Below are 115,343 nucleotides of genomic sequence, written 5' to 3'. Positions count from 1 at the left end.
GCCGCCTCTTTTAGCCTAGTATATAAATCCAATGAACGAGCAAAAATTCGCTGAAAAGTTTCGTGTTCCAATTCGTTCTCCTTTGGAAGATAGTTTTGGAAAGTATTTAAAACAATAGGCTGGGCAATTAAAGACATGAATCCCTCAGCAAAGATTTGTTTTAATTTTTCATCAATGTTGTCTAACTTTTTTAAAATCTGTCTTTCAAATTTTGTCTCTAGCCTATTTTGTTTTAAAAGCAAAATAGCATCTTGTAAAAGGCGCTCCACTTTTTGATGAGTGGCAATTTCATGATTAACACGGACTAAAAAATTTTCCCAATCATTTTTATTTTTCTCTTGTTCTGTAACTGCAACCATTGGCTGAGGATATTTATCCTTATCGACAAATTTTTGACAAAACTCATTAAAGGAAATTTGTTGAAAATGTTTTAATTTCACTCCACCTTCGGTACAATTGTAAATTCGTTCTGGTTTTTCAAAAGTTTGAATGAGTTTTTCGAAACTCTGCTTCATTGTGAAGAAGGGGTAGTCTGTTAAAACTTCATCTCCATGATACCCTTCTGTATAAAATAAGGCTCTTTGTTTTATAAAAGTTTCATCTATTTCTCGATAATTTTTATTGCTCTCCGCATGGGTTTTATTTTCTGTATAGGCTAGATCTTGACCTATTATAGCTACTGGTCCTGTCGTGATTAAATAGGCTATGTTTAAGGCAAAATTGGCAACGGAAGTCCCTCCCATAACCAAATCGATGTTTTTGTCTAATAACTTGCAAACATACTTTTGTATACCAGCATGTACATCAGGAATAAACACAATGGAGCGGCGATTATACTTATCAAGAATCTTTTCATGGTGCAACAATGAATAAATAATCCTTGCATTTTTTAATTGAACAGTTTCGAAATGTCTATAGTTGTTGATTCCCCCATCTATAGAAACAACAAAATCAGGTTCAATTTCATTTTTAAGCAACGTGTTGATGGTTGAACCTGAAGAAATCAGCACTACATTTTCTCTTACCTTTTTTAGTAAAGGTAACTGCTTTGTTAATGAAGGACCGCCAGAAGCAACAACAACCGGTAAATCATAAAAGCGTTTCAAATCCTTAAAAGGGATATCATTAAAAGCATAATACAAATTTGAAGTAATGTTCCTTTGCCAATCTTTAGAATACATTGTAAGAGTATTCATTTCTACTTGTTGCAAATATATTTGATCTTTTACAAATTTTAATATTTGCTCATAATAGGTGGAAGCAAATTTATCATAATTAGGGGAACAAATGACATGAATTCTGTTCATGTAGTTGTTTTCAAATAACTTATAGACTTCCTTAAACTTTTTAAGATCTTCTCCCTTAATTAGAATCACTTGTTTTAAATAATTGAAATTTTTTAATAATCGGTCAGCAATGGCTTCAATTGGTTCAATTACAATTAAAAATTCTTCTTCAGACAATCTATTGCAGAGCGATTTAACAAAATATCCTGCACCGCAGCCAAATAATATATGAAGATGGTTTTTTTTAAAATGTACATCAGCAAATTTTTCTGCTTCCCGGACCGGATTATATTTACTATGCAAATAGAAATCATTCACCTTTACTATTTTGTCTCCACTTTTCGCTATTTCGTCTGTAATTTTATAAACCATGATTAGCACCTCACTATAAATATCGTCGAAAAAGGTGTTAATCTTAATATTTTTTATAAAAAAGAAAACCAGACTTCATAACGAAGTCTGGTTGATAATTTTATTTTATCGAAGAAGCTGAAGTACACCTTGAGGAACTTGATTAGCTTGCGCAAGCATTGCTTGGGCAGCTTGAGAAAGGATATTGTTTTTCGTGAATTCCATCATTTCTTTTGCCATATCTACATCGCGGATTCGGGATTCCGCTGCTGTCAAGTTTTCTGAAGTAGCTCCCAAGTTGTTGATGGTATGTTCTAAACGATTTTGGATTGCCCCAAGTTTAGAGCGTTGAGTTGAAACTTTTTCAATCGCTGTATTAATAGATGTAATAGCAGAATTTGCATCTGTATTATTGGAAACTTTAAGAGCATCTACGCCAAGATCTGCAGCTTTCATACTGTCAATTGAAATTGTAATCCCTTGACCGCTGTTGGCTCCAATGTGGAATGTTTTATTAGTGAATGTTCCATCTAGTAATTTTTGAGTGTTAAACTCTGTGTTTTGAGCAATTCTGTTAATTTCTGATACAAGTGCATTAATTTCTTCTTGAATAGCAGTACGGTCAGCGGATACGTTCGTATCGTTTGCTGCTTGCACTGCCAATTCACGCATACGTTGAAGGATGGCATGAGTTTCTGTTAGAGCTCCTTCAGCAGTTTGAATTAAAGAAATGCCGTCTTGAGCATTTTTTTGTGCCATTTCCAAACCGCGGATTTGGCCGCGCATTTTTTCAGAGATCGCAAGACCTGCTGCATCGTCGCCAGCGCGGTTGATGCGGTAGCCGGAAGAAAGTTTTTCAAGGTTTTTTGCAGTTTGTGTGTTGTTAAATGAAAGTTGGCGGTAAGTGTTTAACGCCGAGATGTTGTGGTTAATTCTCATGATTTTTTCCTCCTTGAATTGTTGTTTTTCCACGTCCATGTGGTATGTAAAGAGCCGCGTCGGCCGCCGCGGCTCTTTACATGTTTTATATCGGATTGTTTTTTTGATGTTTAATAGGCTGAAAAGAAAAAATGGGACTTTTTTAATAGAAAAATAAAATGGTTGAACATCCTTGTTTGATTACGGTTTTTACAGCTTCAGACCTCAGGTTTATTTTTGTTGAGCTTTTCTTGAAAATGTTTTAACAGGTCAAGGTCGGTGCGGGAAGCCGCGCTGTTTTCTGTTTGAATGGCGTCATATATTTCCTTTCGGTGGATGTCGATTTGTTTTGGAGCTTTAATGCCGAGTTTGACTTGATCGCCTTCGATGGCGGTGATGGTAATTTCAATGTTGTCGCCGATAATGATGGATTCGTTCAGCTTTCTTGTTAAAATGAGCACGGCTTCACACCTCCTTCTGTTCCATAAGTGGATGCTTTGTTTTATAAGTAGTGCCTGTTAAAATCACTTGCTTGGCCCGTTTGTTTTTCTGGTTGATGATGATTGGTGCAAGCAGATTGGCGGTTGTGTTTTCGAACGGGTCTTCTAACGTTAAAATTACATAGACAGCGACATCTTGTTCCGACTCGATTTCCAGCTGCTCAATCGTCGCATCGTCTAAGTCGATAGCATAGTCTTTGAAAAATAAAAAAGGAATTGTCATGACAAAAGCAAGTTCCTTTGTGTTGACCGATTGCAAAATAAAAAATGGCGATTCGGCGCCAAATGGCAAAAGTACAAATTGCTTTTCATCTAAAAATCCCGGGATTCCTGATGGAAATTGGATGATGCTGTCGCTTGCGGCTTCTATTTCGCCATGATATTTTGTCTCTAGTTTCATGTTCTCACAACCTTCATATGTTCATTTCAAAGTTTTGTCCTTTAAAGGTGAGGTTGGCAAAGTCGATTTTTAATTTTTGGTATTGGGCGATTTTTATATCGACTCTGCCACGGTCGTAATGAATGATCGGCTTATTGGGAATGGCGCGAAATTCAGCCTTTTTCAAATGCCAATTAATATCAAGCTTGCTTGGTTCGTAATCAAAATTCACACTGAACAGCGATGGAATCCAGCCGACATTCACTTCATACATCGGGGATTCGCTGTTTTCTTTCGCTTGATCAGCCAGCGGGCTGCCGCCGTTTTCAATTTTCATCAGTTCATCTCCTTGCTCGGCGCGGCGGGCAATACCTTCAAGCCAAGCTTGATAGCCTTCCTCAGCTATTTTTTCAATGAAACGGAACGTGTCAGCTAAATTCCGGTCTTCCCACGCTTTCGTTTGATCGATAGTCAATTTTCCAGGCGTGCGGTTGATTTCCACCGCTACTTTCGCCGGCTGCAAGTCGACATCCGCTTTCGGCTGTTTGATCGACTGCTTTCCAGGAGTAGTGTTGATCGCAATTTTCGCCATTTGGCTTTCCATTCTGATTTGCGGCAGGAGCATTCCTCTCACCTCGACTGACAACATAAGTTTTAAACAGAAAAGAAATTCTCATCTTAACTCCGTTGGTGCAAACCAACAAACAATTTTTATTGGGTTTCAACTATTACGATACAATTAAAATTCCTCAATGATAGGAACAAACTATATACTAAGAACAATGCAAAATCTAATTAGCCGGGAATTGAAATTTCTTCGATAAAAACTGTGAACCCTTTAGAAGCAGGAAAACATGGGGCAAAAACAAAGTCATAACGATGAACAAAAAGGACCTTTATGCAGGTCCTTTCTCTCTCACATTATCGCAAAAAATCAACTAAGTTTGGCTGAATGATGCGGGCGCTGACAGCAAGCGCTGCTCTGTGCGCGCTTTCTTGCTCTTTCAAGTCGATGATGACTCGTTCAATGTCGGCATCTTCATTGTCTGACAAAATTTTTGTAGAGATTACTTCCTGTTGACCGATGCGGTTTTCCATCTGCTCGATCCGGTTGTAACGGGCTCCAAGCTCAGCCCGTTCTGCACTGAGAGCATCAATATGGTCATCAAGCTGGCCGAGCAGGTTGTCCAAGTTCGTTGTGTCGTTGTTTTCCAAAGCATTTTGAATGTCTTGAATTGTATCAAACAATGCTTGGTTAAAGACATTGTCAGGCGTTATATTCACTTGGATTTGAATGTTTTTTGAAAGCTCGATTTTAAACGGTTCATTGTTGTTATTAACGACAGGCGGGTCACCGCTGACAGGCGCTGAGTCTGTTTTCGTTCCATTAAAAATATAGCGGCCGGCCACTTGTGTGTTGGCGACAGCAACAAGGTCGTCTTTAATTTGTTTCAATTCGCGGGCAACCGCATCACGTTCGTCTTCTGAATTTGTACCGTTTTTTGCCCGAATCAAAAGCTCGCGTATTCGTTGCAGCCCTTGGTTGGCCTGTTCTAATCCCGCTTCAGAATTTTCGATCCAAAGGTAAGCCTCTGATAAATTTCGTTTATATTGTTCAACTTCCTTTAAGTTAGTCCGATAGTACAATCCTTTCATTGCTACAACGGGATCTTGGGACGGGCGGGTGATTTTTTTTCTTGTCAACATCTGATCTTGATATTTTCCCAGCAGCTCATAGCTTTTACTTAAATGGCGGAGCGAGTTTTGCGCAAGCATCGATTGAGTGACACGCATATGCTGCACCTCTCTTTCATTAAATAAATTTTTTGTATGAATTCATAACGTGCAAATAGTACATTTCTTATATGATTTGCACTTCATCGCCTTATTTCATTTCATACATTCTGAACCCGACAATTTTTGCTTTCATTTTCCGATATGGTTATTCAACAGTCAATTTTACTTTATCTCCCGACCAGTCCCATGCCGTTTATGATTCGGTCTAAAATTTCATCCTGCAAAGTGATCATTCTTGCTGCGGCGTTGTACATATGCTGGAATTGGATCATGTTTGTCATTTCTTCGTCTAATGAAACGGAGCTGACGGATTTGCGGCGTTGTTCAACAGATGAAACTAAAGTTTCTGAATTTTCCTTCATCCGCTCCGCTTCTTGTGTCATAACAGCCATTTCACCGATAACAGCTTCAAAATAACTTTGAAACGAAGTATTTTTTACTTCAGCAAGCTTCAGCGCATTTTGGGCGTCGCCGATTTCTCCTGTAGCAGAAGCTGCAATTCGTTCGCGATTCATATCATCCGATACTTTAATGGCAGCCGCAGCGCCTTTAGGAGAGCTTAAACCTCCGAGATCAAAGAAATCGCGCTGTGTTTGAACGCCGTTGTTTATGTCCTCAAGGCTCCATCCGTTTCTGTGGACAGTGTTAAATGCGTTCGCAAAATCATATGCCATTTGATCTAAATCTGACATCATGCTAGGATAGATGCCGCGTTCAATCGTGCTGCCTATGTTCGTATAGCCGTGCGCCTCGATTAAGCCTTTTAAACTTCCATTGATGTTTAAATTTTCAACAAAATCGTCTGCCCCTATCATTCTTCCACCAACAGAAATAGATTCGATAAGACCGTTCGTCTTGGATTCATTGAGGCTAAATTGTCTTACTTTGTATCTATTTCCGTCGACAAGGGTGATTGGCGGTTCGAAGCCAGCGAGCTCGACAGTTACTTTTCCTTCGGCTACTTTCAAAGCGTTGCCTCCGCTTTCAACCGGCGTCACTTTAATATCAATATACGAAGAAAGCTCATCCAATAATCGATCGCGCTCATCATACAAATCGTTTGGCAAATAACCATTCGGTTCTACTTCGCCGATTTGTTTGTTAATTTGGTTGATTTGCTCAAGCAAAGAGTTGATTTTCGTTGTTGCGACATCGAGTTCGTTGCGTAAATCTTTCTGATTATGCTTTAATGATTCCGCCAAATAATTGAACGTTTCTGTAACAGCTCTTCCGCGCTCAAGGACAACAGAGCGGGCGCCCAGGTTGGAAGGATTGGCCGCCAAATCTTGCAGCGATTGCCAAAAGCTATCCATCGTTTCGTTCAAGCCTGTCTCGTTCAGCTCGTTCATCACATCTTCCATTCTCGATAATGCGTTGAATCTAGAGCTCCAGTAGCCAAGCTTAGAATTTTCGCCGCGATATTGTACATCAAGATAGCGGTCGCGGATCCGCTGCACTGTTTGTGTATCCACCCCTGTTCCAAACTGCCCAGGGATATCAGCTCGAAAACGGCCTGGTGTCGGATACGCTTGCTTTTGCACAAGGTTTACCCTCTGCCGCGAATATCCAGGTGTCTCGGCATTTGCTACATTATGTCCAATTGTATATAAAGCGCTTTGTGCGGCATACAATCCGCTTCTAGCCGCTTCCAGTCCAAAAAATGTTGATACCATTGCGAATTCCCCCGTTAAATTTTTGAATCAAACCATGAACGCCGTTTCGATTGCTTCGATTCTTGATTCGGATTCGTGTAATTCGGCGATGCTTCCTCCGGCATGAAAAGATCAAGCGTTAAATTCACAACCTGCAATGCTTGCAATGCCAGTTGTTGATTGACAAAATTCGCGTTTTTCAAATTAGCCAATACGTTTGTCAATTTTTCTTTTAGATTTATCAACCGTTCTTTATCCTCATTTTCCGCTTTTTCAATACAGGCGGAAATCGTTAAATCGTCTTCTCTTTCTAAAAAGCAAGCCGCTGCTTTGATCCGTTCCTTTTCAGCATTTTCAAGCTGCATTACATATTTCTGCTCTTCCTTTAAAAGCTGCATTAATTGATTAACATCATCTTTTTTCAGCAAATCCGTTTTTTTTACTGCCAAGTTATATAATTGTTCATGAATGATTAACTGCTTTTCTAAAACGTTAATTAAATTGGCAAGAGACACGAAAACGTCCTCCCCGCAAAATTCAATAAAATCATATTTACCGGGCTTCGTTCCGAACATTGACAAGGTGATCCAAAGCCGGAAATGAAAAATGATTTTTTGTTGTAAAGATGAAGATGCTAAAAATACAGAAATGTACAATATAGTTGTCCAGCACATTTTCATTCTGTTCCAAATCAAAAATCGAAACAGGCTGCTTCGTACGCAACCAAAACAAAAACCGAAACGGATTGACACAATTTATTCTTCATTTTTTTTCTTATAAAATTGGATCATGCTTTTCGCGATCAGGTCTGGGGCGATTTTGTAAGTCCCGCTTTCAATTTCTTTTTTTATCGCCTGCACTTTTTCTTGGCGCTGAAGATCAAAACCGCTCGTCTGCTGAAGCTGTTTTGCCTGCTTGGATATTTCCACTCTATCTTTTTGGACTTCCACTTTCATCTGCTTGCTGGCATCCATTTGCTTTTGATAAGGATTAACGTTTGATGACCGATAGCTGTGAATCTTCATGGACACCGCCTCCTTTCCTGCTCTAATGGAACGATTGTTTCAGCTGGAAATCTATCTCTATATTCATTATCGGATCGATAGAGGGATTTGTTAACGTTTTTCATTATTTTTCGGTTGGATAGCGTAGTATGTTTGCATCTTCTCTTTCTCCTCCTGAAACTGCTCTTCTCTTTCCATTTGCTCAATTTGAGACTGTATTTCCTTTTTGCAAGAAACACAAAGTTTTCCCTCGCGAATAAATTTGCCGCACCGTGAACAAGGATAACCAAGGTTCGGGAAGTTCGCCAGTTGAATGCGTCCTTGATGAATAAACTTCAGTATTAAGTCCTCTTCCACTCCTGTTTTTTCCACAACTTCAGTAATGGTCGATCTGCGGTTTTCCTTTTTTCTCAAAAAGTTATATACTGTTTCAAATGCCTTTTCTTCCTCTTGGTAGCAAGCATCACATATTGAACGAAGCCGCGTTTTGACAAACAAGGAACCACATTTTGGGCAGTTTGCTAATTCCCCCATAAAAATCCACCTTTCAAAAATCTTCCTATTATTATTATTTTATATCGGAAAAACGGATTTGTCATTTAGCTGCGGACAAGCGTAAATGATTCGACACTTTTCGCACCAGCGTTCATCAGCTGCTTTGCAGCTTGGCGTACCGTTGCGCCTGTTGTGTAAATGTCATCGATGATAACAATATGTTGACCATGTACTTGTTTTGGATCTGTTACAGTAAACATATTTTTCGTCTTCATTCGGTCGATCCGTGATTTTTTTGATTGTTTTGCTGCATCTGTTTTGCGCAAAGGCTCAATAATCGGAAGCTGAAGGAGCTGGGCCAATAATTTTGCTTGATTAAACCCGCGTTCCAAAAGCCTTTCTTCACCTAATGGGATGGGAACGAGAATCATCGATTTGTCGAAGTGATGGCGAAATGCTTTCACAAAAGGTTCGGAAAACATCTGCACCAATATCGCATCCCCGCGGAATTTAAACCTAGCAAGCACTTCTTTCATGAATTCATTATATTGAAAAACAGAGCGGTTTTTCTTTATCACTCCATGATAGTCAGGATGCTTTTCCCAAGCCGCGCAATCAGTACAATACTCGGCTTTTTCGCTTTGCCTCCCGCACATTGGACAAATGGGGCCTGATATAACGTTTAGCTTGCTGGAGCATTCTTCGCATAAAACAGGGTCTTTTTCGAGGAAAAAAAGCCGCCTCCAAGTCAAGCGGACATCTATACTTTTAAAACAATAAAGACATCTTCCCATATTTCGCATCAAGCCTTCCTATTATCACATCGTGGGTTTTCTGAAACAATTCTTGCGCATTCTGCCAGGCTGACAAGAAGAGATGTCATTTGCTGCCGATCAAAAAATTCCGCTCTTACATATGTAATTTTATCTTCACTCGTTACATAACGGGGCTGAACTCTATTTAACACTAGAGCTAAAACATCATTGCGGCAAGTTGGGCACGTGCATTCCATATGAAATTGGTCAATATATTCATCTAGCAATTCTTCCATAATTTTTTCCAGAGCGTTTACTATCATGTCCTCACCCCAAATATATGATCTCTAATCTGTATTATATTGGATCATACTGGAAAAAGGAATTTCTTTTTTCAGCCAAAATTGAAAATATTTTTCCAACTTTACACATTCTGTATCGTTTCCTTCATTTTCTAAATACTAACGCTTTAACAAATCTTCCTTTGCCGCTTCCCGATTCATAGCAAGAATATGGTGTTTCGCTGCAATCATTTCATTTGTTTTGCCATAATGGAAAAAGATAACGGAGCCTGTTGGATTGTTCATGCTCCGCCCAACACGGCCGGATATTTGAACAAGGGCACTTTCTGTAAAAATGGTTTCTTCTGCTCCTAAAACAGCTGCATCAGTTCCAGGAACTGTTACACCCCTTTCCAAAATGGTAGTTGTGACAATGATCGGAATCCGGCCATTTCGAAATGCCCGAACCTTTTCTTTCCTTTGGGGATCTTCGGCATGTACTCCTTCAACCGCTGAATTCAATTTTTTTAGTAACGGAACGACATCATGAAGCACTTTGATTTCCGGTACAAATAGAAAAGCTTGTCTTTCCTTTTGCATTTGTTCGGCTGCCCATGTGATGATATTTTTCGGCAGCTTTCCTTTCTCCAATCTTTTTTTCCAATTGCCGCACCATTTGAATTCAGGAACAGGTAGGGGATAACCATGGTATCGAGCAGGGATTTTCACAATTTCGGAAGGCTTAAAATGCCGCTTAATTGATGAGGAGGGAGTCGCAGTTAAATAAATAAGGGAGCTGTTTCGTTTGCGTGCTTTTTCAACCGCAAATTGCAAAGCAGAATCTACAGAATATGGAAAAGCATCCACTTCGTCAAGAATCACCACGTCAAAGGCTTCTTTATACCGAAGAAGCTGATGAGTCGTTGAAATGGTAATTGGGCTCAGCTTCAAACGATCTTCGCTTCCTCCGTAAAGCACTGCCACATCGATGCTCGGAAAAACGTTTTTCAAACGCGGTCCAAGCTCCAAAACAACATCCGTACGCGGTGCAGCAATGCAAACAAATAGCCCTTTCTGCAAAGCTGTGTTTATGCCGGCAAACAGCACCTCTGTTTTTCCTGCTCCGCAAACTGCCCAAATGAGACAGTCTGTACGCTGCAAAACGGACTCCGCAATCCGGTCAGATGCTCTTTTTTGCGCCGGAGACAGTTCACCATCCCATTGCAAAAAGTTTGTTTGATCCGATTGGATCGAATGTTTTTCCTCCTTCTCTCGTCTTGGAAAACTAACAAGCTTTGAGCATTCACTTACTCGCCCCATCATGATGCAGTTCCGGCAATAATGACAAAACTTTCCGCACTTTGCACAGTCAAAGCCTGCAAATAAAAAGGGCTGATCATTTCCACATCGATTGCAATAAAAAAAACCGGATTTTTTCACAACACCTTGTTCTATTTCAACGAAGGGGGCATTTTGAACGGCATCCATTGAAAACGGGAGCTCATTTGAAAGGAGATGTCTTCCGAGAAGATGTTTTTGGAGATCATGATCATGATCATGCATATAAAACCTCCGCTTGTACATACCATATTGTTTCTTACTATTATTTTTACCTTATATTTTCTGAAAAATCAATATATTTAATCGATTGATCTTATTGCTTTTCGTCCAAATGAAAGATGCTAGATGAATCATTTATATCCTTCATTTCTGTAAAAAATAAAAGGTGCTTTTTGCACCTTCAGATGGTCAGACACCGTTCCATTTTTTGGTGAATCGCACCTTTTCTCGTTTTGAAGGGGAAGTTCTTTTAAGAGGATGGATACAGCCATTTATCACAATGGGTTTAACGTTTTCTTGCAATTACTTTTTATACCAGCAGAGACCCATAGCTCCCTCTCCTAGATGAGTTCCAATGACAGCGCCAAAATAGCTGATAATAAATTCAGAATTTGGATATTTACTTTCGAGCTCCTCTTTCATTTTTTTGGCATCCTCCGGCCTGTTGGCATGAATGACAGCCGCCCGCACCGGATGTTTGCTTGCAGCTTCGTCAAATAATTGATAGATACGTTGGATTGCTTTTTTGCGCGTACGAATTTTTTCATACGGCACGATCACTTTATCAACAAAATGAAGAAGAGGCTTCAGTTGCAGCAGGTTCCCTATTAAAGCTTGAGCTCCGGTTAATCGTCCGCCGCGCTGAAGATGAGAAAGATCGTCCACCATAAAATAAGCATCCATTGATTTTTTAATTTCATCAAGGCGAGCGATGATCTCTTCCGGTTTTTTCCCTTCCTTTGCCATTTTCGCTGCTTCAATTGCATAGAATCCCTGAGCCATACAGCTTATTTCCGAATCGTAAGGATATACCTTAATGCTGTCTACCATTTGACCTGCTGTGACAGCACCATTGTAAGTGCCGCTGATACCGCTTGAAAGATGAATGCTGATGACTGCATCATATTCTTTCGATAAGCTTTCAAACAACTCGACAAATCCACCAACTGGCGGCTGAGAAGTTGTAGGCAGCTCTTTCTGGCGCTTTATTTCTTCCCAAAAACTCTCTGCTGTCATATCTATCTCTTCACGATAAGACTCGTCTCCAAAAATAACGCTAAGAGGAATCATATGTATGCCATGCCTCTTTCGAACTTCTTCAGGAATGTAAGCAGTACTATCTGTTACAATCGCAATTTGCATCATGTTTTTCCTTTCCTTTTAATAATTTCATTCTCTCCTTTATAAGACTATTTTATAAAAAATGCAAGCTTTTATCATTAACTTTGCCGGATTTCCATGAAACTGCAAGAGGATGAAAAATTTTTTAGCTGCTTCAAAGTCTTTATACTGCCATTTATGCGGATTTCGTTTTGTCGATCGGCTCATTACGATTTTCGTTGAGGTTATTCTTATGAGGTCTACACCTTTTTAAAGGATTTTTGAGCAGCTTAAACGGAGTTTTTATGTGGATTTCAATTGCGGTTACCAATTTTGCTGCATTTTTTCTTGTTTCTGAGCAAACCGGCCTCTTCCCAGCGCCTGTAGTTATTTGAAGAGGCCGTTATGCTTCCTGTTGATACATTTTCACCTAAGTTGATTCTACAAAACCGGAACGTTGAATGTAATGCTTCCTATGATTCATTCTCGTAGCTTCTGATCAAAACATTTCTCTGGTCAGGATCCGAATAGATTGACAAGTTGCCAAATGATATTATGTTTCCAGCCGTAATGAAGAAATGCAATTGAATTCATTTATCATCGCTGGACAATCAGCCAAGTCGGAAAAAACAATATAGATACACCGAGCAAAATTGGTATTTAGAAATCAATCTCACTTTCACGGTTTGACGATTCAAATCGTTCAAAATTAATCGCCATGGAAAATATGTAACTTTACTTAACTTCCACCCAGCCGTTTTTAATGGCAAGAACTACTGCTTGTGTTCGATCGTTGCAATTTAATTTTTGCAAAATGTTGCTGACATGGTTTTTCACCGTTTTTTCGCTAATGAACAGCGTTTCACCGATTCTTCTATTGCTTTTTCCATCAGCAAGCATTTGCAAAACTTCACACTCACGTCGGGTTAAAATATGAAGAGGGCGCCGGACTGTAGCTGGAATTTGTCCATTATTGGCTGATGACAGACGGCGGAACTCATTGACTAGATTGTGAGTTACTTTTGGATGTAAATAGCTTCCTCCCTCTGCCACGATTTTAACTGCTTCTACTAAAGTGTCAGCATCCATTTCCTTCAATAAATATCCTCTCGCTCCGGTCTTCAAAGCATGTATCACATAATTTTCATCATCGTGGATCGATAATATAATAACCTTCGTATCTGGATATGAATTAACCAGCTGCTTAGTAGCTTCAACGCCATTTACACCAGGCATATTAATATCCATAATGACAACATCCGGCATATAGCTTTCAACAACTGTTAAAGCTTCACTGCCGTCATAAGCTTCCGCAACCACTTCAAAATTAGGCTCAAAATCAAGAATACGTTTTATACCTTCCCGAAACAGCGCATGGTCATCTATTATGACAATTTTAACTTGATTATTCATTTACAATCCTCCCCATTATTATTTTTTCAGTGATGTATGCATGAAGTCAATCAGACCATTTCTCTATTTCATAGATTAGTAGGCAATTGAATAATAATGAACGTTCCTTTTCCGGGTGCAGAATGGACTGCCATTTTCCCATTCAACAGCTCCACTCGTTCTTTCATTCCCATTAAACCGAATGACTCCTTTTTTTCTTTAAACACTTTCTTTACATCAAAGCCTTTGCCGTCGTCTTTTATTGCAACATTTACTTGGTTTGGACGGACTTCAAATTTAACGTCAATTTGCTTTGCTTCCGCATGCTTCAAAGCGTTCGTTACAGATTCTTGAACTAACCGGAACAAGGCCACTTCAAATTTCGCCGGAAGCCGTTTTTCTTCCACATCACTGATGTTTTGAAAATTGATTTTTATGTCTTTTTCATATTCTTGAATAGTAGAAAGGTACTTTCTAAGTGTTGGAATGAGACCTAAATCATCCAAAGCCATAGGTCTTAAGTCGTATATAATACGCCGAACCTCAGATAACGCATTTCTCACCATTATTTTCAAATTTTGAACTTCCTGAAACCCTTCTGCAGTCCCTTTTTCCCGAAAAACTCGTTCAATCAGATCAGAGCGCATCAAAACATTTGCAAGCATTTGAGCTGGTCCGTCATGTATTTCACGTGACACCCGTTTCCGTTCTTCTTCCTGCGCTTCTATAATTCTTAAGCCAAAGGCTTGTTTTTTCTTTGCATCTTCCAGCAAATCGCCAACCTGCCGCAAATCTTGGTTTAAATATTGCAGCACAACAGTAATTTGACCTACTATGACCTCTGCTCGTTCAATCATTTCTTTTAATGATAAAAGCCGGCGGTCCAATTCATCCCGCCGTTTTCTTAATTGTTTTTCTTTTTCTTGGAGCATGGCCAGTTCAATTTGAATATTTTGCGCTTTTTCATAGGCATTCAAAATATCTTGTTCTGAAAACTTGTTGAAGTTGCGGCTGACTTCCACGAGGCGCTGCCGTGCGATTTTCGATTGAATCGTCAGCTTATCGGTTTGCTCTATCACCTCACTTACTTGCTCTTTCACTTCTTCCAATTCTTCTACTATTTTCTCATACTCTGTGCGGGATTTTTCACCGATTTCAAAAATTTGATCTTTGCTTGATTGGACGGTTTCGATCATTTTATTTAAAATATCGTCTATTACAGCAGAATCTATTTTTTTGGAGTTCACAGCCTTTTCCTCCATTTTAAAAAAGTTGTTACAAAAACTTTATCAGTTCATAATTGAAGTAAAAATTTTGTCGTTTTATAATATTCTAATGTGAGTGTTTTTTTATAAAAAAAGTCGATTTTTGTCAAAAAAAGTTATGCCGTTTTGTTTCTTCTGCGGAGGTGATACACAATGCTTTCCTCCTATTATACCGTAGCTGGCTTTGGAGAGCATGAAATCGTGATTCAAAAATCACGATTTATCTGCTATATTAATCGTGCCAAAACTGAGAAAGAAGCTCAAGAGTTTATTGATACAATCAAAAAAAAACATTGGGATGCCACACATAACTGCTCCGCATATTTAATTGGAGAGCATGACCAAATTCAAAAAGCGAACGACGACGGAGAGCCAAGCGGAACAGCAGGAGTGCCGATGCTTGAAGTGTTGAAAAAGAAACAATTAAAAGACACTGTCGTTGTTGTCACCCGTTACTTCGGCGGGATTAAACTCGGCGCCGGCGGGCTGATCCGTGCATACGGAAAAGCTGTTTCAGAAGCCATTGACCACGTTGGCATCATCGAACGCAAGCTAATGAAAATTATTCGCACTACGTTCGATTACAGCTTTCTCGGCAAAATCGAAAACGAATTGCGCTCGTCTGTCTATAAGCTGAAAGACATCTACTATACCGATCATGTGGAAGTTGAAACATATGTAGAGGAAGGCCGGGTTCAAAGCTTCAAAGACTGGATGACCGATCTCACCAATGGGAAATGTGTGATCAAAGAAGGCGACTTAGTATATTTGGAGGAGAAGGTTAAAAACTAAATTTAAAAAACAAGGAGTTAGACATGAATAGAAGAACGAGAAAAAAGAAAAAGAAAAAAAAATTAAGAGTCTTTGGCTGTTTATTTTTAATCCTGTTTTTAATTGCTGGCGGTTACGCCGTTTATCTATCGATCAAATTAGCTAATGCTTCTTTTCTAGCACAAGAAGATCTGGAGAGAGGAAGGAAATCTGAATTAAGGGAACAACCAGTTGATCCGAAAAAAGATAATTTTTCGGTGTTGTTCATTGGAGTCGATGCGCGGCCAGGTGAAAAGAAAAGCCGATCTGACGCCTTAATCCTGGCATCATTTAATAAAGATGAAAAATCGATTAAAATGGTCAGCATCCCTAGAGATTCAAGAGTGGAAATCCCAGGACATAATCTGGATAAAATTACACACGCCCATGCCTTTGGTGGAAAAGATTTAACGGTTCAGACAGTTGAAAACTTGTTGAATATACCCGTCGATTATTATGTAGAATTAAATTTTAAAGCCTTTATTAATATTGTTGATGCCCTTGGCGGCGTTGAAGTGAACAGCGACAGAGAATTTACTGAGCAAGATAGCAAAGGGCGAAAGAACGCCATTCATATTAAGAAAGGTGTACAAACGTTAAATGGCGAAGAAGCTTTAGCATATGTCCGAATGCGCAAAAAAGATCCATTAGGCGATATCGGAAGAGGCAAGCGGCAGCAAGAGGTTATAAAGGCAATAATTAAAAAGAGCTCATCCTTATCGGCTATCACGAAATACGATGATATTATCGACTCTTTAGGGAAAAACTTAACAACAAATTTCAGCATTGGTAATGTCTTAGCGCTGCAAAAATATTCCGGTTCCATCAGCAGCATTGAATCTTTAACGATTGACGGGCACGACAATCCGATAAATGGAACTTACTATTACCAACTGGAAGAGGATTCTTTGGAAAAAGTTTCAACGGAGTTGAGAGAGCATTTGGAGTACAACGCCATGCTGTCATCAAACCTAGATCAATGATTTCTGTATGAATCAGGCGGGAAGCCTGATTTTTTATTCCTGTAAATGATCATGTGCAAACAAAAAAAGAGATTCGTAATGGAACAAAAATTCATTACAATCTCTTCTGCTTATTTATCGGTTTTTCATATTTTCAACTTTTATTTCTCTAAACAGCTTTAATATCGGTTTGTAATTTGAACCAATTAATCCTGTTATCTCAACCACCAATTCAATGGCAATCAATAAAATCGAAATGACAATTAATGAAACCCACATTGTCGCTTGCGAAAAAATGATGGCTACTCCTCCAAAAATTGCACTCATTGTATAAATGATTAAAACAGTCTCCCTATGTCCAAAACCTAAATTTAACAAACAATGATGAAGATGTGATTTATCAGGAGAAGACAATGGTTTTTTCCTCACGATACGGCGAATAATAGCAAAAAACGTGTCAGAGATTGGCACGCCTAGAATAATAATTGGTACAATAAATGATATAAAGGTGACATTTTTGAATCCCAACAATGAAAGTACAGCAATCATATATCCTAAAAATAATGCTCCAGTATCCCCCATGAAAATTTTGGCGGGATAAAAATTATAGACAAGAAACCCTAACGTACTCCCTAACAAAATTAAACACATGCCGGCAACGAAAAAATCCCCCATAATAATTGCCATCACAAAAATGGTAATGATCGCAATGGATGACACTCCTGCTGCCAATCCATCTAAGCCATCAATAAGGTTGATCGCATTTGTAATCCCGACAATCCATAATAAAGTAATCGGTATCGTAAAAATTCCAAATTCGATCTGGCCTCCAAAAGGCAAATTAATAAATTCAACATCTAAACCATGATAAATGACAATGGATGCAGCTAATACTTGTCCTAATAATTTAAATTTTGGAGATATTTCATAAATATCATCAATTATGCCGGTAATCACAATAATGAAGCTTCCAATTAAAATCGGGATGCTGTATTGGTTTTCCGGCCTTAAAAGTAAAAATCCGACCAAAAACGACATAAATATTCCTAATCCGCCAATTCTTGGCATTAACTTGCTATGTACTTTTCGATTATTAGGTTTATCAACAGCTCCGATTTTAAAAGCAAATTTTTTTATAATTGGTGTTATGAGAACAGAAACGACAAAACAAATGATCAAGGATATATATATCATTAAAATTTTCCTCCTCAACCCTTAATGTAACCACATCTCAAATCTCCATACGCTATAGGAACCGCTAGCAAAAAAATTCCACAACACCATTTTAGATTATACCACAAGTAGCAGACGATCAGCGCAAACCTTTGCACCTTTTCACATAATATCTAATATTTTTTTATAGGTACTGTAAATGCTTTCGGAAAATTTTTGAATCGAATAATTTTTAGAAGCTTTTAAATAAAGCCTTTCACCAAATTCTTTCAATTTTCCCCGTTTTTTTAATGCAGAAGCTTCCATTATAGATCTTTTTAATTTTTCATGATCGCCGATCGGGACAATCCAGCCTAAGCTTTTATCGGAAATTAAATGGTGAACACCGCCGACATTCGTTGTTATGACAGGTATTTTGGCTCTAGCCGCTTCTAAAATGACAAGTGGAAAACTTTCACTAAACGATGAAAGCAATAGTACATCTGCAATTGGCAAAATTCTCTCTACATCTTCTCTATAACCAAGAAAATGGACCCGGTTTTGCAACCCCTCTTTCACAACTTTTCGTTTCAACTCATTTTCTAACGAACCGCTTCCTATCAATAACAGATGGCTTGACGGACAGCTTTGAAGCACCTGTTTAAATGCTTTAAATGCTATAAGGTGCCCCTTTATTTTTTCCAGCCGGGCAACCATTACAATCACAAAAGCATCTTTGCTTAAATTAAACTCCTCCCGCTTATAGGGTGGTTCCAGCGTTTTCGAAAAATCTATTCCATTGAAGATCGTTGTTATTTTTCTTTCTTCGATTTGTAAATCAATTAATATTTTTTTAAAACGTTCGGAAATCGCAAAAATATGATCAGCTCTGCGAAAGGAGAATATATTTAAATTTGAAAGCATTTTTCCGATAAACCCCTTGGCAATAAAATCTTGTCTTGGGTCACTATGAACAGTCACAATCCATTTACAGGGAGTGAATAAGCGTACTAGTGCCCCTATTACATTTGCTCTCGGACCGTGGGTATGATACATATCGATGTGATGCTCACGGATAAATTGTACGATATTTTTTACGATAGTAATATCACATTTCGTTTTTTGTGGAAATAAAACTGTCTTTATCCCCAATTCATTTGCTTTCTCAAGAAGCTTCCCTTCTTCAAAAACGCCTAGAATGAATTCGTCCCTATTGAATTCTTTCAATAATGACAAAATATGAACCATGCCTCCGCCTGTTTCATTTCCAGCATTTAAATGCAGGACTTTCATAAATTTAACCTCATCCTCACATTTTTTTTGAATTTTAACCATATAATTTTGATAAGAAACTGCGGCAATGCTATCATGCGCTTCCAACGGGAAGGTTGTTGAATGAGCCGATAAAGCCATTCAATATTTAATTTTTGCCATAAAACAGGTGCTCTTTTTACTTTTTCAGCCAAAACATCGAAACTGCCGCCAACACCAATAAAAACGCCTTTAGTAAACATTTGATAATATTTAGAAATCCACATTTCTTGTCTTGGAAAACCTAATGCAACCAAAATTAAGTCTGCATCCGAATGAAGAACTTTTTGTGCTATTTCTAGATCGTCCAATTGAAAATATCCATGATGATAACCGACTATTTGAATTTGCGGAAACCTTTCAGAAATTTTTTGAGCCGCCTTTTTTACAACTGCAACTTCTGCCCCAAGTAAAAAAATTTTTTTCTTCCGTTTGTTAATTTCACTTAACAAATCCATCATCAAATCAAAGCCAGCCACCCTCTCCGGCAAATAATCCCGTATTATCCGTGAAGCAATAATTATTCCAATTCCATCCGGTACGATATAATCTGCTGAAAGAACAGTTTTTTGATATTCAGCATCTTTTTGGGCATGCATAACAATTTCCGGATTGGCCGTCACAACAAAGCATTTTTCTTGATAATCCATTTTATCAATAAGCAATTTTGTTAATTCTTCTCTTTTAGTTTTTATAAAAGGTATTCCTAAAATGTTTACTTTTTCTTTCATAGTCATCCCCAAATTCTCATAACCCCTTCTTAGGAAAGTATAGGAATCATTTTATTCTTTTTTAACAAATCTTTTTCAATTGTACTTGATTATATATTTCAGAAACTTTCTTGGCTGCTTCAATATGCGAATATTCTCGTTCAATTTTTTCCCTTGCATGTTTAGCAAGATTTTGGCTTAATTGCGGATCTTTGAGCAATTTTATAATTGCTGCCGAAAGCTCCTCTGGATTTTTTTCTTCTACTAATAGACCATCCTTCTGATCATTAATTATTTCCTTCAATCCACCGACAGCTGAAGCTATGACGGGAGAACCAGATCCCATCGCTTCCAAGGCCGAAATCGATGTCGCCTCTTCTACTCCATAGGAGTGAACGCTGGGTATTAGCACAACATCAGCCGCGGAATAAAGCTGCATCATTTGGTCATGAGGAACAGAGCCTAGTAGCTGAACATGATGTTCTAATTGTAATTGTTGCACTTTTGTTGAAATATTTTCCATTTGCTCTCCTGTGCCAGCATAAACTAAAAACGTTTCTGGAAATATTTCTAATACATTAGGGAGTGCGAGTGTTGGATAAATGACCCCGTTTTTCTCCGTCAATCTTCGTGGTACAAATAAGATCTTCCTGTTTTCTGGAAGGCCCAAACGTTTTCGAACTTCTTGTTTATGATATAATTGCGGCTTAAATTCATTTGTATTGATAAAATTTTTTATAACGGTCGCTTTTTTATTTGTTTTATCAAAAATATATTGTTGAATTCTTGTGTCAACTGCTATTAAATGGTCCGCTTTTTCATATGCCTCCTTTTCAATCAGCTGAATATATTGATCTTCTTTACTATCCTTCAAAATTGCTCCCCTGCTGATCGCTTCATATGAAAAATATCCATGTACAGTCGCAACCGTTGGCATGTTTGTTTCAACAGCTGCAAGAGCAGCGTACACATCATGGCAATGGATGACGTCATAACGCTTTTTTGTTTTTTTCAATATCGATTTCAACATTTTTTTCCGTTGGCCATCATTGATCACCTGTCCTTTTCCTTTTTGAATCTTATTAAGTAAATATCCTGGCGCTTGTGCATAAATTTTTTTCAAAATGGGATTCATACTAGAAAATGACAATATATCGACGTTATGCCCAAGCTCTTCTAATCCATTTTTTAAAGTTAGAACATGTGTTGATAAACCACCCTCATGTGGAATGTCAAAAATTGTTGTCATTAAGATATTCATAACTCATCCCCTACATTTTTTGATTGAATGGAAGCGAAAATTTCCTGTGTTTGTTTAATAAGAAGCCCAAGACAATATAAAAATAAAGTGTAAATGTTTTATCTTCTAAAATATTGTAAAATACTGCGGCTGTTGCACCAACAATTAGAAATGCTAATACTATCCATTTTTCCATTTTTTCGCGATTACTGCGAATAATCGTTATGATTACCATTACAAAAAAAAGAAAGAAAAACAAAGCGCCAACTACACCTGATTGAACTAAAATTTGTATATATTGATTATCGGAGTAGATTGGATTTTGAATTCCATAAGCCTTTAAAATCGGAGAACCAAACGCCCATGAGGCTGAATCGCCGTAAGTTCCAAAGCCGGTTCCAATCAGCGGATGTTCTTTAAAAATTTCTATTCCCTTTTTAATAATAAAAATTCTGCCACCTTCTGTGCTTTTTGAAATGGTATCATCTGAAAACATGTCAAAATAACGATTCTCTTTATGTATCTTTTTCTGAGATTGCTCTGCCAGCTGCTTGTCATTAAAATGATTTTCTATATATTCAGCAGTATAAGCAGTCGGCAAAAATATGATAAATAATGCAGCCGCAATCACAATGGTTTGTGATTTCACTAATTTCCACTGACGTGTTGCAGCTATAAAAACAAGATAAGCAATTGCGAATGAAAGAATCGTACCTCTTGAATAGGTCAATAATACAACGCCAAAAATTAGCGTTGCGATCACATATAAAAGTGGTTTAAAACGATCAAACTTTTTGATTAAATAAAAAATCGAAAAAAATGATATCATTAAATAAGTCGCTAAAATATTCGGATTTCCAGCAAGTCCATAAATGCGAATTCGGTTTGTTTCTGCCAAATCCATTTGAACCCACGCTTCTGGAAGAAGCAATGTGCGTAATGATAGCTTTTCAATTAAGCCATGAACAGATAAAACAGTTGCTAAACAGACAGTAACAAGAAAAAATTGTGCAATGTCTTTTTCAGTAATTTTCAATTCACTAACAATGATCATACATAAAAAAGTAAGTACGAATGCCCTGATTTGAAAAATAATGGAAGTTATCTCCACTCCTGTTATGAATGCTGAAACAACACCAATTAAACAAAAGAGAAGAAAAAAGACTGAAAATAAAAAAGTGCGTCCAAATCGTTCTTTATGTATGATAACTTTTTGTATGACAATAAGGAAAAATAACACACAAATGATTCCGTCCCCTAAATATTTCAATCCCGGGTTCATTTCAATTAAAAATGGGCGAATAGGGAAATAGATGATCAAAACAAAAATGGCAGATTTCCAATTTACCGAAATTAATGCAATAATGAGCAAGGAAATGAAATAGCCAATATATTGATTAGAGGTAAATAAAGCTGCTACCAATAATATTAGCGAAATCATGAACGACGAGTTCCTTAACCGTTCCATCATTATCACCCAATCATCATCTTTTCTAATTTATTATGTTTTAATACCAGTAATCATAACAAACCATTTTTAAGAAATTATTGATTTTTGCAAACAGAGTATTAAAATATCGTAAAGATTTCACCATTATTATTTCATTAGCAGCTTTTTAAAACGGTTATATCCGTCTCGATAGAAAAAATATATGCCAATTGCATAGACAATAGCTGCAACTATAGAAATGACCAGCAGCTGAAATAATGAATAAACATTTTGTAAAAATGCCGCTCTTCTTATCAAAATAATAACGGCAGCCATCATTACACATGGAACTACAATCCTTACTAAAAGCTGCAAAAGTTTTTTTTGCTCGCTAACGTGAAATTGGCGATAAACGTAAATGACTGTCAAAACAAGATAGTATAATGAAACAATGGAGCTCGATAAAGCTAAACCAATATATCCAAGTTTTATTGCAAAAAAATAATTTAAAATAACATTGAGCACTATTGTACTTACACTAACTATAAACAGAAATACTGTCTTTTCTTTTACATAGATCGCTTTAGAAACTACCGATTGTGTACCCTGTAACAAAATTAATGGTGCATAATAAATTAAGGCGGCAAACGTTTTTTTCGTATCCGCACTGGTAAATTCTCCTCTTTCATATACAAATGAAATGGCTAAATCCCCCAACAACATTACACCGATTGTTACAGGCAATAATAATAGCACGGATGATTCAACGCCAAGAAATACGGTTCTCTCAAAGCTTCGATCGTCCTCTACCTTTTCAGACAAAATCGTAAATATAATGGCCGCAATCGTTGTGCTGAAAATAGTGAAGGGAATGCTTACAATTAATGAAGCATTGTTTAAATATGTGACAGCTCCGCTAATTGTACTTGTAGCAAACATTTTGTCAACGAACATATTAATTTGACCGACTACCGAATTGGCGACTGAAGGGAGAAATAATACAATGATGCTTTTTCGAAATTGCCTCTCTATATTAAAAGTAAATGCCCAATGATAGCCATTTTTTTTTAAATAAAAAAATTGAATGAACACACCCAAAAGGGTACCGATAATAAACCCGTAAATTAAGCTGTAAATTTCTAATACTTCCGATAATGTCAATGCAAATATTGCAGCAAACAACGTTGGCAGCAATTTTGATACATGAGCAGGAATAAAACTTCTTTTGCTTTGCAAATACGTATCCAAAATTCCGCTTAATACAATTAAACTTATAAAAGGCAGGAAAATCGCGGTTATTTTTACAGCTACATGTTCTGTTACTGCATTCATAGCTGGAAATAAAGTTTTCAAAATGATTGGATAGAAAGGAAATACAACAATCGATAAGCATAAAAAAAGGAAAACTGTATAATTTAATACAGCATTTGCATTTTGATCTGCTAATTGGCTATTTTTGTTCTTCTCTTTTATATATATTGGTAAAAAGGCATGATTAAATCCGCTAGAAATCATTGCTACGACTAATGTTATGAAAGAAAAAGCTATTAAATAGCCATCCGTATATTCATTTGCTCCAAACTCCTTGGCCATGATACTTTCTCTTAAAAAACCGGAAAGCTTCAAAACAATAGCCAAGATCGTTGACCAAATCGCCGCTTTTTTGAGTGTTGACATCATGACACCTTCTTTACCATAAACATTTACAAAAAGTTTTCTTTCATGAGATAAATATTCCTTTTTGCTTCCTGCTGCAAATCTTGAATACTTTTTGTTAATTTCATTTTAACGTTTTGTTTCTCCATCAATATTGCCCGGAAGTTTTCCAGTAAGCGCTGCTTTTCAAGATTTTCCATTGAAAAAGAATAACACCACAATCCGGTTCTTTCCAGAAAGTTTTTTACCTTCGGATCATAACTTATTCCAATATGCGGTGTCCCCATTTTGGCGGCAAAGATAAGGAAATGAAGCCGCATACCAATCGCAATTTTGGCATGCCTAAAAAAATATAAATATTGATGCGGTTTAAAGTCAGTGCTCAAAATATAGCACTTATCACGGTTCTTCATTAAACCCATCACTTTTTCAGACTGTATCCTGTCATGTTCTCCCTCCATTGGAACAAAGACGGGCGTGAATTGATCCTTTTCAATTAATTCATCAAGCGCGTCCGCTAAAACTTGAAATGCCTGATGATGACGAAACCATGGACGAACTGAGACAGCAATAATTTTTTCTTTACCTGTTAACGGTAAACTTTTATAACAGGCATCATCCTGCTTTATTTTAAAAGCAAACACAATATCCGCCGTTACGACTGTTTTCGGCTTATTTATCCCCAATTTTATAAGCAAATCCTTTGAAAACTCATCCCTTACTGTTATAAAGTCTGCCATATTTGCAAATATTTTCATTAAAATTTTTGCCCATCGGGTTTCAATCGGCCCGATACCTTGGGAAAAAAACATTACCTTCGTTCCACACAGCTTCGCTAAAAACACAATTAATAAATAATATGGCAAAGGTCCAAATAAAAATTTTGTCGAATATGTATCCTGCAAAAGCCCTCCGCCTCCACTTAACAATAGATCAGCCTCGCGAAGTGCCTGAATCTTTTTTAGAAAATCACGACGCCAGCCTCTATATATACTTTTTACTTGATGCTTCCGTGAGGTCTCTTCAGGGGACAGTGAAAAAACAGTTATATTAATCGGATCAATTTCCTCCCTTAAATTATCGATCATTGATTCCAATATAGCTTCATCTCCCGTATTCCCCGCACCGAAAAACCCTGATATCACGACTTTCACTTCATAAACCTCCCCCAAGAATGAATAGAGATGCCGATATGATATTATTATTTTACAATGAAGAACGCTCAAAATATGGGGTTTTAACATTTTTTACATGAACTTAATGTAAACGCAAATTAATTATGATTCATTATTGCCTTTCAAAAGAAATGGTAATCCTTTTTATAAATAAATGCTCAATTGTTGTATTTTAAGAGTTATTTGTGATTTTCTTAAATGACTTGATTAAATCCAATAGTTTTTTTCGCAGGTTTTTTAAGAACCTTTTCATTTCCTCAAATGATGAGACTACCTTCTAAATCCAGTTAAAAAAAGATGATTTTTCACTTCATTTGCGGTGCACCACTCTGTCACGCTGCTTTTTATGTTTCTTCCAACTTTATCTTCCATTCATTTTAATGTAGGTTAAAAGATGTGTAGATTTGGTGTATACTATCATCGATCCCAAAAAATAGAAATTATATAATAAAAAATTCCCTTATTAGGAGAATTACTACCTAATAAGGGAATGATTTAATAAAGAATTAAATTGTTCTATAGATTGTTTTGTATATTTTTCAAAATTGAACGAATTGAAATTATAAGGGTTCAATAAAAACTTACGCATTCCTTGATAAAGCCCTTCCGTACTATTTTCTACAATAATAGCCTCATTATTTTGTAAATATTTTACTGTTCCTTCTAAATCTACTGTAATGACAGCCGTTCCAACGGCGAGAGATTCAAATACTACCAGACCTAATGCTTCATAATAAGAAGATAATACAAAGGCATCACATAATTTTAGTAAGGCGTACGGATTGCTCATTCTTCCAAGAATATAAATAGACGATTTTGCTGAACTGTTTCTTACTTGCCGAACGGTTTTATTCTTTAATGGACCATGAGGAGCAATAATAATTAATCTTGTATTTGGATTTTCTTTATTAACTTTTTCAAAAGCTTCAATTAGCCGTTCATGCCCTTTTTCATACGCAAAACGCCCAATGTTAATGAAGAATTTAATATTTTCGTCAAATAATTCATTTAGCAATCGAGATTTACTTTTGCCAATAGTTTTTTCTATTATGATTTCATTTGCTAAATTTATTTTTTCCTCGATTCTTTTTGCAATATTAACATGGTTTTCTTTCATTAGTTGATCCAAATCATCCCGTATGTTTAGATTATTATATTCTTGAAATCTTTCATGGCTCTGTAAAAAAAGATTAATATTTTTATTCAAATGTTGGAAATTTATTTTTTCTGTCGGAACATAAGCATACGTAACAGAAGTTGGAAGGATCGTTGCAAAAATATTTTCTTTTGCAAGTTCACGCACGCGTTTTTCACCAAAAAAGTTATTTACTGTGAAAATCTTTCCTTTTGTAAAGGGCAAATTATTTTCCAAATCATCCTTTAACGATCCATTTACAATAGCGATCTTATCCGCTTTCTTGTACGCTCCGAAAATAATTTTTTTACTATAACTTTTCTTTGCTTCATACTCCTTAAACATATCGGTGTGGACAAAAATAATTTTGTTGATATTTTCATCTAAGTGCGAAAGTAATTCCGCAAATTTCCGATCAAAGCCAGTATAATGAATGTAATCATCTATTTTTAAATCCCCAAAAAAACGCCTCTGCTCAGGCAAAAACATGTTTTTGACAAAATGTTGTACAACTGGCCCTTTAAACCACTCATATTTAAAATAAAATTTATAAAATATACGCTCAATAAAAGTACCATTTAGTCCGCCTGGGATTGGATAGTACAAAACTCCCTCTGGTAGATCCCGCACTTTATAAAAATGTTCTTTTTTTAGTCGTTTACGTTCAAAAAATAAGATGTAGTTTCTTTGAGAAGTATCAATATTATTTAACGTGTTTAACAAGGCAGACGTTATTCCATTATCCCATAAACCACCACAAAAAATAGCTGTTGTTTTTTTGCCGTTATAGATATCCGTTTCTGTAATACAATCGTAAGTTGTATCATTAAACAAATAATCACATAAAATTTTAGTGCCTTCAATATTGTCAAATGGGCAAAATTTTTCTTGCATTTCTTTGTATGAAAAAGTTTTATTATCTCTTAAAGCAATTAATAATTCGTCAACTGTTTTTGCTTGAACAAATGGATAATCGTCAATATCTTCATATACACCACGTGTACTAAAATAATCTTCTTTATCATATGTGTAAAGCACAATTTTTCGCCCTGTAACAAGAAAATCATACATTACTGATGAATAATCAGTAATCAAAACATCAACCGCAGTTAAAAATTGGTAAACTTCATATTTTTCAGGCATTGAATATATGTTTTCAAATTCAGAAAGATCAATATTCGCTTGAAAAGGATGTAATTTCACAAAAAATATTTCATTTTTTTGGAGTTTTCCGGAAATTTCTTCTAAATCAGAGAGGATTTTGCTGTGGTCATGATTAACACGCCCGACACTTCCTCTCCAAGTGGGCATATAGAAATATATTTTTTCGTTCGTTACTCCTAGTTCAGAACGAATTTTTTGGCGTATTTTTTCATCAAACATTACAGAGTTTCTAGGAGAGGGACCAACAACCATTTTCCCCTGATACACACCAGAAATATTGAAAGCATGTTCAATAATATTTCTTGTATATTCATTATTCACTATAATTTTATCTGTCATATAAAAGTTTTTTTGCACATTGCCAACTTCAGTAACATTTTCTAAATCCTTCCCAAGTTTTTTTAATGGGGTGCCATGCCATATATTAATATAAATTTGTCCTTCTTTCTTATTGAAAAAAGGATAAAAAGTAGTATCATTGAACAGATATTTGGCACTTGCAAGCAACCTGCAATATTCCTTAGAAAGGTGCTTAACAACCTTTGCACGTTTTATATTTTGATCGTTTAAAAATTTTTGTATTGACTCAATATTTTTTGCCGCAACAAATAAATTTAAATGATTATAATTTTTTTCCAGTTCTTGCAAAATGTAAAACATATGACCAGAAATATTTGCCCCATGAGTAGACTCAATTAGAACGCAGTTTTGTTGAATTTTTAGCTTTTTATAATATTTTTGGTAATAATATAAATATTTGTTTCTATTAAAGTTTTTAATTTTCTTTTTTAATTTTTCAGTAATCATATTTTACTACCTTTCTGCCTAGATGTTAGCAAAGAAAGTTTCAGATAGACTTACCTAAATTATTATAATTGTTAACTATTTAAAAGTAAATGGTTCATGTCTATTCATTAAAAGATATATTTATAACGGGTTAATTGAGAATAAAAAAGGGAAAACCTACAGAATCAAACATAAATTCTGTAGGTTGAGCCATTTACCTTTTTATGAAAGATTCATGTACCCAAACTATTTTTCCATCTAACCTTCCGCGATACCATGTGTTTTTCCCAACAGTTTCAGTCAAATGTACTTCGAAAGCCTTCCCTTTATATGGGGAAAGATTTTCATAAACTACATCTTTTTTTCCACCCCAAGCCTTGCTATAGGCGCTACCGATTCCTTTGATCGTAAACAATTTTGCTTGTTTGTCTACTGCTTTGTGGGTATTTACAGACATATTTTTTGCTTGTACCCATCCGACTACACCATTTATACTGCTTGGCTCTAAACTAATTAAATAATACAAATCTCCATTAAAGGTCGCTTGTTTTTTAATATAGTATACTCGGTTGGTATACTCTACGCCTGATGTAATGGCTGTCGATGGATCACCTAATGTTTTGTAAATTTTCACTTGTCGTGTCCGAATATGCCCCAACTTGCTTGTAGTTCTTGTATCAGCTAGGTTGACTGAGTGAATCCATACTTTTTTATTATCTAAAAGACCTCTGTACCAAGTGTTGTTACCAACTTTTTCTGTAAGGTCAACTTTGAATTCTTTTCCCTTATAATCTGATAAGTCTGTATAAACAATATTTTTCTTTCCACCCCAAGCTTTATTATAAGCACTATCATTCCCTATGATTGTAAACAATTTTGCTTGTTTGTCTACCGTTTTGTGGGTATTTATGGAAACATTTTCTGCTTTTGCCCATCCGACTACACCATTGGTGCTGCTCGGTTTTAGACTAAGCAAATAGTACACTTGGCCATTCACAGACGCCTGTTTTTTAATATAGTACACTTGATTAGTATATTCTGCACCTGATGTAATGGCTGTCGATGGATCACCTAATGTTTTATAAATTTTCACTTGTCGTGTCCGAATATGCCCTAGCTTGCTGGTGGCTGTTTCTTGAGCTTTTGTCACATAACTTGAATGAATAAATACCGTTTTGCCGTTTAATGTTCCGCGGTACCAAACATTTTTCCCTACATTTTCCGTCAAATGGACATGGAAAACCTGATCTGTAAATTGGGAAAGATTTTCATAGACTAAATCTTTCTTTCCTCCCCAAGCTTTCCGATAAGCGCTGCCAGTTCCTTTGAGATAATAAGTTTTTCCCTGTTTATCCACTGTTTTATGACTGTTAACCGCCATGTTTTCTGCCCTTACCCAGCCAACTACTCCTGATGTACTGCTTGGGTTTAAACTTATCAAATAGTATTTATGACCACTGACAATTGCTTGCTTTTTAATATAATACACTTGGTTTGTATATTGTGATCCAGCTTTAAAACTTGATGTACTATCCCCTATTTTTTTGTGAATTTGCACATTACTATTGCGGATATGTCCGAGCAGGCTTGTTGCATATTGTTTAGATAAATAATTTGATTGGATCCATATTTGTTTACCATTTAAACTTCCTCTGAACCAAATCGTGTTTCCAACTTTTTCTGTTAAATTGACGACAAATTGTTTCCCTTCAAATGCAGATAACGTATTATATATGATATTTTTTTGGCCTCCCCAAGCCTTATTATAAGCTTTGCCTGCACCTGTAACTACAAACTCCTGTTTATTATTTTTAATGCCCACATGTTCTTGAACAGTTAGATCTTGTGCCTTGACCCAACCCACTAATCCTTCTCGATTACTTGGTTTTAAACTCAATAAGTAATATTTTATTCCATTTAAGCTGCTTTCTTGTTTAATATAGTAAACTTGATTTGTATATTTTTCTCCAGCAACCATATAATTTGCTGGATTAAGTGGATTAGGGTAGATACGCACGTTTCGTGATCGAATATGCCCTAGTTTGCTAGTATATTGCTTTCTCTTTGCAGTTAGCTCATTATACTTTTGTTTAACAAGTGTTACAAATTGATTCCAATTATATCCCCACTTTTGAAAATATCCATGGGGATCAACATGATCCGTACCGCCTAAATGGATGCTGACTGCTCTGTGTGACCATAATGTCCCCTGACCAGCGGTTTCAGCACTTGTAACACCTAAATTATATCTATATAAGATATTTGCAATGTAGCTAGCATAGTTATTAATAGATCTAGCAAACTGATCAAAGGTCTTAACTCTTACTAATTCTACGTGAACAAAGCGAGGATTGGCATATTTTCCTGCACCCCAAGCCTTTAAGTCAGTTGGATGAATTTCAATAATTCTTGAATGGTCAACAAAAGCATGGACAAATGCATTATTATAGTGTCTTACCATATAATTAATTTCATTTGTTATTGACGAATTATCATTTGCCGTTTCATGAGCCACTACGCCTTCTACTCGACCATAGCCATAACGATAATTCATTTTAGGAAATATCATGATATGATTATATTCTGTTCTAGCTACAGGTAATTTTTTTGAATTAATGTAACGATTGACGTCTGGATAGCTTTTAGCTTCTGCATAAGATGGAGTTATAAAACTAAAAATAATTACAATAAAAATTGAAAAGAATGCTATAACAAAATTCTTCATATTACCTCCTACTTCCCAGCTTTTACTCTATATTATTTTATCGGCCAATTTTCCCATAAATAAAGAACTAAAAAAAGCTATTCAAAAGGAAATGCTTTTGAATAGCTTTTTTTATCACTTATTTTTTATACTCCGGTATTTCAAGAACCAAAGTATACGAATCTAGTAATTTGTACATATTATACATACTAGCTGTTTGTTTATATGCCCAACCGATATCTGTAGCATATTGCTTTCCGTATCTTTTGTTTACATCAGCAAAATCAGGATCCCATCGCATTTTATATAAAGTGTCCCGCCCATCGTAAACATACTTTTCAGCAATAAACTTCGCACCGCCAACAATAGCTTTTTCAGGTGTAAACCATCCTTCATCATATGCTCTTTTAACACCACATTCTACTGCGCAATTATCATAAGCACCTATTCCATACATATTATATACAGTTTTTCCGTTGTATTTTATACCATTCGCAAGAGCAGATGTCCCATTTCCTGTCTCCAGCAGTGCGTGGGAGATTAAATAAATTTCATTTATTCCGTATTTTTGGCCAGCTTCTATAAAAGAACTTGCTTTGCCTTTTAAAATCCCTTTATTATATAAAATTTTATTATTAATCTCTGCCGCATTCAGATTAGCACTAGCAGACAGTTTCAAAAACTGCAACAATCCCCGAAGATCGTTTGTGAAATTGTTAGGATCCAAATAATATTTTACATCAGCTTTGCTGGCAAGTCCCCATCTAGTGTTTTTTACATGGTACCAAATCTTGCCGTCATTATCCTCACTTTTAGCGCTACCGTAAATAGGAAGCTCTACATTTCTTACTTGCTCGTATTCAGGATAACTCGTACTTGGACCTCTTCTAATTTTCCAATTTGCATCTTTAACAAGTCCATATTTTTGACCGTTTTTCGTATAAATTTTTTCAAAGGCATCTTCTCTAATCCACAGTTTATAAGTTATACCGTACTTATCTGTTACTGGATTGGCCTTCATTTGAATATTAACCATCTCATCGAGGGTAATATTGTAATTTTTATACAACGTTGTATATAAAAAAGAACTATGGATCCAAACGGTTTTTCCATCTAACGTTCCTCTATACCAAGTGTTATTGCCTACCTTCTCAGTCAAATGAACTCTAAAAAGATTTGTTTCATACTGTGATAAATCTTCATAGACTAAATTTTTCTTTCCGCCCCAAGCTTTATTATAGGCGCTTCCAGTTCCTTTCACAAAAAATACTTTTGATTTTTTATCAACTGTACTGTGAGTACGCACTGACATATCCTCTTCTTTAACCCATCCAACTAACCCTGATGTACTGCTTGGTTGAAGGCTGAGCAAATAATAGAGTTGGCCATTCACCGTCGCTTGTTTTTTAATATAATACACTTGATTGGTATACTCCGCACCGGATGTAAAAGATGTCGATGGGTCTCCTAATGTTTTGTAAATTTTTACTTCTCGTGTCCGTATATGTCCTAGCTTGCTGGTGGCAGTTTCTTGAGCATTTGTCACATAGCTTGAATGGATAAATACCTTTTTCCCATTTAGCCATCCTCTATACCATACATTGTTGCCAACTGTTTCAGTTAGGTCTACTTGAAACTTCTGATTTTTATATTGGGAAAGATTTTCATAAACTAAATCTTTCTTTCCACCCCAAGCCTTGCTATAAGCACTGCCTGTTCCTTTGATGAAAAATACTTTTGATTTTTTATCAACTGACGTATGAGGATGAACTGACATATCCTTTTCATTCACCCAGCCCACTAAACCTGATGTACTACTTGGTTGGAGGCTAAGTAAATAATACAGTTCACCATTCATCGTTGCTTGTTTTTTAATATAGTATACTCGGTTGGTATATTCCGCACCGGATGTAAAAGCTGTCGATGGGTCTCCTAATATTTTGTAAATTTTTACTTCTCGTGTCCGTATATGTCCTAGCTTGCTGGTGGCAGTTTCTTGAGCATTTGTCACATAGCTTGAATGTATAAATACCTTTTTCCCATTTAGCCATCCTCTATACCATACATTGTTGCCAACTGTTTCAGTTAGGTCTACTTGAAACTTCTGATTTTTAAATTGTGAAAGATCCTCATAAACTAAATCTTTCTTTCCACCCCAGGCCTTGCTATAAGCACTGCCTGTTCCTTTGATGAAAAATACTTTTGATTTTTTATCAACTGACGTATGAGGATGAACTGACATATCCTTTTCATTCACCCAGCCCACTAAACCTGATGTACTACTTGGTTGGAGGCTAAGTAAATAATACAGTTCACCATTCATCGTTGCTTGTTTTTTAATATAGTATACTCGGTTGGTATATTCCGCACCGGATGTAAAAGCTGTCGATGGGTCTCCTAATGTTTTGTAAATTTTTACTTCTCGTGTCCGTATATGCCCTAGCTTGCTTGTTGCACTCTCTTTTACCGATTCCAAACTCACATAGCTTGAATGTATAAATACCTTTTCCCCATTTAGCCATCCTCTATACCATACATTGTTGCCAACTGTTTCAGTTAGGTCTACTTGAAACTTCTGATTTTTAAATTGTGAAAGATCCTCATAAACTAAATCTTTCTTTCCACCCCAAGCCTTGCTATAAGCACTGCCTGTTCCTTTGATATAAAGCAATTTGCTTCTGCTGTCTATTGTCTTATGATCATGGGATGATATATCACTTGCTTTTGCCCAACCAACAACACCAATGGTACTACTAGCTCTTAAACTTAGCAAATAAAATTGTTCTCCATTAACAGAGGCTTGTTTTTTTATGTAGTAAACCCGATTTGTATACTCTTCCCCAGCTTCAAATGATTGAGTAAAATCATTTAAATTCTTATAAATTTTTACTGATCTTGTTTTTATGTGTCCTAGTTTGCTAGTTGCAGTTTCATTTACAACATTTGAATCTGCAGTTTGACTAATAGAAAAGGAACCCATTTTAATAGATGATTTGTTTTCTACTGTCTCTTTCACTGTCTCATCTTTTTCTTGCTGCTCTTCATTTTCCTCATTTTTCACAGCATGACTATCAATGTTATTAGATTTTTCAACAATATTTTCGTCAATATTATTTGTTTGTTCTGATCTTATGTTTTGTTGACTTTCATCTAGAATACTTTCATTATTTGAAGCTGATTCGTTTTCAGAATTTATATCCTGATCTGGAAGTTTTAAATCCTGTTCCCCTTCATTAATCGCTTCCTGTTCCATGGAATTTACATCTTGCTCACTTTCATTATTAATGGAAGCATTATTTTGATTTGCTAAGCTTTGATCCGCAAAAACTGCCGAAGAAAAGCTAGACAAAATCAATAAAACAATACATGAAATTGATAACTTTCTCATTGTTTCCTCCCTTCCATCAAAATAACAACATTGCGCTAAAAGCCTTTATTATTATAACATAATATCTTATGATTTAAATTGAATTTTTACTAAATATAATAATTAAAGTAAAACATAACCATACATGTTATTTCTTTTACAGAAAAATATGTGTGTCGTTGAGAATTATGCCTTCCTCTAAAATAAAACAAAACATATTGACAAGGCATATATATGCCGTTGCAACTCTCTATAAATTTACTAAAATCGGAATGTATTCAATTGTTCACTTTATTCTCTTAAATATACAATTGCAATTTTTCAGAAACGAAATTAGTGTGAATGCTAGAGAATAAAGGAGTTAAACTGTAATGTAATATTTTGAACTGATAAAAAAACGGGAAGTGTTTATAAATCATCACTCCCCGTTTTTAAATTAATTTGCACATTTTTGATGTTTTTTATATGCTTCATTTTTGTAATGTTCTCTTTCTTCGTTAGACATTTTCTTCCATTTATTTATGAAATCTTCGTATTTAGGGATAACCTCGTTCACCTCGCCAAAGTCTTTTACCATTCCGAATTCAAGCCACAAAATCTTATCACAGAACTGTTTCATTTGTCCGATCGAATGGCTGACAAAAATCATCGTTTTCCCTTGTTTTTTAAATTCTTTCATTTTTTCAAAACTTTTTTCAGCAAACGCCTTGTCTCCGACAGATAACGCTTCATCTATAATTAATATGTCCGGATTTATATTGACAGAGATAGCAAAACCCAAACGTGACTTCATTCCACTTGAATAAGATTTTACCGGTTGATCAATAAATTTCCCTAGCTCAGAAAATTCGATTATATCCGGTTCCATTCGCTTGATCTCTTCTTTGCTAAATCCAAGCATTAAACACTTTAGTTCAATATTATCTCTTCCTGTTAACTCACCTTTTAAACCAGCTGACACAGCAATCAAAGCAGCATCGCCATTGACTTGAACAATACCGGATGTTTCAGGAACAATGCCTGCAATGATATTTGATAAAGTCGATTTTCCCGAACCATTTATTCCCAGAAACCCAACAACATCCCCTTTTTCAACTTCAAAACTTACATTTCTCAAAGCATAAAAGTCCTCACCATAGGATTTAGGCGTAATTAGGTCTAAAATTCTTTCTTTCATTCCGTTATATAATTTATATTTTTTTGTTACGTTTTTAACTATTATTGCCTTCTCCATCATACCACAAGCCTTTATAAGTAATCGATAAAATGTCTTCTAAATTTCATGTGTAGCATTGAACCAAATAAGAACAATACAATGACCAGTCCCCAAAAATAAAGTGTATATTGCCAATTCGTTATGAAATACCACTCAGTTCCAAAGAAAGCAGAACGATATCCTTCAATTAAATAGTATAAAGGATTTAATTTCAAAATTGTTATGATTGTAGCATTATCTAAAACAGCTGAAATTGGCCATAAAACTGGCGACAAATAGAGAAACATTCGTAATGTCGCATTTAAGAACATATGAACGTCCCGAATGATAGTTGACAATGTAGACATAATTAAAGATACAGCAAATAATAAACAAATAGTAGCAAACATAAAATAAATGAGCTGTAAATAATAAACATTTATAAAGTATCCCATGAATTGGAGCAATATTAAAACTATTATTAACATGAATAAATGGACATAGAATTGAGAAAATATAACAAAACTAGGGATTGCGCTCATCGGAAAGTTCATTTTAGATAACATGGCTAATCGAGTGTAAATCGATTTTGAACCTTGTATTGTCGATTGATAAAAGAAGGTCCAAAGAATAAATCCACCCATTAACCATGCAATAAAAGGAACATCCATCCCAGGTATTACTTGAATATCAGCTCTTTTTTGGATGCTACCAAATACAAACCAATAAATTAATATTTGAATTAATGGATTAATGACTTCCCATGCCATTCCTAAGTAATTATTTTTGTTTTTGCTTTTTAATTCATATAACGAAAGTCTTCTAATTAAATAAAAATGATTTATTTGCTCTTTTATAACGGTTATAGCAGATTTCATGAAGAAATTCCTTTCAATAGCTATAAGTATTCAACTTTTTGACTACTGTTAGAATTATACTCAATATAAAGCTGAAAAACAATCAAGGCTAATAACCCTCACCTTGATACTATTTTAATTTTACTACTTTCTATTCATTATCAAAAAATGATCGGCCTTTTTATTTTATAGTAGTTAATCCTTTCACAAGGTTTTAAATCATTAAAAAAACACACTTTCCACAACCCTTTTGGAAGCTTCACCGTCTTCCAAATAACAAAATTTATTATAGAACATTTCAAATGAATGCGAAACTTCAAAATTATTGCGTTCAAAATAAGAAATTTGTTGCAGTACCTCATCTGTAGTATATGCTAATGGACCGGGAGCTTCTTTTTCAATGTCAAAATAGAAACCGCGAAGTTTATTTCGATAACTGTCGATGTCATATACAAAAAAGATGATCGGTCGTTTTAAATTAGCATAATCGAAAAATACGGATGAATAATCTGTGATGAGAAGATCTGAAATTAAATACAAATCGCGAATATCTTCATATTCAGATACATCATAAGCAAACCCTTCAAAATTACTTAAATCAAGGTTTTCTGCAATTAAATAATGCATTCTTAACAGAATGACATAATCATCTTTTAATCGTTCTTTTAATTTTCCTAAATCAAGGGCTAAATCAAATTTATATTTTCCTACTTGATAAAACTGATCATCGCGCCATGTAGGAGCATAGAGAATCACTTTTTTCTTTACTGGAATATCCAGTTTTTTCTTTAATTGATCAATTATTTGCTTTGTGTTATGTGTATACAAAAAATCATTCCTTGGATATCCTGTTTCTAAAATTGTTTTTTCAAATTTAAAAGCCCGTGCAAATATTTCGGTTGAATATTGATTGGGTGAAATTAAGTAATCCCATCTTTTTGCTGCATTGGTGAAATTTCGCTTATATTTTTCAGTATTCGTTCCTGGCATATGGACTTCCTCCATATCATTTGCCAGCTTTTTCAACGGTGTGCCATGCCAAGTTTGTAAGTATATCGTATGCTTGGGCTTCGGAATCCAAAGCGGAAGCCGGGTGTTGAAAACCCAATATTCCGCCCTAGCCATTGCAATCAACCATTTTAGAGAAAAACGTTTAAGATAAGGCACTTTTTTTTCTACAAAAACATCTGTATACCCTTTCTGTACACTCCAAACCATTTTGAATTCCGGATGATGCTTCTGCAAATACTCATAGATCGCCCTGGGATTGCAGCTATATTGTTTTCCTAAGTAGCTTTCAAAAACAATGAGATTTTTTTTTACGGGAAGTTGGGAAAGGATCATAAAGATCAATTTGTACAGCTTTACCACCAATGACTTAACCTTGAATTTCTTTACCAATCCCATGAATTTTTGATTCATAACTTACACCCTTATACATAAAATAATCCGATTGAAACAGTTCCCTAACTAACCTTTCACTAGATTTTCCGTCCGAATATTGATTCCATTTTTTCGAAAATTCAACAATGCTTTCAATATTATAGTCACCTTTCTTAATATGATGAATAATTTCATCCGTGTTATAGACTATCGGCCCCGGAACTTCTTTTTGATAATTTTCTATAATCCCCCTTGTATGGCTATATTGATCAAAATCATAAACAAAGAACAGCATAGGCCGTTGAAGTAATGAAAACTCAAAAGGCACCGAAGAATAATCAGTAATTAATATATCTGTAATAATTAGCAATTCATTGATATTGTCATATTCAGACAAATCATATACAAAACCGTTATAGGTTGATTCTAAATTTTTTGCCTGCTCGCGAACTGCAGGATGCAATTTTATGATGATAATATATTCATCGCATAAAGCATCGTACATTTTTTTGAAATCTAACTGAATCCGAAAATTTTCTATTAAGTTATCTCGATATGTCGGAGCATATAAGATTACTTTTTTATTTTTCATTATCGGAAAACGAGAAAACCAATGGTCTCGAATCTTTTTTTTGCTTTTTAAGTCAAAAAAAAGGTCGGTACGCGGAACCCCTGTTTTTAAAATCCGATCAGAGGTGAGATTAAACGACTCCATAAATATTTTGGCCATCTCATTCGAACCGACAACAACTTTATGAAATTTTTCATACACTTTTAAAAATCTTTTTTGAGCCCTTTTTGATCGCTTTTTAATAGATAAATCTTTTAAACCGAACTGTTTTAAGGCTCCTACAGCATGCCATAGTTGGATGCATTGAACTTCTTTTTTAAACGAAACAGCCGATAGGAAACCGTAGTAGTTGTCAATAAATATATATTTTGAAGTAGCGAGATGGTAAATCGATTGAATCATGTCTATGACATTCGCCGTTTCAAAAGATAAAACAGGTTCATCGACTTCTTTTAAAAAATCAGTTTTTTGTTTTGCTAAAAAGATTACTTCTATATTCACATTTTGTTTCCGTAAAGCCCTATAAACATATAAAGAATTATCGCCAAACGAAACAACAAATGCCGCTTTATCTTTCAGCGGGAAAAGGCTAAAAATTTGAAAAAATGTTTTAAAAATAATCAAGTAAAGCCATATAGCTAATTCCCTAACCATTTTTTATCATTAAGTCCTTTTTAATTTTTGTTGTCGAAATGCCAATTGTTCTTGGTAAATATATTACTTGGCAGTAATCTTTCAAAAAATCAAAATGTCCTTCCCAGTCATCGCCCATTACAAAAATATCCACATCATGTTCTTGGATGTCACGAACTTTTTGATCCCAAGATTCTTCAGGAATAACTTCATCGACATATCGAATTGACTCAAGGATTAATTTTCTATTTTCATATGAATGATAAGATTTTTTCATTTTTTGCTCATTAAACTCATCTGTTGAAAGACCGACAATTAAATAATCCCCAAGTTCTTTCGCTCTTTTTAATAGATTGATATGACCCCAATGCAGCAAATCAAATGTTCCATAAGTAATAACTTTCTTCACCCTTATCCCTCCTAATTTTAAGGAAAGTATCCAAAGAACCATTCATATTTATATAATTCTGTTATATTATCATAATAAACAAAAAAATCCACAAAGGATTTACATTTAATTTACATTATTATAACTTTTTAATACAACATTTATCAAATTTAATTTTTACATTACAAATGAACTGTCAAATCAAAATAAAAGGCCTTTCATTTTTTTGCACATCATCCATTATAAGCCTTAACAAATTTAATTTCAAACTAATATTTTAACATAGACGAGATGCTATCCATTGAAAAAAGTCTTCCTGCAGGAATTTACCCTTTTTGAAAAATTTGTTGTTAAATAATCTCAAATGAATTCGGCTTTATATCTTCAAAACCAAAATAATACAGAATCCCCTTTACAATTCGTTCTGATGCCTTGCCGTCTCCGTAAGGATTGGATGCTTGCGACATTTTCTGGTATACCTTTTCGTCTGTAAGCAGTTGTTTAGCTAATTGATATATTTGTTCTTCATCAGTACCGGCAAGCTTCAAGGTTCCTGCTTCAATTCCTTCAGGTCGTTCAGTTGTATCGCGGAGAACTAAAACAGGTACGCCTAAAGACGGAGCCTCTTCCTGCACGCCGCCGGAGTCTGTCAGGATAATATGGGAACGGGCGGCAAAATTGTGAAAGTCCAAAACTCCCAGTGGTTCAATTAAATGAATCCTGCTGTCATTTCCGAGAATTTCAACTGCTACCTCGCGAACAGCCGGATTAAGGTGAACAGGGTAAACAACCTGGATATCAGCAAATTCTTTTACTAATCTTTTAATGGCCCGGAACATACTTCTCATCGGATGCCCTAAGTTTTCGCGTCGGTGTGCAGTAAGCAGTATCATTCGGTCATTTCCAATTTCATCAAAAATTTCGTGGTGATAATCATCTGTTACTGTTGTTTTTAAAGCATCTATTGCCGTATTGCCTGTTATAAAAATCGAATCTTCCGGCTTATTCTCTTTTATTAAATTTTCAAATGCTTTCTTAGTGGGAGCAAAATGCAAATCCGCCAAAATTCCTGTTAATTGGCGGTTCATTTCCTCTGGAAATGGAGAAAATTTATTATTAGTGCGAAGCCCCGCCTCCACATGACCAACGGCAATCTGGTTATAAAACGCAGCTAAACTAGCAATAAATGTTGTCGTGGTATCTCCATGAACAAGAACAATGTCAGGCTTTACTTTTTTCATTATGCCATCTAAGCCTTCTAATCCTCTTGTCGTAATATCAACTAACGTTTGCCGATTCCTCATAATATTCAAATCATAATCCGGAACGATACCGAAAACATCCAATACTTGATCAAGCATTTGGCGATGTTGTGCCGTAACGGTTACAAATGACTCGATTTTGTCTGTATGTTTTTTGAGTTCCAGCACTAACGGAGACATTTTTATTGCTTCAGGTCTAGTTCCAAAAATCGTCATTACTTTAATTTTTTTCAAGAACATCACCTTCACAAATTTTTTTCGAACATAATATATCTTAACATTTTTAATAAAACTGATTTGTAAATTTCTTGAGATTCCCCTTATTTTTTACCTAATATTTCCGTTTTCTAATCGAATATTCCAAAAAGTCCTCCTTTAGTTCATCTCGGCTTAGAATAAAGGATACAATTGCCTCAGGGTAACCAAGTTAGTCGGTGATGCTCTAGCAGAATAGCGAACATCTCGCTGCCGATAAATGTTTTGATTCATAAATTTGATTCATAAAGTTGACCCTTTCGACTCATTGGCGAAGCTTAGGATCTGTCGCACAATTTGGAGCAAATCCTATACTTTTCTATACAAATTTAAAAACGTTCTCCAACCTCTCGTTTTTCTCTGCATATGCCGATAAGAATTCAAAGGCAGCCAGCTTCCTATGGAATGCTTGTCAACAATCGCAATTCGCAGTATTTCTTTTGACTATGTCTTAGTTGCCGCAAAAAAAATGTGCCTAAATCGACAGTAGACAGGGATGAAGCTTTTTTTATTTAGCACAATCCTCACTATTGTTTCATATATTATGAACCGACAGCTAGCAACACTATGGAAACAACAACTAAAAAATGACAGCGTTTTGCCTTGACGTTGATCTTTGTCTAAGCTACCATTCTCAACAAAAAAATCGACAAAATCACTATTTCCCGGAAAATGTTATATTATATACTTCCTTCCGAAAAAATTTATCATTAATCCGCAGCGACAAAATATTTAATTAAATACTCTCCCCATACCTGATTTCCTTTTTCGCTCGGTTTGGATCGGTCTTCTGTAACGTATTGCTTCAATTGCTCGTCTTCCTTATCCGGCCAATTTTCCCAATGGTTTAAATATGTAAAATGGTTTTCTTCGGCATATTGTTTGAGCGCATCTACTTCCTTAGGATAAAATTTTGCACCAAAGAGCGGGTGTGCAGGCTGCAGCATAATCGATACGTCAGGATTTGCTTCTTGAATTTTCCGCAAGATGTCCGTAATGTTGCTTAGAGTATTGTCAATGCCGACAACGCCGTTATCATTCAAAATAAACGGCTCGAAAAGGAGGATGTCAGGCTTTTTGTCTGCAATTTTTTTATATAATTTTTTATTCAATACACTATGCGTTGTCTCCTCGGCATCGGAAACAATCGAGATGTTAAAGAGCTCATCTCCATATGCAGAAAGAAGCTCCTTTTTCAGCTTTTCCGGCCACCCATTTTGATCGGAAGGAACGGATTCAGATCCCCAAATTACAAAGTTCAATTGTTTCTCTTCTTTTAAAGCTGTTTTGATTTTTTCCTGAACATCCTCCGGTAAATTTTTGGCGTAGTCCTCTCGTGTATCATTTTGTTTACTATTGTCTTCCTTTATATTTTCTGCAGATGATTCCACAGAAGCAGTTGTCGGTTTTGAAATTTTCTGTTTCCAATAAAAATGGCCGACAATAATTGACGCTATACATAAAACGACAACATTACTAACAATAATCCTTTTTTTCACAGATAATCCTCCAAACGACAAATTTCTCACTTTATTATAGCGGAAAATGCCCTGCCGTTCCATGCTGTCAATTCATTTTTTCAAGCGGTGCTGACAAGTGTATACGAAAATATTTTCCTCACAAATATATTGTCTTAATAGAATTGGAAACTTATAATCAGATTAGATAAATTTAGTAATGAGGGATGGAATTATGAGATCAGATAGACAGAGAAAAAAGAGAAAGAAATGGCTCTGGATTTTGTTATTAGTCATTGGAGTTTTCATTATTGCCACGGGATCCTATGCCTTTTACATTTGGAACAAAGCACAATCGACCATTGCCAACATTCAAGAAAACATCGGGCGGGATAAATCAGACAAACGCGATCAGCAAGTCAACTTTAAAAATCGCGATCCTATTTCCATATTGCTGATGGGTGTTGATGAAAGAAAAGGAGACCGAGGACGGTCTGATTCGCTCATTTTGATGACAGTCAATCCAAAAGAACAGTCAATGGAAATGGTCAGCATTCCCCGCGATACAAGAACAGAAATTGTCGGAAAAGGCATTCAAGACAAAATTAACCACGCCTACGCTTTCGGCGGAACAGAAATGGCTATTAAAACGGTTGAAAATTTCTTAGATGTGCCGGTTGATTATTTTGTCAAAGTGAATATGGAAAGCTTTCGCGATATTGTCGATGCAGTCGGCGGTGTGACGGTTGAAAATGATTTAGATTTCACTTACGAGGGCTACCATTTTGAAAAAGGAACCATTCACTTGGATGGCAAAAAAGCTCTTGCGTATTCAAGAATGCGATATGATGATCCAAGGGGCGATTTCGGCCGCCAGGAAAGGCAGCGGCAAATTATTGAGGCGGTTATTGAAAAAGGAGCAAGCATTACATCCATTACAAAATTTGGAGAAATGTTTAAAGTCATTGAAAACAATGTAAAAACAAATCTTACATTTGATGAAATGTGGGCAATTCAAGAAAATTACAAAGATGCCCGAAAAAATGTCATTCAGCATCAAATAAAAGGGAGCGGAAAAAAAATTAACGGCATTTACTACTATATTGTGCCTGAAGATGAACGTCTTTCCCTTTCCAACGAGCTGAAAAAACATTTGGAATTAAAGAAAGAAACCGCTGAAAAATAAAAAATAGTGCGGCAGTTCACCATTCGACCGCATTTTTATAAGAACTGCCGCCATTCCCTATAATAAAAAATCCCCGCAAGCCTAGAATAATTCAGCAGCATTATGATTTTCGTTTACAATCATAACAAGATGGCTTCTCATATAAAATAAAGGAATGGTATTCCTTCCCCTCATTGATCCTTCTCTTATATGTATCATTGATATGAGACGCACTTTTCATTTTGTTGTAAATGATACTCATATGCTTCTCCACTACTACTTTCTCATGATTGATTAAAACGATTGTTGAATGCTTTCCTTTTGAAACGACATGTCGAATAGCCGAATGCGCAATCCATTGGCAGTCTAAATGCTCCATTGATTTAGTAGGGAAAAAACAAAGATCGAGGACAGGAATGCATACAGGAAGCATACGTTGGTGCGGCAGAATTTTCTTAGCTGCGTCTATGATGCCTTTAAGAGACACACCGTAATAGCTGCAGCTCTCTGCCAAAAGGTCTTTCGGCCTCTCTTTCACAAGATACTTTTCATACTTCTCAATAACAATTGTCCAACATTCTCCATACTTATTAAAATAAGGAAGCAATGCTAGCGTGTCACAAGTTAAAATATAATTTTTGACCTGCTCCACTCTTTCACCCCTTTTTCTTCACTATTTGACAATCCTTGCATGACATTAGACTTTTTTACTAGTTCTTTCGATGTATATTATACACGAATTTCAAGAAAATTTGGTAAATTTCTAAACTTTTTTGTAAAAAAAGAAAAAAATTCCATGATAAAACCAAAAAATTAGTATAATATTATCATTACGAGGTGAACTTATCGTGAGAAAAAAATCGACGATGGGGCGAATGGCATCTATTTTTTTATTTACGTTTTTTCTTTTAAGCGTTTTTTTTATTACGTGGCGCTCGAAGCATGTCGATTCAAACGACTCTTTTGCAAGCATTGAACCTCAAATTCCGACCATCTTTGTCCATGGCTATAAAGGAACAATGCGCTCGTTCCAACATATGCTGCATCGTTTTGAATATGATTACCGCTGGGGAACAAAATCAATGGTCATTCGAGTTGACCGCATGGGCATTGTCCATATTTCCGGAACAATCCCACAAAACTTAAAAAATCCTTTTATACAAATTGTTTTTGAGGAAAACCGCACAAGTATTGAGGAAACGGCAAATTCTCTGAAAAAGGCAATGCGCTTATTAAAAGAAAACTATTCGGTAGACGAGCTATACATTGTGGCTCATTCGATGGGAGGACTCGTTTCGACAAAATATATCGAGGACACGAACAACTTGAAGGATTACCCGACTGTCCGCAAAATGGTGGTCATAGGCAGCCCGTTTCAAGGAATAGAACAGGAATCTTACCATAAGCTGAATACAGGTAAAGCAATCATTGATTTAAAACCAGATTCTCATGCTTTACTAGAAATATTGAACAACCGGGATCAATTTTCTAAAAAAACGAAAGTTCTCAATATCGCAGGGATCAATCCCGAGTATAAAGACAGTGATGGAGTTGTCTCCATCCAGAGCGCTCTCAGCGCTAGAAATATTGTTCCGTTAGAAAATTATCATGAAATCATTGTTAAAGATAAACTTGCCACACACAGCGGTCTTCATGAGCATCCGAAAGTGGACAAGTATATCGGCGAATTTCTATGGGGGTACAATTGAGTTGGGGAAAGTATTTCTTCAACCGAATGACCTTTTTTCAATAAAAACCCCGATTCTTCTCCCTCCTTTAAAAGGAGAAAGAAGAGTCGGGATAAATGTTTTATACATGAGATACAATGAGAACACATTTTCCTTTTATTGCGAAATCGCCTGTTTGGTTCGGCAAAATAAAATGAGCCCCTTTTTTTAGTGTGTATGAACGGCCATCATGAGTAAGCTCCCCGTCTCCCTCAATCACGCTTGCAAGAAGGAACGGATGATTTTGAACAAACTTCCCTTCGCCGTCAATCTCCCATTTGTAAACTGAAAAAAATTCGTTTTTGATAAATGTGGTAATCGTTGCTCCTTCCTTTACTTCCACAGAACGTTCAATCGTGTAATCTTTATGAGGAACAGTCGCCACCTCTATCGCTTGTTTCAAATGCAATTCTCTTTTATTTCCGTTTGCATCTACACGGTCGTAATCATACACTCTGTAAGTCGTATCAGAACTTTGCTGCGTTTCAAGGATGAGCGTTCCTTTGCAGATGGCGTGGATGGTGCCGCTCGGAACATAAAAGAAGTCGCCCGGTTTTATTTTTACTCTTCTCAGCAATTGATCCCATTTTCCGCTTTGAATCATGGATACGAGCTCTTCTTTCGTTTTGGCATGATGACCGTAAATGATTTCCGCATTTTCTGAGCAGTCAATGATATACCAGCACTCCGTTTTTCCTAATTCACCATTTTCGTGCTTTTTTGCATATTCATCATCTGGATGCACTTGCACGGACAAATCGTTGTTTGCATCAAGAATTTTCGTTAAGAGAGGAAATCGATCCCCTTTTATTCCGCCGAACAATTCTCGATGGTTGTCCCATAATTCACCCAATGTTTTTCCTTTAAACTTTCCTTCTGCTACAATGCTTTGACCATGCGGATGGGCAGAAATCGCCCAGCATTCTCCTGTTGTCTCCGTTGGAATTTTGTAATGAAAATGAGTGCGAAGGTTTGTTCCACCCCAAATTCGATCTTTAAAAACAGGCTTTAAAAAAATTGGAGACTGCACCACCTTGTTCCACTCCCTTTCTGCAATAATTTCCCCATTATTTATATTAAGCAGTTCTTGAAATTTTTTCACCTTTTTTCATTTTTTATACAGAGCTCGCTGAAGAGAAACCTTCAATATCAAAACAGAAAAGGATGCCGAATTCTATCAACATCCTTTTCTTTTTGATTTGTTATCAAATTTTCGAATCACTGTTCGTTAGCATATACAGTGCCAGTCGCCTGACTGGAAATCTGCTCTTCTTGAGAAGCTTTTTCCGGATGAAACTCTCCTTCCATTTTTGACACAACAACTGTTGCGACACCGTTTCCAATTAAATTCGTAATCGCACGGGCTTCTGACATAAATCGGTCAACACCGATGAGAAGTGCAATTCCTTCAACCGGAACCATTGGAAATGCAGCCAAAGTAGCGGCTAATGTAATAAATCCGGATCCAGTCACACCAGCAGCGCCCTTTGAAGTCAGCATTAAAATTCCAAGTAGAGTCAGTTCTTGCCAAATGGTTAAATCGATCCCATATGCCTGTGCAATAAAGATAGCCGCCATTGACAAATAAATCGACGTTCCATCAAGATTAAAAGAATACCCAGTCGGAACAACAAGACCAACAACAGACTTAGAACATCCGTACTTCTCAAGCTTTTCCATCAATTTTGGCAATGCGGATTCAGAGGAGGAAGTTCCTAACACAAGCAATATTTCTTCCTTTATATATGCGATAAATTTTAAAATGCTGAACCCGTAAAATTTTGTGATCAGTCCCAACACGATCACGATAAATAAGAACATCGTCATGTAGACAGAGGCCATTAATTTTCCTAAAGACACAAGCGATCCCAGACCGAAATTTCCGATTGTATAGGCCATTGCACCAAAAGCTGCAATCGGTGAAATTTTCATAACCATATTTACGATGCCAAAAAAGATATTTGTCAATTGTTCAAACAAATTCATAACAGGTTTTGCTTTTTCCCCTAGTCTTGCCGCTGCTAATCCGAAAAGGACTGCGAAGAATAAAATCGGCAAGAGTTCTCCGTTTGCGAGCGCTCCCACTGCATTTTCTGGCACAATGCTCATGATAAAGTCTAAAGCACCGTGACTTGTTTCCTCTGCTTGTTTCGTATATTGAGAAATATCGCTTCCTTGCACACTATCGGTGTTAAAACCCTCACCTGGCTTCATAATGTTTACAACAAAGATCCCGATAGCAAGAGCAATCGTCGTAACAATTTCAAAATAGATCAGAGCTTTCCCGCCGATCCTGCCTACTTTTTTCAGATCACCCATCGATCCGATGCCGATGACAACGGTGAAAAATACAATTGGTGCAATCACCATTTTCACTAGTTTAATAAAAATATCTGCCAAAATCTTTAATTTCGCCCCGAACTCAGGGAATAAAAATCCAACTGTAATCCCTAAAATGATACCGATAATAACTTGTACAGTCAGGTTTTTAAAGTTTATTCGCATCTATCTCTCTCCTTTCCCCTTTGATAACGTTTTCAAACGTCCGTACATTTATGTTAATAGAATGTTCAAAAAGTTTTAATATTATGGTTTTATTAATCTTTTTGTTCTTTTTGGTCTCAAAATTAATTTGAATGGCCAAAAATGAGAAAGGATCAGCACCTCCCTAGTCATTCTGGGAAACAGAAACAGAAACTCTTAATAGATTCATTTTTGCTTTTCAACTACTCCCGCTTAAAGTCTAACGAGCTTGTCACTCCAAAGAAACGTAAACGGCTTGTTCTCCTTCCTTAACAGAGCTGGTTAACTACTGCCCAACGACTCTCATGCTTCAATCGTAACTCCAACGATGACCATTTTCATAACCGATTATCCATTTGTAACCCCAAAAAAATCAAAACACAACGGGCGATAAACCATGAGATCGAGTTTCTTAGAATCATTCATTCGTTTCAAATAGTTACTGCCGATAAGCTGAAAGGTTTTATTTCAGCCATTCCTGTAAAGAAAGTTCAGCCGCTGTGATGTCCATGTACTTTATCTTACATCTTTCCACCGAATGCTCGTTGGACTATTTCTTGTGGTGTATCATGCGTAAAAATGGATGAGAGCGGCGAATATAACACCTCTTTTTTTTCTCTCAAATTCCATAAAAAAAGACTGCCGCCTCGCGGACAGTCCATTTTTTGCTGAAACAATGGCTAGTTCAGCTTGCTGCATTTCTTATTTCTTTTAATAGCTTTCCATATTTCGCTTCATATTCTTGGTAAAGCGGCACAAATCGTTCCTGCCATTTCTTTCGCTCTTTTTCCGTTAACGTATGAATATGTATATTTGGATTTTGCCTCATTTCTTCAAGCTGTCTTATATTTTGCTGTTTCGATTGCTTCATATTCCAAGCTGTCGTTTCTTCTATTGCTTTCATAATTTGTTTTTGAACGTCTTTAGGTAGCTGATTCCAAAATGTTTCATTGACCATTACGACATATCCTAAATAACCGTGATTGCTAATTGTTACATACGGATGAAATTGATAAAATCTTTTTGAATAAATATTCGAAATTGTGTTTTCTTGTCCGTCAAATGCTTCCTCTTCTAATGATTCATAAACTTGATCAAATGAGAGGGCAATCGGTTCCGCTCCTAACATGTTAAATTGTTTTTTTATGACTTTATTAGGCATGATCCGAAATCTTTGGTCTTTGAAATCATCCGGATTTTTCATAAACATTTGACTATTTACCATTTGTTTGAATCCATTTCCCCAAAAAGCCAGTCCTTTAAATCCTTTCGGTTCTAACATACTGAGCAGCTCTTCGCCAATTTTTCCTGTTAAAACCCTTTCAACATTATCATCGTTTTGAAAAATAAACGGTAAATCTAACACTTCCCATTCCGGAACCAATTCTGCCACGTTTGAATAGGAAGGAGCAATCATTTGCACTTTGCCTTTTCTTAAAGCTTCTATTTCATCTTTATCTGAATATAATGAACCGTTTGGAAACACAATCACTTTTACTCGGCCCTTCGTCTTTTCCTCGACCAAATCTGCAAACCTTTGTGCAGCCAAGCCTTTTGGCGTATCCTCCGCCACTACATGGCTGAAATAGATTTTAATTTGCTCTTTTAGCCCCTCTTGCTCATCATCGTAAACCGGTGGATCATTTTGAGATTGTATAATGATATTATAGGAAAATAACGCAAAGGCTAACCCGGCACATACTATAGCCAAATACCTCACGATTTTTTTCTTCATGATTCATCACACCATTTGTTTTTGATCATTTTAACATAAATTATACCAAGCATGCTCTTTCTCTAAAGTAAAGGAAAGCAAATCTGTGATAAAATAAAGCAAGTATGAACGTTTAGCTAAAAGAGGTTGCCTTATGAAGCGATTACCAATTATATGGAAAATAACAGGTTTAATTTTTATTATTGTCTTTTTATCGCTTTTTTTCGGAGGATTATTTATTGTAAACGAATATTTAAACCAAAAAGAAGAAGAGCTTAAACAGCAATCTATATTAGCTGCGAGGACGGTTGCGGCGCTGCCTGAAGTCAGAAACGGGCTCAATGGAAGCTTGAAAGATCGCCAGCTGATTCCTTCGATGATTGAACGTCTTCAAATCATTAACGGAACAGAATATATTGTTGTGCTCGATATGGATCGTACCCGCCTTTCCCATCCGGTCAAATCTTTAATCGGAACAAAATCGGAAGGAGAAGATGAAGGTCCTGCCTTTGCCGAACACACATATACGTCAAAAGCAAATGGAGAAATCGGCACTGTTATCCGCGCCTTTGTACCTGTCATGAATAAAGAACATAAACAAGTTGGAGTCGTCATCGCAGCCTATAAGCTTCCAAGCTTATATGAGCTGCTTGCAAATTTAAAATCGCAAATTTTTTCGATTTCTTTTCTTGTCTTACTATTAGGCGGTTTGGGGGCCTGGCTCCTGGCAAGACATATAAAAAAGCAGATGTTTCACTTGGAGCCTTTTGAAATAGCTAAAATGCTAGTTGAACGGACTGAAACATTTAATGCTATGCACGAAGGAGTCATTGCCATTGATAAAAATGAACGTATAACTATTTTTAATGACCGTGCCAAACAAATGATGGGCATTGAAGGAGATGTGATCGGAAAGCCGATTCGCGACGTTATTTCCGACACCCGACTCCCGGAAATATTAGTAATTGACCGTCCTATTTATAACAAAGAATTGCAGGTAAGGAATCTAAGCATTTTAAGCAATCGCATCCCGATCAGAGTGAATAACGAAACGGTCGGAGCTGTCGCCATTTTCCAGGATCGAACTGAAATCAAAAAGCTTGCGGAAGAATTAACCGGAGTGAAAGCTTTTGTCCACGCGCTTCGTGTTCAAAATCATGAACATATGAACAAATTGCACACGATAGCAGGTCTCATTCAGCTTGGACATAAAGAAAAAGCGTTAGAATATGTATTCAAAATAACGGAAGAGCAAGAAGAGCTGACAAACTTTTTAACTGAACATATTAAAGATGAAAGCATATCGGGCCTTTTACTCAGCAAAATCAGCCGGGGCAAAGAGCTCGGAATTAAAGTAGTCATTGACAGAAACAGCCATTTGGAGCGATTTCCAAAAAATATCGATCATAACGACCTGGTGATCATCATTGGGAATTTAATTGAAAATGCTTTTGATGCCTTTCAAGAGTCGACTGATCCTGACAAAGAAATATTCGTCAGCATCGATCAAAATAAAGAAATTTGCACGATATTAGTTGAAGATAACGGTCCTGGCATAGACGATTCTGTATTACCGAACATTTTTGAAAAGGGTTTTTCCACAAAAAACAAGCAAAATCATGGAATAGGCTTATATCTGGTCAAACAAATTGTTGACCGAGCAAACGGTCACATTCAGGTTGAGTCGCAAAAAGGTATGGGAACTACATTTATCATCACATTTGATATGTAAAAAACAAAGGGGGCAAAAAATTTGAACAAAAAAATTAGTGTATTGTTGATTGAAGATGATCCCATGGTTCAAGAGGTGAATAAACAATTTATCCAAAAAGTCGACGGCTTTACTGTGATTGGAATCGCAGGGAACGGAAAAGAAGGCATAGAGCTTGTTCGAGAATTGAAACCTGAACTAGTTATTATAGATATTTACATGCCTAATCAGGATGGATTAGAAACGCTTAAGCAAATCCGGTCAGAGGGTCATTCCGTAGATGTCATTGCGATTACCGCTGCGAGAGATATGGAAACTGTTCGCCGTGTCCTGCAAAACGGCGCTTTTGACTACATTATGAAACCGTTTAAATTTGAACGGCTCCAACAATCATTAAAAAACTATTTGCTTTATCATAGCCAGCTGAAGGAAAAAGAAAAATTAACGCAAAAAGATGTAGACACTATGTTGTTAAACAATAAATTCAAGAAAAAGCCAGAGAATCCAGAACTGCCTAAAGGGTTGAACCAAGTAACACTTGATAAGATTATCCGTTTCCTTCAAAATCAAAAAGAACCGATTTCCGCTGAAGAAGTTGCGGAAGGAATCGGTATTGCACGCGTTACTGCACGAAGATATTTAGACTACCTGGCGAAAATCAAAAAAGTCTCAATCCATGTTCAGTACGGCAGCATCGGAAGACCTGTCAATCGATATATGTTTCATTCTGATTAAGCTTGGCTAGAGGTGAAAAACAAACGAAAAAATCATTGAGCTGGACCACTTTTCTCATTTTTAAATTGCTAGGACAAATAAATGCTATGTTGGCTTTATCAGGGGAACAGTCATCGCACGTTGAATACTAATGGTGTCAATTTTCTCTTATCGGACATTTTGCTTTTTCAATCGGGACACAGAAAGGCTTTCGAACCCACATTATGAGTTCTCAATAACAACGATTATTCTAGAAACAAGTTCAGAATTTTTCGCCGACTTTGCCTTTCAATGCGTTGAATTTTCAACTTTTGCTCCTCCTCCCTTGCTTTCCTTCAACCTATTGTCCGCTCTTTATCTGTTCCTTCGCCATTACCATTTTCAACTTTGCTTTTAAATTTTTTACCCCACTTTTTTAGTGGAATAACTGCCTTGTAATGATCCGTTACAAAATGCCCCATGCTAAACAAAGACACGTGATTTTTTTAAGTAAGCGTCGACGTTTTAAATCGGCAAAATATTTCAGCAAAATCAAAAAAACTCCAACTTCAAAACTTAATGATTTGAGAGTTGGAGCATAGTATTTTTATTTAATTTTTCTATAAATCGGCCCATGGGATTGAATTAACAGGGTATTACCAGTTTTCAACAATTGCTGCAGCAGTCTGTTCATCGATAATTAAAACATTTATAAATCCACCGTTTAATGCAGCTTTTATACTTTCAAGTTTGTGTATCCCTTCAACAACAGCAATTACTTGATTAATTTTTTTCAGTTCTGTTAAAGTAACGCCAATTACTTTGTTCGTAAAAGAGTCGATAATAACATTTCCAAAATCATCAAAAAAACGAAATCCGATATCTCCGACTACACCGAGCTTGCGTAAATAATTTAAATCTTCATCACTCAAATAACCTAACTTCCGCAATGTAGATGACCTATGCGGGTTACCAATTCCGATGACTGCTATATCGACATTTCGTCCTTCTTCAAGCACTGCTTCTATATCCTGCATTGCTAATAATCTTTCTTTTAATTCTTCTGTCTCTACAATCGCAGGAGCGTATAAATAAGAGCATGTACAATTTAACTTTTTTGCCAGTTCATATGCCAGTTGATTTGCATGAATTTCAACGTATTTTCTTCCCATACCACCTTCGAGCGGAACTATATGTATATCTTCATTACGTACATATGGAAATTCCTTTACAAGTTCGGCAAGTGTAGTTCCCCAGGAAATTCCGAGACGTTTTACGTTTTTTAAATTTTTAGAAAGATAATAAGCACCTGCTCGTCCTACTGCACTCTTTACCAAATCAGGAGTTAAACCTACAGAAGGAACAACAACTGCATCCTTTAAATTAAAATATTTTTCCAGCTTCTGTTCCAATTCAACTGTATGGATACTCTCATCTTTTATATATATTTCAATAATTCCTGCTTCTTTTGCCTTTTGTATCATTTTCGAAACAATCGGTCTAGACACGCCAATCTTTTTGGCAATTTGCTCTTGTGTCCATCCTTCTGTGTAATATAAAGTCGCTATCTTGACAAGTTGTCTCCTTTCTTCCCACGTTAACATTTCTTCACCTCTTTATTTAACCATCAGCATTGTTAAAAATAACTTATATTAACTAACCTTTGACTTAAATTAATCTTATTCCTCAAGTTGTTATATTCAAAAAATTTTGTAATATTTTTAAATATATGGAAAATACATGGTCTTTAATCAGTATAAAAAATCCTTATAATTAGAATTTCTAATTATAAGGATAATTCCCATGGATAAGGATAACACAAAAAACACAACAAATGAACTAATAAGTAAAATGAATAAGCAAGAATTTTCTGAGTTGTTCAATTTGATTCATCAAACACGTTAAGAAACTAACGGCCTTAAGTTTCTACACTTGAGTAAGATAGCCTAAATGAAAAGCATACGAAAGATCTAAAATGGGGAATGGTGAAAGTTGTTGCCAGAGCTGAGAAGGACTATTTCTGCAAGAAAAAAAGCAGAGTGTGGAGTCAACATTAAAAATTTGCAATAATATAACTCAACGATTCAGTTATAAAAGGCTTGACATGGAGCCTCCAGAGGCATGATTTCACTCGAAACGCGACACATCAAAGTGTTTCGATAGGCAACAAGCCTATCATGCCTCTCACTCCATATCAAGATGGTGTTTTTAGATGGAAATGGAGTGGTTCACGTTTTCATGAGCGAAGTGGCTCAATTTTATGTGAGCAAAAACAATTATGAACGAAAAACACATATAGCTATTGTTTTTTGAACATAAAGTTGCCCCAATACAATATTGACCATTATTTTTAAGATGAAAAAATGGTTCTTGTAAAGCTCAAGAAATAGATGATCAAGTTCAAAACTAATCAAGTGAACTTAACCGCTTTTTGGTCTAAATGTTCTCCCGCCATCTGCAATAATGATTTGTCCATGAATATATGCTGATTCTTCATTAGACAAAAAATTAGTGAGATTTGAAATATCAGAAGGTTTACCTAGTCTGCCTATCGGAATTTCTTTTTTTAGAGTATTTTTGGATCCCTCTGAAGGATACAAGCGGTCAAGCATGTCCGATTCAATTACACGAGGAGCAATCACATTTATGTTAATTCCTTCTTTACCTAGCTCTCCTACTAAAGATCTCATAAATCCAAAAGCACCACCTTTTGAAGCAGCATAATGGATACCTCCGCCTGAACCGGTTATGGCAGAACCAGATCCAATGATTATAATACTACCCCCATTTTTATTTTTCATTAATGGCAACACTGCTTTTGTACTGAAAAAAAGTCCATGTAAATTTACAGCTATTGTTTTTTTCCACGATGCCCAATCAATATTCAAAAAAGAAACTTGTTTCGTAATCCCTGCAGAATAAACAAAAATATCAATCGAATTTAAAGTTTCTTTAACTTTTGTCATCATATTTTGAACGCTTTCCCAGTTCGATACATCTACTTCAAAACTAAAAATGTCATTTGGTCTTCCGCTTTCATTGATTAGTTGATCAAGTGCTTTTTTATTAATATCAGCTACTGCTACTTTTTTTCCCCTTCCGGCAAAGTCTAAAACAATCTGTTTTCCAATGCCCGCCGCTCCTCCAATTACCAATACATTCTCTCTATTCAATGAATATTTTCCTCCTCTCCAAGGAAAATTATTTCGCCTTTTAAATGTGTCGCATATGGAGAGCATAAAAACAAAACTGTGTTTGCAACTGCTTTACTGAGAGAAGACAATGATGTTGATGTTTGAACGATATCAGGAGAAATGCTATTTACACGTATTCCAAATTCACGGAATTCCCTAGACAATCCTTTAGTCATTGAATTTAATGCGCTTTTCGACGCTGCATAATGGGGGCCGATTTCACCGGTGACTGCCGCAGTTGCTGAAATGTTAATAATGTTTCCCTCCCCAATTCTTAGCATGTGTGGAATCACTTCCTTGCTGCATAAGAACGGAATATCAAGGTTGAACTCCAATGTTTCAATCCAATCCTGTGGTTCTAAATCCACAATGGTTTTCTTGGATAAAACGTGCATATTATTGACCAAAATATCAATCTTGCCGCTACTCTTTGCAATTTCTAAAATAACATTTTGAACCTCTTTCGGGTTTCTTAAATCATCGGTTATGACCTTTGCTGTTCCGCCGAGTGAGGAGATTTCTTTAGAAATTTGCTCAATTTTGTCCTCCTCGTTAAAATGATGAATCCATACCTCAGCGCCAGATAAAGCAAGTGCTAAACATATCTCTTTCCCAAAAATAAAATTACTTCCAACCACGATCGCAACTTTATTTTTTAACTTTATTTCCAAAGGATTTTTCACCACCATTTATTACGATTTAATCAATACTTTTAGGACATTCTCTTTAGTACTGTGTGCACATTGAATGGCTTCATTCAGCTGTGATAAATGGAAACGATGTGTGATCATCTTATCCGCTTCTACAACACCCATCTTAAGTAGTTGTAATGCTTTATCGTAATTATATGGATTGGATGAATAGGAGCCAACAAGTTTAATTTCGTCTTGAAAAAACCTATCCGCCCGTAATGGGACAAGGTCCCTCTTAAACGGAGCAAATACTAATATTGTCCCACCTTTGCCTACACATTCCATTGCTTCCGTCAACAGATGATTAACACCAGCTGAAATAATAACTACATCTGCCCCTTGGCCATCTGTTATTTCCATTATTCTGTCCCTCACATGTTCATTCTTGCTATTTATGATATAGTCCGCACCAAATTCTAATGATTTGTTTAACCGAAATGGGTTAATATCACTTACGATTACTCTGTCAGCTAAGAAATATTTTGCCAATTGAATTTGAATGCACCCTATTTGACCTGCCCCCATTATAAAAACTGTATCTCCAGGATTTAATGCAATGGACTCAAATCCATGCAAACAACAAGCAACTGGTTCTACAAAAGCTCCTGTTTCAAAGCTCATAGCAGATGGCAATTTTCCCATTGTATGTTTTACATGAACAGCAGAGACTCGAATATATTCTGAAAAACCACCAGGATCTAGATTTGTTGCTTTAAACTGAGTACATAAACTGTAATTTCCTCTATTACAATAATGACAGGTGAAGCATGGTACATGATGGGCAACAAAAACACGATCTCCTTCTTCAAATTGTGTAACATTTTTACCAACTTGTACAATTTCCCCTGATACTTCATGCCCTAATACTGTATTAGGCGGTACAATTCTATCGACTACTTTATGAATATCAGTTCCACATACACCACATATCTTCATTTTTAATAGAATTTCATTTTCACCTATTTGAGGAATTGGTCTTTCTTCATACCTTATATCCTCCCTATCATAAAAGACAGCAGCTTTCATATTGATCTCCTCCACTAAAGTACGCGAGCACCTCTATTTATTAATTCACTTAATAATTCAGAGTAACCGTCCATTTTATATGAAATCCAATATCTTCCGCCAAATATTCGCGGGTTACCTATGCGAATGTATATTTGGCCAGCAAAATCATATTTTTTTATTTTCATTTCATTTTTAACTTCACTCCAATCATATTTATGCTGTCTGCCAAATCCTTCAAATAAAATTCCTTCTTTCGTTACCGTGATAGAAGAAGGAAATTGTAAACCAATAACGGAGGATAATATTAAAAAAGGCATAACAACGATTAATAGTTTATATAATTCATTATGTTCATCAATAAGATAGCCATATATCCCATAACCAAACAAACCAACCATTAAAATCAAAGGAACAAAATTTTTACTGCAAACCATCCATTTACTATACCTATACTTTTTCATAACAACCTCCGAATTGAAAGAAGAGTTAGATTTCTTTTTTAAGGAATTTGAAATCTAACTCTTTTTCCTGATACATGTTACTTGTTTAAATATTCAATAATTTTGTTAATATCATCATCAATCCCAACACCCGTTAAAAAAGAGACAGTCTGAATAACTGGCACATCCCCAACATTACTTACTGGTGTTGTCGTAACGATTACATCAGCATTTTCAGCTTTTACAGGCACTTCTGCAGCCTTGCATTGTTCAACAGCTACATTGAATCCTTTATTTTTTAAAACTTCTTCAATCTTTTTGGCAACTACAGTAGAAGTGGCAACAGCTGTTCCGCAACATACTAAAATTTTTTTCTGTGCCAAATTTATTCCTCCCTCATATTTTTTTTGCTATTCTATATTTTTATTATTCTCTTCCAAGATTCCCATTTCCTTTGCGAATTGCTTTTTGATATCATTTCTCACCCAATACCAAATCAACCCATATAGTACTGCGCATATAATTGCAGCAATAAAATAAGGATTTGTTGGGTCCAGTAAACGAACGATGATCCAAGGAATAACATGAGATCCTAAATCAATACCAGAAATCAACGAAGCTCCCTCAGGAAAATCAAAACCTACTGCTCTTCCCATTGTTGTTGCCAATTCCGCTAAATTCGTTGCTATAAAAAGAACAATCATGATCGTAATGATAGCATTAATTAATCCCCTAACAATATTTCCTCTAGCTGCTGCTACAGCCCAAATGACGGTAAAAGGCAGAACCGCTAAATCTGTAAATGGTAACATTTGATTGTATGGAAGAATCACGGCCAAAAGAATCGTTATAGGAACCATAATTAAAGCTACTGCCATATTTGCTGGATTACCAATTACAATAGCAGCATCTAATCCAATATATACGTTTTTTCCAGGAAATTTTTTATTAATGTAATCTCTTGCGCCTTCAGAGATAGGGATCAGCCCTTCCATAAGGAGGGATACCATCCGAGGCAAAAGAACTAACACAGCTGCCATTTGTACGCCAAGTGTTAAAATTCCCTTTAAATCGTAGCCTCCAAGGATACTAATTAGCATTCCTAAAATTAGCCCCATCATCAACGGTTCCCCAAATATTCCAAATCTTTTACTTAAAGTTTCAGGATCTGCATGAATTTTGTTAATTCCCGGTATTTTGTCCAATATTCTATTTGTTGCGTAAGTGATTGGGGCAAAATTGACCGTTTCCGAGTGTGCTAAAGACACGCCTTTTAAGCCAAAATGGTGTTCAACAGCTGGTGCTGTCCAGTCGGCTAGTTTTAATGTAATCGCAGAAACCACTAAACCTACAAACAATGCAAGTATCATATTGTCATAAGCATAATAAGTAACAGAAGCTGCAAAAATTAAATGCCAAAAGTTCCAAATATCAACATTTAAAGTTTTAGTAAAATTAATCGACAATAAAATAACATTTAAAATTAGTACTAAAGGAATCATAAGTGGAGCGACTGGAGTACCAAATGAAATAGCTGCACCTATCGGCCAGCCAACATCTAAAATTCCCAACTCCAAACCAAGTTTTTTGACCATTGCCTCTGTAGCTGGACCTAATGAATTAGTTAAAAGAGTAATGACAAGGTTTACTCCAACAAAACCAATTCCAATTGTCAAAGCAGCCCGAAATGATTTTTTAAATCCTTGTTTTAAAATCAATCCGAAAATTGTCATTATGATAGGCAACATGATGGATGGTCCTAAATCAAGAATAAAATCAACAGCTTGTTTAATCATTTCACCCACCCCCTGTAATAAATAAGGTATTTAAAACGCTTACATTTTAAAATATTAAAAATTAAATTTATTATCTAATATTTTGTATATTTCAGCTTTTTCCCTGGCATTTTTTAATTTAAACATTTCATCATTATTTTGAAACATTTCCATCAATTTTTCTAACATTGTTAGCTGCTTATTAGGATCTTTAATTGCTAGTATAAAAACTATTTCTACTTCTACAGATTGAGATGGATTTCCCATCATTTGAAAAGTCACAGGTTCACGAAGAACTGCAACACCAACAGTTGGAATGTTAACATGTTCGGGATCCGTATGTGGAATCGCTACCCCCATATTTTCAAGAGGTAAACCAGTAGAATATACTTTTTCCCTACTTAAAACAGCTTTAAGAAACGATTCCTTCACATAATTCTTTTTTTTCATTTTTTCAAACATATAAGTAATTACATCTTCATTCGTTTTTTTATCGACATCCAAGCAAATGATATCTTCATCTAGATGTACAAACTTCTCCATAAAACCATCTCCCTATTGCTTTATAAGGAAAGACAATCATTTGGAATTCTCATCTCCTTTTCCAAAAGTTCTTTAATATTACATTTGTTAATAATATTTTAAATTGTTAGAATTATCGAGTCAATACTTTTTAATTAAATTAGAAAAAATAAGAGCTTATTTACAAATTTGTTTTACTAAATGTTAATTAGTATAACAATTGTAAATAAGCCCTTTTTACATCACGCTATTATTTTTTACTTTTGTCTATAATGTTTCTTGCGACGTCAAAAAACGATTCAGATATGGTTGGGTGAGGATGGATCATATTGGCCAGTTCTTCTACAGTGCCTTCCAAGGATATGAAAGAGGAAGCTTCTGAAATCATTTCGGTCACGTGTGGGCCAACCATTGTGACTCCAATTATTTCTCCATATTTTTCATCATACACTATTTTTATAAATCCTGATGTGTCGCCAGAAACAAGCGCTTTTCCATTTCCGGCAAGATCAAATCTTTCAGCCTTTACTTGCAGCCCTTTGCGCTCGGCCTCCTCTTCTGTCAAGCCAACACTAGCTACTTCTGGAAGCGTAAAAATGCACCTGGGAACAACTTTTTCATCCATTTTCCGTTCACAGCCTGCTGCGTTCGATGCGGCAACAATTCCTTCCATATATGCCGCATGCGCCAGCTGATATCCTCCTATGACATCGCCGACAGCATAAATATTCGGATAGCTCGTTTCCATTTTTTCGTTCACTTTAATAAAAGACCCGTTTTGTTCTAGCTTTAATGCCTGAACGGCAGATAAATTAGGTTTTCTTCCAACGCTTACTAAAAGCGCCTCCCCTTCTACCGATACCGATTCGCCTTTTTCATTTAGACATTCGACAATGGTTTTGTCTCCGTTTTGTTTCACGCTTGTTACTTTCGCATCTGTTAAAATTTGGACTCCTTTTTTCTGCAGCGATTTAGCAAGCGCTTTGGAGGCGTCAGCATCTTCAGTTGGAATAATCCGTCCGCCCATTTCAATGATCGTTACATTTGTTTTTAGACTGGAAAAAATAGTAGCTAACTCCACCCCAATGACTCCGCCGCCAATTATGGTTAGGGAGCTTGGTATTTTTTCAATATCAAAAATGGTATCGCTTGTATAAAAAGACGCAGAGTCCAGTCCATCTATTGGGGGAACGGAAGGAGATGAACCGGTTGCCACAATAATTTTGTCTGTTTGAACACGTTCCTCTTTTTTATCCGAAACTACTTTTACAATATTTCCTTCTTCTACAAAGCCTTCTGCCTCATATACATCAATTTTTCCTTGCTTTAACAAAAACATAACACCGTTTCTGAGACGGGAGATGACTTCGTCTTTGCGCTTTTTCATTTTGTCTAATGAAATCGTGATGTTGTCCGTTTGAATTCCCCATTCTCTTGATAATTCAATTGCCTCAATAATTTCAGCGTTTTTCAACCATGTTTTGGAAGGGATGCAGCCTCTATTTAAACATGTGCCGCCCAAAAAATCTTTTTCGACTAGCATTACTTTTTTTCCAAACCGAGCTGCATGAAGTGCTGCCATGTAGCCTCCTGGTCCACCGCCAATTACTGCAATATCATACGATTTTGTCAAATTGAGCCCCCTCCTTATAAGATCATTTCATACGGGTTTTCAAGAATGCGTTTTACTTCAGCCAAAAATTCTGCAGCAGGTGCTCCATCTATTACACGGTGATCAAAAGACAGGCTGACTGTCATCATCGGCCGAATGACGATTTCCCCGTTGACTACTACAGGTTTTTCTTGGGTTCTACCAACACCTAAAATGGCTATTTCCGGCTGATTAATAATCGGTGTAAATACATCTATCGGATACATGCCGAGATTGCTGATCGTAAAGGTAGAGCCTTTAAGCTCGTCAGGCCGGAGTTTTTGTTCCCTTGCACGTTTGCTTAAATCTTTTGCTTCTGCACAAATAGCGGCCAATCCTTTCTGCTCAACTTGTTTAATTACCGGCACCATTAAACCGTCTTTTACCGCAACTGCCACTCCAACATTAACTTCATTTTTATAAATGATTTCATCATGCTCCAAATGAACGTTCACTTCAGGGAATCGTGATAAAGCTGTACCGACTGCTTTGATAATAATGTCTGTATAAGTTAAACGGAATCCAGTTTGTTTTTCGACAACCGGAAGAAGCGCTGTTCTCATTTCGATTGCTTTTGTCATATCAATATCGCTGGCCAATGTAACATGTGGAGCAGTAAATGCGCTTTGCACCATTCTGTCGGCAACCACTTTCCGCAATCCGGATAGTTTCTTCCGGACTTCAGGCTGCTGAGCTTTCTGACTTGATGCTTGAATGGCGTTGATAACATCCTGTTTCATCACCTTGCCTCCTGCACCTGAGCCTTGAAGCGCCTTCAAGTCTATATTCTCATGCTCTGCAATTTTTCTTGCCAGCGGCGATGCTTTCGGTTGTGCCTTTTCTGTTTCTAAATATTGTTTCACATCTTTAAGGTGTATGCGTCCTTTTGGCCCGCTTCCTACAATGTTTCGAAGATCCACTTGCGCTTCTTTTGCTAAACGTCTTGCGGCAGGTGTGGCTCGTACTTTACCATTCTCATTGCTTTTTACTTCGACAGCGTCTTCGTTTGTTTCAGACTGTTCAGTCTTTTCAACGGATTGTTCGTTTGATTCCTCTGATAAAGCCGGCGGCTCGTCAGGAACCTTTTCCCCCGGTTCGCCGATATATCCGATCACTTGATTGACCGGAATTTGGTCATCCGGTTGGAAATATTTTTTCAACAATATTCCTCTGTCATATGCCTCAACTTCAATATTGATTTTATCGGTCATTATCTCAAATAACGGTTCGCCGATATCAACGGACTCTCCTTCTTCTTTAAACCATTGAAGGAGTGTGCCGACTTCCATCGTACTGCTCAGCTTCGGCATAAAAATTTCTTTTGCCATCGGTTCTCCCCCCTTTTTATTTAAATTGAACCGTTTCTTTTACTGCTTTTATAATATCCGGTACTTGCGGGACAGCTGCTTTTTCTAGATTCGGATTATAAGGAATAGGGACAGGCAGCCCGCCAAGACGTTTGATTGGGGCATCGAGATAATCGAAGGCCTCGCTCTCTGCAATGACACTAGCGATTTCACCGCCATATCCTCCGCGTTTTACAGCTTCATGGACGACTACAACTCTACCTGTCTTTTTCACAGATTCGACGATCGTTTCTTCATCCAGCGGGACAAGCGTTCTTGGATCGACAATTTCGACGTCAATTCCTTCTTTTTCAAGCTCTTTTGCCGCTTCTAATGCTTTATGCACCATAATCGCTGTTGCAACAATCGTCACATCTTTACCTTCCCGTTTAATATCCGCTTTTCCTAATGGAATCGAGTATTGTTCTTCTGGAACGTGGCTTTTTGTTTTGTAAAGGAGTTTGTGTTCGTAGAAAATAACTGGATTATCATCGTCAATCGCTGCTTTTAATAATCCTTTTGCATCGTAAGCTGTTGACGGCTGTACGACTTTCAGCCCCGGAATGTGCGCCATCCAAGCTTCTAAACTTTGAGAATGCTGGGCAGCTGCGCCTGTACCTGATCCGGCAGGAGTTCTTACAACCATTGGAACTTTCCCCTTACCTCCGAACATGTATCGGAGCTTTGCAGCTTGGTTCACAAGCTGATCCATAGCGATTGTGATGAAATCTGAAAATTGAAGCTCCAAAATCGGCCGCATGCCTGTCAGCGCTGATCCGACAGCCGCACCTGCAATGGCCGCTTCAGAAATTGGCGTATTTCTCACGCGTTCCGGACCAAATTCCTCGATCATCCCCCGCGTGACACCAAATGCACCGCCGTAAACCCCGATATCCTCGCCTAATATATAAACATCTTCATTTTTTCTCATTTCTTGACTCATTGCTTCTCGAACTGCTTCTAAATAAGTGATCTCTCTCATCGCTTTTCCCCTCCCTAAATTTACGCATAAACGTCTTCAAGCAATGTATCAACAGACGGTTCTGGACTGTTTTCCGCAAATTTAACAGCGTCTTCAATTTCCTGGAATGCTTCTTCTCTCAGCTGTTCAGCCTTTTCTTCTGTTAATACTCCTTTGTCAATCAAGTACTCTTTAAACCGTTTGATCGGATCTTTTTTTCTCCACTCTTGCTCTTCTTCACGAGTGCGGTATTTTTTTGCATCGCTTTTTGAGTGGCCTTTCCATCGATATGTTTTTGCTTCAATCAGCACAGGGCCCTTCCCTGATCTGGCATGTTCAACAGCTTCATAAACTGTATTCATCACTTCAAGCATGTCGTTTCCATCGATTACTTTGCCTGGAATACCGTAAGCCTGTGCACGATCTGCTATATTTTCAATATTGAACATCTCTTTTACAGACCCGCTCATTCCGTATTGATTGTTCTCGCAAATGAACACAACTGGAAGATCCCAAATGGAAGCAAGGTTTAATGATTCATGGAAGCTTCCTTCATTTGCTGCACCATCTCCGAAGAAGCACAATACAACATACCCCTCATTTTTCATCTTTGAAGTTAATGCCGCACCGACTGCCAAAGGAATGCCTCCGCCAACAATTCCGTTTGCCCCTAGGTTTCCTTTCTCTACATCTGCAATGTGCATGGAACCGCCTTTCCCTTTACAGTATCCGGTCACTTTGCCAAACAGTTCGGCCATCATTCTATCGACTGTTGCACCTTTAGCAATGCAATGGCCGTGACCCCTGTGTGTGCTGGTAATTTTATCTTTCTCTTGCAAAACGGCAATTGATCCTGCTGCTGTTGCTTCTTGTCCTACACAAAGGTGAGTCGTTCCATGAATCATCCCTTTTGCAAAAAATTGGTCGACTTTTTCATCAAAATATCGAATCAGCCACATTTGTTTATACAATTCAACTAATCTTTCATCCGTTATAAATGCTGGAAGTGCATGATTACTCATTTCTTCCACCTCTCCTTTACATTTGTTCTTTATAGTTACTTTTGTAATAAATATAGAGTTTTTTCCGAAAATAGTCAAGGAATATCTATATAAGCTTATTTATTGGAGTCTTTCAAAATAGTGGAAGTACTCAAGCTTCTTTCTTTTGTTTGGTAAACTAAAGATAATCGAGGGACTGCAACCATGTTTTATGCAAAAAAAATGGCTGCCAATTTGTAGTTATGGCAGCTCAGCTCTTTTAGACAAAATAGAAAACATACGAAATCAAGCAGAGAAAAACGGTTTATTGTTTTTTACTTGATTTATTTTGGGACTTATCAAACACCATCTTACACATATGATTAATTTTTTTAGGTCAAAGCATTTCCGCTGTTTTTTCATCTGTAATTAACACATTTATTAACTTCCCTTTTAAAACGGCTTTGATCGCATCGACTTTTTCCAGTCCTGCTGCCACTCCAATCACAAACGGAATTTCTTTTAATTTTTCAATATTAAAAGAAATGATTTTATCATTCCAAATATTTGAAGGGGCGCTTCCGTTTTCATCGATAAACTTATAGCAAATATCGCCAACAGCATCGAGTTCATTAAAATATTGTCTATATTTTTTTCCCAGCTCTGATCTCGTAATGGTTGAGTGTTTAGGTGAACCGCCGATTCCTACAAGGATGATATCCGCTTTTTCGGCAAGGTTAAAAATGCTTTGTATAGATGTTTGGGTCATAAACAATTCCTTATCTTTTTTGCTGTCAGCCATCACAGGGGCATGGAGAAGCTTATAATTTGCCTTCAATTTTTCAGCAAACATCGAAACAAGAACATTGGCATGTATATCTACCCGTTCATCCCCCATTCCTCCTACAATCGGAACAAAGGTCGTGGAGGAATAATTAAGGTTAGCTGGCATCTGCTTCGCAACAGAAAGCAATGTCGTGCCAGAAGAAACCCCGACAATTTGTCCGTCTTTCAATATCCTTAATAAATATTTGCTCGCATATTCCCCGATATTTTCCAAATCCGGTCCGTTTCCTAGATTCGGAACGCAAATGACTTCCCGAAGTCCATATTTTTTTTCAATTCTTGCTTCTATATTCACGAGAGGATGATTTGAGCCGTCATGAATTTTAATTTCAACAATTCCCAATTCTCTTGCTTTTGATAAATATTTTGAGATCAGCGACCGGCTTACACCGAACACTTTTGCGATTTCTGATTGTGTAGCTCCTTCCGTATAATACATATGAGAAATTTTCACAAGCAGCCTTCTATCTTCCAATAATTCCCCACTTCTTTCTATAAAATCTAGGTTCGTATTAAATTATAATGGTAACAGAAAGAAAATTGTTATTTTTCAAAGCGAATTTCTTTTCCAACTTCGATATGTGGGAAAGTAAAAGGCTCGACAAAAACAGCTCCTGGAAGCACATGTTCATTTGGTTTGGAAAAATAGATCGAAATATGGCCTAATTCCTTTAAATTTTTGTTTGCTGCCGAGCCGACTGCTGTGATGAAATATTCTTGATCGCCCCATATAATTTTTCCGCCCTCAACAAGCGGCTCATCCGACACATCGCCTTCAAATTCATGAATAACAGATACTTCTCTAAGCTCTTGAGGAGCATTAGGTCCAAAGAGAATTAAAACTTTTTCTTCTTCAAATGATGGGACTAGAGTACCGATTTCACGAATAATCGTTTTCGACATCTTATGATCCTCCTTGAAATCCTATTCATTATTGATACATGCCGATGCTTGCGGCATATGCGATTAAAACTGCAAGAACTCCTGTGATTAAACGGCTGTACAATACAGCTGGCACACCGTATTGAATCGTTTCTGGCTTCGCTTCTCCAAGAGACAAACCGACAGGGACAAAATCCGCACCCACTTGGCCATTAATGGCAAATAGAGCCGGCAAAGCAAATTGAGGCGGAATGTTGCCCGCTGCAATTTGGCTTCCAATTAATACCCCAATGACTTGCGCAATAACAGCTCCAGGACCTAACACCGGTGACAGAATCGGGATTGTACATACGATAACGATGACGATCAATCCCCATAAAGAACTGGCAAGAGGAGAAAGAGTATTAGCGATCAAATCACCGATTCCCGTATAATTAATTATACCTATTAACATACTAACAAAAGCCATAAATGGAATAATATTTTTAATCAGCATATCAACAGAATCGCGTCCCGCCTGATAAAAAGTACCAGTTACTTTTCCTATTCCTCTTGAAAACTTCATTAATATATTTTCATTGTTTTCACGGTGTTCCTTTTTTACTTGTTCGTATTGAGCTTTAAATGCTTCCTTATCATTCACATTGAATTTTGGACTGTCTTCTTGCTGCTCCGTTTCCGAAGCATCCGTCTGAATGTTTTGTTCTTCTGCTTCGTCCGCAAGATAAATATCCTTCACAGTAACACCCGATACAAAAATATCTTCTGTAATGTGTTTCGCCAATGGACCAGAAGGTGAAGAAGGAAGAATATCAACGGTCGGGATTCTTTTCATTGGATACAAACCAATTCTGGCTGTTCCGCCGCAGTCAATCACGACACACATCATTTCATCTTCCGGAACTGAATTTTTAAAACCATCTACAGCTTCAGTGCCTGTTAATTCTGCTATTCTCGCTGCTACAGGATGGATGCCGCCGCCTGTAATGGATACAACTTTTTGTTTCTTTCCTTTCGGTTCAATGCGCAAGCCTTTTCCCCAGCCGCCAGAACCTTTTGCAACAAAAACAGCTCGTTTTGACATATGTTCTCCTCCTCTTTAAAATTTGAACTCGCTTTCATCTTTGTCCAAAATTTAAGATTTCGCTTCCATTCTGCGCGCCAAAAATTTTGTTATATATTCCGTAATAATTCCCCGCAATAAAATAACTACGATCCCTACGAGAAAATAACGAACAGCAAGCTCTGACATAGAATAGCCCGCTTCTTTTATTCCGTTGGCAATTCCTAAATAGACAAATAATTCTCCTGCGTTTGCATACGGGAACAACGCCGTCACCGGATGAACAAACGATACAGCTGAATCATAAAACGCCGGCTTTTGTTTTTCTGGCAAAAAGCGTCCGAACGTATAACACATCGGGTTTGTTAACAGCAATACTGATAATATCGGCATGACAGTATATCGTAACAGCATATACTTCGAAGCAAATTGTATCGCTCTATTGACCCGCTCTTCACCAATAAATTTAATAACTGCATAAGTAAATGTAAGCAAAACAACCAAAGTCGGGATAATGCCTGTAAACATACCCATAAACGTTTCTCCGCCAGCCTGGAACATTCCGATAAAATGTTCACCAATCCATTTCAACCATTCCATCTTTCACTTCTCCTTTCAGCACATTTTATATTGAAAGCTTTTTCTTTGAAATGGAAACGATAGCATTTTCGGCCGCCATCGATAAAGCCGCCAAAAATGAAGGGATTTGCCTCTTTTTTCCTGCAGCATTTTCTGTGAATTCATGGTGATCATCCAAAATTTTGGCTACATGATGGCCAATGTATTTTTCATATTTTTTAAACTTTGAGAAAACTGAAATACCTTTTAGAATATAGCAATCTTCTATAACATAATCCTTGTTCACTACAATCATTGCCATAGCGCCGGAACTAAATTTTCGCCGATTCATGCCTGTGTACAAAAAATACCCTTCTTTACCCTTGTAACGGCTTACAATTTTGTCGACATATTTTTTATAATGTCTGACTTGTATAATTGTCGCCACATATTGAACTAGCAAAATCATGGTTAAAATGATAGCAAGCTTCAAAAAGAATCACCCCCTTTGCTCTGCACAAATGCATTTTTTAGTTAGAAAATAGATGATCTTGAAGAGATCTTAATTTCCAAACGGTTGTGGATGGATCTAGCTCAACATCATCTAATGTTAAAAATTGACCTTGTTTAATGGAACGTTTTGCAACAATGTTTCCACTGATTAAACCGATTGGGATGTGTGAATTTTTCTTCATCTCTTGATGAGTTTCAAGCACGCCTCTTACTGAGTAGCCGCCGATGCCATCAATGGCTTCTCCTGCTTGAATATCGCGCTTGGCAACAGCGACTGTTTCTGAAACTGGCGCCCCTAATGGATGAATCGATGTATCGTGTTGCAATACTGCTTTTGCAATCGTAATAGGAGTTTCTAAACTTGCTAGATGATAAGGCCGGTAAAGAACGTAATGAGGACCTTTGCCAACTTTCAAATATCTTAATTCTGCATCTACAGGTTCTAATTCGCTTTTCACAATGACAAACACGCCCGGTGCTAATCCGTTTACATATTCAACTACTCCGAATTGACTTAAAACACCGCCGTTTTCTTGTAAATTCAACTTGTCGGCAACCGTTTCCAAATTTGCTTCCACGCCGTGCATACCAACTTTATCTGGAATGAGGCCTGTAGCGTTGCTTAATAAATTCATTTCAGCCATTGTTTTTGTGCCGTCTTGGAACGCTGCAAGCATATGGGCGCTCATATGTTTTTGAGCAGCTTCTTCCTTGCATGTATCCGGATTGGCGTTTGGTATGAACGGGTTGTTTTTCCCTTTCCCAGCAACAAGCACTTCAAGACCCATTGTCTTCGCAAACTCATACAGTTCAAGCGTTGCTGCCGGTTCATCTCCCGCAGATCCTGTATAAACTAATCCGGCTGATGTAAACAAATTGTGCATAATTGATCCGATTGTTATATCTACTTCAACGTTAAGCAGCACTAAATGTTTTCTAGATCTTAATGCTTCCAGTGAAATGTTTGCACCAACTTCAGGAACCCCTGTAGCATCTACAATGACTTCTACTTCATCAGATTGAATCACTTTTCGGTAATCACTGCTGACAAGAACAGGATGTTTTTTCGTTAATTTCGATTGATAATAGCTGCTGGCTCTTTCTGCCGCTTCAATATTGACATCACAAATCCCTCTGACTTCCATGCCAGGTATGCGTGAGATTTGGGAAATCAGGCCGAATCCCATTTGCCCTGCACCAACAACACCTACTTTAATTGGCTGGCCGTCACGTTCCCGTGAAAGCAACTCTTGATAAATAGACATGTTTCCAGCTCCTTCTAGGCAATTTTTTGTCGTATGTGCATGTACCCTGTAACATTTGTTACGACTTATAGCATTTGTTAATCGTTTGTAATCCTTATTATATTCCAGATGTTTAAAAAGTCAATAAATTCTTGAAAGTATTTTTCAAACTTTTTATACTTTGAAATACATATTAAAATTTGGTTATAATGATTTAAATCGTTGAGATGTTTTATCAATTGTTGGCGTTAGAAACATTTTTATAGAAGGAAATGAATGCAGCTTTGAATAATATACTTAGTGTAGAGAAGGATTTTGGAGAATTCATCCTTCATAAAAAGAGGTGAAGAACGTGGAAATTAAAGAAATGGAAGCAACGTTATTTTGTATTCATTGCAATGAGGAACAAGATCACATCATTACTTACATTAACGATAAAATTTCAAGGATAGAATGTGCAAACTGCCATCACACAGTTGAAATAAAAATTGATTTATTAAACGAATTTTACCATGAGGTGTATGAAAAAATTGTTCATAAACCGGCTGAGATTACAGAGGAATACCGGAATGACCTCAGTAAATTTTTGCTTTCCCTTCCGATCCGGATCATAAAAAAGCCTTACAGCATTTATAAATATATGAAGCAGACACGAGATGTTTTCAAAACATTTAAAGAGAAGCAAAAACGGAAGAAATAGCTGAAGCTTCTGGAGATTTTGTTAATAATATCAAAATGAAAGCTGCGATTCTGACGGGTGAACATAAAATGAAAGTGATGAAACAAGTGTCATATAGCATTCGCAGCTTCCATCATCTCAGAAATAAAGTGTTATTGCTCACTGATCCAATTTTTATACATATAAAAATAAAAAACAGGGGCACTTCGCATCAAGTGCACCCCAATTAAAAATAGGCCGAAATAAGAAAGTAATTTTTTTAATGTTTGTTGTGCCTTCATCATTCGTGTGATTGATTATGTTACCTTACTTTATAAGGAATGATTATTAATGAAGCATATTTTTTATGTGAGACTAGTTTTTTTGTAACAGGAAGTTTTATGTTATTTATGCATCGATTAATGGCTGAAGCAGTGAGATTTAGTCTAGGTATTGAGCATACCGCCCAGGAAACCGCTGCCAATTAAATTTGCAGCTACGCCTGCCGCAAACCCCGACCCCAATGCCGGCTTATCCGCAATCGAGTAGGCCATATATGCCGCAAGAATTGGAACCATTAAAGTCCCTAATAATGTTCCGCCCAACTGTCTTAACAGCCAAAGCCATGACCCTTCTGTATCATAAACTTCCTGAAGACCAAAAGCCTGGGAGATCAATACAGCAGCTGCCAGAGTCATACCTCCAGCGACAATAACCGGAATGATGTAAGAAATTCCTGTTAAGATGGAATCCTTTATTTCAGTTTTAAAGCTTTTTTTCTCGTTTTCTTCTGTCCCATGTGAAGAGTTAACCGAACCAGCATATTCCTTTTTCTCGACATTTTCAGATTTCTCTAATGCTTGCGTGATAATCGCTTTTGCATTTTTCAGCGGTGCGGCCACAGAGGTTTTCACTTTGGGAAGATGACTGTATCTTTCTTCATTTTTTACCGCCACATCAGCCGCAAAAATAACAGCATCGGCTTTTCTTAATAACTGTGTAGTATGGCGGTCTTCAATGCCGTTCGCTCCTTGCTTTTCAACGAAAATATCAACTCCAAGCTCTTTACCTGCATTTACTAACGCCTCTGCCGCCATATAAGTATGGGCAATGCCAGCCGGACAAGCGGTAACTGCTAAAATTGTTTTATTCATTTTATTGGCTGCTTCAGCATTTTCTTCTTGAAATTGATGATCTAAATGATAAAATAACTCATAATTGGTTTTCGATTTCAATAAACGGTTTTTGTACTCTTCATTTGATAACCTTTTCACAAGTTCTGATAATAACGACAGGTGTGTTGAACCGCTTTCATTTTCAGGAATAGCAAGCAATACAACCAAAGTCACTTCATTATTTGGATCAATGCTTTCCCAGTTAATGATCGGTTTTTTTAGAGTTGCTACGGCAAATGCTGCTTCTTTTACTGCTGCCGACTTACCATGCGGAATCGCCAGTCCGCCTTCAAAGCCTGTCGGGGATAAACTCTCTCTTTCCATGACAGCCTGGTAAAAATCTTTTTCCGAATACAGCTTCCCTGCTTCATATAATTTTTTAATTAAAAAATTGATAACTTCATCTTTCGAAGCAAAGGATTGATTCGTACTAATTAAATCAGGTGATGTCGCAGATACTAATTGCATAAAATCAATCTCCTTTACTTATCAATTGCTGTAACTTTAGCCTTATCGTAGCATAAAAAAAAAGAAGAAGAGATTTCTTCTTATTTTTACACAGTTATTCTTTAATAGAGCGCTTTCATGTGTATTTATACACATCCGCACGTTTCTTTCCAGAAGTATTCTGACAAAGTACGCAAAACAATCATTGGAGATGTTTTATCAGTGACATTGTAGCCGTTCAGCAATTTCTTAGGAGCATGACAATATAGATTGACATCTGCTAATTTCTGAAGAGAATTACGATAAAAATGAGTAAGCGATATGACACAAATTGATTTCATCTTGCCTAGCTCTGCCATTTCCAACACTTGAGGAGTTTCTCCTGATAAACTAATAAGGAAAAGAATATCTCCACTTTTAAGCCGGTTGATCCCATGCCTGATTTCATGAGGATGAATAGAATAATCGGATTGTTTTCCGGCAACCTTCAAGTTTTTGACCATCATTTCACAAAAAATCACTGAATCTCCTACACCAAAAAATAAAATATTTTTTGCTTCACGTAACAACCTTGTTACAAGTTTAATCTTATCCATATCCATTAAATCAAACGTTTTTTGTACAGTTGTATATAAGCTGTTTTCTACCATATCCTGTCCTTTTAGCTCTGTATGCAATTCTTCCTTAAGACTGTTTTTAAGATGGGAATACCCATCATATCCTAGTTTTTTGCAGAGTCTTGTAATGGTATTTGGAACTGTATATAAAGACGCAGCAAGTGATTGAATAGACATCGTAACAACAAGCTTTTTATTATTCACAATATATTCGATGATTTGATCATCTGTATCATTCAACTTATATTCAAATTTTTGAGCACGCTCTTCTAAGAACATTCTGAAAATCACCTCTATAAATCTTTGCTGACACAGATCCGATTGCTCTAATTATATCAAATTTGAAGTCGATAAAAGCGTATACAATTGCTGCAAGCTATATGTTTTTTCCTAAATGAACACAAACTTTCTCATCTCTACAAAAAAATAGCAGCACAAACCATGGCCGTGGTCTGCACTACTATTGTTAGTAGGTTTTTTCAACCCTTTTGTTTATGGACTGCCGTTATCCGTTGATTGCTTTTCAGATTGTGATTTTCCGTTCGGATTGGTTGTGCCAGCTCCTTTTCCTGGACCATTATTACTGCTTGATCCACTGTCATTCCCGTTGCTATTCGAGCCGCCGTTTCCGTTATTATTTGATCCGTCAGTTCCGTTATTTCCTCCTGGTGGTTTTTGGCCATTTCCTTGGTCGCTGCCGTTGTTAGCTGGCGGTTGTGGCTGCGGCTGTTCATTGGCAGGAGGCTGATTTGGCTGCTCTATTTCTTTATTATCTTCAGGCTGCTCTTTGTTGTCCTCAGAATTTTCTTGCTGCTCTTTATCCATGTCATTTTGATTGTTCTCTTCTTTTGGCTCCTGATTTTCCTTTTCTTGTTTTTGCTCCTGTTCATTATCTTTTACTTGATCCTGTTTTTGATCCTCTTTTTTATCCTTTTCTTTTTGTTTTGGAATTGCTGGGATTGGAGTTCCCCTTACAAATAATTCAGTTCGGCCGCCAACCACTCTTTCGACGACGCTGTCCGGTTTTTCAAAATCAGGTGTTTCTATTTTTTCAGAAACGTGAGACATGATTTCTTTAAAAATAAGTCTTGAAATCTTCGCCTTCTCGTTTGTCACATACGTTTCCTGAGTCGTCTGGTCGTATCCCGTCCAAACCGCAGCCGCATAACGAGTCGTGTAGCCGACAAACCAGGCATCAGATGTTCCATCTCCTCGTATATTTTCCGGCAAGTTGGTTGTTCCTGTTTTTCCTGCTAGCGGAAGTCCTGGGATGTTCGCCAGTCGCCCTGTTCCTTCTTTCACGACGGTTTTCAACATATCGGTCATCATGTAGGCGGTATAGTCGCTCATCGCCTTCACCGGTTTGGAAGAAAGATCGATTTCTTTACCGTTTGGATACACTACTTTCCTTACCGTAAAAGGCTTATGATAAACGCCCTCATTTCCAAAAGCGGCATACGCCCCAGCCAATTGAAGCGGGGACACACCTTTATTAAAGCCTCCGATCGCATATGAAGGATAGATCTGATCGAGCGGGATTCCGAGTTTTTCCGCAAATTCTTTTGCCCGGTCTTCCCCTACCTCCAAAAATGCTTTTACAGCCGGTATATTGTAAGACCATTGTAGCGCCTTTCGCATCGATATACTGCCGCGATATTGACCGTCCCAGTTTTTGATTTCTTTGCCATGGATGGTGAGCGGCTCGTCAATGAACTGTTTATATGTAGACCATTTGAAATGTTCGATTCCCGGGCCGTAATCCAAGATCGGCTTAATCGTCGAACCTGGCTGTCTTTTCGTTTGTGTTGCGTAGTTAAAACCTCTTTGTATTTCTTGATCTGAGTTGCGGTTTCCGCCAATTGCCCTGACGGCACCAGTCTGTGTATCAAGTAGCACGACTCCTGCCCGGAACTGATCGTCTGGATAATAAATGTATTGATCAGTTGTCAGCACTTTTTCTGTAAATTTTTGAGCTTCCGGATCAAGGGTTGTATAAATTTTTAAACCGCCCGTATAGATATCCTTTTCCGATATTCCGGCATCAACAATATCTTTGATGACTTGATCGATAAACGCTTGATATTTCGGCCCTTCTTTTTTCTTCTTTAATAATTTCTCAACCGGGATCGCTTTCGCATCTTGCTCTTCTTTTTCGGTAATAAAACCATGCTTCCTCATTAACGACAATACTATATTTCTTCTTTTTTCAGCTAAATCCGGATTTTTAAATGGATCATATTCGCTCGGTCTTTGCGGCAGCCCCGCCAACAGCGCCGCTTCACTAATCGTCAGCTTTTTCACGGATTTGTTAAAATATGTTTCTGCCGCTGTCGCAACCCCATATGCTCCTTGACCGAAATACACTTTATTTAAATACATTTCAAGAATGTCTTCTTTTGAGTAGCGTCGTTCCAACTGAACAGCCAAGTAAGCTTCTTGTATTTTTCGCTTGAGCGTTTTTTCAGGCGTTAAGAATGAATTTTTGACTACCTGCTGGGTAATCGTACTTCCGCCTTCAGCGCCGAATCCTTCTTTTACATTCGCAACGGTTGCACCTGCGATTCGTTTAAAATCGATTCCATTATGCTCAAAAAACCGCACATCTTCTGTTGCGATAAACGCATTTTGTACATTTTTCGGTATATTTTCGATTTTGATGATTTTCCGATGTTCGCTTCCTGAAATATCTCGCACTTTTTCATTATACATATCATAAACGGTTGAGGATAACGGATCTTTCAGTAATTTCGGGTCTAGTGCAGGGGCGCTTATAATGTAAGACAATACCACGATACCGCCCGCAGTCATCATTACGATAATCGCAAGAATAAAGGCTGTCATGATTTTTATGAGCGGAGATTTTTTAGAAGCTGATTTCTTTTTTTGACGTTTCTCCATACGCGTCTGATATTGATCTCCCATTTCCGTCTCCTCCTAACCTGTATAGAAGGTAATCTATAAATAATACATGATTAAGATTATACGGATGTCGAGAAGATTTTTGTGGTGGAATTTGTCGGCAACAGACAATTTTTTTTACAAAAAAATTATAACACTTATTTGAACTACTCTTAAAATAAAACACTTTTTAGAATAGTACCCCTGTTTTGAAAAAGATTTGCGGACCTTCATAACATTCCTCTTCATTTAGTAAGTGTTTTATCGAACAGATCGTAATAAGTTCCTACTAAATAGAGGAAGAATCGACCTTATCTTCTCCGTAAATATCTTCGAAGTTCAAGAGTATTGCTATTAACCATAAATTGTAACAGTTTTATAGCAATGAGTTTTTTCATTATTCTTTGATGAATCGAAAGAATATTATATACTAGAAACATATTTATTTTTTTACTTAAACGCAGAAAAGCGTAAAACCTGAAAAGCGATTAAGTAAAAAAGTATGCTGCCAGTTATTCTAGTATATTTTTCATAATGGACAGAAAGGCATGAACACCATGGAAAAAGATCAAACATTAAAAAAAGGGTTATTACCTCGACATGTTCAGTTTATTGCGCTAGCAGGCATGATTGGAACAGGAATTTTTAAAGGGAGCTCAGATACATTAAATATTGCCGGCCCAAGTGTTGTAATAGCTTACTTATTAGGAGGCCTTTTATTATTTATTGTCATGACGGCACTGGCTGAGATGGCGATTGTTTATCCGAACTTAAACGTTCAGCATCTTGTTTATAAAGCTTTTGGCTTCCATATATCCTTTATTGTAGGATGGCTTTATTGGATCAATTGGATTGTTGTCACCGTTGTTGAAATTTTAGCAGCAGGAAGCTTTCTGAAATATTGGTTTCCAACCGTACCGTTATGGCTTTTAAGCCTCCTTTGTATGGTTTTAATCATTGGAATGAATTTGTTTCAAGTAAAGTACTATGGTGAAATTGAGTTTTGGTTTGCAGGAATTAAAATTTTCGCATTAATCGCTTTCATTTTATTAGGCTTTGGCATTTTGTTTGGAATTATTCCGAGCAATATTGATGATCCTTTTTCTAACTACACGGCACACGGCGGGTTCTTTCCTTATGGAATTGGAGGAATGTTAAGCGCCTTTTTAGTTGTCATGTTTTCATACGGCGGGGCTGAGTTAATCGGTGTTGCGGTCACAGAAACAAAAGATGCAGAAAAGGTTTTGCCAAAAGTCATTAAAGGAACGATGTGGAGAGTTATTCTCTTTTATATGCTTCCTATTCTTATTATTTGTGGTTTAATGCCGTGGAATCAAGTGACAGGGGAAGACAGTCCATTTGTCCAAGTATTGAGCATCACAGGTCTTCCTGGAGCCGCTCATATTATGAATTTTGTCCTTATTACTGCTGTTTTATCAGCGGCGAACTCAGGGATTTACGCAACTTCCAGAACATTATATTCCATGGCTCAAAGCGGTGAAGCGCCAAAAAGATTTTTAAAGATTTCCAAACAAGGAATACCGATCAACTGTATTACCGTTACGGCTATCTGTATTTTATTTGGGGTATTTTTAGCTTATATGACTCCAGACCGAGTCATCAGCTATTTAATGACGATACCTGGTTTTACGATTATTTTATTATGGACAAGCATTTGTCTGGCTCAGCTAAAGCTTCGTTCTCAGTATAAGGAGAAACCATATTTCCAAGTAAAATGGTTCCCATACACAACGATAGTAGCCACCGTTTCATTATTGGTCATCTTTTTCTCTTTTATCTTTAATAAGAAAAATATGATCGGTTCTACTGTTTGCCTTGTCATCTTAGCACTGCTCACCATATTTTCTTTTATGAATAAAAACAGAAAAGAAAAAAGCGATAAAAATAACAAGGATATGGTAGAAAGTCCGTAAAATAAGGACATTAAAAGACTCATTCGTAACTCTGTCAAAAAAATGCAGTGTCTTGAAAAATGCACATGATAACAAATTTTAGGGGGGAAACCTTCCCCTGTCAGACAGTCGATTATAAACGGCTTTAGCCCTTTAGAACACAGGGCTAAAGCCGTTTTTATGATAGTTTTCCCACCGGAAGACGGGAATTGGAAACATTATGATAGGTCAAGATAACAGATTATTTTTTCAACTTCTCGGAAACAAGATATGCTACGAGCACGTATCGTTCCGGCGCGGAGCCGATAAAATGAAACGGATAACATGTACTGACAGTTAACGTGGGCCTCGGTTTCGGAACGATCACGGTCCGGTCGTCTTTATCAACGATCCGAACCTTATAGATTTTATAAGTAAATTCTCCAGCTGAAGTTGTGACGATTAACTCGTCTCCTTTTCCTACTTCCCCTAGCCTACGAAACACGGTGTCGCGATGACCGGAAAGAACCGAATTGTCTGCCTCTCCTGGCAATACGCTTCCTGCAAAATGACCGACCCCTTTTTCAAGCTCTTCTTCGTTCGTTCCATGGTATATCGGAAGTACTGCATTTAGTTTTGGAATAAACAGCTCTCCTATTTGCTCCCCAATTTTAGGTCGTGTCGGATATAAAACCTTTTCTGCCTTCATATTTTTTTCTGGGGCCGGCTGTGCAGCTTCCGCCTTCTGTTTCGTTTCAGAATGGGTCATAGGCAGTAGCATTCCTTTGAAAAGTTTATAGCTATTTGCGGCTGAAAACCATAGGCCGGCTAATATAATCATTGATGCAAAGAAAAGAAGAAACAACCGCTTGTTTCGGCTGCTTCTTTTTGTAGTTTCCAGCATATTAAACCTTCCTTGCTTGCCTAAAAATTAAAAATCCCGCTAAAACAATGAACAATCCTACAATAGCATTCATGCCATAGCCGGAATCTGTTTTCGGCAATTTTGCACCTTTTACTGTTTTATGCTCATTGTCCTTTACAGCTTTTAGCTTTTTTTCTATTTTTTGCGAAACGTTTTTCTCTTGTTTCACACTTTTGGCTTCTTGAGCGCCGTGACGAATCGTTTGCCCAGTTCGATGTAACGTATCTGAATCAACGATTTCTCCGGTAATGAGGAGATCAGCCAAAAATTCTCCACTTTCACTGTATATGTTGATTTTCAATTTTGCATTGATCAATTCTTTCAAGTTAAATAGATCAAACAGCGAAAGCTCCTTTTCAGACCCATCTTTTACAAGGGAAAATGTAACTTTAATTTTAAAAATACGTTGAAAATCTTTAAAAATCGAAATTAACTCCTCGATTTGGCTCTTCGTAAGCTCTGTCGCTTCATCAAACCCTTCAAAAGCCATCATCCGATCCGCCAAGTCCAACAAAGCTATAATTGTCTCTTCTTTCATAAGATGCTCTTCAATTGATCGCAAATGGTTCTTTAACCGCTCGATTTCTTCTTTTGTCAATCCGTATTCCTGCTCAAAAACCGTTAATAAATCGTAAAGGAGCTCGTCTTCTACACCAGCATCCCATTCTTCACTTAAAAATGTTATAACATCCTCTTCCAAATCATCTAGAAAAACGTAATCCTCCAATTTTTTTCCGTGTTCTTGAAGCAGCTGGCGCAACTCCTTTTCATTTAAATCATATTCATCATAAATATAGGATAAATTGCTTAAATCCTTTTTAATAACTTCTCCTAAAAATCTTTCTAAACTTTTAACGGTTTTAAAGTCTTCCAGTTTTCTCTCATATAAACTCAAAGATCTATTAATATGGTCAATCGTCACAGGAAATCCTCTAATACTACTAATTTTCGCCAAATAGTCTTGCAAATTTTTATCAAAATTTGGATCACGCTCTATGTAAAGCATGACGGCATCATACAAATTTTCTACAAACACATACTCATCTAGATCTTCACCGTGTTCTTGAAGCAGCTGGCGTAAACTGGCTTCATTTAAATTAAATTCGTCATATATTTCGGTTAAATTGCTTAAATCTTTTTGAATGACCTCTCCTAAAAAATCACGAAGTTCTTCAACAGAATCAAAATTTTCGATCTTTTCTTCATATTGAGCTAACGAAAATTCGATATGTTCTCTTGTAACTTTGAAACCTCTTTGTTTACTTACTTCCTCTAAATATTGATTCAGTTCTTTCTCAAAAGATGCTTGTTGTGCAGCTGATGACGGCTTTGGCATCACTCCTATCCACAAAATAAAAGCTAGTAATATGAATCCCCATTTTTTCATCATAATCCTCTTTTCCTCTTTTTTTATATCTCTTGAGAAAATTATAAATAGGAATAACGAATCAATCAACAAAATTTTTACAATTTTTACAAAAATTTTTACATGCACAAAAAAAGCGACTTCTAAATTAGAAGTCGTTTTCTTCATTTTCTTCATTCAAATTTTGCAATTGCTGCAATTCTATGATTCGACTTTTATCTTTTTCAAAAAATTGAATCAGATCCCCTATTCGGTCAATAGCATCCCAGCTCAAATGGTGCTCAATTCCTTCCACGTCGCGATAGATGTTTTCTTCTTTGACGCCAATAATCCGCAAAAATTGCTCTAACAGATCATGCCGGTAGACGAGGCGTTTTCCGATTTTTTTTCCTTTCGGCGTTAAGACGAACCCTCTATATTTTTCGTAAACTAAGTAGTCATCCTTGTCGAGCTTCTGCACCATTTTTGTAACGGAAGAAGGGTGTACAGATAACGCTTCTGCTATATCCGACACTCTCGCATAGCCTTTATTTTCAATTAGCAAATATATTTGTTCAATATAGTCTTCCATACTCGGGGTTGGCATTGGTTATCCTCCATTAATATCTTCATCATACAAAGTTTACTATATAAAAGCACCATAAGACAAGCGTATGGAGGAGATCAACCGTTATGAAAGACAATTTAATAGCCGATTTTCATCCTGTCTTTTTTACAGTTTTATGCAATCGCAAATATCTCGCAATCCATCCATGTTTCGGAGAAAACAAAAAGCTTATGAAAAACACTAATCCTGTGGCAAATGCCATTGAGCCAGAAATAGAAGTGTCGACCCAAGCTGCTATATAATAGCCCGCTACAGCAGATATTACGCCAAATAATCCGCTTAATACTAGCATAATAGAAAGTCTATCTGTCCAAAGATAAGCCGAGGCAGCTGGAGTAATTAACATCGCAACGACCATAATTGCGCCGACCGCATCAAAAGAAGCAACTGTCGTGATCGATACTAAGCATAAGAATACATAATGCATGAGTAAAACAGGAATCCCTAAGCTGGCAGCAAGCGCAGGATCAAATGAAGTGATTTTCCATTCTTTATAAAAAGCGACAAGAACAAATAAAACAACAAACAAAACGAGAGCCAGCAATGCTGTAGCCTTCGGAACCTCGCCAATTAGAGGAAGTGAAATTTTATTCCAAGGTATAAAGGTGATTTCCCCCATTAAAGCATGTTGAACATCTAAATGTGCATTTCCTACAGAAGTCGCTATTAAAATAACGCCAATAGCAAACATCGTCGTAAACACAATTCCTATTGCTGCATCTTGCTGAACGTCTAAAGAATGAAGCCACTGCACTAAAAAAGCTGTCAATAGTCCTGCAAATATAGCACCAATGAGCATATGAGTTCCGCTTAATTCACGTGTAATAATAAAAGCGATGACAATTCCTAACAGAACCGTATGACTAATTGCATCAGCCATCATCGCCATTTTCCTGAGTATCAGAAATACACCTATTAAGCCGCAGGACAGCCCTACTAAAGAAGCAGTTACGATAATCCACATAGCATGATAAGTCATGGTTATTCTACCCCTTTTGTTCTTAAGGCCTTACTGGTATGAATATTCACTAATCTTTTTTGCATTTTCAATTGTAAATACTTGACCAGAATCCCTTTCTCTTTGCCAAAGAAAAGCGATAAGAAAAACAGCGCGGACGCCACAATGACGATAAAAGGTCCTGTAGGCCATCCTCTTCCCAATGCACTGATGAATGTTCCTAATGCTCCAGCCGCTCCCCCAAACAGAGCTGATATGATAATCATCCGTTGAAAAGACTGTGTCCAATAGCGGGCACTTACTGACGGGATAATCAGCAGGGCGGCAATTAAAATAACTCCTACAGCTTGAATCCCGATGACAATCGTTGTGACAAGAATCGTTGTATATAATCCGTTCATCCATTTAAGTGACAGTCCTAATCCTTTTGCAAATTCCGGATCGAAAAGATATATTTTCCATTCTTTAAATGCAATGAATACAATCAAAATAACCGCCAAAGCTAGGATTAACATTGTAGTGACATCTGATCTGACCATCGAGGCGGCCTGACCGAAAATAAAACTGTCCAAACCGCTCTGATTTCCGCCTGACGTCCGATTCACAACTGTCAGGAGCATGATTCCTAAGCCAAAAAAAATAGACAGCACCATTCCCATCGCCGTATCTGCCGAAATTCTAGTTGATGAACGTATCCATTGGATAAATGATGCTCCAATCAAAGCGCTGATGGATGCTCCAATGATCATGACAAATAAGTTTTTTTCTCCAAGTAGAAGAAAGGCGATCACAACACCGGGCAATGCTGCATGAGCTAAGGCATCGCTCATTAAGCTTTGCCGCTTCCAATAGGCTAAACAGCCCATTGTTCCTGCAGCAATCCCAAAAATCATCGTGCTAAATAACACCCATTGTGTGTTGCTATTTAATAGGATTGTGAACATGAAGACTCTCCTCTCTCAACCAGCGCAAGTCTCCTCCATAAGTTCGCGAAATATTTTCTCTAGTAAAAATTTGCTTCGTTTTTCCGTACTGAATGACGGTGCGATTTAATAAAAGAACATGGTCAAAATAATCTTCTACTGTTTGCAAATCATGGTGCACGACCATGACCGTTTTTCCTAAAGCTTTTAATTCTTTCAGCAATGTCATAATAGCGCGTTCTGTTGCTGCATCAACACCAGCCAGCGGTTCGTCCATAAAATACAAGTCGGCATTTTGCACTAATGCGCGTGCTAAAAACACACGCTGCTGTTGACCGCCAGAAAGCTGGCTTATCTGACGGTCAGCGTAATCAGCCATCCCTAATTTTTCCAAGGCCTCGAATGCTTTTTGTTTATGCAATCGGGATGGCCGCTTCAGCCATCCGATTTGCCCATATAGTCCCATAGTGACAACATCCAATGCGTTTGTTGGAAAGTCCCAATCAACCGAACCTCGCTGTGGTACATAACCGATCCTTTTTTGGACCTTGTTGAATGGCAATCCGAAAAATTTCACTGATCCCGTTAAGGAAGGGTGAAGATTTAATATTGTTTTTAAAAGCGTCGACTTTCCAGCACCGTTCGGACCGACGATTCCCACTAGCGAACCAGCCTGCACTACAAAATTCACATCGAAGAGCACTGTATTTTTTCGATAGGAAGCGGACAGATTCTCTACTTGAAGCACTGCTTCAGCCATGCTATTTTCCTCCTTCGCTTAATGCTTCATAAATCGTATTGATATTATGGCGATACATTCCTATATAAGTTCCTTCTTCTGTTCCTTCCTCACCCATTGCATCAGAGTAAAGCTCCCCGCCTAATGTAACGTTAATTCCTTCACTTTTCGCTCCTTCTATGACAGCCTTGATCGATTTTTCATTAATACTTGATTCGATAAATACGGCAGGAACTTTATACTTTTTAATAATGTCAATCGTATCATGAATATCTGTAATACCGATTTCGGAATCAGTGCTAAGTCCTTGAAGACCAACTACTTTAATGCCGTGCATTCGTCCGAAATATCCGAAAGCATCATGCGCTGTGACAAGAACTCTTTGACTTTCTGGAATGTCCGCAAGCTTTTCGGCTTCTTTTTTCAAATCAGCTAATCTAGCAAAATATTTCTTTTTATTTTCTTCAAAATAATCTGCGTCTTCCGGAGAGAATTCTTTTAATTGTTCAACCGCAGCATCCAATGCCTGCTGCCAAAGGTCCAGATCAAACCAAATATGAGGATCAACTACCCCTTTTTCATCCTTTAAAAGAGATTCTTCAGGAATGGTTTCACCGACTGCAAGAACAGGTTTTGATTCAGAGATCTTTTCAAATATTTCAACCATGTTCGCTTCCAAATGCAATCCGTTGTAAAAAATGATATCTGCTTCTTCAAGAGTTTCCATATCACTTTGAGTAGCCTTATACAAATGAGGGTCTACTGACGGCCCCATTAAACTTTTGACATTTAAACGATCGCCGCCGATTACAGACAACGGCTCGCCAATTTGTGCAATCGTTGTGACGACATTAATTTTTCCATCTTTTGATCGTTTGGATGCTTCTTGTCCAGAACTACACGCGCTTAACACCAGCAAGGCACTAATTAAGAATAAGCACCCCATTTTTTTCATAACATTTTTCATTTTTTCGCACTCTCCTTTTATTTTTATGAATTGATTTGATTTTTAAGTCAGCCCATCTCTCTAGTTTATTGGTGAACGATTTCTATTAAATATCGACAACCATTCTGGCAAATTGTGAATTCAGGAATCAAACATTGTCCGTTTTTTATAGAAAACTCCTATATGTAACCTCAATTTGTTTTTATTCCTGAGAAGAAACAAAACTGAAAAAACGCAATCAATGAATAAATACCAAAACACTTACAGACATGAATTTCATTTCGCTAGTTGATTTGTTTCAGCTTCGCCATTCAGCTTACCGTTTGGCTTAATACTTTACAGAAAGTTGCCGGCTTCATGTTGCACAAATAGGAAATTTTTCCATTCCTTCACCTACTTTTTTACCATAGTTATAAATATTGCCTAAGGGCAAACTTTATGTTAAAAAAAATTCCTTCACACATATTTATTTTATTGAGTTTAAATTTTGTTGTTATTGCATATATTTTTCCTTAATGCAAATTTAATACCATTTTTGAGAAACTGTCAAGTATAAACTATCTGAATGAACGGGAGAAATTAAAACGAAATGAAAGAACCGCATTCGTACTCAGCGGTGCAAAGAGATGAGGAACACTCGCACAAGTATCCTAATGAATGATGATCAAGGAAGGATTTGCTTGTTATTTCTAATACCGGATAACTAAGATACAATTTTCTCAACAATCATAAAGAGCCTTATTAAGATACGAATTATATATAGATCCCATCAGAGCTGTTTGTTTATCGATTTCAATATGGGACTCCTGCAATAAATTTTCTAAAGTCTCGGTCAATCTTGTTGAACCGGGAAATTCTTGATTGAAAAAGACCACGCACTTCTTCAAGTACAACGACCGTTACACAAATTTAAAAAGGGACAACAATGAAACTATTGTTATCCCTATTTTTGTTTAATATATTTTGGCGCAATCCTTTTTAGTTTGAGCAGATCCTCTGTGGTGTCAATGTCAAATCCCCATTCTGAATTTTCAAACGGTACAGCCATTAAGCTGGAATAATGTTTTTGGACAACTGATTTTCCTCCCTCATCACCTTGAATTTGCTCAAATTCATCAAATAATTCAGCATCAAACAATACAGGGTGTCCAAGCACATTATTATACTTAGGGCGGAAAATGCGGACACCTTCTTTTCGATATTGATCATAAGATTCTAGTAATTTAGTTATAACTATTGGAGGTACAAAGGGCTGGTCTGCCAAAAATACGAAGACTGCATCCGTTCGTCCCTTTAAAGCCTGAATCCCTGCTTTAAGAGAGGAAGCCATGCCGGATTCATAATCCCGATTCTCAATGATTTCTATTTCTGTTAAATCAGATGTGTGTTTGCGCAGCTCTTCGATATGTTTGCCGCCGACCAATACAATTGGTTTTAAGCCAGCTGCGGTAGCGGTGTTCACAGAGTAGCGAAATAATGGCTTCCCACCTAGAGATAATAACAGCTTAGGTTTTCCCATCCGTTTTGACATTCCGGCTGCTAAAATAATTGCTCCAACCTTTTTCAAACCATCTCTCCCCCAGACTCATTGTCACTGTCTCAATTCCTCAACCGCACCCAGCAAATACACTTCCGCTTTCTCACCTGCATTAAATCCTTTTCCCCCAGGCACTTTAACGAGACAATTGCTTTCCAGAAAGCTGGACAGAACATTAGAAGCTTGTTTCTTTGATATTTTCACTCTTAGTTCACCGGTTGGGGAAACGTACGTTAATCCTCGTAAAAACCGGGTGTGAAGCATTTGCTTCCCTTCAATTGCCTCGTCACATACAACCGTTACCCGTTTCGGCAGCGGATCCTTAGAACCGCTCATATAGCGTATAGCAGGCAGCACATAAAGATGTGCATTGACGTAAGACGAAGCTGGATTTCCTGCCAAAGCAAAAATCGGCTTATCCTGCCATACTCCGCACAAAACTGGCATTCCAGGGCGAGCTAATGTTTTCCAGAATATCACTTTCGCATTAATTTTTTCAAATACCTTTCCAAGGAAGTCATATTCGCCCATGGACACGCCTCCGCTTGTTACTAAAATGTCCACCTGCTGTAGAATCTCTAGCATCTTTTTTTCTAGCTCTTCTACTTTGTCCGGGGCAATCCCGAAATAAACCGGTTCACCTCCTGCTTGACTCACTTGACCGGCCAGCATTACGCCGTTACTGTCACGAAGCTTTCCAGGGACGATCGGCTCGTCTACGTTTAATAATTCACTTCCCGTTGAAAGAATACCAACCTTAGGCTTCGCATAAACCGCAACAGATGCAATCCCGAATGTAGCGAGCAGACCCAGTTCAATTGGTCCTAAAAGCGTCCCTTGTGTGAGGACGTCCTTCCCTTCTTCAACATCTTGTCCCTTTTTGGCAATAGCGTCGCCAATTTTAACCGATTGATAAACCAAAACGCTTTCGCTATCTTCCATTGCATTCTCAGTTTTCTCTACCATAACGACTGCGTTTGCACCTTCGGGGATAGGTGCTCCCGTCATAATGCGGCTGGCCGTACCTTGGGTAATTTTTTGTTGAGGTAAATATCCAGCGGGAATCTCTTCCAAAACCTTCAGCTTTACCGGGTCAGAAGCGCTGGCATTGATCACATCCTCCGCACGCAGAGCGTAACCGTCTACAGTGGAACGGTCAAACATAGGGACATCGTGATCAGCCCTTACCGTTTCCGCTAGATAGTACCCAAGAGCTTTAGACAGAGGTATGGTAATAACCGGAAGGGGACGTATCACAGAGAGAATAAGACGTTGTGCTTCTTCAAATGGGATAGGGGAAGAATTCGGGATATATAACATGCAATCACCACCTGTATATTTTGAAATGATCCTGCGCCTTTCATTAGTTGAAAAATACGTTCTTTTGTCCCTTCAGTCGACCGACAATTTCGTTGTTATCATAGCGATTAGCAGAAATATATGTTCTTTTCTCCCCCCGATCTGTTTTATCCTCCAATATAGTACATCTCTATCTTCTTTTTGTTCGGCATCGTTGTATTGTTAAATCTTTCTTCAGAGTAACGATCAGCTCGACGGCTCCAAACATCCTGAATGAGATTCCTAATTTCTTCATCCTTTGCCCCGCTGCGGAGCTGCGCCCGCAAATCTGTCCCTTGCGAGGCAAATAGACAGGTGTAAAGATTGCCGTCCGCTGAGAGTCGAGCTCTTGTGCACGTGGAACAAAAAGAGTCCGTTACGGAAGAAATAATGCCTATTTTCTCATTTGTGCCGCGATAGCGATAACGAGAGGCTACTTCTCCAAAATAATTGGACGGGATTGGTTCTAACGGCATTTCAGCGTTCACACGTTCGAAAATTTCTTGCTTAGATACCACTTGTGTAAGATTCCAGCCGTTGCTATTTCCTACATCCATAAATTCAATAAAGCGTAAAACATGTCCGGTCCCGCGGAAGTGACGCGCCATGGGCACAATGTCCTGATCATTGATCCCCTTTTGTACAACCATATTCACTTTCACCTTCATACCTGCCTTTGCGGCCGCTTCAATCCCTTCAAGAACTGTTTTGACGTCACAGCGGCCGCCGTTCATTTGGCGAAAAACTTTATCATCTAAGCTGTCCAAACTAACGTTGACACGGTGAAGACCAGCGTCCTTTAACGCTTTCGCATGTTTGGCAAGAAGAGAACCGTTCGTAGTCAAAGCAATGTCAGAAATACCCTCTATAGAACCGAGCATTTCAATTAACTTCGGCAGCTCTTTGCGCAGCAACGGCTCTCCCCCTGATAGGCGAATTTTCTCGACGCCAAGTGAGGCAAAAATGCGAGCCAGTCGAGTTATTTCCTCAAAACTGAGCAACTGATCATTTTTGAGAAATTGAAAATAAGGACCAAAAATCTCCGCTGGCATACAATAGCGGCAGCGAAAATTACACCGATCAGTAACTGAAATGCGCAAATCACGGAGAGGACGCTGAAGGGTATCGGTTATTTTGTTCATATTGCCCATTTTTACACTCTCCTATCATGCTAACATTATTTTGGAGAAAAAGCTTCTCATGAAAATTTCAAGTTGTTCCGAATTTTTGAAACTTTTTGATGCAGGCGTTGATGAATCAGTTCTCACTCGTTTTTTAGTTACCGCCTAAAAATATAAATGGCGGAGGATGGAGAAGACTCCATCTAAAACTCCGTCATTTGTTTCAATTTTTCAAGCAAGCTTATTTTCAAAAACGAGTGATACTCTGGTACTGTCTCCGGTACTGCTTATAAAACCTGCTGACCTTGGTTTATAAAAAGGAGATGGCCGGAAATCCTATTATATGTTTCTATCAAGTTGAAAATTATGTCTAGTCATTCTAAATCTTCAGACAATATTTTCGGTGTGCACCAGCTCCTGCTCCTCAGATCAGAGTCAAAGATAGCTTGATTAAAAGCTTTGCTTAATGTCCTTCTCAGAAAAATTGTTTTAATGTTCGAATGCTCATCATGGCAACTTCCTAATGATTTCATTATTTTACTGTTGAAAAGATATTCCATTGATCTGATTGCAGTTGATCACATAATTGAGCGAGAAATCTTCCACCGTAGGCGCCATCAATTGTACGATGATCAAATGAAGCATTTAATGTGATCATCGGCTTTATCAAAGTTTCATGACGATTCGTTAAAACAGGCTGTTCTATTATATTTCCAACTGCTAAGATGCCGGTTTCAGGAGGATTTACGATTGCCACAAACTCGTCAACTCCAACTGAGCCAAGATTGGAGATTGTGAAAGTTCCTCCACGCATTTCTTCAGGCTTCAATAAGCCTTTTCTCGCTTTTTCAACCAATTCTGTTCTTTTTTCTGCAATCTCGATTAAGGACAATTGATCTGCCTGATGGATGACGGGAACAACTAAACCGTCATCAATAGCAACCGCTAGACCAATATTAATATCTTCATGCTCCAAAATATAAGGATCTCCTTCAGAATCTATGAATGAGGCATTTACCCTCGGGAATTTCTTCAATGTTAAAGCCACCGCCTGTATGAGAAAATCATTAAATGATAAACGAACGCCTGCCGAATGTTCAATGCTTGAAACTACTGCCTGCCGCAATTGCACAATGGATGATACATCGACTCTTTTCTTGATTTGGAATTGAGGAACATTCATAAAGCTTGCGGTCATTCGCTGCGCAATCGTTTTTCTCATACTTGTAAGGTTAACCCTTTTCCCTTTAGCATGTATCGATGCTATGACTTTATTTTCTGTTTTAACACTTTGATTCACTACATTTGCAGCTGCTTCCGCCACATCTTTCAGAATCACTCTTCCCCTTGGTCCCGAGCCTTTAATTTTGGTTAGATCTACTCCGCGCTGCTTTGCAAGTCTTCTAGCTGCTGGAGAAACTCGGATTCTTTCAGTCTTTCCTGGTGAGATGTTCTCTTCTTTTACAGGATTATGATCGGAGCTGCCTTTTTGTTCGGTGGAATGTTTACCACTCGATACATATGCAAGAACAGTTCCTACTGGTACAGTTTCACCTTCATCCACAACAATTTCTTCTAACGTTCCCTCTACTTCTGATTCAACCTCAAGACTGGATTTTTCAGTTTCTACAATTAAAATTGGGTCATCTATTTTAATGGTATCACCAATTTTGACCTCCCATGAAACTATACGAGCCTCTTCCATTGATGAATCCAATTTAGGAAGTACAATTTCCTGCCGCACCTTTTTTCCTCCTTCGTCATAACACATAGATAGCATCTTTTTGTATATATAAATTGCAATTATTTATCAAAATGCTTTCAAATAATTGTTGTACTGTGCCATTACACTGTTTCCATTTGTAAATACAAAGATTTTTTTACTCCTTGAATGATATCTTTCGTTTGTGGGAGCATTTCTTTTTCTAAATTTAAGTTATATGGAACAGGAACATCTTCCGCCCCCACTCGTTGTACCGGTGCATCCAGATCATCAAAAGCCTCCTCTTGAATTCTGGCAGCAATTTCAGCTCCCCAGCCGTAAGAACGAGTCGCTTCATGCACAACAACTACTCGGTTCGTCTTTTTTACTGACTCCTTAACTGTTTCTATATCTAGAGGAACAAGAGTACGCAAATCAATTACTTCAGCATCGATTCCTTCTTTTTCTAATTCTTTTGCAGCTTCAAGCGAAAACTGTACCATTCTTGACAGCGTAACAATCGTAACATCCTTTCCAGACCTTTTAATATCCGCCTTTCCTAAAGGAATCGTGTATTCCTCTTCCGGAACTTCTCCTTTTTCGCCTCCTCTGTTTTTTTATTTCTTAATTACTCAACTTTCGCACACAGAAATATTTAAGCATTGCTTGATATAATTAGGTATAGTGGACAACCATTTATTCATTTGATTTTTAAAGATGTCCATGTTCAAAGAAACCTCGGCTTCCGCCAAAGTTTGGAAAAGGTCAATAAGTGATTGAAGGGCAGTAATAAAATCTATGTCTTTTACATCTTCGCAAAGGATGTAAAAAAGGGTGCCAATCGTCTTAGGATCCTCCTCTTTTCCCATTTGCCAAGCAATGAGAATATATCGTGTAAAAACAATGGTTGTATGGCTAATTAACATGTCGTAGGAACGTCCCTGGAATTCTTTCTCTAAATTTAAAAGGGATTCATTGCATTTGAAGAAGACTTCAATGTCCCAACGCATGCCGTAAATACGAATGATCTCTTCATTTTCTAATGTTGTATCTGTGCTGAGAATGGCAAGCCATTCGCTCCGTTTATTACGGTTTCGTACAAATAGAATTTTTACTGGAATTCCATTGTCTAAAGTAGCATAAACGGATCCGCGAATGTCTTTTTTACCCATGTGAGGTTTTGCCAATTTGTAAAGTTGATTCAGTGTGAAACGTTCACCATTGTAAACGTATCGCTGCTTTAATTGCTTCACCATGCCAATGACAAATAACCCTTTGTTCGTAATCTTCTCAATTAAAGGCGCTTGTGTAAACCAGGAATCCATGAGAACATAGTCAGCTACAATCCCTTTTTCAAGCGCATGATCAAGTAAAGCTGAAGCCACGTCCGGTTTTGATTTCAGAGCTTCCTGGCGACGCTTATAGCCAGATGTTCGTTTATCAATATTGGGATTGATTTCTTGCAGGCGATTTTCCTTTTTCGGTGAACTTAGAAGAGCAAAATCAACGGGAATAAAAGTAAAACTATCGGTCCAGCCAAGGGTAAGCATTTGAAACCCTTTCAAGTACTGATGGGTAGAGTGATCAAAAACCTTAGCCAACAGTTCAATCGACTTACTACGGTTTCTTGAAAAGACAGAATCATCAATCACAAAAGCTGTGACACGATCTTTTGAAGTTAATGGTTGAAGCAGACGGATCATTTCACTGCTTAATGAAAGCAGAAACTTTCTCCAATGATAGGTTGGTGTATTTAAAAAGCGATAGACTGTATCCTTTCCGGGCAGATCCTGAGATCGTTTACTCATAAAAGCACGAAACCAGTTCTTATATTGGAAGACTAAAAGAAAAATCAGTTTGAAAACAGTAAGACAAGAATACCCGGAAAGTTTCGTAATATTCGCTTTTCTTAAATGATATCCAATATTTAATTCGGAAAATCCTTGTTTAATTTCTTTTGGTAATTGCGCAAAGTAGTCTTTATTCGTTATCATAGAGGTGACACCTTTCTTTTGGATTTGGTTTCGTCACCAATATTTTACCAAAAGAATAGGTGTCTTTCTTTATGTTTTAAAAAATGTCAAATGATAATTTTGTACTTCCCAAAACCATTTACATCAAGCATTTAAACAAGATTTTGGACTGCGAAAGCTGAGTTTAATAAAAAAGACCTTTTTTATGTCAATATAATTTTTATTATTTTCTATAAATTCTAAATGAAGTTACTATTATTAAATTTCTTGCTTAATTCAGGCAACCAACCATTAGGAGAGATGAGTACGTCAAATTGTGCAGGATCAAATAGAATATGGTGATAAGACAAAAATCTTAAAGATGGAAAATATCATGCAATTTGTTTTAGAAATTTTTCCCATCCACTTTTCAAAGACATAAAAATAAGAGTATGATAACGTTCCGTTAAAAAAATAAAGTTGTTTTCCCATTTTCCTTACCAATATAACTTTTACATTTTATTCGGCTTTCTTCTGTGAATCTTTAAATTTATTAAATTTGTTGCTAATAACTGGGCTTTTGCTTTATTATTTGAAATAGATGTTGCTTATACCAATTTAATACAGTGATCTCAACAATTGGGCTTTCAAATTTTTGGGTATTTTTGGAAGAATGGTATTTTATCCTTTTGTGTAAGAAGAATATGGACGGAACAGGCAAGGTGGCAGCCGATTTGAACTTTGCAACTATCTAAAAAAGAATTGGCGTGCTTTCATATTTCAGCTTTAACTTTACGTGATAAAGCATTGGGCATCTGCTCAATGCTCTATTGTTTGTTCATTTTACGCAGAGTGGTGAAAAGGTTATGGAATTTGTACTGATTGTATTGCCGGCTTTTATCATTTTTGCAGTCGGATATGTAGGGCAAAAAACAATTGGCTTTGACATTAAATCTATTTCGGTCATGACGACATACTTAATGTATCCGTTTCTTGTCTTCCGGACATTTTATACAAACAAAATTACACTTGATTATTTTTATATTCTTATATTTTGCTTGCTTTTATGTTTCATATTAATGGTTATCGTAAAAATTGTAAGTAAATTAAAAAAATTGCCGCAATCGATAGAGTCTGCCATGATGTTATCAGCTGTTTTCATGAATAGCGGCAACTATGGGGCCCCAATTATATTGTTTGTTTTTGGTCAAACTGCTTTTGATTATGCAGTCATCATGATGGTTATCCAGTCCTTTTTAATGAATACGATCGGTCTTTACTACGCTGCCATTGGCAGCAAAGAAGACAGCAGCATAAAAAGCGCCCTTATGAAAATAGTGAAAATGCCCGTTTTATATGGTTCAGCTGCCGGCATTTTGCTTCAAATCCTGCATGTTCCGGTGCCTGATTTCATCATGCAGCCTGTCGGTTTGATTGCCGATGCAACGATTCCGACCATTATGGTCATTCTCGGAATGCAGCTCGCCAACATCCAGCTAAAAAGTGTGAAAGCTGGCGACGTCGCTTCCATCTTTATCATTCGCATGATCATATCGCCTATTATTTCAATTGGTATTATTCTTTGTCTTCCGCTTGAAGACTTGCTTGCAAAAATTTTAATCATTCTAGCATCTATGCCTACTGCAGCCAACACGACAATGTTTGCTGTTCAATTTCAAACAGAACCAGATTTAGTTTCATTCAGCACATTAACCACGACGCTGGCCAGCATTGCTACAGTGCCGCTCTTGCTTGCGCTGCTCTCTTAAAAAAGAAACGAGCGAGCAGCATTACATGAACGGCAGCTCAAATGCGTCAAATGTGTCACATCTCTTTCATCATATTTTGCAAAATGTCCACCAGCTTTTCGATACCGACTTGCAAATCATGCTCGCTCAAATAAGAATAGCTGATGCGAATATAATGTTGTTTCGGTTCATGAAGAAAACAGGCGCTTCCGGGCAAATAAGAAATCTTATTTTTCCGAGCTGCTTCTTGCAATTTTATTGGCTGAATCATGGATGGAAGTTTAATCCAGGCATTCAATCCGCCTTTTGGTTTATAAATCATTACTTCCTCTAAATTTTTGAATGCGTCAAGAACCGTATTTCTTCTTAATTCAAGCGCAATTTTTAGTTTTTCCATATGATTTTTCATCCGCTCCGTCCGCAAAATGGGAAGCAGCGCTTTTTGCGGTAAGAGCGGGCTTCCGATATCCATCGTCGCTTTCGTGCCGTACAGCCAGTCGAATAAAACCCCATCCACAATGACAGCCGCAATGCGAATGCCTGGCGCAGTTGTTTTGCTAAATCCTTTAAGGTAAATGACGTGACCGTTTTTATCAAAGAATTTTATTGGCTTTGGCACCGTAATATTGTCAAATGAAACTTCGCTGAATGAATCGTCTTCTAAAATTAAAAAATGGTACATTTCTGCTAGTTCTACCAATTGCTTGCGGCTCTTTTCCGGCATGCATGTTCCAGTAGGATTTTGAAAGGTTGGGTTTACATATAATAGTTTTGGTTGATGCACCTGCAATTTATCCTCCAATTCATCTACTTTCAATCCCTCTTCATCTACTCCAATCGATACGACTTGAAATCCTTTATTGACAAACACATCAATGGCCGCACCATAACAAGGGCTTTCAACCATCACAACATCCCCTGGACTTAACAAAGTTTGCGCCACTAAGTCAATTCCTTGCTGTGCACCGCTTGTAATGATCATTTTGTCGTGTTTAACAGATAAGTGATGGAAGTTAAATAAGTAATTGGCAATTTCATACCTTAATTCTTCATCTCCTTCAATAGGACCATATGTCGACAACACAAGGGGATGCTGCTCCAATATTTTTTTCATTTCTTGAACAAGGAAGTGAGATGGAAGCAGCCTTGGATAAACGACTGCTTGGGAAAAGTCATAAATCTCTTTTTCACGATAGGCGAGATATTGTGATCTTGTTCCATTCATCTTCATCTGATGCTGCCAGCCGAAAGATTCAGAGTGCTTTTCATATGATTTTTTCTTTCCCGCTGCAACAAAAACACCTTTACCTTGCTGAATCTGTATATATCCTTTCAATTCCAGCAGTTTGTAGGCTTTTTGCACCGTCAGAAAGCTTACATTAAGTTCATTTGCTAACGATCTTAAAGAAGGAAGCCTTTCACCGTGAAGAAGCATGCCCGATTGAATCCGTTCTTCGATTTGCCTGCTGATTTGTTCATAATATGGGGTGCCTAATTTTTTATTAATCGATAATTGCATTGTCTCCCCTCCCATTACATAAAAGACAAAAGATAAAAGCGCATAACTGTTATACAGTGCATTGTACTGTTATATACCGTTGTCGTTATAATATCAAAAAACTTAACAAAAAGGAGTTATTCGTCGTGGTTATTTTGAATTACTGTTTTATATGCTTAATTTTTGGAACAACTTTTTTAGCTATCAAAATCGGAATTGAAGCAGGGGCACCGCCGTTTTTTTCAGCGGGAATGCGTTTTTTTGCCGCTGGGGTGATTATGATGGCCGTCTTTAAAATGCGGAACTATCGATTGAAAACCGTTTTATTTTCCTCTTCGCTCGTGTTTAACGGTTTTTGCTTAACTTTTATCACTTTTGCTTCATTATATTGGGCTGAGCAATTCATCCCGTCCGGACTAGCTGCTGTATTATCTGCAACAGGCCCGATGATGGTGCTGCTCCATCAGGCAAGAGAGAATAAACAACCGATCAAAAAAGAACAATTAGCAGGGATGGCGGTTGCTTTAATAGGCGTCTTTTTGATCTCTTCACCGGGGTTCTCTTTGTCTGTCTCCGGCATGTGGGTTTTGGCTTGCTTTATGATCATATTAAGCGAATGGTTTTATGGACTTGGGACAGTTCGGGCAAAAATGTTTACAAGCAAACATCCGGATATCTCGCCGTTTCTTTCAAATGCCGTACAAATGTTTTACGGCGGCATTTTCTTATTGGCTGTATCCTTTTTAACGGGCGAACAAGGCAAATGGCTGCTGCTGGCAAGCTATGAAACGGTGTTATCACTGCTCTATTTAATCATCATCGGCTCCATCGTCGGCCACGGGCTGTATTATTGGCTTGTTTCAAAAACAAATCCGGTTTTTCCGTCAACTTGGCTTTACATTTCGCCTCTTGTCGCGCTAATCGCCGGCTACATAATATTAAATGAAATCATGAAACCCATTACGCTGATCGGCGCCTTCTTGATCTTATTTGGTGTATTTTTAACTAATCGATCAACTTTTTATGAGTATTGGAAAAAGGGAGCGCTATTTCACAGGACCGCTTCAAAAAATTTTGATTGAAAACTCTGGAATATTTTAAAAAAAGCCGTTAAATCCCTGCGACAAAAACTTTCAGTGTGCCATTTCATCCATAGCGATTTAAAAAAATGAGGCCAGCTTGCCTCTCTCATTCAGAGGACAAGCTGGCCGGATTCTTTTGCACAGCTCTCTTAATATGTTTTAAAATTACCCATTACTTGATTTTTTTCAGATCGGCCACGTTGCGGCAAATGAAAGAACGACGACTTATCTATGTGCAAAGTGGACTATTTTCAACAATAAAAAAGCTTGCAGAGAAAAAATACTTCTTTCTCCGCAAGCTGATAGGAAAGGAGAGTTCTATTTAACCCTCTTCAATCCATTAATTTTTTCTAAAAAAGTCAGTAAACGCGTTGAAAATTTCCAATCCTTGATAAGACAATAAAGAGAGAGCTGTAATTGAAAAAAATGCTGTTAATAACATACGTAACCATATCATGGTACTCATCCTCCTTTGAATGATTTGTTTATGATTCATTCAAGCAGGTGAGACCACATAATTCGATTCGTAAAAGACGGGATTTAGCAAAAACCGTCTTTTGACAGATTGCACAAAGCAATAGCAGAAATAAGTGGTGCTTAACGCTATAAAAATGTAACTGGCAATATCAAACCAAGAGTCTTTTCCTATATCTGGTCCATCAATCGGAGCAAAATTTTCTGCCAAATGATCGATGGTGCTAATTTCGTGTACAGCATTTATAGTATGACTGGAACGATCACTGGAAATGTATAAACAGGTAATACTTATAAAAATAAAAATTGTCAGGGCAACGATTTTTTTCATGTATTCACGCCCCTTTAACATCTTTTCTTCATTATATACTTGGTTTTAATATTTTAAAACAAAAATGTTTTTCTGTCTTCCCCTCTGTTTGATTATTTAACGAACAATTTCTTTTCCTCGATTCTGCCATCTGCTTTAGTTCTGTAAGATTTCACTGTTGAATCCGGGAGGCAATCCGCAGTGCCTTCAAAAAACTTCACCTGTTTCTGTACGAATTTCCGAAATGCTGTCTGTCGGCAGGTTTTATTTTTTGAGACTTATTAAACGAATCAGTGAGGAGACCAAAAAAGCAGCAGCAACAGCTAGAAGAATTTTTCCGACAAGCAATGCTGTTATTTTCAGCACGAATACTGCCAAAATCATGACTAAACTGATTGCGATCATAATGAGAGAATAAGTTTTCATATGAGGTTCATCTCCTTTAGCTGTCTGTTTTCAAGCAGAAAAAATCGGCTGCCTAATTCGGCATAAATATATCGCTGGTGACTTGTAAATAAAATGCATTGTTCCTTGAACGCTTCTTTCAGCATCATGATTGACTGCTTTTGTGAGGCCTCGTCTAATGAAGTAAAAGGTTCATCCAAAATAATCAACTCAGGTGATCTTGCTAACATACTAATAAGGAATAGTTTATATTTCATGCCTAGAGAGTAATGTTTGACCGGCTTTTGCAAAGCATGTGTCAGATCAAACTGTTCACAAAGCTCTTGGAATTTTTCTTCATATGCAGCTCTTTTTTCTTTTTTGATCCTCCAAAGTGAAAGAATAAGCTCCTTATTTTCAAATCCAGTTAATGCATCATAAACAAGTGGTTTATCAGGAATATAGGCCATTGCTTCTTTAAAACGATCTGTTCCAGGCTTATACTTTTCATTTAGTAAAATATTTCCTGAATCCGGTTGGATTAATCCCGCTATTAGCCTTAGCAAAGTTGATTTGCCGCTGCCATTTTTTCCGATGATACATGCTCGGTCTCCTGCATGTAATTGAAAAGAAACATTTTCCAGCAATGCTCCTTTTTCTGCAGTTTGTTCATACTGAAAAGCCAGTTGTGAAACTTGAAGCTTAACCATTAGAAATCCTCCAATAATCAACAAACAGTTTATAATCCAATAAAGCGAGACAATACGCCACAGCCCCTATTCTGCTTCCTTTTAGCGTAAGAAACTATTCCGTAATAAAGCAGAAATATCAAGATAAAGGGATAAGTACTTATGATTGAAAAAATTAATAGCTCCGGTATTTCAAGCACTGTGTGAGAAAAAGGTAAGTCCTACATGACAGCGGTCATATAAGTTGTGATTTCCCTATGAGAATTGTTGTAAAACAAAGTGACTGCGGTCATCTTCCATCAAGTCAACGAACCAATTCCAAACATTGATAGCTCTCTAACATAAAAATAACTGAGAAAGAAAAATTGTTTCCTAGTTGTAAATTTGGAATGCACTCATTGCGAGTATATAGCAGCGAGTTCAAAAACAAGAAATAAATCAGTCCCAGCGAGGCAATCACTTATTCAGTAATAGAAAGGATTTTAACTTTTTCAACATGGTCAATTCCTTTCTTCATTGTGTTTTTACAAACAATTAGGCAAATGGCTGAAACTATCATAAAATATAGAACAGATATGTAGTTGACAGCACCTGCCGCTTCCCTCAATACACTAATAAATAGTGATGCGAACAAGTAATAAATAAAAGGCATGACGAGAAAGTTCCTCATAAAAGCTTGGCCGTTATTTACTATGCTTTCCTCTTCTTCAGTTGTTCCAATCTCGTATTCATGAATAAAATGGAACTTGGTGATAAATGGAAACAAGTATAATTGAATAAATGGAAAAATGAAAAAAGAGATAGTTATTCCAATAAAAGGAATGATCATCCTGAGATCAGCTATTTGGAAATACGTAAGAATCATTATATTCCCTATCGTCAAAAAGAAAGATGGAATTAAATATAGGCAATAAAACAATTTCAATTTTGCCCAAAAGAATTCAGTTAACGAAAAAAATGATAGTTGGTACATCCATATGTTTCTTTTTTCGGTGCTAAAAGAAAAGAAAGAAGGAGTCAACATTCTCATTTCCATTGCTTGGTTAGCTAAAACCATCAAGTTCAATGTAAATAATAGCTGTATTTGGAGAGCCGTGTTTCCTGTCGCTGACATACATGCAGTAAAGAACCCTATATAAAAAAATGCTTCGTAAGATAAGACCATATAATTAAAAAATTCTTTTGAGAGCAGCCATCTTTTTTCACGTATGATTTGTAGATCTTTATAAATCAGTGCATTCTTCGGCAAAAAAATAGAACGTACCCAATGCAGCAGCTGTAGATAGAAGTGAAAAAAGTCACGAAATCTCTTAATCTCTCCATGATCTTCAGTTGGAATCATTTTAACAGGCAAGGAAAGTACGCCAACTAGAAGGAAAATCAGAGGCCCTAACATCCAGGGAGTCCCAATAAAATGTTCAATCTGCAAATATAAAGAGCCATCTGAAAATAAACTCTTTTGAAAGGAGTTTATTTTATTCCCATATAGATTGATCAGCTGCTGAGATAGATTGACCCAAGCTGTATCTTCAGCTGCAGCCAAAAAGGATGGAAAATTATCCTTAAATGTTTTGAAAATAGGGACTAGAAGACCTGACACAAGAACGCGCCCCAGCATAAAAAAAGCAGTTGAGACAGCGGCGAAAAATACAAAACGGACCCACCCTATTTTTTTTACTACAATGTTATGAATATAGGCACCTGCAAGTTTATTGCTCGTCATAAACAACAGAGCGCCCAGCAGCAAAATATTCAACTGCTTCATCCAGAATAAAGCATCTAATGATTCCGCAATTCGTGATTGAAATAAAATATAAACAAAAAATAGGCTGGAATTTGTAAAAATGCTCCATACCAGCTCTAAAGCAATAAATGTGATATGTATTGATTTGAACGAGACTGGAGCAGCCTGAATAAGATCCATAAACGGTGGAATATGAGTTCTTCGATAAGCTCCGGCTCCCTTAAAAATTGAATAAAGAAGAAAAAAGACAATGAAACCACTCTCCCATTGCTGGCGATATTGTTGGGAGTATAGCCATTTGTACAAAACGGATACGATGACGAAGGCAAGCAAAATATCAAGAATAAAAGAAAACATCATATACTGTTTTGAACTAAGTTTTCTTAAAAAGGGCGCTTTTTTAATAATGAATTCGATGACAGCAGAATATTGCTGTTCCATTCGAATCGATAGCATAAGTGATAATAGCTTTATTAACATTCTCTCACCTGTATTTCAAAGTATGAAAATTCTTCATCGAAAAATAGTTTGACTTTCAAGCGATAATCACTTTTCTTGATTTCCTTCTTTAGATATTAACGAATTGCTGCTTAACCTGCTGCAGCGCTCTATGAACGTCCGCTGAACCAACTGCTGTTGGAATAGAAACGATTGCAGTAATAGCTCCGCCAGCTTCAACAACGTTTAAGACAACCGCCGCTACACTTTCACGATCTGCAGTTGGAAACGCTGAAGAGAGTGAGCACAGTGCAAACGTTAAAAAGCCGACTGCTAAAGCACACTAAAAGAAAAGACAGCTTGTTTTATTTCTTTTAGCCATTAACAGTAAATTACTTACTAAAATACTTTTTATTACCACCTAAGTTTAAGATATATTCAGACCACTATCAATACATCTTTGTAAATTTTATTCACAAAACTTTCACTCAAGTTTTTAAATTTTTTTCAACACTCTAACCCACAGATCAGGCAAGTATGAACTTCTATCCTGCTTGGCTTGTTAGGGATCTGGCTTCATTAGTTGACTCTTGATCTTTTTGCCTGACATTTTCTTCACTGTTTAAAAAATAAAAAGCAGATAAACTGACAGGCAGAAATAAACCGCACAACGATAACACTGCTACTTTTTTTGACTTCATTATTCTATTTTTTGATCTATTCTAAATATATAAAATTTTAAATCTATAAAAAATGACAAAAAAGCACCCATCTCATTTGAGAGGGTACTTTCAAGCAGATTAGACCAAACTTAATCTCCATCAAGACAATCAAGTTTACACAGAACTTTGAATCTTTTATGTTATACAAGAACTGCTTCTTTTTTTATTACAGTATTTTGAAGAACGAGATTGACCGGATCTCCAACTTGAAAGCGGGAAGTATGTTGAATCAATTCATGTACCGTCCATTCTTCTTCACCTACTTGTACGATGTAATACATTTCTTTTCCTTGATATTGAACAAATTTTACCACCCCATGCGAAGAACCTTCTTTTGCTTTAGACAGCGCCCATTGATCCGGACGGACAGGATATAGACCCTTTTTTTTTAAATTAATAGATACTCCTATATCCGGCCATTTTTCATTAGGAAATGGCTTCGGAATAAACATTTTTTCCTCCCATTTACCTTGAATTAAATTGCATTTGCCTACAAAAGTTGCAACAAATTCTGTCTCCGGCCTTGTAAAAATCATTTCCGGCCGGTCAATTTGTTCAATTTTCCCATGATTCATTACGACAATTCGATCTGCCATCGCAAATGCTTCGCTTTGATCATGGGTAACATATACAATGGAAGCATTTGTGTGACGATGAATGTGTTGAATCTCCTTTCTCATTTCCATTCGAAGTTCAGCATCTAAAGCACTGAGAGGCTCATCCATTAATAAAAGACCTGGTTCTGGCGCAATTGCACGTGCTAAAGACACCCGCTGTTTTTGTCCGCCGGAAAGTTCATGAGGATATCGTTGGGCTAGCGACTCTAACCCAACCATTCGTAAAACATTTTTCACTCTCTCCTCCCTCTGCTCCTTATCAGCCTTTGGAGCAAACGAATGATGCATTAAAGGAAATTGAACATGCTCATATACTGTCATATGCGGCCATAAGGCAAACGATTGAAAAACCATCCCTATGTTCCTTTTTTCCGGCGGGAGGACGGCTTCCGCTGAAGCAACAACAGTATCATTTATCGTAATGGTTCCGCTTGTCGGTTTCATAAAACCGGCCAGTAATTTTAATAATGTAGTCTTTCCACAACCAGAAGGTCCCAAAATGGCGATAAATTCTCCATCCTTGATTGTTAAATCAATGGAATGCAAAGCTGTGACATCCCCATATGATTTTGAAATCCCATCAAGCCGAATCATTTTGTTTCAACACCTTTCGTCTCCAAACTTTTTCAAGGCTGATAAACAAAAAACTGCCGAACAAAATTCCTAAAACAATTAAACTTGAAAATGCTGTGGAATAAGTGGTATATCCAGCCTGTTCGTAGTTAAAAATAACAACTCCCACCGTTTCGGCTCCTGTAGACCATAGAAGGCTGGAAACTGTCAGTTCGGTCAAAGAGGTTAAAAAGACCAACAAGGCTCCGCCAATGATACCCGGCAAAAGAAGCGGCATGAGAATTCGCCACCATTTGACCAAAGGTTTAGCCCCTGACGTACGAGCAGCTTCTTCAATGGAAGGCTCTACCTGTGTCAGCGCCGTGTAGCTTCCCCTAACCTGTAAAATGATAAATCTTGTAATGTAGGCAATAATTAAAATCCAAATGGAGCCGTAGATACCCGGGTTCCATCCTGGCAACGGCTGCATCCATGAAAAGATCATACTGAGAGCAAAGACAGTCCCCGGCAGTGCGTAAGGTATTGTTACAAACAGCTCCACTAACTTTGTCCATCTATTTGGTGATTTATAGCGAAGATACGCAATGGCCGTTCCGACAATCAATGAGACAATTGTCGTTAAGATCGCAAGCTTCATGCTGTTGCTGATCGCTGACATCGTTTTTGGATCAGAGAATAGAATGTATCGATAGTTTTCCAGTGATAAATTTTCTAATTGAAAAGGGAGCCCGTAAGCTTTTATTAATGATGTCGTACCCATTGAAACGAACGGAACGAAACTCGTGAACAACAAAAATGCCCAAACGGCTATTTCGATCAAACGCTTCCACGTCAACGATAAATGAATGCGAGGTTCTTTATCCCGTTTGACCGTTTCAATTACACGGCTTCGCCTTAAAAGAAGCCATTGAATAGACAGTCCGATTAAAGCAATTGCTCCCAACAAAATCGATAGAACGGCCGCTCTTGCAAAGGCAGCCGGTCCAAATCCGACGACTTCTTCGTAAATATACGTACTTAGCACCCGAATGTTTGCCGGGATACCTAAAAAAGCAGGGATCCCAAAGTTATCAAGGTTTGATAAAAAAGCGAGCATTCCGCCGCTGCAAATCCCGGGCAATGCTAGCGGAAGGATGACCTTACGAATAATAGTTCCTCTTTTAGCACCGCATGTTTGTGCCGCTTGCTCAAGCTCCAGAGGAATTTTTCTAAACACTTCCACCGTTAGTAAATATACAAGCGGATAATGAGACAAACCTAAAATAAAAATGATTCCACCTATGCTATACAAGTTTGGCAGCTTCCAATCTCCTGGAAGCATATGAAGAACAGTTGCAATTGGTCCATTGCCGCTAAAAAACTGAACCCATGCAAGTGTTGTAATGTATGAAGGAATAATAAACGGAAGAAAGATAAACAGCTGCATCCATTTTTTCCCGCTAATGTTTAAATAGGCGATAACCCATGCCATCGCAATCCCTAAAATAAGTGAAACCAAAGTAGAACCGATGACGATATAAAGCGTATTTTTCACAGTGATCCATGTTTGTTCTTCTTTCAGCACTTCTGAGTAATTCGAAAATGAGACGGCACCCTCTTCTGTTAAACTTAATAAGATAAGGCGAAAAACGGGAACTATAAAAAATAAAATAATCAGTAAAAACCCGAAACCCATCCACAAGTTTTTCAATGGGGAGAAACGAGAAAACGAGGACGTGCTCCTCGTCATCCCTTTTGTTTGCTCTTTACCAGGAAACATCGTCCTCTCTCCTTTAATTATTGTTGACCAAATATTTCACCAAATTTTGCTTTATCTTCTTCACGAGATTGATAAAGCTCAGATATGTCTGCATTCAGTACGTTCAACTCATCAATCGTTTTTAATCCCTCTGGAGCATTAACGTCTTGGCGAATCGGTGTATATCCAAGTTCAGCTGCTAATTTTTGTCCTTCTTCTGATAAAACGAAATCTACGAAAGCTTTAGCTGCTTCTTCATTTTTTGTATCCTTCATAATACCGATCGGTTCAGTAATGACAGGAACGCCTTCTTTCGGATAGATGAATTCTACAGGTGAACCTTCTTTTTTGGCGCGCGCAGCGAGATAATCAACAACGATTCCGTATGGCTTTTCCCCTGAAGCAACCGATTTTAACACACCGCCATTCCCTTTCGTAACAGCCATTCCGTTTTCTTTTAAACGCTTGAAGAAATCCCATCCTAAATCGTTTTGTCTTGTAAACACTCCAAGATTGTATGCAGCTGCTCCTGAATAAAACGGGCTTGGCATAATCGCTTTTCCTTTTGCGTTGCTTTCCGTCAATACATTCCAGCTATCAGGTATGTTTTGCACACTATTTGTGTTCACTGCAAGAACAGTTGCCATCACTTTTGTGCCTGTGTACATGCCGTCACTGTCAATAAACTGACCCGGAATTTGTTCTGCTTCTTTTGATTTGTAAGAAAGTAAAAGATCGTCATTTTTTAAACTTTCAAACGTTACAGCGTCTGCAACAAGCAAAACATCTGCTTGAATGTTTCCAGCTTCTTTTTCAGCTTGTAATTTTGCAATCACTTCTTCCGTTCCTGACCGGAAAGTATTGACTTTTACATCAGGATATTTTTCATTAAAAGCTGTCACTAATCTTTGAGCATCTTCATCAGGCTGTGAAGTATAGAAATTAAGTTCCCCTGAGACTTCCTTCTTTTGTTCTGACTGCGTTTCTACATCATTGCTTGATGAGGCATTATTGCTGCTGCCACAGGCAGCTAATACAAAAAGTAATGTGAATATAGTGAAAGCGGACAACCATTTACGCATTGGAATGTTCCTCCTTACCCTCTTTTAAGAAATTTAAAGAGCATTTTCGAAACCAGCGTTCAATCTGTTCCATTTTCCGTTTGTGATGAACGGGAAACTCCACAGGTGAAACGGTAATATAACCTTCCTTTAGCTTTAAATAATCACTGTTTTCGTTAAGGTTTACTAATTGGTTTAATTCATCTTTTAACCAAAAATATACTTGACCGTGCGGATCGTTTAGCCCTACGTATCGATAACGGGAAACTGTCAAATCTAAAGGAACTACCTCAACACCTTTACAAAGATAAATCGGAATATTCGGTAAATTGATGTTTAAGAAAACTCCTTTAGGAATTCGGTTTTGTAAAATAATTTCAACCGCTTTATACAAAAGCTGTTTTGTTTTTAAATAATTTACCTTCGCTTCATCAAATTCGTTCAACGATACTGATACGGCTGGAACGTTGTAAAGAGAAGCCTCAACCGCACCTGCCAATGTACCAGAATAATATAAATCCCTTCCTAAATTCGGACCAAGATTAATACCTGAAAACAAAATATCAGGCGGAGTCTTTAACAGTACTTCCATCCCAAGCTTGACGCAATCGGCCGGAGTACCGTTTACGGCCCATGCCCCTTTCGTTCCAGAGAATATTTCCACAGGTTTCACTTTTAATGGTGTTCTGAGAGTAATGGAATGGCCGACTGCGCTTCGTTCTTGGTCAGGACAAACGACATAAACTTCACCAAAATGCTGAAGAACTTCTACAAGTGCTTCGACTCCTGGCGCAAAAATTCCGTCATCGTTTGTAACTAAAATTCTCAACGGACGACCTCCTTCAATCGATTTCCGTTCCGTTTTGCATACAGTACATTTTTCTTTAACACCATCAAATCTTTTGAAGCATCAAACCCTTCAATAATTACTGGAATATTCTCGATAGTTAAAAATTTGTTTAATATTTCTTCTCCGATATCACCGTCACCTAACGGTAAATGAAGAATTTCATTTGTTGCATCACTAATATGAATTTTGTTTACCTCAGGCATTTCATTCCAGATAGAAAAAATGTCTGCGTGTAATGGAATGTGGGCGACATCAAATGTCGTTTGAATTTGCGGGAAAAAAGGTGCAATCACTTTTTTTACGGCGGCTGGTTTAATAATAAACTCTTTCGCCTTCCATTCCATCATTTCTAACGATAACGTGAGTCCTTCTTGTCTAGCTTTTCGATCAAGTTCTTCCATTGATTCGAACAAAAGCTCTTCATGGACAGAAACGTCTGAATCCGCAAGAGTCAGCTTTCCTGGATGAAATGTAATATTATCAGCCCCAATTTGTGAAGCCAGCTCAATAGATCGAATAATTTCATGAACGGACTGCTTGCGAATGCCATTATTTAGAGAGCTTAAGTTTAAATCCCAGCTTGCTGCGTGCATCGTCAGCTGCATGTTTGTTTCTTCTTTGACCTGTCGGATTCGTTTAGGCATGCTTTCATATTTCCACACATGCTCTGCCCAAACCTCAACACCGACAAATTTTAACTCTTTTGCCAGCCTAATCACTTCCTCAACCGGAAATGCCCATGCAAGTGTAGAAGCAAAGCGTATATTCATCGAACTGATTTCCTCCTTTCTTATTTTTTAATGAAATGGAGAGATTCATTTTTACATTGCCGATTAGAGAAAGATTTCGTGAGTTAAGTCCATGAAAATCACTTCCTCCTGAATCAACAATTGATTCTGACAAGCAATTGGAATATGTATGTCCACTTCCTTTTCATCTATCTTAAGTTTAGAAAAGATTTGTTAAGGAACACTTAAAGGCGGTTTGAACTTTTGTAAACATTCTGTAAATGAAAAAATAAAAATAAGAAATGAAAAAGCGGCTTCAAATCGCAATTATGCATCATTCCCAACTTAGAATGTAAATTGTTTGTAAATTTTTTACGATTTATTCATATTCTTTGCTAAATACACTCTTTTTTGTTTAGATATCACATGTGTTGTCATATTATAAAAATCATTGCGGACGTGATATTTTCCGAGTTTACTAGCAGTTTCCCACACAGATGAAAAAATTCAGTTTGTTTTTCCAAATGAGATTGATCCCGGAAATAATCGCAAAATATTTTATATGCCCCCTTTTGAGGACGCTAAAGGACATTTCGTTCAATGCGAAAATCCTTGCCGACAGTGGAATCTAAAAATTCTCTGCCTCTTCGGTTGTAGTACTTGAACTTAGCCTTCAATACTGAATTCGCTGCTGATACAACTTCAAAAAAGACAATGAAAAAGCGCTCAACACAATAAAATTTGACAGGCTCTGTTTGAGCGTGATATAGTTTGTTTTGAAAATACAGAAAATTATTTAAATAATTAAAATTGTAAGCGATTAAAGGGGGTAAAGATATGACAAGACAAGCAGTAAAGGATGCTCTCAAGGAAACTCTTGACAAGGTGTTGGATACCGCTGTAGGCAGGGCTGGAGGAGCCCCTGGTGTAGTTGCAATGGTAACTGACCGGGACGGAAACATCTATGAGGGGGCAGCCGGTGTACGCGATCTCGGAAAGAAAACACCGATGACCACCGATACAGTGTTCGCTCTTTTTTCGACCACGAAGGCCATCACCGGTACGGCATTGATGAAATTGGTCGAGGAAGGAAAAGTCAGTCTCGACGATCCTGTCAAGAAGTATGTACCTGAGATTGCCGAGATTCCAGTTCTCGAAGGGTTTGACAAAGACGGGCAGCCAAAACTAAGGGAAGCAAAAACCGACGTTACGATCAACATGTTGATGCTTCACACTGCCGGCTTCGGCTACGAGTTCTTCAGTCATGAAGATCGAAAATACCGTGAAGCAAAGGGAGTACCTTCCATTCTCACTAGTACATTTGACTCTGTAAAGAGCGTGCTTCTATTCGAGCCAGGTGAACGCTGGAACTATGGCGTCAACATCGACTGGGTTGGTAAAGTTGTTGAAGCCGTATCCGGTAAACGACTGGGCGAAGTGATGGCAGAGCGTATTTTTGCCCCACTCGGCATGTCCGACATCGGTTTCACGTTATCACCTTCGATGATGGAACGCCGCGCAACCATCCACAGCCGCAGTCAGGATGGTCAACTCACACCAAAACCTGAGCTTATTCTCCCGCAATCTCCAGAAATGGATATGGGAGGACATGGTTTGTATGCGAGCATTGGCGAATACACGAAGTTTATCCGAATGATTCTGAATGACGGTGCGGGTGTACTCAAACCAGAAACAGTCGCGCAAATGTCTCAAAACGGACTTGGGGAATTGAAGAGCGGCGGATGGATTTCGTCCGATCCAACGCTGGCTAATGACGGCGAGTTCTACCCCGGCGTACAAAAGTCGTGGTCTTATACATTCCAGGTAAACGATGAACCTACCCCTACAGGTCGTCCAGCAGGCCAATTGATGTGGTCGGGATTGGCTAACCTGTTTTACTGGATTGATCGCAAAAACGGGATTGGCGGATATTGGGCTACGCAAATATTTCCGTTCCAAGATGTGGGTTCATACTTAGGCTTCCTCGAATTCGAGTCAGCAGTCTATAGTACGTTGAAACGGTTCGGTCAGATTACGACTTGATCTAGGGAATGGAGACTATACAGATGACTCCCCCGCTTACTCCGTATAATGTCACAAAGTGCGGATGGATGATCATATAAAGTATTTTCTTTCTAACATACACTTCAGCGGCGGAAGCCATAGCTTAAGAGCTTGTTAGAAATATATTCGATAGCGTTTTCTTTAAGAATCCTTTATTGTACTGCATTTATCAATATCAATCATTGAATATCGGAGATTTTCCGGGCCAATCTTTTTGCCTATCCAGCAAACTGAAACAAATTTTTAAGGGGCTTTCTAATAAGTCGATTTTCCGGCTTATAGACGCCCCTTTAATGTTTTAGAAACGTTGATATATCAACGCTTATGATGTTTCGTTTTCAGTGGATTTTGACTTGCTGGACAGCCCCTGTTTGTGCTTCGAGCAGCTTTTATTGTCTTTTACATTATGGCTTCGGCGAAATCTGTCAGAAATGTATATTTCTATCAAAATCGCGAATTAGACTTCAATATATTAGATGAAATGAAAATTCGTAAGCGTCAAAAGATACAATCTTTACAACTTTCGTTAGAAATTCAACCTTGGAACCACCATATCGTAACAATAGTTAGAAATAAAAGATATATGAATGATATAATTCGGAAGAGCCTTTTTTATTTTTAAACGGCGGCTTCCACATTATGACGATAATGGCAGGAGCAAACAGAGTGATTAAAATGAGTTTTATCTCAATAAATGCTATACATAAAGCTAATAATATGGAAACGTAAAAAACGGGTATAAACCATGTGCTTTTTTCATTTTCTTCATCATCTGACCCATTATTCGAATCATTCGGTAATTTTTCTAAGTTTAGTTTTTCCCATAGCATATGCTTTACACCTCCTCATGAAAATTGGGCATTAAATATGGAGTGATCTTAGCCTCTACACCTGCAGCGATAAATGTCAAAATGATCATTAGAAAAAAGAATGTAAAGATGTCCTTTAAAAAATGGAAACCCAAGATGAATTTTGAGGTTTGAGCGTTCTTTTTAGCTTATGTATACTAACAGGACTGGACCCCGCATTTCGGACGGCTTTCTTCCTCCACTCTTTTAGCGAATAGTTCAAACAAATTTCTTTCAAGAAGTATGTTCCGCTTTGATAGACATGGAAAGCAGTTTTGACATAAAAAAGCTCCCTTAGGATCAACAGATTTTTTGCACCTATCGATCGTAAAGGGAGAGTACAATTTTTTACAAAGCTCTTTTAACATGTTTTGAAACTTTCCATTTGCTTATTATTGATTTATTTCAGCTTGCCAGCTTTTAGTTCATCAATCCAATCCGTTTTTCCCGTTCCGTAATTTTCTTTCTGGCCGATGTCATATAAAGAACCGTTTTCGTAGCTGATGGATAAAATTAAGTCCGGAATTGAGTCGAAGCCGTTTTTAGCCAAGTCATAAAGCTGCGGGCCGTAATGGGTCGTCAACACTCGATAATCTTCCTCGGTTACATATGGATTTTGCCGAAGCGATCGTTTGTAAAGTTCAAAAATATCGGTCCCATCCTCCGTAACAAACTTTCCGTCGACAACGGCCAAGTCCTTCAAATTATATCCTGTTGCATTTTTTATAACGCGAACCAAGTTGTATTTGTCATACTTTTCAGGAGTAAATTGCGTATTATCATGGGAACGGCTTTTTATGATATGGATAAACAGTTCTTTCGCATTATTGGCTGAATTCAGTGCCTCTTCTATTAATCTGATAAGCTCTGTATCATCAGTTCCGCTTACGGTCAACTTGTAAGTGTTGGGATCGATCGTAAATGTCAATTTCACTCCATCCGGAACATTGATTTGATATTTTTCAAACAGTTGTTTTATCTGTTCATTCACTTTTTGGCGATTATACGCTTTTCGCTCTGCCACTTCCACATCACCCTGGATAAGGGGCTGATCGCGCAAAACAGCATCTCTCAAATCATAACTTCCGGCAAGACCGTTATATAGCCAAGATATCTCGTTACGATGAGCAATTTTTCTCTCCAATTCAGTCATGTCGTGTCTAAAATATGGGGAATTCCGATTTATATATTTATCATTAATATGTTGTACAGGATCTTTAAAACGTTTATTTTGTTCTGTAACTTTTCTGTAATGCTCATCTAATAATTGAATTTTTCTATCCAGATCACTCACCCAATCATTTTTGCTTTGAATAATCGTTTCATCTTTTTCTTCCGCCTTTTTTCCTGTTTTGTTCGTTTGATAGCTGGAATACGCCGTAATGGATGTACGGATAGAATGGATATTCATTTCAATCCCCCCTATATTTCCATTTATTATATATATCGGCATTAATAGAAGGAAATATAAGAAAATCTTTTTAGATAAAATAATAGTTAATTAATACTATAGGAGGGATTATATGTTAATGAAACCGTTGCTACGAATCATTTTATTAGTCCTTGTGATTTTCTCAATTAGTTCACCATCATTTGCAGCAAGCACCATCACTGGTAATAACAGCTTTGAAACTGCTTATTACGCGGGATATTGGAAATACAGCAATATGGGAACTACTATTTTGCCTGAAGGCGAAGAAGAAGCCTATTACAAGTTCACGGCAAATGCCGGCGAAAGAATTTATGTCAGAAGCTCTTATCGAAATGAGTACGAAGGCATGAAAATTGAACTATTTAACAGCAGTAAAGACCCTATTGATAGAGGAACGAATGTCGTGAACCCTGATTCATTGACTCCTTTTATTTTCGCAAAAGCTGATGCAGCCGCAAATTCCCAAACTTTTTATATAAGAGTCAGCCGCGGGAACTATACGGGGGATATGTATTTTACCGTATCAATTTTGGATCGAATAAAATCGGGAAGCGGAACATTTCCATTTTCAGGAACGGCTGTTAATAATGGAAACATTTATTTAAATCCCCAAGGTGTCGACTCCTCTGTCATTACAATGGATTTAACAAATAATTTGACAATCCCAAAACGAGCATTTGTTAAATCAATCACCACATCCAGCACCCAATCGCCAACTCAAGGAAATGTACTTCACAAAATTATGCCGGAACAGACAGGGATTTGGTATACTTCTACTGTTTCCAGCGCAACAAGCGGACATTATCCGATTTCATTGCAGGATCAATTACTGGTTGCTCAAAAATGGAGTTTCAAATATAACGCCAAAGCAACGGGCAAGTCGACAATGACAAATGTCCGTGCGACGATAAATTATGAATATGATGTAACAGATCAATTCAGCTACTAGCCATATGAATAATCGTCTGCATTTAATGATGAGCAGAAAAAAGGCCAGTCTGGCTTTCTCAATCTAGCCAAACTGGCTTGATCATTTTGGGTATTCGGATTATGCGTTGAAAATCTCAACCCGTTAAACGAATGTTCACAACGTCATAAATCGGATAATGGTATGAAAATGTACTTTTTACAACTATATTTGCAATAACTGAGTATCGGCTGATGAACCAAAAACGCTTATTCTTTTTTCTCATACTTCCCATCTCGAATAAAGTTTAAATTGCGTCCAAAAATTTATAACTATTTTTCAATCTATTTCAACTAGTATTTTCTTATTTTTCTAGCATGGGAGAGAGGAGCATATTGTGAAGTGCTTTTCCATATAAATGAAGGGGCACGCGGTCTTCGCTAATATAATAAAATGTAGCTAAACCATTTTCTAACGAAAGAATTGTCCATGCCATTTCATTCGCAGATAGAGAAGACTCATGATTCTCTTTCGATTTCAATTTTTTAATCGCCTCGGAAATTTGTTTTACCGATTCCGTTATCATGTTAGACCATTTATGGCGCACCGATTCTTCACGCATCGCATAAAGAAAAAATTCCATGTGAAGCATGCTCCACGTTCGATTTTTCTGACTAACTGTAAGGAAATATTCATCCATTGTTTCGATAAAATGTGAAAGTGATTGCTGTTGTTCTATTATTTGAAGGATGTTGTCCACATGCAATTGCATTTGTTGTTCCAATATCGCTAGAAAGAGCTCTTCTTTGGAATGAAAATGGGCATAAACCGCCCCTTTGGTAAATCCGGCATGTTCCGCAATTTTATCAACAGAAGCGCCGTGAAAGCCTAATTGAGCAAAGATCTCAACAGCTGATTCTAAAAGTAATTGCCGCGTTTCTTTTTTCGCTCCTCTTGGGTTAATCTTCGTCTGACCATTTTTTCCCTTCTTCTCTCTTGACAAGAGAACCATATAGAATTAACATACCACATAGTATATAAATTCTAATGAGTATGCAAATTAAATTTTTAATTATAAGTAACCATCCACTATGTCATTTCTAAATTACGCAATCTAGTAAAAGGGGAAAAGGTATTAATGCGGAGGGAAGAAAACTTTGCAATACAGAAACAGACTTTGGGAAAAATTTTGGCGCAAACTATTAAAATAGGGATTATTCAATCAAACCTGATTCCGATGTTTGCTGGGTTGACATTGGCAATGTATACATATCAAATCCGTCTTCATGAGAAAATTCCGGAAATACTATTTGCTTTGATTGGATCGATTTTCGTAATGGGGGCGGCGGGAGCTTTTAATAACTTATATGATCGAGATATAGATTCGATCATGGAGAGAACGAAAAACAGACCAACTGTAACAGGAGAAATAAAGCCCAAAACCGTATTATGGCTTGGCATCTCCATGTCTATCTTCGGAATAGCAGCGCTTGCATTAACAACTCCTCTAGCAGCATTCCTAGGGTTTCTAGGTTTGTTTTTTTATGTTGTCCCATATACGATGTGGAGTAAGAGAAAAACAATTTATAATACGGAGGTTGGAAGTATTTCTGGAGCCATGCCGCCTCTTATAGGATGGTCTGCTATTTATCCAGACATCACACATCCAGCCATTCTTGGTCTGTTTGTGATTTTAATTATATGGCAAATGCCTCACTTCTATGCAATAGCTATTCGCAAGCACGATGAGTATAAGGCGGCGAAGGTTCCTATGCTTCCAGTAGTCAAAGGTGTTAAAAGAACATATATACAAACGAATATTTATTTAATTATTTTAATGGTTGTAAGCTTTCTTTTTGGATCTTTAAGCCTCGGTCTTGTGTTAGTAGCCCTTCTTTTAAGTGTTCTGTGGCTTATGTTAAGCATTTTCGGCTATAAAAAGATGGATTCAGAGAAATGGGCAAAATCAATGTTTATTTATTCCCTGCTTCATATGACAATCTTATTTTCAACTGTCATTATCTATTCTCTGACAGGGATTTTTTTTAATTTATGATAATATAAAACAATGATAATTTATTAATGGAATATTTTTAAACAATTATGTTTCCAATGGGAGCCTCTGTGGCAGCATTAGAAATGATCTTAGATGGTGATCAAAAGGTTTGAGAAGGACAATGGTATTAGGGGCAGCTAGTGGTTTAAAACCAATCTCTTAAAAGAGATACGATGAAGAAAAGGTATAATTTTTCATGATCTCTCAAATTTTAAGAATGAGGACGATTATCGGTTCAGACTGTAACTCCATCTCTTGGTTTGAGGAAGAAGTCTACATTGCAGATTTTTCCACACTGGTGAAAGCAAAAGTGGAGGTCTTTTTTAACCCTCCTTCCACTAATTTCCTGATTACCTATAATTTCCAAGGACTGAACTTTCGCTTCTGGCTATGAATCTTTTCTAAAAAAGTCCATAAACGCGTTGAAAATTTCAAATCCTTGATAAGAAAATAAAGTAAGAGCCGTAATGGAAAAAAATGCTGTTAAAATAAAACGAATCCACATCATGGCCATCCTCCTTTGAATGATAGTATATGATCAATTCAAAAAGGTGAGACCACATAATTCGATTCGTAAAACACAGGATTCAGCATAATCCGTCTTTTGACAGATTGCACATAGCGATAACAGAAATAAGTGAGGCTTAACGCAATGAAAATATAGCTGGCCACATCAAACCAAGAATCTTTTGCTATATCCGAACCATCAATCGGAACAAAATTATCCGCAAAATGGTCAATGGTGCTAATCTCGTGAACGGCACTTATGTTATGAATGGAACGATCGCTGGAAAGAGATAAACAGGTAATACTCACAAAAATAAAAATGGTCAGGGCAACGATTTTTTTCATCAGTACACGCCCCTTTTAAATCTTTTCTTCATTATATAACTGGTTTTTCTATTTTAAAACAAAAATGTTTTCCTGTCTTCCCCTCTGTTTGATTATTTAACGAACAATTTCTTATCCTTGATGCTGCCATCTGCTTTAATTCTGTAATATTTCACTGTTGAATCCGGGAGGCAATCCGCAGTGCCTTCAAAAAACTTCACCTGTTACTGTACGAATTTCCGAAATGCTGTCTGCCAAGTCCTAATTATTGTGTAAAATCATACTACCAGGCCAGTAAACCTAAATTCCCGGCCAATCCAACCGCTTCCTTTTTACACAAAATTCAGGACTTAATCAATGCTGTCTGTCGGACAGGTTTTATTTTTTGAGACTTATTAAACGAATCAGTGAGGAGACGAAAAAAGCAGCAGCAACGGCTAGAAGAATTTTTCCGACAAGCAATGCTGTTATTTTCAGCACAAATACTGCCAAAATCATGACTAAACTGATTGCGATCATAATGAGAGAATAAGTTTTCATATGAGGTTTATCTCCTTTAGCTGTCTGTTTTCAAGCAGAAAAAATCGGCTGCCTAATTCGGCATAAATATATCGCTGGTGACTTGTAAATAAAATGCATTGTTTCTTGAACGCTTCTTCCAGCATCATGATTGACTGCTTTTGTGAGGCCTTTTCTAATGAAGTAAAAGGTTTAGCCAAAATAATCAACTCAGGTGATCTTGCTAACATACTAATAAGGAATAGTTTATATTTCATGCCTAGAGAGTAATGTTTGACTGGCTTTTGCAAAGCATGTGTCAGTTCAAAATGTTCACAAAGGAATTTTTCTTCATATGCAGCTCTTTTTTCTTTTTTGATCCTCCAAAGTGAAAGAATAAGCTCCTTATTTTCAAATCCAGTTAATGCATCATAAACAAGAGGTTTATCAGGAATATAGGCCATTTCTTCTTAATAAAAACAAAAGTTGCCAGTTGTTTGTCAAGATCGTATACTTCATCCGATAGTATATCTAAGATGAATAGGCTCAAAAAAACAGTAGATACAAATAAAATTAGGATAATCAGGCCTACTATTGATTTGGCTGGCTTTTGTTTTCAGAAATATTGCTTGGGCTGTAATAATAAATTCATATAACAGAATCTCCCCTTTTCAAGCGCCTCATAAAAGCTTGGCCGTTATTTA

The 115,343-nt window shown here is 37.2% G+C and carries 98 protein-coding genes and 2 pseudogenes (1 of these 100 cut by a window edge); 13 read left to right on the top strand and 87 right to left on the bottom strand.

The genetic code is table 11. From position 1 onward, the window contains the following. The 16 genes from RI196_RS02815 to RI196_RS02740 all read right to left on the bottom strand — a co-directional run. On the bottom strand, window positions 1-1,658 hold the 5' portion of the coding sequence (locus RI196_RS02815; protein ID WP_311066851.1) for a motility associated factor glycosyltransferase family protein. Its footprint begins 79 nt before the window's first position; 1,658 of the gene's 1,737 nt are visible here — the first part of the coding sequence; its start codon is at window positions 1,656-1,658; its stop codon lies off the left edge, out of view. Window positions 1,659-1,763: 105 nt separating this feature from the next. Further along, entirely contained in the window at window positions 1,764-2,576 is an 813-nt protein-coding gene (locus RI196_RS02810) for a flagellin N-terminal helical domain-containing protein (RefSeq protein WP_311066850.1), read from the bottom strand. Window positions 2,577-2,773: 197 nt separating this feature from the next. Next, window positions 2,774-3,016, bottom strand: a complete 243-nt coding sequence (gene csrA / locus RI196_RS02805; protein WP_311066849.1) for a carbon storage regulator CsrA — start codon at window positions 3,014-3,016, stop codon at window positions 2,774-2,776. A gap of 4 nt (window positions 3,017-3,020) precedes the next feature. After that, complete coding sequence (gene fliW, locus RI196_RS02800; RefSeq protein WP_311066848.1) at window positions 3,021-3,455, bottom strand: flagellar assembly protein FliW; 435 nt, start codon at window positions 3,453-3,455, stop codon at window positions 3,021-3,023. A gap of 13 nt (window positions 3,456-3,468) precedes the next feature. After that, window positions 3,469-4,038, bottom strand: a complete 570-nt coding sequence (locus RI196_RS02795; RefSeq protein ID WP_311067320.1) for a DUF6470 family protein — start codon at window positions 4,036-4,038, stop codon at window positions 3,469-3,471. Window positions 4,039-4,355: 317 nt separating this feature from the next. After that, on the bottom strand, window positions 4,356-5,228 hold the full coding sequence (flgL, locus tag RI196_RS02790; protein ID WP_311066847.1) for a flagellar hook-associated protein FlgL: 873 nt from the start codon (window positions 5,226-5,228) through the stop codon (window positions 4,356-4,358). Between the two features lie 170 nt (window positions 5,229-5,398). Further along, window positions 5,399-6,904, bottom strand: a complete 1,506-nt coding sequence (flgK, locus tag RI196_RS02785) for a flagellar hook-associated protein FlgK (RefSeq protein WP_311066846.1) — start codon at window positions 6,902-6,904, stop codon at window positions 5,399-5,401. A gap of 14 nt (window positions 6,905-6,918) precedes the next feature. Further along, on the bottom strand, window positions 6,919-7,398 hold the full coding sequence (locus RI196_RS02780) for a flagellar protein FlgN (RefSeq protein WP_066246862.1): 480 nt from the start codon (window positions 7,396-7,398) through the stop codon (window positions 6,919-6,921). A gap of 240 nt (window positions 7,399-7,638) precedes the next feature. Then, the gene (gene flgM / locus RI196_RS02775) at window positions 7,639-7,908 is read right to left on the bottom strand and encodes a flagellar biosynthesis anti-sigma factor FlgM (protein ID WP_063386297.1); all 270 of its coding nucleotides are present in this window, start codon (window positions 7,906-7,908) and stop codon (window positions 7,639-7,641) included. A gap of 90 nt (window positions 7,909-7,998) precedes the next feature. Next, on the bottom strand, window positions 7,999-8,421 hold the full coding sequence (locus tag RI196_RS02770) for a TIGR03826 family flagellar region protein (RefSeq protein ID WP_063386298.1): 423 nt from the start codon (window positions 8,419-8,421) through the stop codon (window positions 7,999-8,001). A 65-nt stretch (window positions 8,422-8,486) separates the two neighbouring features. After that, window positions 8,487-9,176, bottom strand: coding sequence for a ComF family protein (locus RI196_RS02765; protein WP_066247014.1), 690 nt, complete (start codon window positions 9,174-9,176; stop codon window positions 8,487-8,489). 8 nt (window positions 9,177-9,184) lie between these two features. Then, window positions 9,185-9,460, bottom strand: coding sequence for a late competence protein ComFB (gene comFB, locus RI196_RS02760; RefSeq protein WP_063386299.1), 276 nt, complete (start codon window positions 9,458-9,460; stop codon window positions 9,185-9,187). Window positions 9,461-9,598: 138 nt separating this feature from the next. Further along, window positions 9,599-10,981 (bottom strand): ATP-dependent helicase ComFA, encoded by a 1,383-nt coding sequence (locus tag RI196_RS02755; protein ID WP_311066845.1) that lies wholly within the window; start codon window positions 10,979-10,981, stop codon window positions 9,599-9,601. Window positions 10,982-11,281: 300 nt separating this feature from the next. Next, on the bottom strand, window positions 11,282-12,121 hold the full coding sequence (fakB, locus tag RI196_RS02750) for a fatty acid kinase binding subunit FakB (RefSeq protein WP_311067319.1): 840 nt from the start codon (window positions 12,119-12,121) through the stop codon (window positions 11,282-11,284). A 693-nt stretch (window positions 12,122-12,814) separates the two neighbouring features. Next, window positions 12,815-13,492: a response regulator gene (locus tag RI196_RS02745; protein ID WP_063386301.1), complete on the bottom strand. Its 678-nt coding sequence runs from the start codon at window positions 13,490-13,492 to the stop codon at window positions 12,815-12,817. Window positions 13,493-13,560: 68 nt separating this feature from the next. Continuing rightward, window positions 13,561-14,718 carry a sensor histidine kinase gene (locus tag RI196_RS02740; RefSeq protein WP_130158076.1) on the bottom strand — a complete coding sequence of 386 codons (1,158 nt, stop codon included), beginning with the start codon at window positions 14,716-14,718 and terminating at the stop codon, window positions 13,561-13,563. Window positions 14,719-14,889: 171 nt separating this feature from the next. On the opposite strand from RI196_RS02740, the gene RI196_RS02735 reads away from it, so the two are divergent. Then, window positions 14,890-15,528 carry a YigZ family protein gene (locus RI196_RS02735; protein ID WP_242009286.1) on the top strand — a complete coding sequence of 213 codons (639 nt, stop codon included), beginning with the start codon at window positions 14,890-14,892 and terminating at the stop codon, window positions 15,526-15,528. 23 nt (window positions 15,529-15,551) lie between these two features. Beyond that, the gene (locus tag RI196_RS02730) at window positions 15,552-16,529 is read left to right on the top strand and encodes an LCP family protein (protein ID WP_144597244.1); all 978 of its coding nucleotides are present in this window, start codon (window positions 15,552-15,554) and stop codon (window positions 16,527-16,529) included. 114 nt (window positions 16,530-16,643) lie between these two features. On the opposite strand, the gene RI196_RS02725 is transcribed toward RI196_RS02730, so the two are convergent. The 17 genes and pseudogenes from RI196_RS02725 to RI196_RS02645 form a co-directional block, all read right to left on the bottom strand. Beyond that, window positions 16,644-17,702: a glycosyltransferase family 4 protein gene (locus RI196_RS02725; RefSeq protein WP_144597242.1), complete on the bottom strand. Its 1,059-nt coding sequence runs from the start codon at window positions 17,700-17,702 to the stop codon at window positions 16,644-16,646. A 141-nt stretch (window positions 17,703-17,843) separates the two neighbouring features. Continuing rightward, window positions 17,844-18,953, bottom strand: a complete 1,110-nt coding sequence (locus RI196_RS02720) for a glycosyltransferase family 4 protein (protein ID WP_066246874.1) — start codon at window positions 18,951-18,953, stop codon at window positions 17,844-17,846. Next, window positions 18,950-19,702 carry a WecB/TagA/CpsF family glycosyltransferase gene (locus RI196_RS02715; protein ID WP_144597240.1) on the bottom strand — a complete coding sequence of 251 codons (753 nt, stop codon included), beginning with the start codon at window positions 19,700-19,702 and terminating at the stop codon, window positions 18,950-18,952. The genes RI196_RS02720 and RI196_RS02715 overlap by 4 nt, the downstream gene beginning before the upstream one ends. A gap of 61 nt (window positions 19,703-19,763) precedes the next feature. Then, the gene (locus tag RI196_RS02710; protein ID WP_144597238.1) at window positions 19,764-20,942 is read right to left on the bottom strand and encodes a glycosyltransferase family 4 protein; all 1,179 of its coding nucleotides are present in this window, start codon (window positions 20,940-20,942) and stop codon (window positions 19,764-19,766) included. 10 nt (window positions 20,943-20,952) lie between these two features. Next, window positions 20,953-22,362: an O-antigen ligase family protein gene (locus RI196_RS02705; protein ID WP_158640166.1), complete on the bottom strand. Its 1,410-nt coding sequence runs from the start codon at window positions 22,360-22,362 to the stop codon at window positions 20,953-20,955. 156 nt (window positions 22,363-22,518) lie between these two features. Then, a complete protein-coding gene (murJ, locus tag RI196_RS02700) occupies window positions 22,519-24,027 on the bottom strand; it encodes a murein biosynthesis integral membrane protein MurJ (RefSeq protein WP_130158272.1) in 1,509 nt (502 codons plus the stop codon). 26 nt (window positions 24,028-24,053) lie between these two features. After that, window positions 24,054-25,160: a polysaccharide pyruvyl transferase CsaB gene (gene csaB, locus RI196_RS02695; protein WP_311066844.1), complete on the bottom strand. Its 1,107-nt coding sequence runs from the start codon at window positions 25,158-25,160 to the stop codon at window positions 24,054-24,056. Window positions 25,161-25,656: 496 nt separating this feature from the next. Further along, entirely contained in the window at window positions 25,657-28,287 is a 2,631-nt protein-coding gene (locus tag RI196_RS02690; RefSeq protein ID WP_066246884.1) for a CDP-glycerol glycerophosphotransferase family protein, read from the bottom strand. A gap of 193 nt (window positions 28,288-28,480) precedes the next feature. After that, window positions 28,481-30,991 carry a GW dipeptide domain-containing protein gene (locus RI196_RS02685; RefSeq protein ID WP_311066843.1) on the bottom strand — a complete coding sequence of 837 codons (2,511 nt, stop codon included), beginning with the start codon at window positions 30,989-30,991 and terminating at the stop codon, window positions 28,481-28,483. 118 nt (window positions 30,992-31,109) lie between these two features. Next, window positions 31,110-34,358 (bottom strand): N-acetylglucosaminidase, encoded by a 3,249-nt coding sequence (locus tag RI196_RS02680; protein WP_311066842.1) that lies wholly within the window; start codon window positions 34,356-34,358, stop codon window positions 31,110-31,112. 415 nt (window positions 34,359-34,773) lie between these two features. Then, window positions 34,774-35,571: a teichoic acids export ABC transporter ATP-binding subunit TagH gene (tagH, locus tag RI196_RS02675; RefSeq protein WP_066247023.1), complete on the bottom strand. Its 798-nt coding sequence runs from the start codon at window positions 35,569-35,571 to the stop codon at window positions 34,774-34,776. A 14-nt stretch (window positions 35,572-35,585) separates the two neighbouring features. Next, window positions 35,586-36,410: an ABC transporter permease gene (locus tag RI196_RS02670; protein ID WP_066246891.1), complete on the bottom strand. Its 825-nt coding sequence runs from the start codon at window positions 36,408-36,410 to the stop codon at window positions 35,586-35,588. 201 nt (window positions 36,411-36,611) lie between these two features. Continuing rightward, window positions 36,612-37,763 (bottom strand): annotated as a pseudogene (locus RI196_RS02665) (CDP-glycerol glycerophosphotransferase family protein); the annotation flags it as partial. A 4-nt stretch (window positions 37,764-37,767) separates the two neighbouring features. After that, window positions 37,768-38,997: a CDP-glycerol glycerophosphotransferase family protein gene (locus RI196_RS02660; protein ID WP_130157772.1), complete on the bottom strand. Its 1,230-nt coding sequence runs from the start codon at window positions 38,995-38,997 to the stop codon at window positions 37,768-37,770. Then, on the bottom strand, window positions 38,990-39,385 hold the full coding sequence (gene tagD, locus RI196_RS02655; RefSeq protein ID WP_066246898.1) for a glycerol-3-phosphate cytidylyltransferase: 396 nt from the start codon (window positions 39,383-39,385) through the stop codon (window positions 38,990-38,992). Before tagD ends, RI196_RS02660 begins: the two co-directional genes overlap by 8 nt. A 329-nt stretch (window positions 39,386-39,714) precedes the next feature. Continuing rightward, window positions 39,715-40,842 carry a non-hydrolyzing UDP-N-acetylglucosamine 2-epimerase gene (gene wecB / locus RI196_RS02650; protein ID WP_375338798.1) on the bottom strand — a complete coding sequence of 376 codons (1,128 nt, stop codon included), beginning with the start codon at window positions 40,840-40,842 and terminating at the stop codon, window positions 39,715-39,717. 749 nt (window positions 40,843-41,591) lie between these two features. Then, window positions 41,592-42,380, bottom strand: coding sequence for an SGNH/GDSL hydrolase family protein (locus tag RI196_RS02645; RefSeq protein ID WP_311066841.1), 789 nt, complete (start codon window positions 42,378-42,380; stop codon window positions 41,592-41,594). 193 nt (window positions 42,381-42,573) lie between these two features. Here RI196_RS02645 and tagU point away from each other — a divergent pair, with 193 nt between their 5' ends. Continuing rightward, window positions 42,574-43,524, top strand: a complete 951-nt coding sequence (gene tagU, locus RI196_RS02640; RefSeq protein ID WP_311066840.1) for a polyisoprenyl-teichoic acid--peptidoglycan teichoic acid transferase TagU — start codon at window positions 42,574-42,576, stop codon at window positions 43,522-43,524. A 100-nt stretch (window positions 43,525-43,624) separates the two neighbouring features. On the opposite strand, the gene RI196_RS02635 is transcribed toward tagU, so the two are convergent. Continuing rightward, the gene (locus RI196_RS02635; protein ID WP_063386322.1) at window positions 43,625-44,155 is read right to left on the bottom strand and encodes a competence protein ComK; all 531 of its coding nucleotides are present in this window, start codon (window positions 44,153-44,155) and stop codon (window positions 43,625-43,627) included. A 196-nt stretch (window positions 44,156-44,351) separates the two neighbouring features. On the opposite strand from RI196_RS02635, the gene RI196_RS02630 reads away from it, so the two are divergent. Then, on the top strand, window positions 44,352-45,212 hold the full coding sequence (locus RI196_RS02630) for an alpha/beta hydrolase (RefSeq protein WP_130157766.1): 861 nt from the start codon (window positions 44,352-44,354) through the stop codon (window positions 45,210-45,212). 100 nt (window positions 45,213-45,312) lie between these two features. Here RI196_RS02630 and manA read toward each other — a convergent pair whose 3' ends face one another. From manA to RI196_RS02615, 3 genes are all read right to left on the bottom strand, one after another. Further along, window positions 45,313-46,263, bottom strand: coding sequence for a mannose-6-phosphate isomerase, class I (manA, locus tag RI196_RS02625; protein WP_066247027.1), 951 nt, complete (start codon window positions 46,261-46,263; stop codon window positions 45,313-45,315). A 185-nt stretch (window positions 46,264-46,448) separates the two neighbouring features. After that, window positions 46,449-47,735 carry a dicarboxylate/amino acid:cation symporter gene (locus RI196_RS02620; protein WP_311066839.1) on the bottom strand — a complete coding sequence of 429 codons (1,287 nt, stop codon included), beginning with the start codon at window positions 47,733-47,735 and terminating at the stop codon, window positions 46,449-46,451. A gap of 703 nt (window positions 47,736-48,438) precedes the next feature. Then, entirely contained in the window at window positions 48,439-49,488 is a 1,050-nt protein-coding gene (locus tag RI196_RS02615; RefSeq protein WP_063386325.1) for a DctP family TRAP transporter solute-binding subunit, read from the bottom strand. A 133-nt stretch (window positions 49,489-49,621) separates the two neighbouring features. Between RI196_RS02615 and RI196_RS02610 the strand changes: the two genes are divergently transcribed. Continuing rightward, window positions 49,622-51,199 carry an ATP-binding protein gene (locus tag RI196_RS02610; RefSeq protein WP_063386326.1) on the top strand — a complete coding sequence of 526 codons (1,578 nt, stop codon included), beginning with the start codon at window positions 49,622-49,624 and terminating at the stop codon, window positions 51,197-51,199. A 63-nt stretch (window positions 51,200-51,262) separates the two neighbouring features. Beyond that, window positions 51,263-51,913 (top strand): response regulator, encoded by a 651-nt coding sequence (locus RI196_RS02605; protein WP_063386369.1) that lies wholly within the window; start codon window positions 51,263-51,265, stop codon window positions 51,911-51,913. A 614-nt stretch (window positions 51,914-52,527) separates the two neighbouring features. Here RI196_RS02605 and RI196_RS02600 read toward each other — a convergent pair. From RI196_RS02600 to RI196_RS02515, 18 genes are all read right to left on the bottom strand, one after another. Further along, a complete protein-coding gene (locus RI196_RS02600; RefSeq protein ID WP_066246910.1) occupies window positions 52,528-53,475 on the bottom strand; it encodes a sugar-binding transcriptional regulator in 948 nt (315 codons plus the stop codon). Window positions 53,476-54,291: 816 nt separating this feature from the next. Then, the gene (locus RI196_RS02595) at window positions 54,292-55,044 is read right to left on the bottom strand and encodes an SDR family NAD(P)-dependent oxidoreductase (RefSeq protein ID WP_066246911.1); all 753 of its coding nucleotides are present in this window, start codon (window positions 55,042-55,044) and stop codon (window positions 54,292-54,294) included. Then, window positions 55,041-55,736 carry an SDR family NAD(P)-dependent oxidoreductase gene (locus tag RI196_RS02590; RefSeq protein ID WP_158640165.1) on the bottom strand — a complete coding sequence of 232 codons (696 nt, stop codon included), beginning with the start codon at window positions 55,734-55,736 and terminating at the stop codon, window positions 55,041-55,043. Before RI196_RS02590 ends, RI196_RS02595 begins: the two co-directional genes overlap by 4 nt. A 21-nt stretch (window positions 55,737-55,757) precedes the next feature. Beyond that, window positions 55,758-56,783 (bottom strand): zinc-dependent dehydrogenase, encoded by a 1,026-nt coding sequence (locus RI196_RS02585; protein ID WP_066246914.1) that lies wholly within the window; start codon window positions 56,781-56,783, stop codon window positions 55,758-55,760. A 14-nt stretch (window positions 56,784-56,797) separates the two neighbouring features. Beyond that, the gene (locus RI196_RS02580) at window positions 56,798-57,226 is read right to left on the bottom strand and encodes a hypothetical protein (RefSeq protein ID WP_133309084.1); all 429 of its coding nucleotides are present in this window, start codon (window positions 57,224-57,226) and stop codon (window positions 56,798-56,800) included. A 77-nt stretch (window positions 57,227-57,303) separates the two neighbouring features. Then, window positions 57,304-57,588, bottom strand: coding sequence for a PTS sugar transporter subunit IIB (locus RI196_RS02575; protein ID WP_066246917.1), 285 nt, complete (start codon window positions 57,586-57,588; stop codon window positions 57,304-57,306). A 27-nt stretch (window positions 57,589-57,615) separates the two neighbouring features. Next, entirely contained in the window at window positions 57,616-59,001 is a 1,386-nt protein-coding gene (locus RI196_RS02570) for a PTS galactitol transporter subunit IIC (protein WP_066246919.1), read from the bottom strand. Between the two features lie 54 nt (window positions 59,002-59,055). After that, on the bottom strand, window positions 59,056-59,523 hold the full coding sequence (locus tag RI196_RS02565; protein WP_066246921.1) for a PTS sugar transporter subunit IIA: 468 nt from the start codon (window positions 59,521-59,523) through the stop codon (window positions 59,056-59,058). A gap of 229 nt (window positions 59,524-59,752) precedes the next feature. After that, window positions 59,753-61,135: a dihydrolipoyl dehydrogenase gene (gene lpdA, locus RI196_RS02560; protein ID WP_066246923.1), complete on the bottom strand. Its 1,383-nt coding sequence runs from the start codon at window positions 61,133-61,135 to the stop codon at window positions 59,753-59,755. Window positions 61,136-61,149: 14 nt separating this feature from the next. Beyond that, entirely contained in the window at window positions 61,150-62,481 is a 1,332-nt protein-coding gene (locus tag RI196_RS02555) for a dihydrolipoamide acetyltransferase family protein (RefSeq protein ID WP_066246925.1), read from the bottom strand. 16 nt (window positions 62,482-62,497) lie between these two features. Beyond that, complete coding sequence (locus RI196_RS02550; protein ID WP_063386333.1) at window positions 62,498-63,481, bottom strand: alpha-ketoacid dehydrogenase subunit beta; 984 nt, start codon at window positions 63,479-63,481, stop codon at window positions 62,498-62,500. 20 nt (window positions 63,482-63,501) lie between these two features. Further along, window positions 63,502-64,482 carry a pyruvate dehydrogenase (acetyl-transferring) E1 component subunit alpha gene (gene pdhA, locus RI196_RS02545; protein WP_066246927.1) on the bottom strand — a complete coding sequence of 327 codons (981 nt, stop codon included), beginning with the start codon at window positions 64,480-64,482 and terminating at the stop codon, window positions 63,502-63,504. Window positions 64,483-64,837: 355 nt separating this feature from the next. Then, window positions 64,838-65,740 carry a sugar-binding transcriptional regulator gene (locus RI196_RS02540; protein ID WP_311066838.1) on the bottom strand — a complete coding sequence of 301 codons (903 nt, stop codon included), beginning with the start codon at window positions 65,738-65,740 and terminating at the stop codon, window positions 64,838-64,840. Window positions 65,741-65,829: 89 nt separating this feature from the next. Next, window positions 65,830-66,189, bottom strand: coding sequence for a PTS glucitol/sorbitol transporter subunit IIA (locus RI196_RS02535; RefSeq protein ID WP_063386335.1), 360 nt, complete (start codon window positions 66,187-66,189; stop codon window positions 65,830-65,832). Window positions 66,190-66,217: 28 nt separating this feature from the next. After that, complete coding sequence (srlE, locus tag RI196_RS02530; RefSeq protein ID WP_063386336.1) at window positions 66,218-67,252, bottom strand: PTS glucitol/sorbitol transporter subunit IIB; 1,035 nt, start codon at window positions 67,250-67,252, stop codon at window positions 66,218-66,220. 51 nt (window positions 67,253-67,303) lie between these two features. Beyond that, the gene (gene srlA, locus RI196_RS02525) at window positions 67,304-67,831 is read right to left on the bottom strand and encodes a PTS glucitol/sorbitol transporter subunit IIC (RefSeq protein WP_066246929.1); all 528 of its coding nucleotides are present in this window, start codon (window positions 67,829-67,831) and stop codon (window positions 67,304-67,306) included. Between the two features lie 25 nt (window positions 67,832-67,856). Beyond that, entirely contained in the window at window positions 67,857-68,282 is a 426-nt protein-coding gene (locus tag RI196_RS02520; protein WP_261308707.1) for a transcriptional regulator GutM, read from the bottom strand. A 37-nt stretch (window positions 68,283-68,319) separates the two neighbouring features. Continuing rightward, window positions 68,320-69,567 carry an NAD(P)H-dependent oxidoreductase gene (locus RI196_RS02515; RefSeq protein WP_066246931.1) on the bottom strand — a complete coding sequence of 416 codons (1,248 nt, stop codon included), beginning with the start codon at window positions 69,565-69,567 and terminating at the stop codon, window positions 68,320-68,322. 331 nt (window positions 69,568-69,898) lie between these two features. Between RI196_RS02515 and RI196_RS02510 the strand changes: the two genes are divergently transcribed. Further along, a complete protein-coding gene (locus tag RI196_RS02510) occupies window positions 69,899-70,246 on the top strand; it encodes a hypothetical protein (protein ID WP_063386339.1) in 348 nt (115 codons plus the stop codon). Between the two features lie 404 nt (window positions 70,247-70,650). Here the strand turns inward: RI196_RS02510 and RI196_RS02505 are convergent, their stop codons facing one another. From RI196_RS02505 to RI196_RS02495, 3 genes are all read right to left on the bottom strand, one after another. Beyond that, window positions 70,651-71,847, bottom strand: coding sequence for a fructose PTS transporter subunit IIA (locus RI196_RS02505; RefSeq protein WP_082829355.1), 1,197 nt, complete (start codon window positions 71,845-71,847; stop codon window positions 70,651-70,653). A gap of 125 nt (window positions 71,848-71,972) precedes the next feature. Further along, window positions 71,973-72,722: a MurR/RpiR family transcriptional regulator gene (locus RI196_RS02500; RefSeq protein ID WP_066246933.1), complete on the bottom strand. Its 750-nt coding sequence runs from the start codon at window positions 72,720-72,722 to the stop codon at window positions 71,973-71,975. Window positions 72,723-72,935: 213 nt separating this feature from the next. Beyond that, on the bottom strand, window positions 72,936-75,365 hold the full coding sequence (locus RI196_RS02495) for a PBP1A family penicillin-binding protein (protein WP_311066837.1): 2,430 nt from the start codon (window positions 75,363-75,365) through the stop codon (window positions 72,936-72,938). 533 nt (window positions 75,366-75,898) lie between these two features. Here RI196_RS02495 and RI196_RS02490 point away from each other — a divergent pair. After that, window positions 75,899-77,275: an amino acid permease gene (locus RI196_RS02490; RefSeq protein ID WP_066246937.1), complete on the top strand. Its 1,377-nt coding sequence runs from the start codon at window positions 75,899-75,901 to the stop codon at window positions 77,273-77,275. A 220-nt stretch (window positions 77,276-77,495) separates the two neighbouring features. Here RI196_RS02490 and srtD read toward each other — a convergent pair whose 3' ends face one another. From srtD to RI196_RS02425, 13 genes are all read right to left on the bottom strand, one after another. Beyond that, window positions 77,496-78,137 (bottom strand): class D sortase, LPxTATN-specific, encoded by a 642-nt coding sequence (srtD, locus tag RI196_RS02485; protein WP_311066836.1) that lies wholly within the window; start codon window positions 78,135-78,137, stop codon window positions 77,496-77,498. Window position 78,138: 1 nt separating this feature from the next. Beyond that, window positions 78,139-79,548, bottom strand: a complete 1,410-nt coding sequence (locus RI196_RS02480) for a processed acidic surface protein (protein ID WP_130158068.1) — start codon at window positions 79,546-79,548, stop codon at window positions 78,139-78,141. Between the two features lie 124 nt (window positions 79,549-79,672). Continuing rightward, window positions 79,673-80,110, bottom strand: a complete 438-nt coding sequence (gene mntR / locus RI196_RS02475; RefSeq protein ID WP_063386346.1) for a transcriptional regulator MntR — start codon at window positions 80,108-80,110, stop codon at window positions 79,673-79,675. Window positions 80,111-80,222: 112 nt separating this feature from the next. Next, entirely contained in the window at window positions 80,223-81,110 is an 888-nt protein-coding gene (locus tag RI196_RS02470) for a metal ABC transporter permease (protein ID WP_066246941.1), read from the bottom strand. A gap of 2 nt (window positions 81,111-81,112) precedes the next feature. Next, on the bottom strand, window positions 81,113-82,033 hold the full coding sequence (locus RI196_RS02465) for a metal ABC transporter permease (protein ID WP_066246943.1): 921 nt from the start codon (window positions 82,031-82,033) through the stop codon (window positions 81,113-81,115). Continuing rightward, complete coding sequence (locus tag RI196_RS02460) at window positions 82,011-82,772, bottom strand: metal ABC transporter ATP-binding protein (RefSeq protein WP_063386349.1); 762 nt, start codon at window positions 82,770-82,772, stop codon at window positions 82,011-82,013. Before RI196_RS02460 ends, RI196_RS02465 begins: the two co-directional genes overlap by 23 nt. A 1-nt stretch (window position 82,773) precedes the next feature. Then, the gene (locus RI196_RS02455; RefSeq protein WP_311066835.1) at window positions 82,774-83,718 is read right to left on the bottom strand and encodes a metal ABC transporter solute-binding protein, Zn/Mn family; all 945 of its coding nucleotides are present in this window, start codon (window positions 83,716-83,718) and stop codon (window positions 82,774-82,776) included. Between the two features lie 922 nt (window positions 83,719-84,640). Continuing rightward, window positions 84,641-85,264, bottom strand: coding sequence for a nucleotidyltransferase family protein (locus RI196_RS02450; protein WP_311066834.1), 624 nt, complete (start codon window positions 85,262-85,264; stop codon window positions 84,641-84,643). Window positions 85,265-85,288: 24 nt separating this feature from the next. Beyond that, entirely contained in the window at window positions 85,289-86,554 is a 1,266-nt protein-coding gene (locus RI196_RS02445) for a molybdopterin molybdotransferase MoeA (RefSeq protein WP_066246947.1), read from the bottom strand. A gap of 146 nt (window positions 86,555-86,700) precedes the next feature. Next, on the bottom strand, window positions 86,701-87,723 hold the full coding sequence (gene moaA, locus RI196_RS02440; protein WP_375338780.1) for a GTP 3',8-cyclase MoaA: 1,023 nt from the start codon (window positions 87,721-87,723) through the stop codon (window positions 86,701-86,703). A gap of 502 nt (window positions 87,724-88,225) precedes the next feature. Further along, complete coding sequence (locus RI196_RS02435) at window positions 88,226-89,437, bottom strand: dihydrolipoamide acetyltransferase family protein (RefSeq protein ID WP_311066833.1); 1,212 nt, start codon at window positions 89,435-89,437, stop codon at window positions 88,226-88,228. A gap of 101 nt (window positions 89,438-89,538) precedes the next feature. Beyond that, window positions 89,539-89,943: a transketolase C-terminal domain-containing protein gene (locus RI196_RS02430; RefSeq protein ID WP_311067317.1), complete on the bottom strand. Its 405-nt coding sequence runs from the start codon at window positions 89,941-89,943 to the stop codon at window positions 89,539-89,541. A gap of 84 nt (window positions 89,944-90,027) precedes the next feature. Then, on the bottom strand, window positions 90,028-91,389 hold the full coding sequence (locus tag RI196_RS02425; protein WP_311066832.1) for an IS4 family transposase: 1,362 nt from the start codon (window positions 91,387-91,389) through the stop codon (window positions 90,028-90,030). 824 nt (window positions 91,390-92,213) lie between these two features. Between RI196_RS02425 and RI196_RS02420 the strand changes: the two genes are divergently transcribed. After that, window positions 92,214-93,116 carry an AEC family transporter gene (locus RI196_RS02420; protein ID WP_063387889.1) on the top strand — a complete coding sequence of 301 codons (903 nt, stop codon included), beginning with the start codon at window positions 92,214-92,216 and terminating at the stop codon, window positions 93,114-93,116. Between the two features lie 55 nt (window positions 93,117-93,171). On the opposite strand, the gene pdxR is transcribed toward RI196_RS02420, so the two are convergent. Then, window positions 93,172-94,614, bottom strand: coding sequence for a MocR-like pyridoxine biosynthesis transcription factor PdxR (gene pdxR / locus RI196_RS02415; RefSeq protein WP_311066831.1), 1,443 nt, complete (start codon window positions 94,612-94,614; stop codon window positions 93,172-93,174). 125 nt (window positions 94,615-94,739) lie between these two features. On the opposite strand from pdxR, the gene RI196_RS02410 reads away from it, so the two are divergent. Beyond that, window positions 94,740-95,675 (top strand): DMT family transporter, encoded by a 936-nt coding sequence (locus tag RI196_RS02410; RefSeq protein WP_094245053.1) that lies wholly within the window; start codon window positions 94,740-94,742, stop codon window positions 95,673-95,675. 496 nt (window positions 95,676-96,171) lie between these two features. Here RI196_RS02410 and RI196_RS02405 read toward each other — a convergent pair whose 3' ends face one another. The 9 genes from RI196_RS02405 to RI196_RS02365 all read right to left on the bottom strand — a co-directional run bounded on the left by RI196_RS02405 (window position 96,172) and on the right by RI196_RS02365 (window position 106,045). After that, window positions 96,172-96,480 (bottom strand): hypothetical protein, encoded by a 309-nt coding sequence (locus tag RI196_RS02405; protein ID WP_063387892.1) that lies wholly within the window; start codon window positions 96,478-96,480, stop codon window positions 96,172-96,174. A 243-nt stretch (window positions 96,481-96,723) separates the two neighbouring features. After that, window positions 96,724-96,885 (bottom strand): hypothetical protein, encoded by a 162-nt coding sequence (locus RI196_RS02400; protein WP_162877049.1) that lies wholly within the window; start codon window positions 96,883-96,885, stop codon window positions 96,724-96,726. Continuing rightward, a complete protein-coding gene (locus tag RI196_RS02395; RefSeq protein ID WP_063387893.1) occupies window positions 96,882-97,553 on the bottom strand; it encodes an ABC transporter ATP-binding protein in 672 nt (223 codons plus the stop codon). The genes RI196_RS02400 and RI196_RS02395 overlap by 4 nt, the downstream gene beginning before the upstream one ends. 439 nt (window positions 97,554-97,992) lie before the next feature. Then, window positions 97,993-99,756, bottom strand: a complete 1,764-nt coding sequence (locus tag RI196_RS02390; protein WP_311066830.1) for a hypothetical protein — start codon at window positions 99,754-99,756, stop codon at window positions 97,993-97,995. Window positions 99,757-100,576: 820 nt separating this feature from the next. Next, entirely contained in the window at window positions 100,577-101,647 is a 1,071-nt protein-coding gene (locus tag RI196_RS02385) for an ABC transporter ATP-binding protein (protein WP_063387896.1), read from the bottom strand. Beyond that, on the bottom strand, window positions 101,634-103,385 hold the full coding sequence (locus tag RI196_RS02380; RefSeq protein WP_311066829.1) for an ABC transporter permease: 1,752 nt from the start codon (window positions 103,383-103,385) through the stop codon (window positions 101,634-101,636). The genes RI196_RS02385 and RI196_RS02380 overlap by 14 nt, the downstream gene beginning before the upstream one ends. Window positions 103,386-103,402: 17 nt before the next feature. After that, window positions 103,403-104,446 (bottom strand): ABC transporter substrate-binding protein, encoded by a 1,044-nt coding sequence (locus tag RI196_RS02375; RefSeq protein ID WP_311066828.1) that lies wholly within the window; start codon window positions 104,444-104,446, stop codon window positions 103,403-103,405. After that, the gene (surE, locus tag RI196_RS02370; protein ID WP_066248180.1) at window positions 104,439-105,254 is read right to left on the bottom strand and encodes a 5'/3'-nucleotidase SurE; all 816 of its coding nucleotides are present in this window, start codon (window positions 105,252-105,254) and stop codon (window positions 104,439-104,441) included. The genes RI196_RS02375 and surE overlap by 8 nt, the downstream gene beginning before the upstream one ends. Then, on the bottom strand, window positions 105,251-106,045 hold the full coding sequence (locus RI196_RS02365) for a sugar phosphate isomerase/epimerase family protein (RefSeq protein WP_311066827.1): 795 nt from the start codon (window positions 106,043-106,045) through the stop codon (window positions 105,251-105,253). Before RI196_RS02365 ends, surE begins: the two co-directional genes overlap by 4 nt. Window positions 106,046-106,840: 795 nt before the next feature. Here RI196_RS02365 and acmB point away from each other — a divergent pair. Next, window positions 106,841-108,046 carry a methyl acetate hydrolase AcmB gene (gene acmB / locus RI196_RS02360; RefSeq protein WP_311066826.1) on the top strand — a complete coding sequence of 402 codons (1,206 nt, stop codon included), beginning with the start codon at window positions 106,841-106,843 and terminating at the stop codon, window positions 108,044-108,046. A gap of 587 nt (window positions 108,047-108,633) precedes the next feature. On the opposite strand, the gene RI196_RS02355 is transcribed toward acmB, so the two are convergent. Next, window positions 108,634-108,897, bottom strand: a complete 264-nt coding sequence (locus RI196_RS02355) for a hypothetical protein (RefSeq protein ID WP_311066825.1) — start codon at window positions 108,895-108,897, stop codon at window positions 108,634-108,636. 418 nt (window positions 108,898-109,315) lie between these two features. Continuing rightward, window positions 109,316-110,326, bottom strand: coding sequence for a DUF4885 family protein (locus tag RI196_RS02350; protein ID WP_311066824.1), 1,011 nt, complete (start codon window positions 110,324-110,326; stop codon window positions 109,316-109,318). Window positions 110,327-110,444: 118 nt separating this feature from the next. Between RI196_RS02350 and RI196_RS02345 the strand changes: the two genes are divergently transcribed. After that, window positions 110,445-111,296 carry a hypothetical protein gene (locus RI196_RS02345; RefSeq protein WP_375338797.1) on the top strand — a complete coding sequence of 284 codons (852 nt, stop codon included), beginning with the start codon at window positions 110,445-110,447 and terminating at the stop codon, window positions 111,294-111,296. A gap of 322 nt (window positions 111,297-111,618) precedes the next feature. Here RI196_RS02345 and RI196_RS02340 read toward each other — a convergent pair. Next, window positions 111,619-112,232: pseudogene (locus RI196_RS02340) on the bottom strand (TetR/AcrR family transcriptional regulator). Window positions 112,233-112,392: 160 nt separating this feature from the next. Here RI196_RS02340 and cyoE point away from each other — a divergent pair. Next, on the top strand, window positions 112,393-113,310 hold the full coding sequence (cyoE, locus tag RI196_RS02335; protein ID WP_311066822.1) for a heme o synthase: 918 nt from the start codon (window positions 112,393-112,395) through the stop codon (window positions 113,308-113,310). A 543-nt stretch (window positions 113,311-113,853) separates the two neighbouring features. Here cyoE and RI196_RS02330 read toward each other — a convergent pair. From RI196_RS02330 to RI196_RS02320, 3 genes are all read right to left on the bottom strand, one after another. Continuing rightward, complete coding sequence (locus RI196_RS02330; protein ID WP_311066821.1) at window positions 113,854-114,162, bottom strand: hypothetical protein; 309 nt, start codon at window positions 114,160-114,162, stop codon at window positions 113,854-113,856. Window positions 114,163-114,519: 357 nt separating this feature from the next. Beyond that, window positions 114,520-114,681, bottom strand: a complete 162-nt coding sequence (locus RI196_RS02325; RefSeq protein WP_311066820.1) for a hypothetical protein — start codon at window positions 114,679-114,681, stop codon at window positions 114,520-114,522. Then, window positions 114,678-115,103 (bottom strand): hypothetical protein, encoded by a 426-nt coding sequence (locus RI196_RS02320; RefSeq protein ID WP_311066819.1) that lies wholly within the window; start codon window positions 115,101-115,103, stop codon window positions 114,678-114,680. Before RI196_RS02320 ends, RI196_RS02325 begins: the two co-directional genes overlap by 4 nt. Between the last annotated feature and the right edge of the window lie 240 nt (window positions 115,104-115,343).

This window comes from Aeribacillus composti, assembly GCF_031760945.1.
Taxonomy (GTDB): Bacteria; Bacillota; Bacilli; order Bacillales; family Aeribacillaceae; genus Aeribacillus; species Aeribacillus composti.
This window is presented reverse-complemented; position numbering and strand designations above follow the sequence as displayed.

Excerpts from the sequence above, each read along its gene's own strand:
- RI196_RS02810 (WP_311066850.1), bottom strand. The coding sequence starts at position 2,576 with ATGAGAATTAACCACAACATCTCGGCGTTAAACACTTACCGCCAACTT.
- fliW (WP_311066848.1), bottom strand. The coding sequence starts at position 3,455 with ATGAAACTAGAGACAAAATATCATGGCGAAATAGAAGCCGCAAGCGAC.
- RI196_RS02795 (WP_311067320.1), bottom strand. The coding sequence starts at position 4,038 with ATGGAAAGCCAAATGGCGAAAATTGCGATCAACACTACTCCTGGAAAG.
- flgL (WP_311066847.1), bottom strand. The coding sequence starts at position 5,228 with ATGCGTGTCACTCAATCGATGCTTGCGCAAAACTCGCTCCGCCATTTA.
- flgK (WP_311066846.1), bottom strand. The coding sequence starts at position 6,904 with ATGGTATCAACATTTTTTGGACTGGAAGCGGCTAGAAGCGGATTGTAT.
- flgM (WP_063386297.1), bottom strand. The coding sequence starts at position 7,908 with ATGAAGATTCACAGCTATCGGTCATCAAACGTTAATCCTTATCAAAAG.
- RI196_RS02770 (WP_063386298.1), bottom strand. The coding sequence starts at position 8,421 with ATGGGGGAATTAGCAAACTGCCCAAAATGTGGTTCCTTGTTTGTCAAA.
- RI196_RS02765 (WP_066247014.1), bottom strand. The coding sequence starts at position 9,176 with ATGGGAAGATGTCTTTATTGTTTTAAAAGTATAGATGTCCGCTTGACT.
- comFB (WP_063386299.1), bottom strand. The coding sequence starts at position 9,460 with ATGATAGTAAACGCTCTGGAAAAAATTATGGAAGAATTGCTAGATGAA.
- RI196_RS02755 (WP_311066845.1), bottom strand. The coding sequence starts at position 10,981 with ATGCATGATCATGATCATGATCTCCAAAAACATCTTCTCGGAAGACAT.
- fakB (WP_311067319.1), bottom strand. The coding sequence starts at position 12,121 with ATGCAAATTGCGATTGTAACAGATAGTACTGCTTACATTCCTGAAGAA.
- RI196_RS02745 (WP_063386301.1), bottom strand. The coding sequence starts at position 13,492 with ATGAATAATCAAGTTAAAATTGTCATAATAGATGACCATGCGCTGTTT.
- RI196_RS02735 (WP_242009286.1), top strand. The coding sequence starts at position 14,890 with ATGCTTTCCTCCTATTATACCGTAGCTGGCTTTGGAGAGCATGAAATC.
- RI196_RS02730 (WP_144597244.1), top strand. The coding sequence starts at position 15,552 with ATGAATAGAAGAACGAGAAAAAAGAAAAAGAAAAAAAAATTAAGAGTC.
- RI196_RS02725 (WP_144597242.1), bottom strand. The coding sequence starts at position 17,702 with ATGATATATATATCCTTGATCATTTGTTTTGTCGTTTCTGTTCTCATA.
- RI196_RS02720 (WP_066246874.1), bottom strand. The coding sequence starts at position 18,953 with ATGAAAGTCCTGCATTTAAATGCTGGAAATGAAACAGGCGGAGGCATG.
- RI196_RS02715 (WP_144597240.1), bottom strand. The coding sequence starts at position 19,702 with ATGAAAGAAAAAGTAAACATTTTAGGAATACCTTTTATAAAAACTAAA.
- RI196_RS02710 (WP_144597238.1), bottom strand. The coding sequence starts at position 20,942 with ATGAATATCTTAATGACAACAATTTTTGACATTCCACATGAGGGTGGT.
- RI196_RS02705 (WP_158640166.1), bottom strand. The coding sequence starts at position 22,362 with ATGATTTCGCTAATATTATTGGTAGCAGCTTTATTTACCTCTAATCAA.
- murJ (WP_130158272.1), bottom strand. The coding sequence starts at position 24,027 with ATGTCAACACTCAAAAAAGCGGCGATTTGGTCAACGATCTTGGCTATT.
- RI196_RS02690 (WP_066246884.1), bottom strand. The coding sequence starts at position 28,287 with ATGATTACTGAAAAATTAAAAAAGAAAATTAAAAACTTTAATAGAAAC.
- RI196_RS02685 (WP_311066843.1), bottom strand. The coding sequence starts at position 30,991 with ATGAAGAATTTTGTTATAGCATTCTTTTCAATTTTTATTGTAATTATT.
- RI196_RS02680 (WP_311066842.1), bottom strand. The coding sequence starts at position 34,358 with ATGAGAAAGTTATCAATTTCATGTATTGTTTTATTGATTTTGTCTAGC.
- tagH (WP_066247023.1), bottom strand. The coding sequence starts at position 35,571 with ATGGAGAAGGCAATAATAGTTAAAAACGTAACAAAAAAATATAAATTA.
- RI196_RS02670 (WP_066246891.1), bottom strand. The coding sequence starts at position 36,410 with ATGAAATCTGCTATAACCGTTATAAAAGAGCAAATAAATCATTTTTAT.
- RI196_RS02660 (WP_130157772.1), bottom strand. The coding sequence starts at position 38,997 with ATGGTTAGGGAATTAGCTATATGGCTTTACTTGATTATTTTTAAAACA.
- wecB (WP_375338798.1), bottom strand. The coding sequence starts at position 40,842 with ATGACGATTTTTGGAACTAGACCTGAAGCAATAAAAATGTCTCCGTTA.
- tagU (WP_311066840.1), top strand. The coding sequence starts at position 42,574 with ATGAGATCAGATAGACAGAGAAAAAAGAGAAAGAAATGGCTCTGGATT.
- RI196_RS02620 (WP_311066839.1), bottom strand. The coding sequence starts at position 47,735 with ATGCGAATAAACTTTAAAAACCTGACTGTACAAGTTATTATCGGTATC.
- RI196_RS02615 (WP_063386325.1), bottom strand. The coding sequence starts at position 49,488 with ATGAAGAAAAAAATCGTGAGGTATTTGGCTATAGTATGTGCCGGGTTA.
- RI196_RS02610 (WP_063386326.1), top strand. The coding sequence starts at position 49,622 with ATGAAGCGATTACCAATTATATGGAAAATAACAGGTTTAATTTTTATT.
- RI196_RS02605 (WP_063386369.1), top strand. The coding sequence starts at position 51,263 with ATGGTTCAAGAGGTGAATAAACAATTTATCCAAAAAGTCGACGGCTTT.
- RI196_RS02600 (WP_066246910.1), bottom strand. The coding sequence starts at position 53,475 with ATGTTAACGTGGGAAGAAAGGAGACAACTTGTCAAGATAGCGACTTTA.
- RI196_RS02585 (WP_066246914.1), bottom strand. The coding sequence starts at position 56,783 with ATGAAAGCTGCTGTCTTTTATGATAGGGAGGATATAAGGTATGAAGAA.
- RI196_RS02580 (WP_133309084.1), bottom strand. The coding sequence starts at position 57,226 with ATGAAAAAGTATAGGTATAGTAAATGGATGGTTTGCAGTAAAAATTTT.
- RI196_RS02570 (WP_066246919.1), bottom strand. The coding sequence starts at position 59,001 with ATGATTAAACAAGCTGTTGATTTTATTCTTGATTTAGGACCATCCATC.
- RI196_RS02565 (WP_066246921.1), bottom strand. The coding sequence starts at position 59,523 with ATGGAGAAGTTTGTACATCTAGATGAAGATATCATTTGCTTGGATGTC.
- RI196_RS02555 (WP_066246925.1), bottom strand. The coding sequence starts at position 62,481 with ATGGCAAAAGAAATTTTTATGCCGAAGCTGAGCAGTACGATGGAAGTC.
- RI196_RS02550 (WP_063386333.1), bottom strand. The coding sequence starts at position 63,481 with ATGAGAGAGATCACTTATTTAGAAGCAGTTCGAGAAGCAATGAGTCAA.
- pdhA (WP_066246927.1), bottom strand. The coding sequence starts at position 64,482 with ATGAGTAATCATGCACTTCCAGCATTTATAACGGATGAAAGATTAGTT.
- RI196_RS02535 (WP_063386335.1), bottom strand. The coding sequence starts at position 66,189 with ATGTCGAAAACGATTATTCGTGAAATCGGTACTCTAGTCCCATCATTT.
- srlE (WP_063386336.1), bottom strand. The coding sequence starts at position 67,252 with ATGTCAAAACGAGCTGTTTTTGTTGCAAAAGGTTCTGGCGGCTGGGGA.
- srlA (WP_066246929.1), bottom strand. The coding sequence starts at position 67,831 with ATGGAATGGTTGAAATGGATTGGTGAACATTTTATCGGAATGTTCCAG.
- RI196_RS02515 (WP_066246931.1), bottom strand. The coding sequence starts at position 69,567 with ATGTCTATTTATCAAGAGTTGCTTTCACGGGAACGTGACGGCCAGCCA.
- RI196_RS02505 (WP_082829355.1), bottom strand. The coding sequence starts at position 71,847 with ATGCAATTAGTATCTGCGACATCACCTGATTTAATTAGTACGAATCAA.
- RI196_RS02500 (WP_066246933.1), bottom strand. The coding sequence starts at position 72,722 with ATGTTCTTAGAAGAGCGTGCTCAAAAATTTGAATATAAGTTGAATGAT.
- RI196_RS02495 (WP_311066837.1), bottom strand. The coding sequence starts at position 75,365 with ATGGGAGATCAATATCAGACGCGTATGGAGAAACGTCAAAAAAAGAAA.
- RI196_RS02490 (WP_066246937.1), top strand. The coding sequence starts at position 75,899 with ATGGAAAAAGATCAAACATTAAAAAAAGGGTTATTACCTCGACATGTT.
- srtD (WP_311066836.1), bottom strand. The coding sequence starts at position 78,137 with ATGCTGGAAACTACAAAAAGAAGCAGCCGAAACAAGCGGTTGTTTCTT.
- RI196_RS02480 (WP_130158068.1), bottom strand. The coding sequence starts at position 79,548 with ATGATGAAAAAATGGGGATTCATATTACTAGCTTTTATTTTGTGGATA.
- mntR (WP_063386346.1), bottom strand. The coding sequence starts at position 80,110 with ATGCCAACCCCGAGTATGGAAGACTATATTGAACAAATATATTTGCTA.
- RI196_RS02470 (WP_066246941.1), bottom strand. The coding sequence starts at position 81,110 with ATGACTTATCATGCTATGTGGATTATCGTAACTGCTTCTTTAGTAGGG.
- RI196_RS02465 (WP_066246943.1), bottom strand. The coding sequence starts at position 82,033 with ATGTTCACAATCCTATTAAATAGCAACACACAATGGGTGTTATTTAGC.
- RI196_RS02460 (WP_063386349.1), bottom strand. The coding sequence starts at position 82,772 with ATGGCTGAAGCAGTGCTTCAAGTAGAGAATCTGTCCGCTTCCTATCGA.
- RI196_RS02455 (WP_311066835.1), bottom strand. The coding sequence starts at position 83,718 with ATGAAAAATGTTATGAAAAAAATGGGGTGCTTATTCTTAATTAGTGCC.
- RI196_RS02445 (WP_066246947.1), bottom strand. The coding sequence starts at position 86,554 with ATGTTATATATCCCGAATTCTTCCCCTATCCCATTTGAAGAAGCACAA.
- moaA (WP_375338780.1), bottom strand. The coding sequence starts at position 87,723 with ATGGGCAATATGAACAAAATAACCGATACCCTTCAGCGTCCTCTCCGT.
- RI196_RS02425 (WP_311066832.1), bottom strand. The coding sequence starts at position 91,389 with ATGATAACGAATAAAGACTACTTTGCGCAATTACCAAAAGAAATTAAA.
- RI196_RS02420 (WP_063387889.1), top strand. The coding sequence starts at position 92,214 with ATGGAATTTGTACTGATTGTATTGCCGGCTTTTATCATTTTTGCAGTC.
- pdxR (WP_311066831.1), bottom strand. The coding sequence starts at position 94,614 with ATGCAATTATCGATTAATAAAAAATTAGGCACCCCATATTATGAACAA.
- RI196_RS02405 (WP_063387892.1), bottom strand. The coding sequence starts at position 96,480 with ATGAAAAAAATCGTTGCCCTGACAATTTTTATTTTTATAAGTATTACC.
- RI196_RS02400 (WP_162877049.1), bottom strand. The coding sequence starts at position 96,885 with ATGAAAACTTATTCTCTCATTATGATCGCAATCAGTTTAGTCATGATT.
- RI196_RS02395 (WP_063387893.1), bottom strand. The coding sequence starts at position 97,553 with ATGGTTAAGCTTCAAGTTTCACAACTGGCTTTTCAGTATGAACAAACT.
- RI196_RS02390 (WP_311066830.1), bottom strand. The coding sequence starts at position 99,756 with ATGTTAATAAAGCTATTATCACTTATGCTATCGATTCGAATGGAACAG.
- RI196_RS02385 (WP_063387896.1), bottom strand. The coding sequence starts at position 101,647 with ATGATTCGGCTTGATGGGATTTCAAAATCATATGGGGATGTCACAGCT.
- RI196_RS02380 (WP_311066829.1), bottom strand. The coding sequence starts at position 103,385 with ATGTTTCCTGGTAAAGAGCAAACAAAAGGGATGACGAGGAGCACGTCC.
- RI196_RS02375 (WP_311066828.1), bottom strand. The coding sequence starts at position 104,446 with ATGCGTAAATGGTTGTCCGCTTTCACTATATTCACATTACTTTTTGTA.
- RI196_RS02365 (WP_311066827.1), bottom strand. The coding sequence starts at position 106,045 with ATGAATATACGCTTTGCTTCTACACTTGCATGGGCATTTCCGGTTGAG.
- acmB (WP_311066826.1), top strand. The coding sequence starts at position 106,841 with ATGACAAGACAAGCAGTAAAGGATGCTCTCAAGGAAACTCTTGACAAG.
- RI196_RS02355 (WP_311066825.1), bottom strand. The coding sequence starts at position 108,897 with ATGCTATGGGAAAAACTAAACTTAGAAAAATTACCGAATGATTCGAAT.
- RI196_RS02350 (WP_311066824.1), bottom strand. The coding sequence starts at position 110,326 with ATGAATATCCATTCTATCCGTACATCCATTACGGCGTATTCCAGCTAT.
- RI196_RS02345 (WP_375338797.1), top strand. The coding sequence starts at position 110,445 with ATGAAACCGTTGCTACGAATCATTTTATTAGTCCTTGTGATTTTCTCA.
- cyoE (WP_311066822.1), top strand. The coding sequence starts at position 112,393 with ATGCGGAGGGAAGAAAACTTTGCAATACAGAAACAGACTTTGGGAAAA.
- RI196_RS02330 (WP_311066821.1), bottom strand. The coding sequence starts at position 114,162 with ATGAAAAAAATCGTTGCCCTGACCATTTTTATTTTTGTGAGTATTACC.
- RI196_RS02325 (WP_311066820.1), bottom strand. The coding sequence starts at position 114,681 with ATGAAAACTTATTCTCTCATTATGATCGCAATCAGTTTAGTCATGATT.
- RI196_RS02320 (WP_311066819.1), bottom strand. The coding sequence starts at position 115,103 with ATGGCCTATATTCCTGATAAACCTCTTGTTTATGATGCATTAACTGGA.